Here is a 115343-nt window from a genome sequence, read left to right as displayed (position 1 = left end):
GCCGGCGTCATCTTGGCCGAAGTCGGCGGAGCCCATGTCCTGTTCATACTGCTGTTCACCGCCCATTTCAGCGGACTGCCGAAGGAGCTGGAGGAAGCGGCGGAAATCGACGGCAGCGGATTCATCCGGACGTTCGCGCAAGTGATGCTGCCGTTGTCGAAGCCGATCCTGGCGACGACTTGCATTTTGCAGTTCATGTGGGCTTGGAACTCCTTTTTGTTGCCGCTCATCTTCACGCTCAACAAGCCTGATTTGCGGACGTTGGGCGTCGGGATGTACCAGTTCGTCGGCGAATTCAGCGTCGATTGGACGGGCATGGCTGCGGCGGCCAGTATTTCGCTGCTTCCGATCATCGTTATTTTCATAGCGTTTCAACGGTATTTCGTGGAAGGGGTCGCCGGCTCCGTGAAAGGATAATACGTAAGGGGAAGTCATCATGACAACGATCCGATTCGGCTTGACCGGCTTGTTCCGGAACATGAATGTGAAGAACAAGCTGCTGCTCCTGTTTTTCCTGATCGGACTTATCCCCGTCCTGTTTATTGCGCTCATCTTCTATCGTCAGTCGACTCGGGCGTTCGAGGAGGAGCTGAGCAAATATACGGTGGAAATCGCCAAGCAGGCGGGAGGCAGACTGGATTCCTTCGTGCAGGAGATGGAGCGGGTCGCCAATATCGTGCGCTTCGATTCCGATGTGCAAACCGTCCTTCACGGCTCGGGCGAGCCGATTGATCCCGGAACGGTCCATTCGATCCGGGCGGTGAGAAACTTTTTCGACAGCATCGGCAATTTCCGCAGCTATTTGAAGGGCATCTACCTCGTGACCGACTCGGGGATACTGGTCTACAACGGATCGGGGGAAGTGGCACGGCTCGGCTACTCGTTTCAGGAGGACGACTGGTATAGACAAATCGTGAGGCAGCCGCAATTCCGCTTGAATCCCGTTCATCCCCAATCGTATGTGAGAGACGAGCCGGTCGTGACGTTCTCATTGCGGCTGATGGACATCCGGGACTTCGCGACGAAAGGAACGCTGCTGTTCGACTTCTCGCCGACGATTATCCGCGAGATGAGCGAAACGATCCAGTTGGGCCGCACCGGGTACGTCTTCATGATGACGGAAGACGGGAATCACGTCATTCCTTCGCGGCATTCGTTGTCTTGGTTGAAGGAGGACGAAAGGCTGAAGCTTTTCCGGGGAAAACAATCGGGTCATTTCATGATGAAGGCCGCCGGGGAGAAGCTGCTGGTCGGATTCCATACGTCTGCCCAGACGGGTTGGAAAATAGTCGGCGTCGTTCCGTTTGACGAGCTGGCTACGGAAATGCAAACGATTCGTCTCGGGATTTTCCTCGCCGGCATCGCGGCCGTCATCGTCATTATCGTGCTGTCGACGGCCCTTAGCCGGATGATTACCCGTCCGCTCCAATTCTTAGAGAGCAAAATGCGAACGGTGGAAAGAGGCAATTTCGATGTGGCGATCGAGCTAAAGAGCCGGGATGAATTCGGCCGGCTCGGCATCGGCTTCAACCGGATGGTAAGCGAACTGAACCGGATGAAGAACGAAGTGTTTATGGCCGAGGTACGGGAGTACAGGCACCAGCTGCTTCGGAAAGACTCCGAAATGAAAGCGCTGCAGGCGCAGATCAACCCGCACTTTCTGTACAACACGTTGAACGTTATTGTCTGCATTGCCGAAGTGTACGAGGCTGAGGAGATCGTGTCCGTCAGCCAGTCGTTGTCGCATATGTTCAAATACAGCATCAGCGGCTCGTCCATGACAACGCTCGAAGATGAAATCGGGCATTTGAACGCCTATTTGAGCATCGTGCAGATTCGCTTTCCGGGCCGGTTTCGCGTCGATTGGAATGTCGATCCGGAGTTGCTTCCGTATCCGGTCATGAAGCTGATGTTTCAGCCGATCGTCGAAAACGCCGTAACCCATGCTTTCTTGAATGGAGAACGAACCGACCTTATCACAATAACGGCATCGAGAGGCGACGGATATGTCATGTTCCGAATCGAGGATGACGGGATCGGGATCGAGGAGGAGCGGCTGAGGCAAATTCGAGTGCGGCTTGAAGCGGAAGAGCCTGATTTCCATCAGCCGAAGGAGCATATCGGCCTGGAAAATGTGAAGATGAGACTGCGGATGGTGTACCGGGATCGGATCAAGCTGCAACTGCGAAGTCGGGTTGGTGAAGGAACGAGCGTGGAGATTGCGATCAGGGAAGGAGAAGATGACGGTGTATCATGCGCTGCTGGTGGACGACGAATTTTGGATGCTGGAAGGGTTGAAGAAGGTGATTAAGCGGGATTGCCCGGAGTACGCCGTGACGGCGGAAGCGAGGGACGGCCGCCAAGCGATCGCCTGTATGGAACAGGCCAAACCGGACATCGTCATAACCGATATCCGGATGCCGGGCATGGACGGCCTGCAGCTGCTCGAGGAGATGCGGCGGAGAGGATGGACGATTCCCGTATTGATCGTAACGGCCCACAGCGAATTCGAATATGCCAGGCAAGCGGTTCATTTCGGCGCATTCGATTATATCCTGAAACCGCTGAACCGGGCGCATATCGTCTCCGCGCTTTCCCGCGCCAAAGCCGTAATGGCTCCTGCCTCCAAAGGGCGCGCGGACGTTTTGGAAACGGTGCCGGTTACGCCGGTTCAAGGCAAAGAATTGGTCGAGAAAATCCGGCAATCGGTGTGCGAAACGTTTATGCACGACTTGTCCATCACCGACTTCTCCGGGCAGTTGGGTTTCAATGCTTCTTACTTGAGTCGGTTGTTCAAGCAGGAGACGGGCAAAGGGTTCGTGCAGTACGTAACCGAGCGGCGCATGGAAGCGGCGATCCGCATGATCCGCGGCGGGCAGCAAAGCATTACGGATATCGCGAGACAGGTCGGTTACGCGGATTACAAACATTTTCGCAAAGTGTTTAAGCAGTATACGGGCGCATCTCCCAAGCTATTTCAAATGCAGGGGGTCGAAGCGGACGAGATGGTCCAGTAGTAGGAGAGTGTTGGCCGGGACGAATCGTTCCGGTTTTTTTGCCGTTTGTGGGGCGATATAGTATTAATTGTGTCTACTAGGGAAACGGCCGCTTTAGAGATAACGGTCTTTTGGAACTCTTATTGGCTGCGAAATGAGATGAATTACAAGCTTCTGCCCCAAACTCTATGGACTACCTATCCTAATTCCGCTTGAACAGCCTCGATTTCAATATGTTCGCATACTCGGACGGCGACGATCCGGTTCTTTTTTTGAAATGCTTGGAGAAATAATGCACGCTGCCGTAACCGAGCAATTCGGCGATTTCCGTGAAGTTGAAGTTGTCTTCGCGAATATATTTTTTGGCTTTCTCTATTTTGAGATGGTTCACGTATTCCATGACGCTGCTGCCGGTTTTCTTCTTGAAGATGATGCTGAGATGCGTTTTCCCGATCATAAAGACGCTGCATAGATGTTCCACCGTGATCTCCCTGCCCAAATTTTTTTTCATGTAACCGATAATTTCTTCGGCGAGTCCGGTCTCCTGCCGTTCCTTGGACGGGGAAGGGAGCTGCTCCGCATGGTGCGGCGATAACCCGTTTCGAATCAGAAGGATAAGCAGCGTTTCGAGAAACATTACGAATAATTGCTCGCCGCCGAAGGGGGCGTCTTGTTTGGCGACCAACCGTCTGGTCGGCGGTATGGCCGTATCGGGACCGAACGCGCGCTCGCACTCCTGCATGAGCAGCGCGAGCCAGCCTTTCTCCCGGTCTCCCAGGTGGAACAGCCGGTTTTTCTTGAAGTAAGTCATCTTGCCCGAGCGGCATTCGAACGACACGATAAACAAGTTCGGTGCGATCGTACCGTTGCTCCTGGCGCCGTGAAACAGGTTCGGCTCGAGGAATAACAGATCTCCCTGTCTGAGCACATGGCGGCCGTCATCCGTTTCGACGAGCAGCTCCCCCTTATCCAAGTACATAAACTCCCAGAAATCGTGCTTTTCGCCCTCAAAAGCGTAGTCTTTGGCCAGTTCGAAATAATAGCAGGTGACTAGCTTGCGGATCACGATTTCCTGCTTCGCCCGATATCTCGGAAACTCCATCCGTTTTAGTCCCCTTCCCGGAAGTGCATAACCGTCGGTGTATTATTTCCACAATCGGTGTCGAATTCCTCTCGAACAATTTTACCAATTCCGCGAACAAAATGACAAAACGGAATACAAAAAAAACGAGCGTATGAATAAAGCTTTCGCCTCCGGCTCCCGATATGATAACGATGAAAGCGAGTTCATCCGGACATGAAGGAAGGAGCAGGAGATGGCGGAAGAGACAGACAATCGGGAAGCGAGGGAGCGCGCAAAAACCGGCGGGCCGATCAGCAGAAGAAAGCTGCTGGCAGCGCTGGGCATAGCAGGTGCGACTGCAATTCTCGGCACATCGATCGCAGCCGTCCAAGGGGGAGATACCGCGGTACAAGGCTCCGGCGGCAAAAAGTCGGGCGATAATTCCGGAATGAACGTATTCGGCGTGACGACAATCGGCGATTTAAGAGCGATGACAGCTCCGGATGCGGCGGCAGTCTATTATGTGACCGACCCGGGACAAGAAGGACATTTCATCTTCGACCCGGACGATTACGTTACGAAGGATAATAAGGGAACAGTCGTCGTCTCCTCCTCCGGAGCCCGGTTCAAACGGAAGATGGAGACCGAATATACGAATGTGAAATGGTTCGGGGCGAAAGGGGACGGGACTCACGACGATTTTCAGCCCATCCAGGACGCGATCGACGCCGTGTCGGCGAAGGGCGGCGGAACCGTTTTTTTCCCGAAAGGGATCTATGTCGTCTCTCCCTACTTAAGCAAATGGATCAAGCTGAAAGATAATGTGAATTTGCTTGGAGAAGGGACGAATTCGGTCATCAAGGTGAAGGACGGCGCAGGAGACTATTTTGCGATCTTTTACGGCAGCAATTCCGTCCCGCTCAGGAACGTTCGGATCAGCAATCTGAAGTTCGACCAAAACCCGCAGCGAAACGATTCGTGCAACATCGATCTGGAGCGGAAAGATTCGAGCTATTACCATCAATTTTGCATCATTTCGTACAGCTACGAGAACATCGCGGTTGACAACGTTCATTTCGACCCGACGTGTGGCGTAAACTCGGTTTCGCTGAACAGCGACGCCGGCAAGTTCGCCTCCATAACGAACTGCTACTTCAATTTCGTTATGGCCAAAGGGAGCGGCAATTACGACAATTCAGCCGTTTATTTGAACGGAAGAAACCATTCGGTGTCGAACTGCTTGTTCCATGCGGCCCCCGGACAGAAGGCGCGGGGTGCGATCGAGACGCATATGGGCCAAAGCGTCGTATCAAACAACGTCGTGGACGGGTATTATACGGGCGTCAATCTGCAGGCGGGAAGCGGCGGCGACGACCGGTGCGACATGACGATAACGGGCAATACGATCAGCAACGCCAATCAAGGCATCCAGATCGGACCGTACCGCAATCATCCGGTGAAAAACGTGACGGTCAGCGGCAATACGATCAGCCTGGCGAATACCGTGCATAGAAGGGGATTGACGACCGGGATTGCAAGTGCGGGATGGACGACGGAGAAAGCCCTTTTCGAAAATATTACGGTCACGAGCAATACGATCATGTTCCAGGAGGAATTCGAGCTAAGGCCGGAAATGCAAGCGTTAGCATACGGGATCGGGTTCACGCATAACTCGGATATGGCGAATATCGTCATCAGCAACAACATCATCAAGAACGCGCCGATTACCGGCATTCAAGTCGGCAGTTTTCAGAAGATGGGTATCGTCTCCAACGTGCAAATTACGGGAAATGTCATTATTAACCCGGGTCATTATCCGACCTCCGTCGAATCGTACCGGTCGGGAATCGCGCTGCGGTCTACGGTCGTCGGCGCCCGGATAGCCGGCAATATGATAACGGATACCTACGATTCGGCGAGAGGCATGTTCTCCATTCGCCTAAGCGATTCGGAAGGAACGTACGCCGGCGTCGAAGTGACGAATAATCTCATTCAATCGAAGCAGGGCGGTTTATGGCTGTTCCTGAGTCCGTCGGTCAAGTCGGACGCTTCCCGGAAGTTCGCGCACTACTCACCGGTATATCCTCCGGTGTCGGGCACTTATGACAAAGGAGATATCGTTTGGATCACCGGCTCAAATGGGACGGACGGGAAGACGCCGGCAGGCTATCAGGCGGTCGAGACCGGCACGGCCGGAACGTTAGCGAACGTGCAAGCAACAGGCGAAGCGGGGAAACCGAACATAACGGTTAACGACTCGTCGCAGCTTGAGATAGATCAATGGATTCGGATCGCGGCCGGCAATCAGGTGCGGCAAATAGTCCGGATCTCCGGCAATGAAGTTCGCCTTCATTCGCCGCTTACTACGGGAATTCCCGCTCCGAGCAGGGTAACTTATGCGGCTCCGATATGGAAGCCGATCGGTAGGATCGGCAGTCTTGCCCCGATCGACAATACGAGCGGAGCGGCATTATCCGATCTCGAGGAGGAGGTGAACCGTTTGAAGGAGGCGCTTCGCGATTACGGAATATTGAGCCGCTAGAAAAGGGCGGCGATCACTTCGTTTTTCCATAATAACCATAGGGGGATATTCAAATGTCTTACAAAACGATTGCAAGTTCAGTTACATTGACGGCAATGCTCGCATCACTGTTAGCAGGCTGCGGAGCGAAGGAGGCCGCAGATAACGGCGGACAGCCGGCAAAGCCGAGCGAGCCGGTGGAAATCGTCTTCTATTCCACGAACGGCGATCCGGCGGAAAGCTTCGATTACCGTTTCGGTAACGCGATCCGCAAGAAGTTTCCGAACTATACGATCAAATATATCCAGAACACGAAAGGCAATTCGATGGCCGAGCTGCTGACGGCCGGCACCAAATTCGATATTTATTTCATCTCGACCGGCAACTACGAGTCCGTCATGTTCGAGAACGGCTTGGAAATCGACATGGACGAGCTGGTCAAGAAGCACAAGGTGGATCTGAGCAAGCTGGAGCCTACCGTAATCGATGGCATACGGCAATCGTCGGGCGGCAAGTTGACGGGGATTCCCGTCCATACGAACAACATGGTGCTGTATTACAACAAGACGCTGTTCGACAAGTTTGGCGTCGCTTACCCGAAGGACGGCATGACGTGGGATCAAGTGCTGGAAATATCCAAGAAGCTGACCCGCAACGAAGGCGGTTCGCAATATTACGGCTTCACGACTTCGCCGAATCATATTCTTAGAATGAATCAATACTCGATCCCGAACGTCGATTTGAAAACGCAGACGCCGACGATCAATACGAACGAGAAGTGGAAATCCTTCTTCCAAACCGTATTTCTCGATCCGTACACGGATGCGGGGTACAAGGAGCAGTTGGACAAGACGAATAAAGTGCCGGACATCAATTCGTTCCTGAAAGATCAGAACGTCGCCATGTACGCATACTTGTCCTCTCTGGTCTACGTGCTGCCCGACGATTTACAGAAGCTGAACTGGGATATGGTATCGCTGCCGGTGTTTAAGGATCAGCCGGGAGTCGGCTCGCAGTCGTATCCGTTCTACTTCGGCATCACGAAGCTGAGCAAGCATCCGGAAGAATCGATGGAAGTGCTGAAATATATGGTATCGGAAGAGTTCCAAATGGACTTGTCCAAAAAAGGGATTATGCCGGTAATAAAAAACGATGCCGTGCAAAATGCTTTAGGCCAAGATTCGCCGTTCAAGACGAAAAACTTCAAAGCCGTGTTCTTCAACAAATTCGCGCCGATTCCGGCAAAAGCGCCATACGATGCGAATATCGTCGCCAACTATGCGAAGTATGCGGATCAAGTCATCAAGCAGAAGATCGATATCAACTCGGCCTTCCGCAAGTCCGACGAGGAATCGGTGAAAATCATTGCGGATTACAAGAAGAAGTAATCAAAGGGGCACGACGGTTTGTTTCTTAAAATGGTTCCGATTTCACTCGTTCTCCTGGCTGCGATTACGGGCTGCGATTCGGTCACGTCCGCCGATCGGAGCAGCGGGCAGGACCCCGGAGCGGGAGGCAGTACCCGAATGTCCGGCTCGGACGAATCCGATCATGTCGCTAACGATAATTCGACTCCGTTAACCGCAGACGATATACGCAAGCCGGATCCATCGTTCGCATCTAACGGCAGCGTGCAATATGCGATCAAGCAAGGAAATAAATTGACGATCGCTCATAAATATTCGGCCTCGGACGATATGTGGATCGTCTTCGATTATCACGGCGCCAATCGCCTCTACGGGTTTTCCCAGTGGAGGCTGGCCGCCAATACCGGCGAGCAAGTCGATCCCGATATGGGCCGGGCTTCCAGTTTGCTGCAAAATGCGGTAACCGATTGGATCGGACCTTACATTGTAAAAGCCGATAAGGACGCAGATGTTCCTTCCCAGCATTTTACGGGCGGCGCCCACGCTTTCAACGGAGCGGATAAAGGATCGGCCACGGCCAGAACGGTTTCCTACAGCATTCGGGCCGATGGCGTCGAACTTGCGGACGGTCAAGTTACAGCAAGCGAACGGATCACGATTCAAGTCGTCAATCATGTTCAAGGCTACAATACGAAGGTAGAGGACGGCAGCGGACGCGAAATATTGAAGGAAACAGTCACTTATGAGGTGGTCGGCGGCCGGGTGCAGGTGCATACGGAAATCGAGGCGCTCGAGGACATTACCATTTATCGGTATTACGGTCTGCAAACCGTCAACCAAGCTTGGAGCGACAAGGTGGCGTATTACGCCAAAGACAAGATCGTGTCGGTAAACCCCGGGAAACTATATAGCGATTCCGGCAAACTATCGGCCAATCCGAATGTCGACCAATACGTGTTGACTTCCGACGACAGCAAACCGATCCGCCATCATTTGCTCGTCTGGCTCGACCGCAAGTACGGCATCGGAACGATGGAGCATGTGGCCGCACACCGGCCGGCGTCGTTCACGTATGAGTACGGCAAAACATATTTTTTGCAAATCGTGGATACGGCGCCAGTACTGGCCAAGGGCAAGACGTTCTCTTGGCGGGGCGGATACCACTTTTTCTCGAGGAAGGGAAGCAGTTAAATATTATATGGAAGAGCCGGGGATTGTTCCCCGGCTTTGTTGTATATGAAGACCCCAGTTCGAGCACGCATTTTGCTTGCGGCGCGGAAATTGATAGTGATATGATGAGGGGAAAAGGCGCCTTTTGTTTCGGGAGGGTGGGTTCAGATGAACAAGAATCTGGAGCTTCATGAATACATGAAAGGAAGCAACCCGGGGACAGGTCAGCTGCCATTTTATATTGGAATTCATACCTTCCCCATAACTGTGTTAAACTACCATTCCTTTGTTGAGCTTACTTATATCATAGAGGGAAGCGGTTACCAGAGCATCAATGGCACCCTCCATCGTATGGAGCCGGGTACGATTTCCTTTCTGCCTCCTTATCACATTCATCAAACAACGAGCGACAACGGATGTGTGATTCGAAAATACTGTTGTCTGTTCGATATGAACATTTTATTCGGTTCGCCATATGCTTCTGAATGGTCTGAACAATTGTATCAAATTGACGCCGAATTTCCGTCATCTGTTGCGTTTCATGGAGAAGAAGCGGCTCTGATGGAAACCCTGTTTGCACGCCTTTTGACGGAATACCATAATCCCGAGCTGCGCGGGCGAAATCACATGATTTGCAGTAAGCTGTCCGAGGCATTGCTCCTGTTTCTGAGAGCTGCCGCTGCTGCTGGCGATCATGCGGCAAAGCCAAATGAACAGGAGGAAGGGAACCCGTTGTTCTGGTCTGCTCTTCATTATGTTCATGCGCATTATACGGAGCGATTAACCTTGGACATGGTAGCGAAGCATCTTCATATCAGCGAAACGTACGTAAGTCGGATGTTCAGAGAAAGAATCGGACGAAGCTTCCTTGAATACGTGCACCAACTTCGTATAAATAGCGCGGCCAGTATGCTGATTACGACGGACAGAACGATTATGGATATTGCATTCGATACAGGATTTGAATCTCCCCGTACCTTTTATCGAGTGTTCAAAGAGGTTAGGGGCCAATCGCCAAAAGAGTATCGGAATGCCAACTTGTGCAGGTCTGGACTAAGTTAAGTTCAGCCTGCTTTTCATTTCCGTCGCTTGTCTCGGTAAGGATTTGACCTATTGTTATTGGAATTTGTCACGAATATCTTCCTGAACGAGGTTACAATTCGATTAGATCATAAATTAGCTTTATAGGCTATAGATGATCTGGATCGGAGCAATGGAATTATCGTACAAGGGAGAGGTGTCACATGGACAAATTGGCAATTGACGGGGGGCTGCCAATCAGAACGAAACCGTTTCCGGCATGGCCTATATACGATGAATTGGAGGAGCGGCTCATTCTCGAAGTTGTTCGCTCCGGCAAATGGGGAGGCACCGGTCGTATCAAGCTGCCTGAGCTGGAGGAGAAATTTGCCGCCATCCATGATGCGAAGCACGCTGTATCGATCGCCAACGGCACAGTTGCGATCACGATATCTTTGCAGGCGGCCGGCGTACAGCCGGGCGACGAAGTGATTATGCCTCCGTATACGTTTATTGCCACTGCCAGCTCCGCGCTCTTGTTTGGCGCGATTCCGGTATTCGTCGATATCGAGCCGGACACGCTGCTGATCGATCCGGAGAAGGTGGAGGCGGCGATCACTTCGAAGACGAAGGCGATTATCGCTGTGCATATTGCCGGCGCCCCTGCCAACCTGACTCGCTTGAGGGCCATTGCCAATAAGCACGGGCTTCGCCTGATCGAAGATTCGGCGCAAGCGGTCGGCGCGAGATGGGACGGCGTCGGCGTTGGCGCCCAGGGCGACCTCGGCACGTTCAGCTTTCAATCGAGCAAAAATATTAACGCCGGGGAAGGCGGCATAATCCTGACCAACGATCGGGAGCTGGCCGACCATGCCTGGTCCTTGGCGAACGTGGGGCGCATTCGGGAGGGCGGTTGGTATCAGCATGAGACGATTGGCTGGAATTTGCGGATGACCGAGCTGCAGGCCGCGATTTTGCTCGGCCAACTGTCTCGTCTGGACGACCAGATGGAGCGGCGCGAGCGGAACGCCCAGCTGCTCACCGAGCTGCTGGGCGACACGCCGGGAGTCCGCACCCTCCGTCGCGATCCGAAGATTACCCGGCACGCGCTGCACATATTCATGTTCCGCATTGATCCGGATCTGACAGACCGCATTAACAAAGCTGATGTGATCCGCAAGCTGAATGCTGAAGGCATACCGGTTACCTCCGGCTATGTCTCGCTCAACCAAAACAAGGCGGTCATCAACGAGACGAAGAAATGGACCGGAGAAGAACGCGCGTATTCGTGTCCGAACAGCGAGCGGGCATGCGACAAAGAAATTGTGTGGCTGTCTCAGAACATCATGCTGGCAGGCGAGCCGGATATGTACGATATCGCGGCAGGGGTACGCAAGGTGATGGCTTCTCTCGGTTAGGATAAGCCATTGGCACTCGCAAACAAGCAGCAAGCAGGCGCGGATCGCAACGACCGTGCCTGCTTGTTTTTTCTGTCGCTCTACCGCTCGACAAGCTCGGTCAGCGTTTGGCGGATCTCGGGTTCCGCTGCTTCTGTAAACGGCGAACAAAGACCGAAGAGTGGATAGGAGTCGACCGACTCATAGCCGCCTTCCCGAAGCTGCCTGGCTGTGGACACATAACCGATCATCCCGTTGCTGTAAGCGACAGGGAGTGTGCGGTTGTTTGACCGATCTTTGATTAACAGACCGTACTCTACGACCATTTCCGCATTCATGGCGAGCAGCGACAGCCCGTCCGCAATATCCATGCGTACCAGGTCAAGCTCTGCCGCAGGTCGTACCAGTTTCGGATGGTCCAGCAGCAGCTTCGCCCAGTTGCGTACGATCGGTTCCGCCGATTGGCTGTATGCGGTAAGCTCCGACAGAGTCGGGACAGTAGAGAAGGCCAATGGCAGTTTGACGTGCGCTCCTGTTGGCGAGCATGGTCGCAATTCATGCATAGGACCGTTCAACACATTCTTGACCGATTCGTATAACCGCGCTCCAAGCTGCTGAACGTCTGTATCGGTTCCGCTGTAAAATTTACCGTCACGGTACAAGGGCGGGCGCACATCGCCGCAGCACCCCTGGAAAAACAACGATAAAGCGCCGCCACCCACTTCGCGTTCCAGTTGTTCCATGGCCAGGCCGCAATACTCGGATGATACGAAGTTGGCGTTTGTCGTTGTCGGGTGGCACGTATAATGGACAATCCATGCTTTTGCTTCTCCCGCGGCGTTGACGAAACGGATTACCGTAACCTCGGAGTCCTTTGCGCCCTGCTTATTCGGGGCGATAACGATTTTGCCGCCAACGAGCTTCCTGCGATGGATGCCAATGTCGCAAACGCCGGACCCGCGCTGTATCGAAACAGGCTCCAAATTGGCCTCGGCGAGCTCCATGCCGGCGAGCAGCTTGTGTTCCAGCTCCTGAAGATAGCTGTCATCCGCTGCACCCAGCGATGGCATCAAGGAGCTTGTTTGCGGACCGGAATGGCTGTGCGAGGCGTTGAACAGGATGTCTTCCGTCCTCATGCCCCAACGCGCAGCCAGTTCCCGCCGCAGCTTCTCCGTCTGTTCGGTTGACCACCAGATGAGATCGCCGGCGACAAGCAGACGGTTGCGTGCTGTTCCCGTTTCCTCGTCCTGCTGCCTAAGGAACAGGGCTTTCGCATAAATCGGGTGGTGCACCCCTTCGTAGGCGCCCTTACGGTTACTGTAACCGGCCAACATGACGGGGTGGCTTGGCGTGATGTCGATTTTAGAGGTTCCTAGCAAAATGTTCATGGTCGTTTCAACTCCCTTGTGATATCGTTCAGGGACGAGTGCTCGATTCCCTTAATGAGCAACGCAAGTCTATGATAAACGAAACCAACTTGGAAACGCGTGCCATTATCGTGATTGGTTGTGCCAATATTTATAACAGGATCGTCGCCGGCCAGTAAGGATATGACCCATTGTGTTTGAATTTTGACACGCGCATTTTTTGTAACCCGGATACAATTGGTGCAGATAAGAAAATCAGTTGTCACCTCGCCGTGTGTGTAAAGGCAACTTTTTCGATTATCAAAAAATGATGAAGGGGTGTTCTGTTCTGAAAAAGAGGAAGAGTTTCATGGAAGCAACGAAAAAATGGGTGTTACCATTCAGTGTTCTGCTTCTGGCAGCCTGCTCGAACGGAGCGGGAGGAGGCGAGTCAGCGAAGCCTGTTGAGTCAAAGGCTCCTGAAAAGCCGGCGAAACCTGTCGAACTGGTTTTTTACGCATTATCCGCGTTGTCGGGAACGGATGAGGAAAAGGCGGCGCAATGGACCGCTTATATCCAAAAGAAGCATCCGAATATTTCTTTAAAATTCATAAATGCTACGGATCAAAACAGCGTCGACAACGTGATTGCCTCGGGACAACCCGTCGATATTCTTTTCGGTTCATTTGCCAACTTTTTGAGGTTCAAGGATAGGAAAATGACGGGTGATATGACGGAACTGGTCAAGAAGTACCAATTTGCTCTGGCGTCGGTAGAAAAGCAGTATGTCGACTTGGTTCAACAATATCATGACGGCCAACTGCCTTTATTGCCCGTCTATGATCTCAGGCTGGGAGTTTACTATAATAAAGATTTATTTGACAAATTCGGAGTACCTTATCCAAAAGACGGAGCAACTTGGGAAGAGCTGCTCGAAATAGCCAAAAAGTTAACAAGGGAGGAGGGCGGCGTTACTTATCGCGGTTTTGCAACAGGCCAAGCAGGAGCAGGACTGGCAATCAACCAATCTTCCTTGGGATATACCGATCCGAAAACAGGGAAGCTCGCTATCAACACGGAGCAATGGAAGAGTTATTTTGCACCGATTGTTCCGATGTTTACGGTTCCGGGCTATAACCCTACAAAAGAAGTTGTAGAAGGCGGACTCAAATTGTTCGAGGAAGGGACTGCCGCTATGGTGATTGCCTTCAACTCCTATGGCTCGTTCACGCTTCCGAGTAAGAATCTCAATTGGAACGTTACAACCCTTCCTGAAGTGAGCGGCCTTCGAGGAATCGGATCGCAACCGTATCCGGTATACTTGGGCGTCTCTTCCATCAGCAAACATAAGGACGAAGCGTTTCAAGCGATCAGCGAGCTGCTTTCCCTCGAAACGCAGGTCGATCGGTCATCGAAGTTCGGAGTGTTCAGCCCGCTGAAGGATCAGAAAGCGAAAGTCGCCTTCGGAGAGTCATCCATGTGGAAGGGGAAAAATTATCAAGCCTTCGCTAGCCAAAAGCCTGCAGCCCCAGCCCCGGCTGTTGATGCCAATCTGAAGAATATCGCTGAAAGTGAGCTTTACAAAGTTTTCACTTCTATCATCACGGGTGAAAAAGATATTAATACTGCGCTGCGAGAGGCGGAAGAAGCGACCGACAAAGCTTACCGAGAAATTTTGCAGAAACAATCCAAGTGAATGTAAACAAATGCCGATAGAAACGAGAGGTTAGATCATGCCGGTAAGAGTCAATTTAAAGCGGCTTGAACAATCGATTGTCAATTTCGAAAGCGTACCTGTCGTCAAAGGGCGAATCTTATTTTATGGGGATTCCTTTTTCACGAGATGGAGACAGGAGCTTTGGGGTCATTCGGCTCTTGAATCCGTCGTGGTCGGCGAAAGCGGTACGGAGTGCGCATTGAATCACGGGTTCGGCTCCAGTACGGCCGAGGAGCTTTTGTATTATTATCCGCGCGCCGTCAAACCGTACGAACCTCGGGCCATTATCTATAAAACGTTCGGCAACGATATGTTGTTTGGTTATAGTCCGAGCGAAGTTCTGGAAATAAGTGCCCGGCTATTTGAATACGCGCGAACCGATTTCCCCGAAATACGATTGTACCTGTTCGGTCCGGAAGGCAATCGTAAACCAACTACCGATCACTACATCCGGAAACGCGAATACGATTCGATGTTGCGGCAGTATGCTGGCCAGCATGAAGATTGCACCTATATAAGCATCATGGAGTCCCCATTGTTCTTCTATGATCATGCCGATATAGGCGATTTCGCAAAGGTACGTGACGATATATTCGTTGAAGATGGCGTGCATTTTAATAAGAAAGGCTATGAACTGTTTGCTGAGTTTTTTAAAAAAGAGTTGGCTTCGATTTTAGCATAGCGCACCAGGTGGCGCCGATTCGATCAACCATAGTTAGAAAGGAAGTAGAAGCATATGAGCAAAATCCGTCTTGGAATAATCGGGTGCGGAGGAATGTCGCGCGCTCACGCGGGAGACTTTCACCATCTGTCGGATCACATGGAAATTACGGCCACGTGCGATATTGTTCCGGAGCGCGCCCGGAATGTGGCTGAGCTGACCGGGGCGAAGTTGGCGGTAACGGACTACAAGGAACTGCTGGATCATGTCGATGCCGTTCTCGTCGTACTGCCGCACGATCTGCATTTCGAGGTCGGGATGACCTGCCTGACGGCAGGCAAGCACGTGCTGATGGAGAAGCCAATATGCAATACTGAGGAACAGTGCATCGAGCTGATCCGGAAATCGGAGGAGGTCGGCAAAGTACTGATGACAGCTTATCCTGTGCGCTTTTGGCCGATCGTTATGAAGCTCAAGGAATTGATCGATTCGAAGGCGTATGGGGAATGTTTCCAGATGTCCATATGGACGGAGCAGTTTACCCGCTACTTTGATGGACACTGGGCGCTTTCCGCAGAGCGTTTGGGCGGCGGGCAGTTTTTCAGCCACGGCTGCCACTATGTGGACCTGCTTCTCTGGTTCATGGGCCGACCGGTTCGGGGCACCCACCTGGGTACCAATTTCGGAACTCCGTGGATGGAGAAAGAAGGAACGAGTAATGTCACGATCGAATTTGAGAACGGCGCGCTCGGCTATCATTTCGGCACTTGGGGGGCGAGGGGAACCCGCCTTGGCTGGAGTCTCCACGCCCACTGTACGGAAGGCATGCTCGAGATCAATCTGGCGGATAAGAAGCTCTATGCGCATACGCACATCAAGGAAGAGAAAGCGAATCTGGATACCGAATCTCGTACGAAAGTCATCTACGAAGCCGACGCATCCGGCAAGTTTACGCACCATGAGCTGGAGCATTTTCTCGACTGCATCCGCCATGGGAAGCATCCGATTTCGGACGGGCCGACGAGCCTTCAAGGGCTGCGCGTCATCTGGCGATTGTATGAGGCGGAGCGGAACAATACGGTTGCAGACCTGCGCGGTCTGGGACTCGAGGATGATTGGAAAAGCGTGAGGGCTTGAAGCTGGAGCCCGCATTGCCGTTGTCCATTCCGAACGCAGATATGGAAACGGTTACTCCATTGCGTATGGCCGAAGAGGAAGCAGCGAAGGTGATTGCTGAAATCAAAAAATAGCGAAAGCGGCAAACCCCTGACCGCCTATGGACTGTCAGGGGGGGATACGCTTACCCGATGAGGAGATGAAGCGATGATGCGGGAGAAGGAAAACAAGAACGAGAACGGAACCCTGGACGATCGGATGTCGAGCGTAACACCGGATCACCGAAGCATGAGCAGAAGAAAGGTGTTGACGTACTTGGGGGCGGCAAGTGCAGCCACGGTGGCGGGAGCTTTACTGAACAGTCGTACGGGATTCACTCAGCCGGAAAACAGTGTAACAGGCAGCGTCTATGGCAAGGGAAACGCCGAGGGCATTCGCCGAGTGGCAGAGGAAGTCGTTCAGGAATATGCCCAGGAGCATGAACTGAAGCATCAGATTCTGGAGACAAGCTTGGTGAGTCTTGAGACGTCCGCAGCGGATATTGCGATTTCGGTCAAATCTGTCGGTGCGACAGGCGACGGTGTGACGGACGATACGCAGGCTTTCCAGGACGCGATCAATTTGGCGGTTTCCAGCGGGATCTTACGGGTAGTGGTGCCTGCTGGCAACTATGTGCTGACGTCAAGTATCGTGATCGATGCCAACGTTTGCTTATTCGGAAACCGAACGTCGTCTATTCTGGATTTTACGCAGCTTGCCGGCAGTTTTGCTTTGGTGGTTGGTCAAACAAAGGCGATAACCGGTATTCGAATCGAAGGACTGACCCTTCGCGGCAATCGAAACTGCGGCGGCATCATCCTGAACAGTTCCAAAAACATAGGCAGAGCTGTTGTCGACTCTTCTTTTGTTGATATGTTGGTGTATAACTTCAAAACCGGACTCGAGACGATGTTTGTATGGAGCAACTATTTTGAGAACATACGATTTCAGAGCTGCACGACTTCCGCGAATTTGTACAGTCAAACGAACAACTCGCTATTCTCGAGAGTATCGTTTGTTACGGCAGAAAAAGTACTAACCATGATCAATTGTGAAGGGCTGCATTTTGACAGTTGCGATATGTCGAATGTGACCGGCACGATAGCCATCACTTTATACCAATCCCAGGTTGTCTTCACAAATCCGTACTTCGAAAATGTTCGGGATGTTTTAATCTTTCTCGGTTCTATCAACGAGGTTACGAAGTCTGCCTGTACGATTAGAGGGGGGATTGTGAGCGGACATATCCAAATAGCCAACAGTCAAAACCTCATTAAGATGGACGATGTCAGAAATACAGCGGTCAACCTGTTCAGAAACGAAGCTAGCAGCCCCAGACTTTTTATTCCGGAAGGGAAACTATCCTATCTCGGAACCCGTGCTTCCATGCCGAAGAAAGTGATCGATTGGTTTGGCAACACGCCGATTCCTTTTTCCGCATCTTTTACAGGACAGACCGTCACCTCCCATCCGACCAATCAAAATTACTCCATCGTCAGCGCAACGCAGGGCATCAGAATCGCTTCGACGCTCGAGATCGGCAAACAGTATGTCCTCTCCCTGCAGGTCAGGAAAAACACGAATGCGAGTTTGGGGATTCGCCATGCCGCTTCGCTGGGTACAGCAGTCGCAACAGAACAGAATGAAGGTTTTGAACTGCGGCATATTCCGTTCGTAGCGGAGGCCGCCCTATTAAACCTGGAATGGCAGGGGGACCTGGATATAGCCATGATCTCCTTGTATGAAGGATTTTATCTTCCGCAACCCTCGGCCGGATCGAAGATGCTATTCGCGACAACGCCGCCAGTAAAAGCGAAATGGAACCAGGGGGATATCATCTATAATTCGAATGCCGTGTCAGGAGGAGCGGTCGGTTGGGCATGCACAGCATCTGGCACGCCCGGTACCTGGAAGCCATTCGGCACCGTTAGTTGACGAGCAGAAGTTTGCAGTTGCCTGTATTAGACTATTCAGTCCTGAATAAATAGAGAGACATTTCGGAATGCTGCTTACCGAGCGGTTCCGGCATGCGGCGATAGCGCTCAAGCGCATGATCGAGCACGGCGATCTCGGGCGGGTCCTGTTACGATGCGCTAGCCGTATCGGCTGAACCCCGGGCAGCGGCACGGCTGGCATTTCTTGAAGGAACAAAACGGGGGCTCATCCAGGACTTGTTCATCCACGATTTCGACCTGCTTCGCGTTGGACCGGCCAGGAGATCGAATTGATCAACTGCGACTTTAAAGCGGCTGCCAGTGTGGAACCAACCGATACGTTGTACGCCGTTTACTTGGAAGCCGATCTGCTCCAATCGAACAACCGGATTATTCTGGACGGCTGCTCGGTGTCAAGTGCTTCGATTATGGGGTGTATATGAAGCAGGGCGGCAATATCACCGTCAAGAACACAAGACTGGAAGCCATTACGAGCTTTAATCTCGGTCTTGCCGGGAACGGTTACGACTTCAATGTCGTGCTGGACGGGGTTGAGGCGATAAATCCTGCGACTCTGCTCCAATTAGCGACCAGCTTGCCCACTAGCAGATTGACCACATCAAATGTTACGATCGATGAATCGTATAATGTGCTGAAGACGACTTACGGGCTGAAAAACAACGTTTATGCAGGAGGAAGAACGATAATGGGGAATAGTTCGCCTATAGGGCGCTCGGTTCCTGGTCTCGTGAACGACGTGTTTCGCCTGAAAAATCCGGTTCCCGGAATGCCATTTGAATGGATTTGTACGGAAACGAGTCATTTGGCTGCAACATGGAAAGTGAAAACAACGATCGGAGCATGAAATCGAAGCCGGACGAATGAAAAAATGAATTTACGGTGCCGCTCATCCTATACGATGGGCGGTATTTGATTTTTTAAGTATACATAATAAATAATATGTAATGACGAGATTCAAGAATCGGTCCTTGTGGAGCGCGCGAAGTCAGGGGATCGGGAGGCGTTCGGCGAGCTGGCGCGCAGACATCGGGACAAAATGCTCGGATATGCGCGATCAATTACTCATGAACCGTTTCTGGCCGAAGACATCGTCCAGGAGGCGCTGATTCGTGCATTTTTCCATATGGGGACGCTGGTCGACATGAACCGTTTCATGCCGTGGCTCCATCGTATCGTGCGCAATCAGGCGTATACGAAAATGAACGGCGCCTCGTTAGTCCGCGAACAAACGTTTACCGCCATCCGGACTTTCGCCCATGACGGGACGGAGGAGACGGATTGGAGCAGTCTTGACAGTATACTAGGTACGCTGTCGCGTTCTGCATCCACGGCAGCCGCAGCACGGGATGATGATCCCGAGGAGCGGTTCATGCGCAAACAAACCGTAGAAATGATCGAAGGGATGCTGCGTTGTTTAAGTCGGCGTGAGCGCGAAGTGTTCGAATCGCACTTCTTCCATCATCTCGCTCCTGAAGAAATAGCGAAGCTGTTCAGCGTGACGCCCGCGAACGTGTACCAGATCCTATCCCGCTCCCGCAAAAAACTGATCCAAGAGTGAACCCGGGTAATGGTTGACCACTACATGAACAATAGGAAGGATATGGGACTTATGGGCAAAGTATTGCTTCCGAAGCCGGCAGCGTTTACGATGCAGCCGAACACTTGGACAACGGCGGTTTCGGCTTTATACGGGTTATTGGAAAGTGCGGACGCCGATTTCTCTTTGCCGATGCTGATGGGTTTGACCGGTCAGGCTTTCCGGATCAATATAGAACCGGAAACCGTTAATATCGGCGGACCTACGATCTATCATTACGGCGAGATTTTGTCGCGCGGATTAAGAAATATCGGATTCAACACGACGTTCCTCTATGAACGGGTAAATCGTCCCGAATATGCGGAAAGAAATGTTCATCTAGTCGATCCGAAAGTTAAGACGGAAGAAGCGCGACTGAAAAGATCGCTGCCCGACTCGCTTCCGGAAGCACTTAGCTTGATCCATCGTTCGCTGGATCGGGGGGCAGACGGTGATGACATACGATTTGTTTTTTCCCGAATTTGAAGTCATTTACGGATATGACGACGAACGGAGGCTATTATATGCCGGCAACAGCTGCGACCAGATCGGGGAAGTGCCCTACGAGCATCTCGGCCGCGGAACGGTCCCGCTCCTGTTCGTGTTAACGATTGACGGTTCATTTCCTATGGAGAAGCGTTCCATGATCCGCCAAGCGATAGAAACGATTTTGCATCATTACCAGGAGCAGGAGCCGTGGTTCCCCGGATTCATTAACGGGATTAGAGCGTACGACGTTTGGATTGATGCTTTCCGCAACAGGAAAATAGAGCCTATCGGCAACGCCTACAATACGGCTGTCGTTCATGACGCGAGACGGTTTGCCGCGATATTTTTAACCGAGCTAGGTGCTTGGCAGGACATCGGATCGAGCGGAGGGGATCGGTTTGAACGATTATGTCTCGATGCGGCAAACCGCTATGAACGGGTGGCAAACGATTTCCGTCAGCTCGTCGAATTATTTCCATTCCAAGGGTGGGGAGAGCCGAACCGTCCGGAAAATGCCGAGCGTGCTACCAAGCTGCTGGAGTCCGCGCGGCGAAGCGAAATACATGCCGTTGATTTGATGGATTAACTTTACAGGGAGATCACCGTATAATATAACCCGCTATCGGACTGGCTGCCGGTCGCGAGCGGTGGCCCGAGCTTCACCCTGGTTGCTTGCTAGTCAGGCTGGCATCCAGCATGTCGATAATAAACAGGAACCTTTCCGCTTCGCGAAACACGTGATCCGCCAACAGAGGATGAATGATGCTCTTGATCCGGCACGCCTCAATCAAATCTCTGGCCGTTTTCTTGAAATCTCTAAGAGATTTCACCGATATGCGGTTCTGATCGAGGAATTGATCCAATAGCGGCACCGTCTGGGACTGGGGACGCATGCTCTCCAAGTCTTTGGCTTGAAACAGCAGCTGATCGAAGTCATGACTGAAATTTCGCGCTTGTTCGCCCAATTGTCTTTCGGACGGGTCCAGCAGATGCCCGATGAACTTGGCATGGTCGGCCATGATCCGCAAGAAAAATACGTTTTCATCGATAATCGCGTCGGGCAGCGCCTCCAATTGTCCGGAGTTCAGCTGCTCCAGACGGTTGCGGAAATAAAAGGCTTCTCTGCTGACATGGTCGACCAGCAGCGGGAAGTTATTGGCTCCGGGCAGTTGGCAAGACAAGATCAGCCCCAAAACTTTCCGCTTGAACGCCCATATGTGCGACGCGGCATTATGAACTTCCACATTGAACCGCCGAATTTGTTCGGGATCGGCTTCGGCCGTGAAAGTATGAGACCTTCGTTCGATCTCTTCGAACACGGCATAAAACTGATTCGCCTCTCCGATCAGTTGAGTGTCCTCGCAGCGAAAGCCCAGCTTCAAAAAGAGCGAATGCTCCTTCATAATCCGCGACCAGAAGCGGATCTCATCCAGCGAGCGTCCAACAAACACGGTTGTCAGCACTATGATCACCTCATGAACTCAGTTATTCCTACATTATTGGAAGGACACGCTGCGTATGATTGTTTTTTAAATAGGCAAGTACTTGAATGGAGCCGTATTGACACGATCAACTGTAACAATTATAATAACAGTACACACGAAGAGGAGGAGCAGCGGGTGAACAGCGAATTTACGATTGCGGTGCATAGTTTAGTGTATCTTGCCTATAAGCCGGATCGAATGGCTACGAGTGAAATGATCGCCCACAACGTAAATACCCATCCATCGCGTGTACGGAAAGTAATGAGCTGTTTGCGCAAGAGCGGCTATATCGGAACGAAGGAAGGCATTGGCGGCGGTTATATTTTCAATTGCAGCCCCGAACAGGTTACATTAGCCGAAATATTCCGGGCGACCTCCATCGGTTCGATTAAGCCGGGATGGTGCTCCGGAAACGGGGACGACAACTGCATGGTCGCCTGCAACATGGCGGAGGTGATGGATCATATTTTCTGCGAAGTCGAAGAGCAGCTTATTCTCTCGTTGCAGCGGATTACGATTCACGATGTGCTCGAACGGGTGCGGGCTGCACAGCAACACAACATATAATTTCCTATGATCAATCTGTTACTAGATTTGTGACAGAAGGGTTTTTCCTAAAAAGGAGGGTGAACGGGTATGAATACGATGGTGAAAATAGGCGATTGGATTAGCGGAACATCCCAGAAGGACGAGAAATTTATCGGATTCGTCGAATCGATTAACGCCGGCGGCGTCTTGAAAGCCTATGTAACACAATGCGACCGGGAGCATACGGTTGGAACGTCTGTGGAAACGACGCTGTCCAAAGTAAAGAAGCTGCCCGAATCCATTCCGTCGACCAAGGATGAATTAAACAGCTTGATCGAGCTCTCGCTGCAAACCCACGATCAGCAATGGTTTGAAGAGCTCAGCTCCAAGCTTGCCGCCATTTCCTCTTCGACAACCGGTTCGGCCGCTATACAATCAGGTCCCTATCATACGCGCTCAAGACTGATCGGATTGGTTCCAAACGATCCGATGGACGTTTGAGGGAATCAAATATAGATTACGAACGACTTATAGAATAAGGAGAGGATTACAATGGCGATTATTAACACATCGGATGCGATCTTTCAAGAAACGATCAAAGAAGGCTTGGTGCTTGTCGACTTCTGGGCGCCATGGTGCGGTCCATGCAAAATGATTGCGCCTATTCTGGAAGAGCTTAGCGGGAAAGTCGGAGATGCCGTAACGATTGCCAAGGTCAATGTGGATGACAATCCGGAATCCGCCGGCCAATACGGAATTATGAGCATTCCGACTTTAAAACTGTTCAAGGACGGCGTAGACGTTGCGACTTATGTCGGCGTACGTCCGCTGTCGGAGCTGGAATCGGCAGTAAGGCAGCATTTGCAATAACGAAGTTAAAAGGAACTGGATCGTTCAAAATAACTGGAAGTCCGGAGATAATCTCCGGGCTTTTTGTGTTATCATTTGGAAAAGGGAAAGGTTCTACTCAAATCCGGAAAAGGGGAGGATCAGGTTGGAGAAAGACCGGTTTCTTGAGTTTATGCAGCGGCGCCTCGTCGACTTAAAGGCGGAGATGGAGGCTTGCTTTGACGGTCTGAAGCTTGCCCATGTCAGAGCAAGCGGGCGTTACGAGGCGTACGAAGAAATGTTGAAGCATTATCAAAGATTAAATGGTGCGAACAAGAAGCGGACGGTAAGATATAAATGGATATGCCCGGAATGCGAGATGGAAATATTCGGAGACGATCCGGATGCCCGGTTCGAGTGCGGCGATTGTTCGTGCCGTCCATGGGACAGCGGGGGCAAAGATGTGGAGATGAAGTTCGTAGGCGAAGTGGTCGAGTGGGACGAGGAAGTTTGGTAGCCATTTCAATCGGACAGGTTGGGGTGGTATACTCATAGTCGTAGACTCTACTAACGAAAATGGTTATTGCGAGAGGATGTACAGAATGAAGTTTAGACCTTGTATTGATCTTCATGACGGTAAGGTGAAACAGATCGTCGGCTCCAGCTTGCATGACGGACGTACGGACGACTTGGTCACCAATTTCGAATCGGAACTGTCGTCGGCCGACTTTGCCCGTATGTATGCCGAGGATGGACTGGTCGGAGGACACGTAATCATGCTCGGTCCAGGCAATGAAGAAGCGGCCATTGCGGCATTGCGCGCCTACCCGGGCGGCTTGCAGCTGGGCGGAGGAATTCATGCGGACAACGCCGAATCGTATTTGGAAGCCGGTGCCAGTCATGTCATCGTGACATCCTATGTATTTAAGAACGGACATATCGACTTCGAACGGCTTAACGCACTTGTAAATAAAATCGGTAAAGACAAGCTCGTCTTGGATTTGAGCTGCCGCAGGCAAGGCGATACGTACTACGTCGTCACGGATCGTTGGCAGAAATTTACGACGTTTGAGATTACGAAGGAAAACCTCGACCATTTGTCCACGTTTTGCGCCGAATTTTTGATTCATGCGGTGGATGTGGAAGGAATGTGCCGGGGGATCGAAACGAATCTCGTGAAGAAGCTAGGAGACTGGGTCACGATCCCGACTACGTATGCCGGCGGAGTGTCGCAATTATCCGATATGCGGCTCGTCCATGAACTGGGCAGCGGCAAGATCGATTTGACGATCGGCAGCGCTCTCGATATTTTCGGAGGATCGATTGCTTATCGCGATGTGGTCAATTGGAAAAGTTAAATAGCTTCCTTAAAAGTCCGCGTACATCGCGGCTTTTTTGTTTTGTAAAATACTAGCCCGTGCTTACAATATTGTAAGGTTCATCACGCCCAATTGTAATGCTAATCCATGGTTCCGCATCCTCCGGCGGGTTATAGTTATGTAACGAATATGAACAGCGGAGGGAATGTTTTGGATCTGATCGTAATTGCTATCATCATGGGAATCGTGGAAGGCTTAACCGAATTTCTGCCCGTATCGTCTACGGGGCACATGATTTTAACCGGGCATTTATTGAACTTCGAAGGGGAACTGGCCTCGACATTTAAAGTTGTTATTCAATTAGGCGCCATACTCGCCGTACTCGTCCTGTATTGGAAACGGTTTTGGGGGTTATTGAAAATATCTCCGGCTGCGCTCAAACGGCCGGGAATCAATATCGTCCATATATTCGTTGCGATGATCCCTTTCGTAATAGCCGGGTTTACCATATACGGATATATGAAGAAGCACCTGTTCGGTCCGACGCCTGTCTTAATCGGCCTTGTGGCCGGGGGGATTCTGATGATCGCGGCCGACCGGTTCCGCAGAGACGTGAAAGCGCAGACGATGGACGACATTACATACAAGCAGGCATTCGGAATCGGGCTGTTTCAATGCTTGGCGATTTGGCCCGGCTTCTCCAGGTCCGGCTCGACGATCTCGGGGGGCATGCTGCTCGGGACAAGTCAGAAGGCGGCTGCGGAATTTACGTTCCTTATTTCGGTTCCCGTCATGTTCGCGGCGTCGGCCTATGATCTATACAAGAGCAGGGAATTTCTGACGACGGATGACATTCCTTTGTTCCTGGCCGGATTACTATCCGCCTTCGTAGTCGCTAAGATCGCAATCGTTGCTTTCCTGAACTTGATCAAGCGGCTGAGACTGTCTTGGTTCGCTTATTACCGGTTTGCTTTGGCCGTTTTGTTTTTTGTCGTCCTGTATTTGTAAGACTGGACTTTGGTCCAGCTCAAGCTAACTCCGAAGCAGGAGGACTGCAGCTTCAAACATATGGTAATATGGAAGGAGTGAACACCGATGAAGGAGAGGTTATATGAAAATCAGGATGATCGTGGGAGCGGTTCTCATGTTTTTGGGAGCATTTTTGTTCCTGAACCGCGGGCAGACATTCGATTCGGGAACCCTATTCGTTTACTTTTGGCCCAGTTTATTCGTGATTCCGCTCGGGTTGTTTTTCCATTGGCTATGCTTCTACATGGTCGGCCGCAAAGGAATCGGACTGTTAATCCCCGGAGGGATTATCTTTACGGCGGGGATCGTCTGCCAGATCGCGATGCTGTTCGACAGCTGGTCTTACATGTGGCCGGGATTCATTATGGCGCCCGCTATCGGTCTGCTTGAGTTTTATTGGTTCGGCAGCAGGAACAAATGGCTGCTTATTCCGATCAATATTTTGATCGTCCTTTCCTTGCTGTTCTTTATCGTATTCTCGGCAGGCGCCTTCCTGAACCGCCTGGCCGGTCAGCCGATCATAGCCATTGTGATTTTGCTCGCGGGTGCCGTGATGATGGTCGGGAGGAAGAAGGAAGTGTAAGGAACAGCCGGGAAGCTAATCGTATTTATCTTCATCGATCCGGATCTTATCATCGAGGATGAGTTCGGCCTCGGTCTCAAAGTTCAGATGCAGCGGCAGAGGAAGACGGTCGAGAATATGTTGGACGAGCGAAAGCTCCATCAGTTCCTCCATATTTTGCGGCCGTTTTTCCATTCCGTTAATCCAATCGCGTACGGCATCGATAAATTGGTAGAAAGTAGCTTCGAACGTATTCGCCGTCGATTCGGCTTCGTCGCCTTCCGCTCCCGACATGGACTTCCAGTTGCCCAGAACGGTATTCAATGCTTGTTCCACTTTCGTATTCATGTTTTTCACCTCACTGCTGAATTATATCAAAATAATTGGTCAAATCGTACTCACTAATGGCATCTAAAAGATAGGGGCGGCAATATCAAGCACGATTACCCTATTGCAGGTGAACGACCAAACTACAGTAAAGGCAGGAGTCCAAGCATGGAGCAACTCGTCCAAGTAACGGAAATTATCGACAAAAGAGAGCCGAAACAGAAGCTTGTCGTAAAAAACTCGGATATATCCAACTCCGAATTCAACGATTGCCGCGCCGAGAAAGTGGTTTTCCATGACATCTCGCTTCCTCATGTTCGAGTTACATACGCGGATTTAAAACATTGTTATTTCCACGATATGAATATGGTGAACGGCAGCATCAGCAACGCGAACTTGAGCCATTTGTCCATAGACGGGGTCAACATCAGCGGGATGTCTTTCCGGAATGCGGGTGCGCGGGAGAAGCCGATCGTAATGGAAAATTTGTATATTCCGGGCAGTAAGATCATGAACTGCAATCTTGCCAATGTGGAGCTCACAGAATGCAATATTGAAGGCTTGACAATAAACGGCATAAGAATTGATGAGTTGATCAAGAGCGTTCAAGAAAAGCAATAATCATTCTAAAAACAAAGGAACCTGCCGGCCGGCAGGTTCTTATTATATAACTGGGTGTCTTAGCGGACAAGCTTCGAAATACCGACGAGTCCTACTCCATCCATGGAGGCGGGCAATTGTTGCAGCACTTCGGCGGTAACTTTGCCGCCGCCCCCCACATGACCGATCGCCACGCAAGCATCATGCTCGTTCAGATGCTTCTGCAGCTCCTTGATCTGGTTCCACACATGCATCTTCGTTTTGACGTCATCCAAAAAAATATGGTTTTCAATGCAGGGGACCCCGACTTTTTTGGCCATTTTCGAGACGATGCTCCTGTAGTTCGTATGGCTGTCCAAAAAGAACAGACCTCGTTCGCGGCAAACTTCCAGGATAACGAGCATGACCCGTTCGTCGATTGTCGCTTTGGAGCCCATATGGTTGTTGATCCCGATCGCATGAGGAACATCGTCGATCGCCGCATGTACACGCCGGCGTATTTCCTCGTCCGGCAAATCGCAAGTTATCGCGCCCGGTCCCATCCAGCTTTTATGGCTCTTGAGCGGTTCCATCGGAAGATGCACGATCACATCGTGTCCTTTGCGGTGCGCCGCCTCGGCATCTTTTTTCGTCGAAGGCATGAACGGCATGATAGCAACCGTTATTTGATAGGGCAGTTCCATCATTTGTTCCGTACCAGCCATATTGTTGCCAAAATCGTCTATGACGATCGCCGCTTGTCTGACCCGCTTCCGGCCATCCTGCTCCAAGGCGTGCATACTGCCGGGCATGAACAGCTGAAGGGTAACCAGGGTAATAAGGGTAATAAGGGTAACCGCGCACATCCTGATAAACGTTTTTTTCTTCTTCATATGTACGACCCCTTCTTTCATCGAGACATTGGTTACATTGTTCGCACAACGCTGCTGCCCGAACCGAGGAAATGATTACAAGTTTATTATGGGGAGCATTGCGAAAAAATACGATGTGACCCTACATTTTCCGAGCTTTACAAAGAAAGGAGTATGTTCGTTACGATGCGAAGAAGGGGAATACGTACAGCGGCGATTTGTCTAACGCTGCTCGCCTGTTTAAGCCCTATTACGGCAATGGCGTCCGATGATCGGCCTTTTCACTTCGGGTTCAAGAAGAGCAGGAACGGCATGCCGGCCTCGATCGATGAGGAAGGATTCAAGCCGGTGTTAGAAAAGCATGAAGCCATCTTCATCGGAGACGGCACCAAGAAACAGTTGTATTTGACGTTCGACAACGGGTATGAGAACGGGTATACGTCCAAAGTGCTGGACGTTCTGAAGGAGAAGCAGGTACCGGCCGTATTCTTCGTGACGGGCCATTACATTCAAGATCAGCCGGACTTGTTAAAACGAATGGTCGAGGAAGGTCATCTCATCGGCAACCATTCTTGGACGCACCCGGATATGACCCAAATTTCCGACGATCAGATTGCGACAGAATTAAATCGGGTCAAGGAACAGATTACGGCGCTGACGCCGCAGAAGGAAGTTCGCTTTGTGCGTCCGCCACGAGGAATATTCAGCGAACGGACGCTTACGGTCAGCCGAAGAATCGGCTATACTCACGTCTTCTGGTCGATCGCCTATGTCGACTGGGATACGAAGCGGCAGAACGGCTGGAAATATGCGTATGATAAAGTAGTCGGCCAGCTTCATCCCGGCGCGGTCATTCTGCTGCATTCCGTATCGAAAGACAACGCCGAGGCAATGGGCAAAATCATCGATTACGCCCGTGAACAAGGGTATGAGTTCAAGAGATTGGATCGAATCTCCAATCCTGACCGCAGCTTGGATCCTATCGATTTATAGTCGTTTCAAGACGTGAAATAGCCCCTCTTATGAGGGGGGCATTCGTTCAGATTAAAAGCCGGCTTCCTTTAACCAGAATGTACTGCGGCCCGGAAATCGAATGGTTATATCCTCTCGAATTTGGAGTACGAGGACTAATGAAATCGTATATTTTCAATGGATGAAAATGAATCCCATGATGAATAATAAGATGGGATTTTGGTGAATTTTTGGAGTGCACGCGCACGTCGAATGAATAAATAAGGGGGCTGCGAGATGCCGGATTGGTTATTGGTTGCACTAAGGACCTTAATGGCTATCGTCATCCTATTCGGGATGACTAAGCTGCTCGGGAAGAGGCAGGTTTCCCAGCTGTCTCTATTCGAGTACATAACCGGAATCACGATTGGAAGCTTGGCGGGCTACATTTCGCTTGATTCGGAGGTTAACTGGTATTTGGGGCTTGTTGCTTTGTCGGTTTGGGTTCTGGTATCGCTCGGGATCGAGTTTTTGCAAATGAAGAGCAAGCGGGCAAGAGACTTTATCGACAGTAAAGCGACGGTATTGATTAAAGACGGCAAAATATTGGAGGATAACCTCAAGAAGGAACGTTTGACAACGGACGAATTGATGGAACAGCTGCGGAGAAAAAACGTATTCCAAGCGGCCAATGTGGAATTCGCGATCATGGAACCGAGCGGAGACATCAACGTCTTGCTGACGAAAGAAAACCAGCCTTTAACCCCCTTTCATCTCGGCATCAAAGTAGGCCCGGAACAAGAACCGCAGATCGTCATTATGGACGGCAAGGTTATGGACGAACCGCTCGCTACGTTAGGTTTAAACCGGCAGTGGCTGAATACGGAGCTCGAGAAAATAGGAGTTGCGATTGAGAATGTGTTTCTCGGACAAGTCGATTCCTACGGCCAGCTTTATGTCGATGTATTCGACGATCAGTTGAAAATGCCCAAACCGCAAAAAAAAGCTTCGCTGCTCGCAACTTTAAAAAAGTGTGAAGCGGATTTGGAAATGTTCGGCTTGTCGACCGATGAGGAGAAGGCGAAAAAGCTGTACGAACGATGCGCGAAGGAGCTGGAGCTAGTCATTGCGGAGGTAAAGCCTTTGCTTATCCGGTAAAATGTTTTTTTCGGACGATTGTTCACCCGGTCCAGGCAGATGACCATACAATACAGGAGTTACATGACCTGGGGAGTGAATGAATTGACCAAAATGACTCAAATGACATTGGACGTAGCGAAAACATTGCTTGCGGCAGCGGAACAGAAAGCGAAAGAACTGCGTTTATCATGCGATATCGCCATCGTGGACGAAGGGGCGAATCTGGTCGCCTTCCACCGCATGGACAATGCGCGGATCGCCGGTATCGACATCTCCCAGAGCAAGGCATGGACCAGCGTAGCGATGAAGATGCCGACATCGAATTTGGCCCAATCCGCACAACCGGGAGGGGCGACTTTTGGGATCAACACGACAAACCAAGGGAGACTGGTCATATTGGGCGGAGGCATCCCCTTGACGGTTGACGGGAGAATCGTCGGAGGCATCGGCGTTAGCGGCGGAACAAGCGCTCAAGATATAGAGGTGGCCAATGCCGCCGTCCAGACGTTCGAGAAATTGCGCGTTTCGGGAAATGACCAAACTCCGAATGCTCGTATCGGCTCGGCCTATCAGTACTACCAGTATAATTAACCTTAACGAGATAGAATCAAGTTTGCGGATAGATCGCGGACTTGATTTTTTTTTTGTGGACGAATAAGCAAAAATTTGACTTTCATACGTCTATACTACTATATTGGTTTAATGAAAAATCATAAATATTTGCTAGAGTACAAACATTGTATGGGAGTGTAGCAATTGAAACGCAGCAAAAGAGCAAAAGTTAAGCGGTATGTCTCCATCGTGATGTCAGCGATCATAGGGATGCAGCTGTTTATTCATAGTCCGGAGGCGGCGCTGGCTGATGAGCCCGCGGAAATATCGCTCGACGTAAAATCGGCCGTGTTGATGGATGCGGAGTCCGGACAAATCTTATATGAGCTGAATGCGGATGCTGCGCTTCCCCCGGCGAGCATGACCAAGATGATGACGGAATATATCGTGATGGAGCATATCAAGTCGGGCAAACTGAAGTGGGACGAGCCCGTTACGACGAGTAAATATGCGTCCGAGGTTCCAGGTTCCGGAGATTTGCTGGCGAACGGAGAGCAGTTGCCTGTTCGGAAGATGTTTCAAGCGATGTCGATTTATTCGGGCAACGATGCCTCCGTAGCTTTGGCCGAACGAATCGGCGGGACCGAGGAGGATTTCGCCAAGCTGATGAACGAGAAAGCGAAAAAGCTCGGTATGACTACGGCCCATTTTGCATCGGCGACAGGACTTAATCATAACGATTTGAAAGATTTGAGCGGAGCGCCTGTCTTTGACGCCGGCGGGGAGACGGTGATGTCTGCGAAGGATGCGGCCATACTGGCATACCGGATCGTAAAGGATCATCCGGAAGTGCTCGAATACGCCAAAATTCCTTCCTTAAAGCTTCGGGACAGAGACAAAAGCCCGATGATCAATTGGAATTGGATGCTGGAAGGCAATAGTACGTCAATCAATTTCAAAAAATATGCTTATCCGGGATTGGACGGTCTGAAGACGGGGCATACCGATGAAGCGGGCTACTGCTTCGCCGGGACTGCGGTCCGTAACGGGATGCGATTAATAAGCGTCGTCATGGGAGTCAAGACTGAACCGAAGCGATTCGAGGAAACACGCAAGCTGCTGGATTACGGCTTCAACAACTTCGAGCCGAGAACGATCGTCTCCGCGAAGAACGAGATCGAATCGATGAAATCGGTCGAGCTGCGAAAAGGGGTACGAACGTCCGTGCCGGTAGTGACGGAGAGCGGGCTTACTCTTGTCGTAAAGAAAGGAACGGCTGACGAGCAATTCGTGCAAAAAACGGAGGTGACCGAGCAGGACAAACGTATTGCGCCGGTCAAGCAAGGGGACCGGATGGGGACGTTAACGGTTACCTATAACGGCAATGACCATATCATCAACCTGGTAGCGGCGGAGGATGTCGGCAAGGGGAGCTGGATCCGGCTGTTGTTCCGGGCTGTAAAGAACTTCCACGTGGGGTTGTACAACGGCATCGTTCATCTGTTTCATAAATAGTAGTGCAAGCATAGCCGCCGAATAGCGGCTTTTTTGTTGTATAGGAAATTATGCGAAGCTAATTTCTGTGGATACGGGGGCTCCCCCAGAAGTAATCGGAATCGGCTTCGGAGGCCAGCTTCACTTCTGGGGGATTTGTTCCATGAGGGGAACCCGGTCGTCTGCATATTCAGCCATTATGTGGCAACACTTAGTAACGGTTAATGCATACCGACCGGGGGGACGAAGCATGTGGTTTTTCGGTTTGTCCAGCAAGAGAAAGTATCGTCCGTCTCGGCCTCAGCGGGCCGATAAGCAGCAGAGCAACGATTCCATCAGTACGGATTTAGCGCGTAATATAGCGAATTTGCTATTAAGATTTACTCAAACGCCTGATTTGTTTGTGCGGGAATTTACGATCAAACATAGTGGAGAGCGGGCTGTGCTCGTCTATCTCGAAGGGCTGGCCGATAAAAATTCGATCAATAACGACATCCTCCGGCCGCTTCAATTCGAGTCGGAGAGGAGCGACGCCGTCGGAGGACTTACCGTAACGGTCGGCCATGTGTCGAGATTAACATCATGGCCGCAGATCGAGACCGCCATTCTGCACGGCAGCAGCGTGTTGTTGATCGAAGGAAGAGCAGAAGTCTACGCGATGGATACGACGGGGTGGCCGCAGAGAGCCATTGAAGACCCGCAGATCGAGGCGTCGCTGAAAGGTGCCCATCAAGGCTTCGTTGAGACGGGCAGTCAAAATATTGCTATGCTTCGCCGTTACATTCCGAACCGGGAGCTGAAAGTACAGGAGATTTGGGTCGGGGAAAGGGGACATTCGAAATTATCCGTCCTCTACTTGGCGGACGTCACGCATCCGGAAGTGCTTCAAGAGTTAGTGGACCGGATTCGCAAGCTGGATGTGGACGTCATTATCAACACCGGCGAGCTCGCGGAATTGATCGAGGACAATCCATATTCTCCGTTCCCGCAGTTTATATTGACGGAAAGGCCGGATGCGGCCGCATCGCAAATTTTGCAAGGGAGAATCGTCGTAGTCGTAGATCGGAGCCCTAGCGTCCTAGTTGCTCCGGTATCGTTTACGTCGTTCTTTCAAAATGTCGACGACTATAGCACGCGCTGGTCGATCGCTACCTTTATTAGACTGCTGCGCTTATTTGCGTTTTTTGTCGCCATTTTGCTGCCGGCTTTTTACATCGCGATCACTTCCTATAACTTTGAGACGATTCCCGTGAAACTGCTTATTACGATCGGGGATTCGCGGGGACGCGTGCCTTTTCCTCCGTTCGTCGAGGCGATTCTTATGGAGATCACCTTGGAAATGATGCGGGAAGCGGGAGTGCGCCTTCCTGCTCCGGTTGGGCAAACCGTGGGCATTGTCGGGGGAATCGTCATCGGCCAAGCGATCGTGCAAGCAGGCTTGGTGAGCAATATTATGGTCATAATCGTCGCGTTTACCGCGATCGCTTCTTTCATTTTGCCCAACTACGATATGGTTGCAGCGGTCAGGCTTCTTCGCTTCGGGATGATGGTGGCCGCGTCGATGTTCGGCATTGTCGGTATCGTAATCGGAGTGATGCTGATGATCGGGCACCTCATTTCTCTGGAATCGCTCGGGACACCGTATGGAACTCCCTATGGCCCGATGCGGTTTGCCGATTGGAAAGACGCGCTCGTCCGGCTGCCTCTGTGGAAGATGAAAGATCGGCCGGTAGGAACGAGAGCGGTTCAATCGAAACGGCAGGGCTCGAATCATCCGAAGGGTGACGGGGAATGAAAAAATACGCATTTAATGAAATCACCTTTATGCAATCCATCTTGATCGTATCCGGGATTCAAGTTAGCGTTGGCTTCCTCTCGATACCTCGGGTTTTGGCCGAACAGGTTGGCACGGACGGGTGGATTTCCCTCGTTATCGGATGGCTTGTGGCCATAGCTGCGAATTTGATCATCGTTCGCGTGATGAGAAGGTACCCCGACGGCACTGTACTGGAATTATTGACGGCCTATATCGGCAAATGGGCGGGCATCGTGGGGGCTATCGTGCTGGCCCTCTATTTCTTCTATATCAGTTACGCCACTCTCATTTATTCGGTTGGTATAGCGAAAGCATGGCTCTTGCCGCAAACTCCGTCTCTTGTCATCATGCTTATGCTGCTCCTGCCGACCGGCGCAATCGCTCGGGGCGGGCTGCGCATAGCGGCCAGGTATGCGGAGGTCGTTTTTATCCTATCCTTATGGATCCCGTTTGCTTATTTGATCCCGCTACAGGACGCGCATTGGCTCCATCTGCTTCCCGTGTTCAAGGATGGCTTGAAGCCGATCATCACGGCGGTGCCGGCAACGTTTTATTTTTTCGCCGGATTCGCAACCACCTTCATATTGTATCCGTTTTTGAAGGATAAGCAGAAGGCGTCCGCCGCAGTAGTCATTTCGAATACACTGTCGCTGCTCGTTTTTTTGTTTATTACGCTGGTATGCTTCGTCTACTTCAGCCCGGACCGGATTGCCGAGTACAGCGAGCCTGCGATTAACGTACTGAAAACAATCGAGTTCAAGTTTATCGAACGGATCGAGGTGCTGTTTATCGCGTTTTACTTATTCATTTTCTCGCTCGCTTGGATCCCGTTTATGTATTTGGGCTCTTTTTGCACAAGCTGGCTGTTAGACAAGCAAGACCATCGGGGCCACTTGCTTGCGTTCTGGCTTCTATTTGCCGCAGCCGGCTTCTTCTACATGCCCACATCCAGCCAGAGCGAGAAGCTGAACGATGTTCTGGGCAAGCTTAGTTTCGGTTTCGAGTACATGCTTCCTGTTTGCTTATTCCTTTATGTTTGGATTTATGACCGTATCAAGCGGAGAGAAAGCATATGAGCACACGGCCGTGTTATCTTATACTTCTTGTCTTTGCCGTTGCCGTCATCGCCGGATGCTATGACAGGGTGGATTTGGAAGAACAAACATCCAGTTTTCTGGTAGGAATCGATCTGGATCGCGATAACAAGCTGGTCGTATACGCGTCCAATCCGGTGTTCAGCAGTCATGCCGAGAAAAAAAGCCAGGAGTTGGGTCTGAATGCGGGGACGCTCCGCCAGTCGAGGAGCGCGCTGGAAGCCCGGACACTCGGTTTTTTGAGCTACAGAAAAGTGCAGGTCATCTTGATCGGCAAACGCATTCTGGAACATGAAGATTGGTATCGGCTGCTGGATGTCATCATGCGCGATACAAAAAATCCATTAACCCAACGAATGGTCGCGTTCAACGGAACACTCTCCGACATTGTCAACTTGAATCCGAAGGATCAGCCCACGATACCCATACTGCTGCGGGGGATGGTCGATACGAAGAGCGCCCGTTCGGAAACGGTAAAAACGACGTTCCAGGAGCTGGACCGGCTCTTCTATGAGAAAGGGATAACGCCGTATTTGTCCGAAGTCGTTCTTGACCCAAATAAAGAGGTTACGATGAGCGGTACGACACTGCTGGACAAAAAAGGGAAATATGCCGCGTCGTTAAACATGCCGGACACGGTATTGCTGCACATCCTGCAAAATGAAGTGAAGAGGCCTGTCAGTCTTACGATTCGCATTCCGGGTCATTCGAAGTCCGGTCCGTTCGGAACGGATCGAGTAAGCTTCAATGCGGAGAACGTCAAAACGAAGTTCAGCACTTCATATGCCGAAGAACGATTTAAGTTCGGCATCGATATCCGCATGTCCATCTCATTATCGGAAAGGCTGATTCCGATTGATGCACAGAAAGAGGGAGAACGGCTCGAAAGCTTGATTGCCGAACAATTACAGAACCGGTTCGAGAGCCTCATTCGGACGATCCAGTCGCACCGAATCGATCCGGTCGGACTCGGGATATACGCTCGGGCCTATGAAAGCAGCCGGTATAAGGATGTGCAGGACAATTGGGGCGAAGCGTTGGCTAAAGCAGACATTAACGTATCGGTGAAAGTAACGATCAGAAGCACGGGGCCCGTAAAATAAGGAAACAATGCCGGAGGGTGACGGAAATGAAAACATACCGATTCAATGAAATCACTCTCATGCAATTTATATGTCTCAATTTCGGACTGCAGGTAAGCGTCGGACTGCTGGCGCTGCCGCAAGTATTGGCCGAACGGGCCGGTACCGACGGCTGGATGGCGATAATAGCAGGCTGGATCATATCCGTTATGGCCGGTCTGGTCATCGTTCAAGTGATGAAGAAGCACCCTGATGGCACCTTGCCGGATATACTGACGCGATACTTTGGCAAATGGATAGGGAGAGCGGGAGCGATCCTGTTCGCCTTTTATATTCTTTACTATGGCTATACCGGACTCGTCAGGACGGTGCTGTATACGAAAGTATGGCTTCTGCCGCAAACTCCCGTCTATATCACGATGCTTCTGCTGCTTCTTCCCGCATATGCCGTTGGTCGCAGTGGGCTTCGTGTTTTGGGAAGATATGCGGAGCTTATTATTTTCATCTCGTTATGGATCCCGTTCATTTATTTGTTACCGCTCGGAGACGCCCATTGGCTCCACCTTGCTCCAGTGCTTAAGGAAGGTTGGAAGCCCGTTCTTTCGGCGGTGCACGACGTTATCCTTTCTTATACCGGACTTGGAGCCGTATTTATTTTTTATCCGTTTTTACGCAACAAGCGTATGGCTTCGGCCGGAATCGTCATATCCAATACGCTATCGATGTTTGTTTTCGTATTCGTTACGCTTGTCTGCTTCGTCTACTTTAGTCCGGACGAAATCAGGGAGTTTAACGAGCCTGTCGTCAATGTATTGAAAACAATCGAGTTCAAGTTCGTCGAGCGGGTCGAAGTTCTGTTTATCGCGTATTACTTATTTATTTTTTCATTAGCGTGGATATCCGCCATATACATGTGCGTATTTTGTACAAGCTGGTTGCTCGGCAAGCAGGACCACCGCAGCCATTTGCGGCTGCTTTGGCTGATGCTTGCGGTAAGCTCGTTCTTTTTCGTGCCCACGTTTAATCAGAACGATCGGATGGAGACTATTTTGACAAGGATGGCTGTTGGTTTCGAGATCGTATTTCCCGTTTGTATGCTCGTCTATATATGGATATATGATCGCCTTCGGAGGAGGAAGAACGCATGAACAATCGGTTGAGAAAGCTTGTGGGCTTCCTCTGGATCGCTGCAGCTGTCGCCCTTGTCCAGGGATGCTATGACCGATTGGATTTGGAGGAGGCGTCATCCCCTTTCTTGGTAGGTTATGATCTCGATACGGATAACAATATGCTGGTGTATGTAACGAATCCGATATTCGGCAAGCACAGAGGAAAGAAAATGCAAAAGATTGTGGTGGAGGCGAATACCTCCCGCGAGGCGAGAGAGCAAGAGGATGCCCGTTCAGCGGGAGCTTATCATGGCCGAAAGCTTCAGATTGTACTGATCGGCAAACGGATGCTGCAGCACGCCGATTGGTTTCGCATGATGGATGTTTATTTTCGCGATTCGAGGAATACGTTAACCCCGAGTGTCGTTGTCTACAATGGACCGCTCTCCGACATCATATACCTGGACAAGAAAGAGCAGCCGATGCTTCCGATGCTGCTGCGCGGAATGATCGATGCAAAAAGCGCACGCTCGGAAACGGTAAGAACGACTTTGCAGGAGCTGCACCGGCAATTATACGAGAAAGGGGTGACCCCGTATATTTCGGAGGCTTACTTGGACCATGACGATATTGTGCTCCAAGGCATGGCCCTGCTTGATCATAAGGGTAAATACGTCGTATCGCTAAACGGACAGGAAACGGTTCTCATGCAAATTTTGCAAAAAGAAGCCAAAAAGTCCGTCAGTCTAACGATCCCGATTCCCGGCGAATCGAAGCGGGGACCGTTCTATACGGATCGGTTAAGCCTAAGCACCCAGAAAGTGAACACGAACATCGTAACTTCATACGCAGGGGGCCGGTTTCACTTCGACATTCGGGTCGATATGCGCGTAGCGTTGACGGAGATCTTATTTCCATACCATGCGCAAGATCAACAGAAACAGCTGGAGAGCTCGATTACCTCTCAAGTGCAAAAACAATTCGACGACCTCGTCCGGAAAATCAAACAATACCGTATCGATCCGATCGGGCTCGGGCTTTATGCACGGGCCGCCGAATACAAAAGGTTCAAAAACGTGGAGGATCACTGGGGTGAAGCGGTGGCCGAGGCGGATATTCGAGTGACGGTTAGTTTGGAGATCGGTTCGTCGGGACCCGTTAAGTGAGTACGAATGACTATATCCATATGGCCGATTCGATCATATAGTAACTATCATTTGCATGTCGCCTGACAAAGGGGGCGAGAAATGGGCAAAGTGGTATTGGTTACCGGTGGAGCCGGCTATATCGGTTCGCATACTTGCAAGCGGTTGAGCCTAGCGGGGTACTTGCCGGTCGTTTACGATGATTTAAGGAGAGGTCATGCCGATTTTGTAAAATGGGGACCGCTCGTACGAGGGGATATTCTAGACACCGAATCGTTAATGTTCGCTCTTAAACGGTACTCGCCGGATGCGGTCATTCATTTCGCCGCTTACGCTTATGTCGGAGAATCTTTCCACGACCCGTTATCCTACTACCGAAATAATGTGGCCGGCACGCTCTCCCTCCTGCAAGCGATGAAGAGTTCGGCCGTTCAGAACATTGTATTTTCTTCCTCTTGCGCGGTATACGGTTTGGCATCCACCGATAACATCAAGGAGGAGCATCCGCATTCCCCAATCAGTCTGTACGGTCGTACGAAATCATTGGCGGAATCGATGCTGCAGGACTTCAATTACGCCTATGGCTTGCGATCGGTTTCCCTCCGTTATTTCAATGCAGCCGGCGCCGATCCGGAAGGCGAGATCGGCGAGCATCACGATCCGGAAACCCACTTGATTCCGCTCCTATTGGATGTCGCTGCGGGAAGAAGATCGCACATAGACATTTACGGCAACGACTATCCGTCGGAGGATGGCACTTGCATACGCGACTATGTTCATGTAGCCGATCTGGCCGATGCACACGTAAGAGCGATGGAGAAATTGTTACGCGGAAATTCCGCCGCGAGCTATAACTTGGGCAGCGGACATGGGCATTCCGTTATGCAGCTGGTTCGCGCTGTCGAACGGGTCACACGCGTTAAGATCACGGTGCGTATAACGCCTCGAAGACCTGGTGATTCACATCGTCTTGTTTGCGATCCTTCGCGCGCACGGGCGGAATTGCAGTGGAGGCCGGAGTTCTCATCTTTGGAGGACATGTTGGATCACGCATGGCATTGGCATCGAAAACGTTTCAACGTGCTTCGATAACCAAACGAAAAGAGCCCTCGAATTTGCCGGTTTGCAAATTGGAGGGTTTTCCTTTTCAATCGCTTCTGCGGATGACGCGCAATGTGCAGTAGTCGCAAAAATGAACATATCCCGGATTGTGCTGCATAAATTCGTCAACGGCCTTCACTACCCCCGGACAATCCGGCTTCCCGTAGTCGTGTAAAGCGATAAGTCCGCCGCGAACGACTTTGCGGGCGTAATGATGAATGTCGTGACGGACCATTTCGTAATCATGATTTCCGTCAATAAATAACAAGGCGATTTTTTTGGGGCAATCCTTGTACGCTTGCGTACTCAGCTTTCGAATCGGGGAGACGGCATCGGCAAGCCCGGCCATCGTTACATTTTTCCAAAATTCCTGGAAGTAGTTGCCCTTGTATAAATAAAAATCCGATGCAAACGGGTCGATCGCATGAATCGGCCGTTTCTGCTTAGTGAGATGCTTGCTCCCAAGTCCCATGGCAACCGTACTTTTTCCTTTGAACGAACCGATTTCCACGATTTCACCCTGCACATGATCGACGAAGACTGGCAAATGGATCAATGCGGCCGGTTCGGAGTTCCATAACCATCCTTCGATGGAATCAACCGTTTTGATCCAATCGTCCATTTGTTTTTCCATAGATGTTATCAGCCCCCTCCCATATTCGTTCCTAGTATGCTATGACCGAATAGGTAACCCGGATTGGACTTATGCTCAACAAAGCGCCGACCAATTTTCCGCCAACCGGTCACCCGACTAAGGCAAGTCCTTGCACCGATCATAAAATAGTGGTAGCACCCCATTACGACTGATCGGAAGGAGAGCGTACATGCTTATCTCGGTGGCGATGGCCGTTCACAATGGCGAGATGTATTTGCAAGAAGCAATAGATGGCCTCCAGGCGCAAACGTATAAAAAAATGGAAGTCGTTATTGTAAACGATGGATCTACGGACCGTACGCGAAATATATTGGATCAAATTCAAGACCGGCGATTCCGCGTGTTCCACTTGCCGAAAAACCGGGGGGCGGCAAATGCGCTAAACGTAGCCATACGGATGGCGAGAGGGGAATGGATCGCGATCCACGATGCGGATGACATAAGCCATCCCGATAGACTCGCGAAGCAAGCCAAATATATTCACAAGCATCCCGGGCATGTGGCGGTTGGATCGCTTATCCAATGTATTCTCGGGAAATCCCCGCTTCCCCGGCAGCTGCTTCAGTCGACCGAGCTTGCCTTCAACTCCTATGTGACTCCGAAGCAAATCAAAGAGGGCCGCTTCAGCGCCTGTCCGTTATGCCATGGTTCTGTCGTCTTCTCCAAACAGGCGTATATCAAGGCCGGGGGCTATAATCCGCAGTACAAAATCGCCTACGACTACGACCTTTGGACCCGTCTAATCGATCTCGGTCCGATAGGCAAAGTAAATAAAGTTTTGTATCATTACCGGGTGCATGCGTCTTCGCTTTCCAACAAGAAATGGACCGATACGTATGATGAAAAACTAAGGAGCGCTCTCATTTCGATCCGCAAAATATGCTACGGCGATGCGATTGACAGCCCGCGCTTCGCCGTATTCGCTCCGCAGTGGCTATGCAGCAATCTGAAACGAATAATCGTCCCTGCAACCGGCTGCAGAGTATCCGTGTATATTCATGGAAATTATGTGCTTAACATCCCCAAAGTAATCGATTGGATCGCTGCCCAAAAATTAGACGGTGTTCTTATAAGTGTAATGATTGATAAGGCGGCCATCCAACAGATGACCGAATCGTTTCAAGCGCACGGAATGGAAATAAACCGCACCTTATTTACGGTTTAAAGGAAAAAAAGCCGGTTCTAATGAAACCGGCTTTAGTCATTATAGCCCCATTAGGTGAATCCACGGATTGATGCTGCTGTTCCAAGGATTATATCGCGCGAGTGCGCCGCGCATCTGATCGGGACGAACAAATAATGCGGCGTGTTTATTGAGCATGCTGGCCGTGTAAGAGAACGAGCTGCTGCTAATGGCCAGCATGTCGCAATGGCTAAGGACGTAATGATCCATATAGTAATCGGCAATCGGGAACGGTTCGAACAAGCATCGCCAAGTGACGGGATTGAATGCGGAGAAATCCGAAACAACGGAATCCGGCGCGTCGCTTGCAATATATAGGACCGGCTTCTCAACCTGAGGCCAAACCGATTGAAGCCATCGGATATACCATTCGTTAGGCGGTATAAAATACAATTTTTTGTCGGCTCCGGTTTGCTGGCGGGTAAGGAAGTCTCCTCTACGCAAGTGCAATCCGATTATTGTTTTTCCTTTCCGGCGCAATCGGCGCAAACCTTTCTTAGCGACCGTCCTTACCTCAGATACGGGATGGAATAAGGAACGAAAGTAGGTTTTATAAGTCGCGTAATAACGGGTGTGAAATTGAAAGTAGCCTTGGATGTCCACGTTGACCAGGCGCGGTTGCGGCTCCGCAAGCAGCATTTCTTTATTTTTTATTCTCTCCTCCTGGACTATGGGGTATTTCCGGCCGATAGGTTCATCGCGATGACCGAACAAATCGCAACCGATCCAATGAGGGGTTTGCACGCGCAACCCGAAACGGTTCGCGTACAATTTAAGAAACGCGTACTGGATGATCTGATTGCCGAAACGACCGTTGCTGCCGAGGGTTGACATCGCGATTACCGGTGTGTCGCTTTGATGGTGCATTGCAATTCCTCCCCGCCGGTCATAACCGATTACTGGTTCCAGCTATGGAACGATACGGTGTTATACTTGGCCGCGAGTTTCGGAATGCCGTTCTGCATCGTTTTCTTCGTGACCGAACGACTTAAGCTGTAATTGTGCCAATACTTCATGACCATCTGACCGGGAAAGCGGGACAATACGAAGTTGCCGTACGTCTCGTAATCGGAAAAGCCTGAAGTGTGGGAACGATCCGCATGCTGCAGGATCGCTTCGTACCAGGCGATTTTGAACCGTTCCTCGATCGTTTTCTTTAGCAGCTCCACCTTCGATTTTTCAAAGAGCATATAGTGCGTGATAAACGATTTGGCAGAAACCGCCTTTTGACCCAGCAGCTTTTCATAGGCGACAAAATACGGCAAATGATGTTCGTCCGCATAGTGAAACACCGTTTTGCCGTTTTCCATGAAAACGTTCGGACGGATGAATACGGTGTCGGCGTCTATGACGAGATAATGCTCCTCACTGCAAACGACATTCCCGCTAAATTTGATGAGCTGCTGGAATAACCAGCCTGATCTGTCTATCCCGTTTACGGAGTAGTCGATCTTGTTCTTGGCGATCGGAACGACAGCGGCCTCATCAAAGAACACGCACTTGTACTGTTCGCACAATTTTCTGATGCCGCGATCATTCGGAGCGACGATAGCGATTTTACCGATCGGATGAAGGATGTTTCGTCTCGCGCCTTCTATCGTATATGGCAGCACGGCCGCGTCTTTCGGAGCGACCGGAATGACAATATCAATGCGCGTATTGCTCCGGATCGGATGAGTGTGAGACATAACCTGATCCTCCTTTTATAAATGGGATGAGGGATACTTTAGTATCATATGCTGTGAATCTCGACAGGATTGGACAGAGACATTTGAGATACGTCCACAACGTAGAGGGGCTGAGTGAATAAGGTAATGAAACTGATTGACCGAGATTGGGGGTGCAATGATGAAAATATCCGTAGTGATGGCGGTCTATAACGGGGAACGATACTTGGAGCAAGCCGTTAACAGTGTCTTGGCACAAACTTACGATAATTTCGAGCTCATCGTCGTCGACGACGGGTCGACGGACCGTACGCCGGAAATTCTCGGCACAATTGCCGACTCTCGGGTGAAAAAAATCCGACGAACGGCGAACCACGGAGCCGCCAAAATATTGAACTTCGCTGTAGGAAAAGCGGATGGAGATTGGATTGCCATTCACGATGCCGATGACATAAGCATGCCGGAGAGGCTGTCTGTTCAAGCCGACTATATCCGAAAACGTCCCGAGCTTGTCGCAGTAGGCTCGCGGATTGCTTGCATAGGCGGGAACGGCGTCGATCCGGTCCAGCTTCGAAGAGCCGAGACGAATCTCAACTTTGGCACGGGAGGGGAGCAGCTTTACCGGAACCGCTACCTCGTCTGTCCGATGTGTCATGGAAGCTCGTTGTTTTCGAAAGAAGCTTTTCTCAAAGCAGGGGGCTACGATCCGACATATCGGATAGCTTACGATTACGACCTTTGGCTTAGACTTTTTCAGATCGGTCCGATCGAAAAGGTGGAGCAGGTGCTATATCAGTACAGAATCCATTCCGACTCCCTTTCCCGCCGGAACGGAGCGAGAACTTATATGGAGAAGCTTCGCTGCTGCATTCGGCGCCTTCGCGAATTCGAATACTCGCATCTTGCCATGGAGCCCCGATTTGCCGTTTTTGCAAACAGGAAGCTCACCAGGGATATCGCGCGCAAGGTGTTTCCTCACTGCCCAGTGCGCATTCACTATTACTTCGACTCGTCAAAGAACGCCAAACACCCGGAGCAGGCTGCCGCTCTTTTGAACGAGGGTCGAATAGATGGAATCCTCTTGCTTCAGAAGCAGGAACGGAGCGAGCTGACCCGTTTCTTCCTGGAACAAGGATTGACCTTGAACCGGAACCTATTCAGTTTGTAAACATGAACCGCCGTAGGCGGTTTTCTTTGTTAATGTCATTAATATTATCGATTTGCGCAAATCCAAAATTGATTTCACAGAGTTAAATATTAATATGATAAAATAAAAAATTCGGAAGGAAGAACGCGTTTACAATATCTGTTTAAGCTTCTTTTCAGCTTCGTATGCTAGACTAATAAAATAGGGCAAATAGCGATAATTAGAAGGGAGTGCGCGATGAAGGTAAGATCGGTGCAGTGGCTCATGGTCGTCTCGGCCTTTTTTGGGCTTGTATGGGTAGGGGGGCTTGCCATGACGCTCCTCTACTACTTCAATGATGTGTCGGCCGCTCCGCAGGCGGTACCGGCTGCGGTCGTAATCGAGCCTCCCAAGCCGATTTCGGAGGACGGAAGCTTCCGGCTGCTCGCTTTAGGCGATTCTTTAACGAGAGGGACCGGAGACCCGGCGGGCAAAGGCTATGTCGGCTATATGCTCGATCGACTCAAGGAGAAGTCGAAGCAGCCGATTACAGTAGAAAATTACGGTGTAAACGGGCAAACCTCCGCTCAGTTGGTTTCGCTTGTCCAGAAAAGCGATATTCAGAATCAAATCAAAGCCGCAAACGTCATCGTAGTCAGCATCGGCGGCAACGATCTGTTCCGCGGCGGCGAGACGCTCGGCAATTTGGACGACAAAAACGTAAAAGGGATACAAGACGAATTTTTACGCCAATTGGACACGATTCTGAAGCAGCTGCGGGAACATAACGCTGCCGCGACTATTTTCCTGATCGGCTTGTATAACCCATTCATCGAACTTAAGGATAGCGCTGTCACGACCAAGATCGTAAGAGACTGGAACTATAAGGTCACCGAAGCGGCAAGCCGATATCCGCAAACCGTCGTCGTTCCCACTTTCGATTTGTTCCAATTGAAGGTGCAGGATGTGCTGGCAAGAGACTTGTTCCACCCTAATGCCGCCGGTTACCGTTTGATCGGGGACCGGGTAGCTGCTTTGATGAAATGGTAGGGTGGTGATACTATGAGCGAGATAACTTTATCGGTGCAGGGCTTGAAGAAAGTGATCGGGAAGCGGGAAATTATTCGAAGCATCGATTTCGAGCTGAAACGCGGAGAGGTATTTGGTTTTCTCGGGCCTAACGGCGCCGGTAAAACAACGACGATCCGTATGCTGGTCGGGCTGATCAAACCGACGGCGGGTACGATACGCATATGCGGCTACGATATTCATAAACAGTTCCCGGAAGCGATGGGGAATATGGGCTGCATCGTAGAAAATCCGGAGTCGTACAAATATTTGAGCGGATGGAGCAACTTGCAATATTTTGCCCGGATGATGAACGGGATTGACGAGGCGCGCATTACGGAAGTAGTGAACCTGGTCGGATTGACCGCGCGCATTCACGATAAGGTGAAAACGTATTCGCTCGGCATGCGTCAAAGGCTAGGCATCGCGCAAGCTTTGCTCGGCAAGCCGAAAGTGCTTATTCTGGATGAGCCGACTAACGGTCTGGACCCGTCCGGCATTCGCGAGATGCGGGAATTCATCCGCTATTTGGCCGAGAAGGAAGGCTTGAGCGTGCTCGTCTCGAGTCATTTGCTGAGCGAGATTCAGCTCATGTGCGACCGTGTCGCCATCATATCCAAAGGTCAAGTCGTCCGGGTAGGCACGGTTCAGAGTTTGCTGGCTCAGCAGGAGCGGGTAAGCTGGCGACTGTCTCCTTTGCCGAAGGGAACACAAGTGCTGCAGCAGCTTAGCGATTCGGTAAAGCAGGAAGGGGATGTCGTGATCACTCCGTATATCGAGAACGAGGTCGGGCTGTGGAACCGGGCTTTGGTCGAAGCGGGCGTGACCGTGCTGGAGATGAGCCGCAAGCTGCCCTCGTTGGAGGATTTGTTTATCGAGCTGACGGGAGGGCACGGCATTGATTAATCTGGTCTATAACGAAATGGTGAAGCTGACCGGCAAACGAAAGCTGCTCGTAGTCTCGCTAATTCTCGGAGTGCTCATTTCCGTGTTTACTTATGCGCAGTACCGGCAGGCGGAGGAGAACCGAAAGCGCGTCGGCGAAGTGAATTGGCGCATCGCCTTGGAGCAGCGGATCTTCAGTTGGGAGAACCGGATGAAGAACAGCCGCACGACGGAAGAAGCTCGTAAAGAATTGGCGATTCGCGTCGCCCAGCAGAGGTATTATTTGGACCATGATATCAATCCGTCCGAGCCGGGTGCCCCGACTTTCGTGAGGGGATTCGTGGAGAACAGCATCAATTTGCTGCTGCCGCTAATGATGATGGTGTTGGCCGCCGATCTGGTATCTTCCGAGCATAGCGCTGGGACGATGAAAGTGCTGCTGACGCGGTCGGTAAAGAGATGGCGAATATTGCTGAGCAAATATTTGGCGCTGCTGCTTTCCGTGTCGATGATTATTTTGACGTTCGGCCTGCTGTCGGCCGTCATTTCAGGGGCGGTGTTCGGCTTTAGCGGCTGGACGGCGCCGGTTCTTATCGGATTTGCGGTCGATGACGGACTGCTCGATGTGTCGGGTGTGCAGCAGGTGTCCCAGTGGCAATTTATTGGGATGGAGCTCGGTCTCGCGTGGTTCGTTTCGACCGTCGTCGCTACGATTACATTCATGCTGTCCGTTCTGCTGCGCAGCACCGCGGCGGTCATGGGGATCATGCTGTCGTGTCTCATAGCCGGAACGATACTGAGCTCGATGATCGCTTCGTGGGAATCGGCGAAATATTTGTTCATGGTCAACCTGAAGCTGATCGATTACCTCCATAATGCGGCTCCGCCGATCGAAGGCATGTCTTTGGGCTTTTCTTTGATGGTGCTGCTGGTGTGGGGAGCTTTGGCGCTGGCGGTTTCATTCGTTTCGTTTACGAGAAGAGACGTCTATTAGTTTGCGTGAGAACCAATATACATTTCTGATGACCGCTGTGGCTAGCGGTCTTTTTTTTTGGATAATAGATGTTGACGTACTATCTAACGTTCGTTAGAATATGCGACAGGGGTGATCTTGTGAATACGAAAGACCGTATTCTGGAAACTTCCATCGACCTGTTCTCCCGGCAAGGCTACAGCTCCGTTTCCATAAGGGATATTACAGGCGTAGTGGGGATTAAAGAAAGTACGCTGTATTATCATTTCAAGAATAAGGAAGATATACTGCTGACGATATTCGCTCGGTTCCAGGAAGGATACAAGAAAATTTTCCCCCCTCCGGCGATGATGGAAGACATCCTGATCGCGATGACTCCGGAAGCGTTTTTACGCAAAGGGATCGAAAACTACAAAACGCATATTGCGGATCATCCGGAGATGTCGAGAATATCGAGAATTTTGTACATCGAGCAGTTCAGTCACCAAAGGGCGAGGGAAATATTGCTGCAGGACGTTTTTGGGCAAAGCATCGGGTTTCTGGAGGTCATGTTCGGCAAAATGATCGAGGCGGGGAAGATTCGCAGCCTCCGTCCCAAGACGCTGGCTAGAGAGTACCAGTACCCTGTGTTCGCGATGTTCATGGAATACCAGATATTGAAGTTTGATAACAAGGATACATCGGAGCTGGAGGCGCAGCTGTATGAGCATGCCGCTTTTTTTATCGAACGTATACGAGTATAGAAGGTGTTCGTTATGATCTTTATGGGCAAAAACAATGATTATTCGATCCCGGTCCACGGTATCAATACGATCGAGAAGCTCGAAATCGGCGGCGTCATGCAGTCGATTCTAATTCAAAGCCATAATCCCGCCAACCCGGTATTGCTGTTCATTCACGGTGGTCCGAGCATGCCGGTTCCGGGCGTTTCGTGCCGGGGGACGGATTATGCCCTGATCACTTGCACGAAGGAGCTGGTGAAGCATTTTACGGTCGTGTACTGGGATCAGCGCGGAACGGGAAAGTCGTATTCGAAGCATATTCCGAAGCAAACGATGCATCTGGAGCAGTTTATACGCGACGCCGCACAATTATCCGATCAGTTGCGGTCGCGATTCGGGCAGCCTAGAATCCATCTGGCGGCTCACTCCTGGGGAAGCGTTATCGGTTTGCCGCTCATACACCGGCATCCCGAGAAGTTTCACTCCTATACCGCTTTCTCGCAAATTACGAATTGGGTCGAGAACGATAAGCTGTGCTACAACTGGCTGCTCGACAAAGCGAAGCGGACGGACCACTCCGGAATGCTGAAGGAATTGTCGGAGGTGGGCGAGCCGCCGTACCTCGAGAGCTTCAAGCAGTGGTCCGTTATAAGAAAATGGCTGATCCGAAATAATTCGATGTTTCACGACGCCGGCGACAATAACTCCGCTACGTTCTATAAGACGCTCCGGATTATGCTGAAATCGCCCGACTACTCGCTGAAGGATGTGTTTCAATCTTTTGTATCGGGCTTCAAACTTGCCTATACCGATGAAATGCTGCGAGACTTGAACAGCTTCGACTTTTTCTCCGAGGTGCGGAGAGTAGAGGTGCCGGTCGTGTTCATACACGGATCTCAGGAGAAGCACGTCATGCCGGAGCTGGCGTTCCGTTACTTCGAGAATTTGGAGGCGCCTTACGGCAAGAAGTTTTTCTGGGCGCCCAAATCTTCTCATGCGTTCCATCCCGACGATGCCAAGGCGAACGAACGAATCTTGATCGAGCATGTGTTGCATGGATCAGCCTTGAGAAGTACCGCCATATAACTTGACCGGCTAACGGAATAATCGGCTGTCGTTTACCTTTTGCGAAGCTTCGAGGGCCTTAGGGCGCCGCGGGCTTCGCTTTTGTCTTTTTCCGGCAAAATGCAAAAGTACAAATAACAACGTCCCCCTGTAGCGCAATCTTTCTAGCTGCAGCAACATTTTCCAGCCGTTCACTTCTACAATACCGTGAAGGCATGCCGAACGAAAGTACAAATGAAACGAACAACTTAACAAACAAGATAACAAAAAAAACGATCAATTGAATAAAGATTTAAACGCCTTGTCAAGTTATGATATCACTGAAAACGGTTTCCGAGGAGCGAATGGGGGGAAGCACAACACAAGCGACATGACTCGCGAGCCAGAAATAGAAAGATGCTGCTGAACAGCAACAACCATCTAACAGGAGGAAATCCGAATGAGCATGATTCGTAATTTTAAAGTTTGCTTGATTACTTCGGTCGTGGCGGCAGGAGCGCTTGCGGGCTGCGGCAGTCAAGGAGAGAAGCCGAAGGAGGCCGCACCGGAAACGAAAGGGGCGGCGGCTAAACCGCCGGAACCGGTAACGATCACGATGTACAACCATTTCAACAACATATCGGACGAGAGGCTTCAGCAATTTATTATCGGGCCGCTCAAGCAGAAGCTGCCCCATATCACGTTCCAGGTCGTCAAGCATGACAAAGGCTCGACGATCGACGATTTGGTCGCCGCCAAAAACTTCACCGATTTTTATTACGGCAGCAATGTCGGCTTGCCGACGTATTTGAACTTGCAGCTTCAGCAAGATATGAGCGCGTTGATCAAGACGTCAGGTCTGGACTTGAACCGGATCGACACCCCTTTTCTGGATGCGGCCAAGTCGTTCGGCGAGAAAGGGGAAGTGTACGGGGTTCCTTTCTCCGCCAATGTCGGCGTATTGGTTTACAACAAATCGATATTCGATAAATTCGCCGTGCCGTATCCGAAGGACGGGATGACTTGGGAAGAAGTCGTCGAGCTCGGACGCCGGTTAACCCGTTCGGACGGCGGGGTCAATTATATCGGCTTCGACCCGGGGCGAGTGGCGGACGTCGCATCGGGCATGTCGCTGCCTTATGCGGATGCGAAGACGGTAAAACCGTTGATCGACACCGACAACTGGCGTAAAATATACACTATGTTCAAATCCGCTTACGATATTCCCGGATTTGTGAATAACGGCAAATACGACTACGGTGCGAACGGCTTCCTGAAGGATAAAAATGTCGCCATGCTGCCGATGTGGGCGCTTCAAGTCGTAAACAGCAAGGCGGATCTGGCCGGTATGGACTGGGATATGGTATCTTTGCCCAACTTCAAAGAATTTTTGGGTCGCGGCCGGTCGGTGGACATTCATATGCTCGCCCTCTCCAACGTAAGCAAAAACGGCGCTGCGGCGCTCGAGGTGCTGAAGGTGATCACCTCGGACGAAGTGCAGACGATGATGAGCGAATACGGCACGCCAAGCGTATTGAAAAATGAAGAAATCAAAAAAGTATACGGCTCCAAGCTTCCCGAATTCAAAGGCAAAAACGTTCAGGCTCTGTTCAAAACGAAGCCGGGTCAGCCCGCCATTACGAAATATGACGGAACGGTAAGCTTCTATACCGAAGCGGCCAGAAAAGATATTGCCGGCGGCATGGACGTGAACTCGGCAATCCGGTCGATTCAGGAGAAATCGATTCAGAAGCTGTCCGAGCTGCCGAAGTAAGTTCGATAAGGAAAACACAAAAAAACGCAAACCCTGTTCTCGACAGCAGACAGGTTTTGCGTTTTTTTGCTTCGTTCGACTTTATCTCAGCCGTCTTCTCAATATTTCCGCGAAGTTGTTCGGCGCCGAGCCGCGATTCTGGATCCGGTTGATCTCCGCATCCGACAACCTCCGGCGGGACATGACGAAGGAAGAAGTCACGTCATTGAAACCGTTCAGGAAGGATACTTCCGTATCTCCTCGGAATACGCGGCGATTGCCTTGGTAGTTAATATCCGAGAACAGCACCAAAGTGGAGTTGGAAGTTCCTACAAACGTAAAGCTGGACAGGACGTCGTTGAAATTAAAATCTACCAAACTGCGGACGCCCAAATTACCGCGAAAACGCAAACGTCTCCCTGAAAAATTGGCGTCGCTCCAGAGCGTCAAACGGGGGAGAAGCTGCTGCACGGTCGCTTTCCGCGCAGTGGGTCTAGCTTTCTTTTTGATCATGTGAATCCCTCCTTGTGCTAGCAATATATGAGAATGGCGCTACATCGGATTGTGGCGGAAACCTATATTTCTAGCAAATCGGCAAAAAAGGCGCATATAATCAGGGCGGTTAAAAGACTCTTTACAGACACTTTATAGACAGAAAAATCCGAGATTCATCAGATTGACTGCGCTTTCAAAAAGAATTATGCTGATCAAGGGGTTAGTATGGGGTTACGAAATGGAGCTAACCTTTCTTGCCGATAGGTGAACGAAAGCAGCCGAGGCGGCGAAACAAATCAGGTATAGGAGGGATGATTGATGAGGTTCAAGTTGTGGTCCAACACCGTACGACTGATGCTGGCAGCGTGCCTTCTGACCGCGATAGCGCTTCCTGGCGCTATGACGGCCAACGCTCAGACGGCGGCACCGAATTTGCTGGTCAATCCTGGTTTCGAAATGCCGGGGGATGAGAACCAGCCGATTCCGGGCTGGAAATTACGCAGAAGCGACATTCCGGGGGTGTCCTTCGAGGTGACCGACAGCATCAGCAGCGAGGGAGCCAACAGTCTCGCGGTCACGGACAATTCGACAACAAGCGCCGTAGTAGCTTACAGCGATCCGATCGAAGTTTCCGCTGGCGATAACGTCCGACTGAAGCTGATGGCAACGAACACGACCGGTACGATGTATGTCGGCATCCGGACGTTCAAAAAAACGGAGGACGACGTGGTTAGCGGCTCCATCAGCAACAAGTTCGTCACGCTGACGCCATCGTCGACATGGAGCGAATTTACGGTGGAAGCGGTTGCTCCGGCTGGAGCCGCCTATGCCAGAGTGCTGATCTACTCCCAAAATGCCGCCAAAGGATCGACGGTCGTGGACGGTCTTCATTTCAGCATGGTGGATACGGGGAGCGTCCCCTACGAGCTAACCAATCTGGGTCAATTCGTCCACAATATCGACATAAGCAGAGCGGTGTTTCATACGGAGCCTTCAGGCAGAACGATCGCATACGCTACCTTATCGGGGATTCCCGCCAAGCTGCTCGTCATCGATGTGAATACGGAAACGGTGCTCAAGCAAATCGCCGTCGAGGACACGGTATCCGGCACGTATTACAAGGGCGAACATCTCAGAGGACTTGCCGTTCAGCCTGATGGAACCGTATACATGGCCGGAACGCCGACGAATATGTTCAAATATGTTCCGGGCGAAGACAAGGTGCATTTTGTGAAAAAAGTGCCGGGCTCCGCCGTCTTCGACTTAAAGACCGGACCGGCCGGGCTTCTCGTCGGTGGAACGTATAACAAAAACGAAGCTTTCGAGTACAACACTTCAACCGGTGAACTCATCAATTTGGGTAGAGCGACGCCTGAAGAGTACTATGCCTACTCCGTAGCTTACGACGAGAGCAGAAACGACTATTATTTCGGCATCGGCTCCCATGCCCATCTGATTCGATATGACAGGGATACGGGCGTAAAGACGGAAATCCAGCTCCCGGCTGCATACTCGTCGGCGCAATTCGTTTGGGATATGAAAGTGATCGGCGATAAGCTGTTCATGAGACTTTCTCCCGGCGCCACGTTAGCCATGGATTTGAATACAGGTATATTTGAGGAGACGAGCGCGCCTATCACTTCCAGATTGATTTCGCCGAAGTCCGCCGATAACAAGGCTTACTTCACCGTCTCGAACGAGCTCGGCTATTATGATTTCAATACGAAGCAGTACAACATGATAGGCGTCAATACGGTCGTGAGCGCCAACGGCTTTACTTTTGCCCAGCTTCCCGATCCGGAGTTTCCCGGCAGTTCCTTGGTAGGCATTATGGAAGGAAGATTGTTCAAATACAATCCTGCCACGGGAAAAACAAGAAATGTAATCATCCCGATCGACGGGGAACCGAGCGGATTGCATACGGTTGCAAAAGGCAATGACGGCAGAATCCATACGAGCGCTTTTCTCGTGGGCGGCAATGCGATATATGACCCGGTAACCGGTCAGCGTGAAGAATATTCCAAGCAAACCGTCGGAGTCGAGCAGACCGTCCCGGGCACGCAGACCGACATGGTATACAGCTACAAGGATAAAATTTATTACGTTACGTATACCGGCATGAGGGTATATGAATACGACCAGTCGCTGCCGTGGGATAGACAACATCGGACTCAGCCGAATCCGAAGTTTTTGTTCACCGCCTCCGATGTCGGCAATCAGGACCGCGGACTTGCCGGAACGGTCATGCCGGAGGAAGGCAAGCTGGTGATCGGCACCGTTCCAAAGTACGGCATGCTCGGCGGAGCGCTCGTCATCTTCGATCTGGAGACGAAGGAACGGGAAGCGTACTTAAATGTGATCAATCAGCAGAGCGTGACGGCCGTTACATACAAGGACGGACTCATATACGGCGGTTCGAACGTATGGGGCGGACTGGGTATCGACCCGACGGAAACCGAAGCGAAGCTGTTTATTTGGGACGTCAAGAAGAAGGAAAAAGTGTTTGAAACGGTGCCCGTACCCGGCAAGAAAGGAATTACCGAGCTGATCGTCGGACCGGACGGCATGATCTGGGGCTCGGCGGAAGGAGATTTGTTCATATTCGACCCCATAACGAAACAGGTCGTTCATAGGCAAAATCTCGTCACTCGCTCATACAGCAGTGCGGTATGGCGCGACGCCCAGTTCCAGATCGGCACGGACGGCAACGTCTATGTCACTCAGGCGAACCAATTCATGGTGATCGACGCGGCTACGAAGCAGAAGCAAATCATTCGCAATGCCGGCAAAAACAACCGGCTCGCCCAAGACGATTTCGGTCACTTCTATTTGACGGAGGAAACGGATCTGCTCAAAATTTCCATACCCGGACTCCTGGCACGTCCTATCGGGGCACGACTTGATGTTTCCAAGACGAGCTTGCTTGGAGCCGAGACGGCGGATATCGCCATAACGGGATTGCTCGAGAAGGGACGTACCATCCAAAGGATGGAGCGGAGAAATCCGCAGCTGTACAGCGGCAATCCGGCGGTCGTCGGGTTCGAGAACGGTAAGCTTGTTGCCAAAAGTGCCGGAACCGCCGAAGTATGGGCACGGGTCGTTATGGACGGAGTTCCGGTTGAGACGAATCGTATCACGATAACGGTAGCGCCGACGATAAGCCAAGTTACGCTATCCGTCTACCAGCCGACGCTATGGCCTAGCCAAACTTCCGCCATCCAGCTTCGCGCTTCAACCGCTGACGGTACGCCGGTCGATCTGGCCAATGCCGCGATTGCTTACAATTCCGGCAACCCGGCTTCAGTCGCCGTAAACGCGCAAGGAACTGTAACGGCATTGAAAGAAGGAACCTCGCAAATTACGGCGAACGTGACGCTGAACGGCAAAACCGTACAGTCCAATGCAGCGGTCGTTACGGTTAAGAAGCCTTTGGCGAACGGGATTCCGGGCAAGACCGAGCTGTCCTCCGATAGCGGTCATGCAACGGGACTTCGGGACGGGAATTACACCATTACGATGAATATGTGGTGGGGGAATAACGGAGTGGTATATAAATTGTACGAGAACGGCGTACTTGTTCATACGCAAATGCTGAATGACGAGACCCCATCCGCACAGGTCGTGAAGACGGCCGTCAAAGGCAAGCCTAACGGGTCGTATACGTACACTTGCGAGCTGATCAACGGTTTCGGGAAAACCTCATGCAATCCGCTGGTCGTAACCGTTACCGATGCATCGCCCGGCAAGCCGGTGCTGTCCCATGATAATTGGGACGGTGACGGAGGTTATAAAATTACGATGAACATGTGGTGGGGCACGAACGCGACCGAGTACCGCCTGTACGAAAACGGGCGACTGATCGATTCGCGAGCTTTGACCGCGGCTTCTCCAAATGCGCAAACCGCCGTGACGACCATTGCCGGCAAGCCGATTGGCATGTATGAGTACCGTGCCGAGCTCGTGAATGCGGCCGGCGTCACTTCGAGCGATATATTGAAAGTTAATGTCGTGAAATAATTTTGGAAGAGCGTCTGCCGCTATAACGGGACGCTCTTTTTTTACGGCATATCCAAACTTCACATGGCTCGAAAAAAGGAATTTCGATGGATGCCGCGAATATCCCAATCTAATGGACTGGAAGCGAGGTGAGCGGACTTTCGTGAGCAAAAAAATAGTTTTGGCCGGCGGTACCGGTTTTATCGGCAACTATTTGGAGGATCAATTTCATAATCTCGGGTACGATGTGAACATCATTTCAAGGCAAGACTATCATATTTCTTGGCATAATAAAGCGGAGATTGTCGAAGCATTGGAGCATTCCGAGATGCTGATCAATTTGGCGGGCAAGTCGGTCGATTGTCGATACACGGACAAAAATAAGCGCGAAATTTTATCGTCCAGAACGGAGACGACCCGCATTCTCGGACAAGCGCTTATGGAATGCAACAATCCGCCTCCGTTATGGATCAATTCCAGCACGGCTACTATATATAGGCATGCCGAAGACCGGCCGATGACGGAGGAGAGCGGCGAGATCGGATCGGGCTTCTCCGTCGATGTTGCGAAGCAATGGGAGCGCGCCTTCTTCGCTTTTCAGCTCCCGAGTACGAGGCAGGCCGCACTGAGAATCGCAATCGTATTGGGCGAGGATGGAGGCGTCATCGCTCCTTTCAAAAATCTGGTCAGATTCGGGCTCGGAGGGGCGCAAGGGTCCGGTAATCAGAAGTTCAGCTGGATTCATATCGAGGATTTATTTCACATTATTCGGTTTCTAGGAGAGAGGGAAGATCTGAGCGGGGTGTTCAACTGTTCGGCTCCTCATCCGGTCACCAATCGGGAACTCATGGATCAGCTGCGGCAGGCGATGAATCGGAGGCTCGGGCTGCCCTCGCCCAAATGGCTGCTCGAAATCGGAGCATTTCTCATCCAGACGGAAACCGAGTTGATATTGAAGAGCCGTTGGGTTATTCCGGAGAGGCTGGAGAAGGCCGGATATTCATTCAAGTATCGTACGCTGGATAAGGCATTGCGCCAAATTATTCAAGGATCGGATTGATCCGAGGAGGAGAATTGATGAAAACATTGAAGCTGCGTCCCTTTATCCCATCCGGTCAAGATTACGCTCTTGCGCAACGGTTTTTCGAAGACTTGGGCTTTACGAAGCTGTATTCCGACAACGGACTCAGCATCTTTCGGACGGGGGAACAGGAGTTTTTTCTGCAAAATTTCCATAACCAAGAATTCCAAAATAATTACATGATTGAATTGGTCGTTGAGAATCTGGATGAAACTTGGACGCATATACAAGCAGTCGCATCGGACAACAAGTACCCGATCAAGGTGAAGGAACCGACGCTCTACCCTTGGGGAAAGCGCGAGGTGCACCTCATTGATCCGGCCGGTGTATGCTGGCATATTTCGGAAGCCAAATAGTGCGGGACCAAAACGACAAAAAGCACGGCTGACGGCCATTCGGCAGTCCGCTGTGCTTCTGTTCGCTTAGGAAACGTCAAGTCGTGCGGCTTCTGAACAGGAAAAACGTCCAAAACGTTTTTTTGCGGGCGGGATGCCGCTCGGAACGTGGAATCAAAATCGGCTCCGTGACGCCTGTTACGTTACTGTTTTGGATCGGGCTTATGTTTACCGGGGGATTCGGGACGTGTACGATTTCCGTAATTCCAGCAAGCTGGGCATGATCTACATTGGCCGGCTGCGGCGATGCTGCAGTCGCTTCAATCGATGACGAAGTCCCGCCGCCTTCGCCGTCCGCAACCGGCAATTCGGCCGTGGCGGCGATCCTTTCACGCGACAAGTGATCTTCGGCTAACCGACTTTCCAATACTTCCAACCGAAAGGCGAGGGAACGGTTTTCTTGTTGAAGCTCTTGAATGAGCTCATACAAATATTTCATCGTCAGTTTCGGTTTATGCGGCACTTCTTGTACTTCCTTGGAGTGATCGGACGGCTGCGGCAACAACATGGACTTGTCAACTGCACTTTCGATATGATGTTCCACGGTACGGCCTCCTTCATGAGAGATTACTAGAAACATAGGATAGTACTTCATATCGTACAGCAATCCCAGTAAGGATACTGTCGAAGACCGCTGTCAAACCACATTTATGATTAGGCAATCGGATGTGTTTTTAGGTAGCTTTCGGGGCAGGAGATCGAGCCGAGAAGGAGAATGTATAGTTGGATGCTGCCGAAATATGGAGAATATAAGGAGGAGACACTATGAATGCTCTGACGGAACAAGAACGGAATGAAGGGTATCGGCTGTTGTTTGACGGCGTATCGCTGGATGGATGGGCGGCGACCCGCCAACCCGAAGGATGGACGGTGCAGGACGGAAATATCGTTTGCAAAGGCGTAACCAACGGCTATTTGCATACGGCCGGACAGTTCGAACATTTTATTCTCCACCTCGATTACAAGACGGCGCCCAAAGTGAACAGCGGCATTTTCTTCAGATGGTCGGACCTTGCGGACCCGGTGAATACGGGGCTGGAGATGCAAATATTGGATACGTACGATCAGGAGCAGATGGCCAAAAACAGCTCCGGCGCCTTATACGATTTGATAGCACCGTCCTCGAATGCGGTACGTCCGGCGGGCGAGTGGAATCAAATTCGGATTATGTGCGACCGCAATCAAATTCAACTCACCTTAAACGGCACTACCGTCGTAGAAGCCGATATCGATCAATGGTCGGTTGCAGGCAAAAATCCGGACGGGACGGACAATAAATTCAAATACGCGTGGCGGGATCAACCTCGGGCAGGCCATATCGGATTACAGGACCATGGGGGATACGTCGAATTCCGTAATATTAAAATCCTTGAGCTGTAAGCTTTGCTTAGCGCGACAAAACCGGTGACTGATCAAGTCGCCGGTTTTTTCTGCGGAATTTCCCATATTGGCGAAACGAATGTTATACATTATATTATATGTAATATACAGTTATATCGTATACATACCTTTGTTGAGGAGGCGGAAATGATGTTTATCGATATTCATGCACACGCCTATCGGAAACCGGTACCCTTCGTTGTACAGTTTTGCACGGCGGAACAATTAATTCAGCGGTATGACGAGCTGGGGATCGAGAAAGGCGTGATCCTGCCGATTGTCAGTCCGGAAGTGTACCTCCCGCAAGCGAACGAGGATATTCTCGATATGGCCGAGCAATATCCGGATCGATTGATTCCTTACTGCAACATCGATCCGCGGGCTTTGTCCAATTCGGCGGAGGCGCCGCTGGACAGACTGCTGTCTTATTATCGAGATAAAGGCTGCAAGGGGCTCGGTGAAATCATGTTGAACGTCCCTCTCATGCATCCGATGGTACAAAATTTGTTTCGGCATGCGGAGCGCGTAGGACTTCCGGTCGTCTTTGACGGCTCCGACCAGATTGGCGGAGATTTCGGATTGTACGACGATCCGGGACTGCCCCAACTCGAGCATACGCTGCAAAGATTCCCGAATTTGATCATTTTCGGGCACGGCCCCGTTTTTTGGGCTGAAATCGGACGATTGCAAACCCCCGGCGAGAGAGCGATTATTTTCAATTTGAACGGCGGCCAAGTCGGCCGATTGCCCAGCGGCCCTATACAGGAAGAGGGGGTTGTGCCGATTCTGTTCCGCAGATACCCGAATCTGTACGGCGATTTGTCGGATTATACCGCTCACAATGCGTTAGCCCGCGACCCTGACTATGGTCCCAAGTTTTTGACGGAATTCCAGGACCGGTTATTTTTCGGCACCGATATTTGTACCGTTTCGATGCCCGTCCCGTTGGTCGATCTCCTAATCGAATGGCGCGATACGAAAAAAATAAGCGAAACCGTGTTTCAGAAAGTTGCCAGAGAAAACGCATTGAAACTTTTCGGGATGAAATAGAAATAGGCACGACTTGTTCATAACCGTTAAATCCCTTGTCCTTCTTGGGTTTTTAGCGGTTTTTCGTTTATTCGGGATGTCGAACTTCCGATTGACATTACATATATATTGAGTATATTATATATAATATAGAAGTTGAGCGCGAGGTGATGCAACCCTACGACGTTTTAAACGGCGAAGCCGACGAATAGATCGAAGCCATGAATAGGCAGAATGCGAAGATGGTCAGGGATTGTCCAGAGAAGGATTACAACTGTTCGATTGGGAGGGGATCATTCAATGATCGATTCTAAGTATTTGTTGGACGATGAACAGATGGCGCAATTTATCGCTCACGGATATTTGCAGCTTCAGACCGACTTTTCCCCGCAGTTTCATCAAACCGTTCTGCACAAAATGAGTGAAGTATACAAGCAGGAAGGGAATCCGGGAAACAATCTCGTGCCCCGAATACCCGAGGTTCAGCAAATTTTCGACCATCCCACCATTAGAGGAGCTCTGACGAGCGTACTGGGCCCCGATTATATCATGCATGCTCACCGGCACGGTCATTATAATCGTCCCGGCACTAGCGACGGGGGATGGCATAAGGACAATTATTGGGGAAATGAGAAGACACGCAATCATCTTCCTTGGTCTGCGATGATTTTCTACTACCCGCAAGACGTAACGGGAGATATGGGGCCGACCGGTATTATGCCGGGTTCGCAAAATCGTTACAAGATTAACAAGGAAGAGGAAATCAATCTTCCGGTAGTCGGCAAAGCGGGGACGTTTGCACTGATCACTTATGATATATGGCACAGGGCGACCGCTAATTCATCGCTTAACGACCGATACATGCTGAAATTTTTGTTCTTCCGTTTGCAAGCGCCGAAACAGCCTGAATGGAACAATCGGAGAACGGAATGGCAAGCCCCGCAAAATATGCTGCCGGTAAAAGACAACAGTCTGCTATGGGAGCATGTTTGGAGCTGGATGTCGGGATCGCCGGCTTGGAAGAGCCGGTCGGAACAGCCGGGTCATCTATCCGCAGCAGGGGACGGCAGAAGCATCGACGAATTGGCGCAAGCATTAACCGGCGAGGATGAGAACGAAGCGCTAAATGCCGCTTACGCACTCGCTGCCACCGGGCAAGAAGGCATATCGACCCTAGTGAACGGATTGAAGCGATCCGCTCCGGACGTAGTTGAGCCCAGAAGCTTCTCGGTGCCTCGGCTTTCCGCGCACGGATTGGCCGCGGCGGGTCCGCAAGCGATTCCGGCACTGATCGAAGCGTTGGATGCGGAATACGAGAATAGCGATGTACGAGGGTTAGTCGCTTACGCGCTGGGAGAAATGGGAGAGCACGCCGGCCCGGCTGTCCCGAGATTAATCGAACTATTGCAGGAAGAGTCTGCGTTTATCCGCCAGCATGTCGTGGAGGCACTCGGCATGATCAAGCAGCCGGCATCGTTGATCGTCCCCGCTGTAAGCAAAGCGCTTCAGGACAAAGATCAATACGTGCGCTTTACGGCAGGCTTGGCGCTTGCCCGTCTCGGTCCCGAGGCAAAAGAAGCGGTACCCGCTTTGCGTCACGCTTTATATGATTCAGATATAGGCGTGTCTATGCTGTCCACCCCCAAGGCCGATCAAGGGTCCAGATACGTTTCCGCGATAGCGGCAACGGCTCTGCAGCGAATCAGAACGAATGAAGCGTTGGATGTATTGCTGCCTTATTTGCAGACGGCGCGATGGTGCCCCGTCACAACGAAAGTTTCAACGTATTGATGCATAGGCATTAAATCCGCTACCCGCATACAATGATTGGGAGCGATCCCCGGCATAAGCCATTGTACTTCGTCGGGGGTCGTTCCGGCTCCGGATTCACATTCCTTCAAGATTGAATGCACTCTCCTGATCCAGCAAGCCCTTATCTCCGCTTCTTTGCCAGTTGATCGTTTATATCGGATGATCCCTAAAAAGGTTTTTATACAAAAAAATATCGAATGGGGTGTTCACCTTGCAAAAATCTTTTGCATTCAAATCGTTTTCCATTTTATCGCTCGCGCTTTTTGTAAGCGCTTGCGGAAGTCAGGACAGCACCAAGCCTGCGGATTCCGTCGCAAAACCGGCCCCTGCCGTCAATAATCAGCCGGTGACCGTTAAAATTGCGGTCCATGCGGGAATCGTCAACGACGCGGACTTAAAGCGGTATTTCATCGATCCCGTCAAGCAGAAATTTCCCCACATTACCATTGAAAGAATAAACACCGCGGAAAAAGGCTCCACTCTGAACGAGCTTGTCGCATCCAACGCAACGCCGGATATGGTAATCAATTACCCGTACAATTTGACCGATTTGACGAAGCTCGGTATCGATTTCAACATGGACGCATTAATCAAAACCCATGGAATCGATTTGAACCGGATCAGCCCGGAATATTTGGAATCGATCAAAATTGTGAACGGTTTCAATTATTACACCGGCTTGCCGATGAACAACAACACGTTCGCTTTATACTATAACAAAGATTTATTCGACAAGTTCGGCGTACCGTATCCGAAAGACGGCATGACCTGGGACGAAGTCCGCGAAGTAGCCGTCAAGCTGACCCGGAATGAAGGCGGCGTTCAATACTACGGCTTGTTCCCGGATAACGTCTACCGCGGAGCTTATCAGGCGAGCCTTCCGTTCGTCGATCTGAAAAACAACAAATCCGTGTTCCAAACCGACGAATGGAAAAACTTGTTCCAATTGTGGTATAACCTGTACACGTATCCGGGTGCACCTATCATGCCTAAAGAGATGAATACGGTTACCGGCTTCAAAACAGGGCAGATCGCGATGTTCTCCGGCTATTCCGGCCAGCTGCCCGATCTTCTCGGCATGAAAGACTTGAAGTGGGACGTCGTGACGTATCCGTCGAATAAAGTGGCTCCCGGCGTAGGACAACGGGTAGACTCGCCGATGATGTCGATTACGAGCACGAGCAAGGCAAAAGATGCGGCGATGCAAATCATATCGGTTATTTTGTCGGATGAAGTCCAAACCGAGATGACCAAAAATTTGCAATCGTCCGTACTGAAAGATCCGAAAATCAACGCTCAATTCGGCAAAGCGACTCCCGAGCTTTCCTCGAAAAATGTCATTGCTTTCACGAAGCCTAAGGTAGCGGTGCTGAAGCCGTTCGGTTTCGTACCTGTAGGCAGTGCGGCGGGTATTCCGATTGCAGCCTTTACCGATCTGCTCTACGCCGGCAAAGATGTCAACACGGTGCTGCGCGAAGCCGACGAGAAGATGACCAAGGTTATTGCCGAAGAGCTTCAAAAATTGAAATGATCCGATCCTGGATAGAGTTAGCCTACAAGCGATTGTAGGCTATCTTTTTTTTGGGCATTTCCATACAATGGAATAGTGTCAAGTCTATGGAGCAGGTGGGATGGATAGTGAGTGTTACTGCCAAGATGAAGTGGAGGAAAGGCGTCGTACAAGCTGAAGCGGCTGAGGTCGATTACGACGTACAGGTTCTGGAGCATGTAGATACCCATTTCGAGAAGCTGGTGAAGAGCGGAAAATTGCTCTGTGCCGGCTATTTGCTGTCCAGATATGGGAAAATATTTGCCCATCGATCATTGGGAGCTTTGAGAGGATGGGAGGAGGGGGATACCGCGAATGCTCTGCAACCGGACTCAATCCGTCCGATCACTTCTATCACGAAGCCGTTGACCGCATTGGCAGTTATGAAACTTGTCGAGATGGGCCTGCTCTCACTGGAGCACCGCGTGAGCAAGTATATTAAGGAACTCGACATCGAAGGGTATCGGGCCATAACGCTGTATCAACTGCTAACGCATACATCCGGCTTAGATGCGGATAAAAACTATTTCGCTAACCCGGAGCGTTGGATGCGGGCGATACTTGATCAACCGTTTGCGCATGGATCCGTGGCCTTCAATTACTCGAATGCCGGCTTTGCCTTACTGGGAGAAGTGATTACGAGAGTCTCGGGAGTCCACTACCAGGAGTTTGTCAAGCAATACTTGCTAGATGCGTTGGACATGAAGGATACTTACTTTCAAGTTCCAGCGGCCGAGCGGGATAGGGTGTGTCTTGTGACGCGGGAGGAGCAGGACAAGATGCTGGCAGCGGTCTCGCAGGCGCCGGATATGCCGCCGGGATCGGAAGGCGGACTTTACTCCACCTTGCCGGATTTATGGAAAGTCGGTCAACTGCTGCTGCAGAAAGGACGATACGACGGGAGGCGCGTGATCGGCAAAAAGTCCGTGGAGCTTATGGTGCGGGAGAAGCTCGGCATATTTTCGGTGGAAGGCGGAAAATCGCTGCTGTCGCCGCAATCCTTTTTCCACCACGGAGGCGGGTGGACGGTGTTGAAAATCGACCCGGCCGAGGAGTTCGTAGCCGTATATTTCGTGCCAACCTCCCACGGATATGTCGATGAGTCCCTTTTTCCCGCTGCGAACGTCATATGGTCGGGGATTACCGGAGGGAACGGAACCTAAAGCTGCTTCAAGTCCAGCAGGAATTGATCGCCGGAAACGGTTAGGATGCGCTTCGATTGCAGCTCATGGAGCACTTGGAACACCAGCGATTTGGTCACGCCCGCGAGCTGAGACAATTCATTGTAGTTCAGCTTGATCTGAATCTGGACGATCGTGCCGTTGCGGCTTCCGTGATCGTTGGCCAATTTGACCAAATTCTTCACGACTCTCTGACGGGCGTCCATGTATGTAAGATCCTGCACCTGCTGGTTCGTCTCGCGAAGTCTTGCGCTTAATTGCTTCAAGATGCTGAGATTGATGTCGAAATGCTCCTTCAGCAGCTGCTGGAACTGCTTGGCTGCAAGCGAAATGACCTTCGTATCTTCGATCGCTTGGGCCGTCGCGGATCTCGGCTTCCCGTCGAGCAGAGCCAGCTCGCCGAAGCTGTCGCCGCTCGTCAGGATCGACATGATTTTATCTTCCCCGTGATTGTTGGTCGTATATATTTTGATCGCCCCGGACACGACAAGATAAAAGGCGGTGCCGATCTCGTTCTCGCGGAACAAGACGGTGCCCGCTTTGAACGTCCGAGTCGCGCACTTGTCCGCGATGCTTTGGAGCTGGCTGTTGTGCAGGCTTGAGAACAGCGAAATACTTTGAAGCAGATCGATCATGATGGTCCTCCCGGTAAATGTGCTTCCGTAACATTTCGACAGGGAGGATAACATTTCCTTTCCAGTATGGAGGAAGACAAAACTATCGGTTAACCAATCCCTCGCTTGTTGAAAAACAACGGTTCAATCCGCTCCGGAGTTGCTCGGCAAACTCTGAATAAGTACAACAGGTACAAATACATCATTAAGCTGCCGTACAAAAGTAAGCACCATGTCATTACCGTCTCGTTCTATGTTTATCGGACTCCCATCACTTAGCAGGCATGCTTTGCCGTCAATATATACTTCCTTTACTTTTATTGTTGATCCGCTTGGCTTACCTAGAATCATCAGATAAACATTATTATCCTTCTTGGTAAACCGAATCGCCTCTCCATTCTCTGTGAATGCTTCCGCTTGTATCCAGGGCCTTGTACCGTACACTGCGTTCCCATTCTGCTTCAGCCAATCTCCGAATTTTGACAATCGACTTAATTGTTCTGCGGGTATTTGTGCATCTTCACCGCGGGGACCTACATTTAGCAGTAAATTACCATTTTTGGACACGGCATCTATAAAATCTAGAAATAATGTCTCGAATGAGGCGTAGTCTTCATGACGCTCATTGCGGTTATAGCCAAATGAACTTCCGATTCCACGAGTCATCTCCCATTTATTCGCTTTTATATCTTTATATTTCGTATACTCCGGTGTCGCGAAATCGCTATGGGGAATGGCAGGTTGTACAAGGGCAGCGTGGATATCGGGATTTTTCTTTATCATCTGCTTGATCATGAAATCCATTATAGTCCGTACCGGCTTCAGTCCCATAAACTTGCTGCCCAGATTTGTGTGCTTCCATCGGTCATTTACCACTCCGTCAGGAACGGCATCATAGTAGTAGGCGAACAAGCGAAACAGGGTGTCCTGATTGGTAGGCCAACATATATCGTTCCATAAAATGTCTGGATGATACCGCTCAATGAGTTCGCGAACTTGGGCATCGGCATATGCCGGATAATCACCTCCGGGCGTGGAGAATGAATAGTCAACAAGCGTTCTTGAAATTCTTCGCTGAAAAGTCCAGTCAATTCCGCCTGAGTAGTATATGCCAAAACGAATGCCTTCTCTACGAACCGATTCAGCTAATTCTCCTATAAGATCACGCTCGCTAAACCAGTTCTGCTCGTGAGGATTTTTAACCCCAGTGGGCCATAGACAGAAGCCATCATGGTGTTTGGAGACGATCACTACATATTTTGCACCTGCGTCGCTAAAGGTTTTTGCCCATGCAGAAGGATCCCATTCGTTCAATCCGTCCAAAAACATCTGCCTGAATCCCTGATAGGGCATGTTGCCATACTTAGCTTTATGGTAATGAGCGGATGGTGTGTTCGGGTCTTTAATTGCATTCCAGTAGCCTTCGGCATATGGATAGACTAACATGGACTTGTCATAATCTGTCTTCAACGTCTCCGCAAAACTGCCCAAGGGAGCAAATCCAGGAACAGAATAAAGCCCCCAGTGTATAAACACCCCAAACTTAGCATCTTCAAACCATTCTGGAACCGTGTGAGTATTAAGGGACTCCTTGGTTGGTTGATATATTTTATTATTCATTTTTATTAGCGAATCTCCTCCGAATGTATTAGGCTTCTATCGTATTTACGTTTTAAAGAGCTGTACTCTTTGCTGTCCTTGGGTCGGGACTTTAAATAGTGCTTCACCGATAGATCAATAAAAGATTGGGATGCATCCATGAGTTCGCGGTCTCCCTCAGGCCATGAAGCTCGATCTTCTTGAATCTGTGCAAGAGCATGGATTCGTTCATCATCCCCTTTGGTTACTTCCAGTACCATTTTCCACCAAGCTTGGGCCAATTCTTGTGCAGTTGGATCTTCCGGTGCGACTCCGGACATAGCAAGCGTCACGGCTTTCAAAGCTATTGCTCTCCATGTGTGATAAAAGTCGAAGGCTTCTTTTTGTGCAAAATGATTGCCCAACATTTCCTTCTGGGCGTCATCGAAAGTGTATTGCCCCCAATCCAACAGATTACTGTTTCTTAAGGTTCGGATAAAATCGGTTAACAACTGCCACGAGGGGTAGTTTCCAACTGAGATGGCAGTCCGAAATGCCGCGATTGAAGCAAGGCTTGCATGAGCGTCTTCTATTTTTCTATAGAGCACAACCTCTTGCTCATGCAGGATTTGCTCGATCTGAGATAACTTCGGACGTTTAACCACTTTGTCGCGTATTTCTTGTAAGGAAAATCCTAATGATTTATAAAAAATGATTTGCTCTAAACAGAGCATGTCTTCCTTAGTATAATAACGTCGTCCTCCATCAGTACGGCCGGATGTCGGCAAAAGCCCGATATTGTCGTAGTGCTGAAGTGTTCTTACGGTTACACCGGTTGCCGCGGCCAGTTCGCCGATCAAATAGATTTTGTCTGTACCATCCATGCATCTCACCTCCTTACCATTACACCACATAACGTAACGTAATGAGCAAAGAGTTTTTTATTTTTAAAGACGAATATTCAAAAGGGTCGGCACTTACCACAAATCGTAGCAAAAACCTGCATAACGTATTGGGATATTGGAAAAATAAAACTGTTTAAACAGTAGCAGATACAAAATAAAGGAGACTAGAATGAAAAAAAACGAATACAAAATGGTTAATCATCCTGAGTATCGAAACAAAATGAATGGTGATGAAACACCGATAATTCTGGATGGAAAGGCAACTAAAAATGTTCCAAGTGAGCCAAGTGTTATAGAAAGAACAAAAGAGGGACTGGAGAACATAGGAACCACGATAAATGGTATTTGAGATTCGTCATGCCAAACGCTTGAGAGACTGATTAAAAGCATCAAACAAAAGGTTTATGTATTCAGAACGGTAAGTGACCTTTTATCAACGAAACGGATTCCGGAAGAACATACTTTACTCTATGAAGAACCGACTGAATCAAAGCAAATTAACAACTGGAACATTTTCGAATTTACGCATGAATAAGGGCTACTGATCGTGATTTTGCGATCGGTAGCCCTTTGTATGTTTAATTTTTAGAAACCTTTGTATTGCGGTTCTTCATTTTCTAATTGTTGTACGCGGCTTTTAGTTGAAACACGAACAAGGCCACCGATAAAGATGAAGTTGGTATGGACCAGTTTCGGCCAAAGGCCAAAATCCGGAACGGCAACTCATTAAGTTCCGCGAGTTAGGTATCGAGGTCCGTTTTATATTTGTCGATAAGCAGAACAGTCAAGGAAGAGGCGGACAAGAGGATCGAAGCAGCGTTAAAAAAGTAGGCCGCTTTGCGGAAAGAATGCCGTTCAATTTAAGCGCCCGATCAAACTGATACGACATTTTATGTCGTATCAGTTGTTTTATACTGGGGGCGTAAGACGATAACATTCCAGAAACGAGGATTCAAGCAAATGCCGAAAACAAAGAGGGGCCGGGTCCTGTGGAATATGCCTTCCCGAGGACGAGGAACTTGCCCGATTTGCACCAGTACCCGAATCAAGCTGTTATATCCGCGCACCAAAACGGATGGAAAAGCGGTGAAAGTGTGCAAACGATGTGCGGGAGCGCCGCAGGTCAAAATCGACGCCGTCAACGGATGAAGGGCGCGAACAAACGAATCCCGTTCCTGTTCAGGGAACGGGTCGTTTCTTTGAGAGAGATGATATAGAATAAAATAATGAATCGTGAACATACCGGCGTAAGGGAGCTGCGCAAGCATGAGCAATATGCACCGGATCCAATGGTTCGACCAGCAAATCCGCGAGGGCAATTTCCCGAACAGCAGCCGCCTCGCGGAACAATTCGAAATATCCAAAAGGCAAGCACAGCGGGATATCGAGTATATGGAATTTTCATTGCACGCACCGCTTCAATATGTCGCCCAAAGGCGCGGCTACGTCTATGAAGATAAAACCTATGTGCTGCCTTTGCTATATATGACGGAGGAAGAGAAGAAAGTATTGAAGTTTCTGGCTCACCGATACCGCCAATACAACTATGAGAACGCCGCAGTCGTCAACCGCATCGCGTATTTGCTGGACCGGTTTACGGAGGAGGATGAGGACGGCCGTTACAATCGACTGCCCGTTTTCGAAGTGAATCCGATGCTGCTTCAAAACTTCGAGCTGTTCTCCCAAGCGATTCGCGATCGGCTCATTGTCCATATAGCCTATCACGATCAAGCGGAGGATGCCCGGTTCCGCATATGGCCTCTCAAGCTGGTATCCCGATATAACGCGGATTACGTAGTCGCCTATTGCGAGCAGTCCCGCAAGGAGCGCGCTTTTCGGCTGGACGGAATCGGACGGGCGGCTGTTACGAATGAAACGTTCGAGCATGCGGACGTTGAAGCAAAGGAAGATCAAGCCATATCGCGGAAGAAACCTTTTATCGCCAAAGTGTTATTGGAAGCGGCTCTCAAGAGCCAGGCATGGAACGGGTATCCGGCGCGTCCCGTTGCCGGGCTCTTGTATGAGATCGAGTTCTATGATGCCGATTCGTTCATTCAGCATCTGCTCGTCACGGAATGGAAGCGGCTGCTGTCTCCGAAATGGTTGAGAGCAAAAATGCGCGAAAAGTGCAGCGGCGCTCTAGAGAGATTAAATGAAGATGACGGAGAGCAAGCTTGAATCGCTTGGGATCGGAGGGGGGGTAAGATGTCAGGCGTTGTATTGCATCAAATATCGATGAAGCGCGAATCCAAATCGTTTACCGACAGCTTGCATGCTATTTTGTCGGCGGCTGGTTTGTTCGACGGTCCGAAGTATATATTGTCGGGTCTGAGCGGGATGGCGTTCAAATTCTCGGTCCATAAGCGGCTGCTGCCCATGTCCGTCTCGGCCTACGGTCAATGGGGAACGGAGCATCGTCCGGCCGTCGATAATTTGGGTGTTTTTACGGAATCGGACGGGGGGCGGACCAGGCATCCGACGTTCCGCTACTACAGAGAGGATGCGGTGCGAGGGGTGAAGTGCAGCTTAGAGCGGGGCATCGGAGTTGTGTATTGGCTTCCGGAATTCGGTGTCATCCACGGTTACGATGACGAAGACGGGGTATTTTTCGTGCAGGACGGACGCTCCCCGGAAAGTCAAATCGTGTTGTACGAAAACTTCGGAATAAACAGCACGCCGTTCTGGTATATCCAGCTCTTTGGCGATCGAATCCATATTGAACAACCGGCGATGGTTCTCGAATCGCTGCGATTGGCGATCCACGATTGGGATACCCCGCACAAAACGCTGCCGGATACCGAGATGGCTTCGGGCAAGCTTGCTTACGCCTATTTGGTTCGGGGGTTGGATAGCCGGGATTACGATGAACGTGGCGCCGTCTATATTTTGAATTCTTATCTATATGCCAGAAGGGAGATTGAGCACTATTTGCACGATGTCGGTGAAGCTTTGCCCGGACTGGATGAGGCCGCCGATATTTATAGCGAGCTTGTACGAACCGTTTCGCCGATCGAAGGCTGCCTGGTTGATTATAACGGCTCTAAGCGGGTAAATCCCGAGTGCATAGGTGAGCTTCGCGAGCTGCTTCTGGAAGCCGAATCGTTGGAGGAGCAAGCGATCGAACGGTTTCGATCCATTTCTGAGCGGTATCCGGACCGGAAGCGTTCGACAGTTCCGCGTTGGGGCATTCATACGCCGAGGTAATTGGGGAGGGATCATAGATGGGACAGCATATGCTATCCGGCTTGAAGATGACGATAGAGGCGCATTCCTACATCGACGCATTACATGGAATATTGTCGCATAAAGGATGGACGTTTTGGCCCAAGCCCATGCTTTCGGGTTTGACGGCAGCGGCTTTCCGCTTCGTCGTGAACCGACGGCTGACGCCGGAGTCCCCGACTGCTTACAATTGGATAGCGGAAAACTTTTTGGCGGCCGATTTTATCGGGATCACGTCATCCCAGCAAGCCGGATTCAGCTTTGATGCAACATTTCCTCTGTACCGGGAGGATGCGATATCGGTGATCAAGAGATCGCTCGATCGGTCGACCGGGGCCGTCCTATGGAAGGACGGATTCGTAATCGTAACGGGCTATAATGACGATAGCGGAGTATTGTACTACTCCGACGGGAGCGGTGACGACTGCAAGACGATGTCTTACGCCGAGTTCGGTCTGAACAAGTCGCCATATTGGTATTATCAAGTATTCGAAGACCGTATCGAGCTGGACGAGTGGGAAATGATCAAAGAATCGCTATTGCAAGCCGTCTACAAATGGGAGTCGCACGATTTTATGCTGCCCGAGACGGATTATGCATGCGGACGTCAAGCTTATGATGCCTTTATTCATGCATTGCGTACAGGGGATTACGACAGGACCGGAGCTTGGGAGGTATTACGGTGCTATGCCGCATCGAAACGGCAGATCGGGCTGTACGCCGAGATGATTCGGGACCGTACCGTGGAGAGCGGAGGGATTGCCGATCAGTACGCCGTCGTCGCAAGATTGTTTCAATCGATGCTGGATACGGGAGGGCAGGCGGATCGCCTAGTTTCGTTGCTCGTCGAAGCGCAAGATGCCGAGGAAAAAGTAATTCAATCGATCAAACGATTGCTGCGGGAAACGATCGATAACCGTTACGGAGACGTTTCTTTAAGGTGAAATCGGAAAAATAGAGTCGGATGCCATTCGGCAGATCAAAACCTGGACGTTCTGACTGCCGTTTTTTATATGCGGCATATCTTTACTTTTCTACAGATTAACTTAAGAAATTTTTTATGATTCGTTTTCGAAAGCTTAAAAGTTGTCCGATATAGTGGTTCATGCGGAGTGGAGACACGTGCCCGATACAACGGTCGGAATGAACATACGGAGGGAAGACGATGATCGAAATTAACGGAATGAGCCATCAGTTCGTAATCGGCAAAAAAGGAAAAGAACGGATCGTCCCCGTTCTTCATCATATCGACATGCGCGTGGAGCAGGGGGATGTCGTGGCGATCGTCGGTAGAAGCGGTTCGGGGAAATCGACACTGCTCAATCTGATTTCCGGATATATTCGGCCGACGCTCGGTGAGATTCGGGTGATGGGCCGGACGGTAACGAAACTAAGCGAAGGGGAATGGGCGGACTTCAGACTCGATCATTTCGGCTTCATGTTTCAGAGCTTTCAACTTATTCCGAGCATGACCGCATTCGAGAACGTCGAGCTGCCGCTTGTCTTGAAGGGAGTCGGCCTGGAGCAGCGCAAGAAGCGGGTAAACGCGCTACTGGAACGGGTAGGCTTGACCGAGTATGCCAGCCATTATCCGGGCGAGCTGTCCGGCGGGCAGCAACAACGGGTGTCGGTGGCGAGGGCTCTCGTGCTGAATCCGCCGATCGTGCTGGCCGACGAACCTACCGGCAGTCTGGACAGCGAGAACGAACGCCAGCTGCTCGCGCTGATCGGGGAATTAAACCGGGAGCATGGTATAACGTTTCTTATCATTACGCACGACGAACAAGTAGCCGCGGTCGCGCATCATACTATAACGCTTCAGGACGGACAGATTCGCGCACAGCAGAAAAGGGGATGGAACGATTGAAATTCACGGATCAAGTCCGGTTCGTCCGGCAAAATATGAAGAAGAACAAATCCCGGCTGTTCATGACCGTCCTGGCTACCGCAATGGGGTGCGCATTTCTGATCGTGCTTGCCTCCGTCGGCTTCGGACTGCAGAAGAGCATCGTTGACAAAATGGTCGGCGACCGATTGGTCACCTCAATCGACATCTGGGGAAAGGAAACCGGCGGAATGACGTCCAGCGAGTTAGGCGAAGACGATATCCGTTATTTACGCTCGGTCGAGCATGTCAAGGCGGTAACGTACCGCAACTACATTCGGCAAGCTTTAAGCAAAACGGTGGATGGAACGGCATTGTCCGGCGGGGGAGCGATCGCCGTCGATTTCGAAGCGGAGACGAAAGCGGGCTTCGGGCTCAGCGCAGGCAGGCTTCCTCAAGGGGCAGATGAAATCGTCATCGGCTATCATATTCGGGAGAAGGATCCTGAACCGGCCGCTGTCGGACAAGCTGCTTCTACTTCTTCGCAGAGCAAGATGGAGCCGGTTCCGGCGAAAGAGTGGATCGGAAAGAAGATGCAGCTGGAAGTAACCCATTATGTAAACGGCGTCGAACAGAAAACGCCGCTTACCGCGACCATTGTCGGAGTGACCAAAGAGCCGACCCGCGAATGGAACAAAGACAAAAACATCTACATGGGCGAGCCGCTGCTGCAGAAGATCGAATCGATTACCGGCACGCAGTTCGGGGCTGTCCAGAAGCCGAATCCGGGCAATGACGGGCCGAAGGAGACGCAGCCGAAGCCGCTTTCCGAGCCGCGTCAATATAACCAGGTTCAAGCTATCGCGGACAGTGCAGAGTATGTTAAAGGCATCGGCGAAGAAATTCGATCCAAAGGATATTTGAATCATTCGATCGCAAATGAGTTGAAGCAAGTAAATATGGTGTTTCTGATCATGAAGATCGGTCTGGTGTTCGTCGGCACGATTGCCGTTCTGATAGCATCCATCGGCATTTTCAATACGATGACGATGGCCGTGACCGAGCGTGCGCAAGATATCGGCATCATGAAGGCGATCGGAGCGCACCCGACTGCAATCCGCCGGATATTCCTGCTCGAGAGCGGGCTGATCGGTCTTCTCGGTACCGTCATCGGCATTACGGTATCCTACGTGCTCTCGGTCGCCGTGAATGCGGCTTTGCCGATTCTTATCCGCACGTTTCTGGATGAACAGGTGCCGGAGGACTTCCGGTTCTCGCATATTCCGCTGCTGTTAACGGTGATTGCCGCCGTCATCTCGCTTGGCGTCGCCGTTCTGTCCGGGTCACGTCCAGCGAAGCGGGCGACCAAGGTTGACGTTCTGCGAGCGTTGCGGCGCGATGTATAGCTCAAGGATACAGTTCCGGCAGCTGCTGTCGGAACTGTTTTTTTGGGATTTAACAGATATTTAAGTTTTTTACCTTGCTAAGGTATAAAGGCGGGTTCGTAAGACATCAAAGGGAACGGGTAATGTTTTTTTGTCAAAATGGCAAAATTACCATATTATTACGTTCCATGTGGCTGAAATATATGGTAGCATATGTACGAACAACTGTTCTTAGTCGTGACATCGATTTAGGACAACGGCAGAAGGAAGGTGCATGAAATGGTAACTGAATTGTATAACGAAATAGACGAGGTGATAGCCTATATTCATGAACATATTTACGATCCGCTTCCGCTTTCCCGATTGGCCGCTTATGTAGCCTACAGTCCGTACCATTTCACGCGTATTTTCAAAGAAAGAATCGGGCTCTCGCCCCAATACTACATTTCTTCCATCCGGCTGCAGAAGGCCAAAGATTTACTTTTGCGGACGAATTTGAGTATACGCGATATCGGACTTGAGATCGGCCAGCAGAGCCTTGGGACTTTCACCACCCGATTTACGGAGAGAGTGGGCGTGACGCCTTCTTACTTTCGCAATTCGACGCTGTTGGCGGAGAACCAGTTTCGTTCTTTGCGGATGCTGCAAGACTGGAATTCTCCTTACCCCGTTTTGAATCAGCAATCCGGAATCGAGGGGACCGTTCAAGCGGCAGTGCCGTTCGAAGGTGTCATCCTGATCGGCCTGTTCGCCAAACCGATTCCCGAAGGGCTTCCGCTATACGGAACGATTTTGTCTTCCTTAGGTTACTTTCGTTTCACGAACGTCAAGCCGGGTACTTATTACCTAATGGCGACATCGGTTTCCTGGAACATGAAGGCGCTTGACTTTATGCTGCCTCACGAAACTTTGCGTACCCGTTCGAAGGAACCGATCGTAGTGGAGCCTTTTTCCTCCGTCCCTTATCAGCAAGTGATGCTCTATCCTCCCCGGCCGGACGATCCTCCAATTCTGATTTCGCTTCCTTTGTTGATGAATAATTTTCTCGACCGGGTACACAACATAGCAATCGATAAGAAATCGCAGAAATCATAGCTTGATACAATAGGAGGGAACTTACAATCATTCGCGAGGGCAATAGGATAAGAGGTTGCCGATACCTATCAAAAGGAAGGAAGCATAATAGGAATGAAACCTGTGGATAATGCTGTAACCCATGTACCCGTCAATTCCGACATCAAGAAAAGTGTGCCTTGGATTTATTACGTCATCTTTTTTGCAGTACTGAACGAATCGGTATTCAACGTTTCCACGCCGAACATCGCCCAGCAGTTTAATTTGGATGCGGCCGGCGTAAGCTGGGTGGTTACGATCTTTTTTATCGTCTTCGGCATGGGGATGGTTATTTTCGGCAAGCTGTCCGATATGTACAGCATCAAGAAGTTGATAACGATCGGTATCGTCGTATACAGTTTGGGGTCGGTTGTCGGCTTTGCCTTGCAATCGTGGTACCCCGGCGTCATTATATCCAGAGCTTTGCAAGGAGCCGGAGGATCCGCCATCCCCGCCTTGATCTTCGTCATGGTCGCCCGTTTCTTTACGGCGAATGAACGCGGGAAATTGTTTGGCATCATTACTTCGACCGTTTCTTTCGCCGTCGGAATCGGTCCCGTGCTCGGCGGATATATTGCGGGAACGTTCCACTGGGCGTTTTTATTTCTCATTCCGCTGCCGGTACTCGTCGCTCTTCCTTTTTTCCGGAAGCTTTTGCCGGATGAACAGCGCGGCGCCGGGAAACTGGATATTGTCGGAGCGGTGCTGCTGGGCATTGTAGTAGCGATGCTCATCTTGTTTACGACCGAGTCGGCTTGGATCTACTTGCTCGCGGCTCTCATTGCCTTGATCCTGTTTATCGTTCATATCCGCCGGGCGAAAGAGCCATTCGTCGATCCCGCACTTTTCGTCAATCCGTTGTATAGGACCGGGCTTATTATCGGCTTTCTCATATTCGGCACCGTCATGTCCATCATGTTCGTAATTCCGCTCATGTTGAACAAAGTATACGGTCTGAGTGCGGAAAATATCGGACTCATTATGTTTCCTGGTGCGATCAGCGCCGTCGTCTTCGGCAGAGTGGCAGGCAATATGACGGTCAAACGGGGGAGCCATTATGTCGTATATTTGGGACTCGCCTTGATCGCGTTAAGTCTTCTGCTGCAGTCTTCATCGATCGGACTGTGGGTATGGTACATCGGAGCGGCCTTGATCTTGATGTATATCGGGTTCTCCTTCATGCAGACCGCACTTACGGAGAGCGTAACGCAAATATTGCCGGGTCACCAAATCGGCGTCGGCATGGGATTGTTTAATATGACCTCGACGATATCCGGTGCGGTAGTAACGGCGCTTGTCGCCAAAATGATGGAACAGGAGCTGTTCGCCTTCCCGCTCCATCCTATTCTTTCGGACTCGCGTGCCTATATGTACGGCAATATGATTCTGATCTTATGCTTCATTGTCGTTGCAAGCGCGCTCTTGTATTTCTTCTCATTCGGGAAAAAGCAGCCTCAGCCGGTCAATGAACCGGTTTAAAGAGCAAAGTGATGGTGGAAAGGTCGCAGAAATGCGGCCTTTTTATGTTTTAGATAAAGCGATGCAAATGGCCCTGCTCTACAATCTTGAAGGAACCGAGTGCCGGGTCAGCACCCAGAATACTAACGCGAGGGTGCTAATGGCTGCACCAGTCAGGCAGACCCCCGTCCAGCCGGTCCACGCATACACGACTGTTGAAGCGATCGAACCGACGGCGCTGCCGATGGAATAGAAGATCATATAGCCGGCGGTGAGCCGACTGTGCGCCTCTGGCCGAACGCTGTATATCATACTTTGGTTTGCGACGTGTACAGCCTGGAGTCCAAGGTCGAACACAATAACTCCGACGATTAAAGCCCATAAAGAATGCTGTGTGAAGCCAATCGGCAGCCACGACACCAACATGATAGCCAACCCGCCGCCGGTGATCCATCGTCCGAACCCGCGATCCGTGAGATTCCCCGCCCGGGCAGCTCCTAACGCACCGGCTGCACCGGCGAGACCGAACAATCCGATCTCGGTATGTGATAGCGATAGCGGGGGCGAGCTGAGCGGAAATACCATCGGGGTCCATAATACCATCGCCGCGGTAAAGATAAGAAAGGCGATAATAGACCGGATTCCAAGTATCGGCTCCTGCACGAAGAGCGTGAATACCGACCGCAGCAATTGCATATAGGGCGTATAAACCTTGGATTTGTCGTTCGATGGCAGCACGCGGAACAATAAGTAAGTGATAAGCAATGTAATTGCCGCGGAAACAAAGTAGACCAAGCGCCAGCCGGCAAGGTCGGCTAATAAACCGGAGGCGGTCCGCGCCAACAAAATGCCGATCACAATGCCGCTTGTCACCGTGCCGACTATGCGGCCACGTTCGACCGGTGCCGCCAAAGTTGCCGCGAACGCAACAAGCACCTGTGTCACGACAGCGAGCAAACCTACTACAGCACTACCCGCCATCAGCAAATAACTGGAAGGGGCTATGCCAACCACGATCAAGGCGAGCCCTGATAACAGCGACTGTCCAACGATCAACCGGCGGCGGTTTAACAGATCACCCAACGGTACCAGAAGCAGCAGACCAAGAGCATAACCGATTTGAGTAATCGTGACAACTAAGCCGATCGTCGCCTTGCCGATACCGAAATCGCTAGCCATAGCATCGAGCAGCGGCTGCGCGTAATAGACGTTGGCGACAGCGAGTCCGCAGGCGACTGCGAACAGCAGTATGACGGAGCGCGGCAGAGAAGCAGCGGGGGCAGATTCGGACAATGCGGATTTTCGTTGTGACAATTCCGCTCCTTTACCGCTTTTTTCTTCAATAACGATCTCCACTTGTTCTTCAAGCTTTTCCACGTTGTCACGCTCCTAATGGATAAGTAGTCGATTGAATATCACTCCCAGTTTCATACTCATCAGTATAATGTACCGATCGGTATGTAATGAAGTTATGTAAATATAACTCGCATATTCGCGATTTGTCAAGAGAATAACATTTAAAAATGGCTCTGTTGTTGACAATCTTTAGTTCAAACCATACCATTGTATTATACTAATCGATATGAAAAGAGGCCTCTAATGGTACGACCAAGGGCATTTGATGAGGAGAAGGCATTGGATGCGGCGATGCAGCTTTTTTGGGAGAAGGGATATGAAGCTACCTCGTTAAGCGATCTAACGTCCGCAATGGGCATTCAGCGGCCGAGCATCTATTCGGCTTTCGGCGACAAAAAAGAGCTGTTTGAAGCCGCACTCCGCAAATATACACAGTTCCACTCTTCCTACGTTCGGGCTCAACTCCACAATGCATCTTCGGTAAAGGAGGCGTTTCGTTCCTTCTTCGAAGGGATAGTGGCCGAAAATGACGAAGAAGTCATCAATCGGGGGTGCTTTTGCATTAACGTTATGGTGGAACTTGCACCGCACGATGCCAAATTCGAAATCCTCACAAGAGAACATCAGATGTATTTGTCCGCCATCTTTCAAGAAACGATCGAACGGGGGATCAGATCCGGAGAGCTGGATCACGATTTAAATGCAAAAGAGACAGCACGCACACTCGTCATATCGCTGATCGGACTTACGGTGCTTATGAAATCTCGACCTGAGCGGTCATTTGTAGAAAGTTCGGTGGCGATGCTGCTAACACTGCTCAAATAAGGATGTACAATTTAAGACGAGGTGATTGCATTGGTCGAAGATGTGAAAATCAAACAATTGTTCATGATTGACGGTCATAAGGAAGAACTCTCGGAACTTCTTATTCAAGTGGTAGAGGACGGTGCTTCGATTGGCTTTTTACCGCCGCTCGCCTATGCAGAGGCAGCGAAGTATTGGGAAGGTGTGCCGACTCCCGGTGTCATTTTATTAGTCGCCGCGATCAACGATCGGATTGTCGGAAGTGTTCAGCTGCATTTAAGTATGAAGCAGAATGGGCTGCATAGAGCCGAGATCGCAAAATTAATGACACATCCCCATTATCGACGACAAGGGATCGGTCGCGCATTGATGCAAGCTGCCGAGGAAAGAGCGGTGAAGGAGGGGCGGTCGCTGTTGGTTCTCGATACGAGGGAAGGAGACGATTCAAATTTCCTGTATGCTTCATTAGGCTACATTCAGGCTGGACGCATTCCCGAATACGCGAAATCCGCAAACGGCGAACTGCATGCGACTCTTTTCTACTTTAAGCGGTTTGACAATGCGGAATAACGTTGACTTTATAGTTTTGAAAGGATGAAAGACTTTGTCAAACGAACTTATTGGAGAAATCGTTCAAATCAATAGATACCCTGTAAAATCTTTTGCCGGCGAGAGTATAACTTCAAGCAAGATTGAAGCGTACGGAATATACGGAGACCGCAGTCATGCATTTATCGATGAAACAAAAGATGGATGGGATTCCTATATTACCGCCAGACAAATACCCGACATGCTTGCCTATAAAGCCGAACTGGTCGGCGACGGCACTGAGGATTTGTTTCCTTCAGTCAGAGTAACGTCAGCGGACGGGCGTGTTTTGGGGTGGAATGCGCAGTTATTATCCGAAATACAAGCCTATTCCAAGCAAAAAATTAGTATGATCGACTATCCGGCTAAGACCAAAGAGCTGCTAGCCGTCGACACGGGCAGTATTTTGATCATCACGGATGAATCGCTGCGTACGCTGGAGCGGATCTGGGGCAAAAAGTTGGAAGAACGCCGTTTTAGAGCGAATCTTGTTGTTTCATTAGCCCATAACGGATGCAAGGAACGCGATTGGTTGGGTAAACGTCTAGTTATCGGAGATGCGGAAATTAAAGTGGATATCGAATGTGAACGCTGCTCCATGATTACGATCGATCCGGATACGTTTGAACGCGATGCCTCTTTATTGAAAAAAGTTAATGAAGCGATGAGTTTACATTTCGGGGTTTACGCATCAGTTGTAAAGACGGGAAAAATCAATGTCGGCGATCGTGTGTTTTTGGCATTTTGATAGTCCGAATTGCGAAACCTTGCTTAAATCGCGCGGATTGTTATATCGTTCAAAGGTCGTACACGACAACTGCGTCGATTCTGTATGTAACTTTACAGTTATATAACTGTATGGTAATATAAAGACAATAAAAATAGCATCGATACGGAGATGGGGCGATCGTGAATTCGAACATTTTCGTGGCGATAGCGGAACCGAATCGGCGGCGCATTTTGGATCTGCTTAGAGTGCGGGAGCGTTCCGTAGGAGAACTGGCCGAGCATTTCAGCCTGAGTCAGCCGGGTTTTTCCAAGCATCTGAAGGTGCTTCGCGAGTACGGACTCGTCGAAGTGCGCAAACATGCCCAGCAGCATGTGTACCGTCTGCGAGCGGAGCCGTTGGTTGAAATTGAGAGTTGGCTCGAGCCTTACCGCCAATTTTGGTCGGACAAGCTGGATGCGCTGGAAAAGGCGCTGGATGAGGAAGAGTAATCATCGTTATGACGAGGTTCAGAAGGAGGACGGGTTTATGTTGGCTGTAATCAGCAAAAGCGAAGACGGATACTTTGTCAGATTCGAGCGTCATCTGAAGCATCCCGTCGAGAAAGTATGGGCTATGTTGACGGAAAACGACAAGCTCGCCAAATGGTTTTCCGAGCTGCGGGTGGAAGAGCTGCGCGAAGGGGGCGTTATCAAGTTCGATTTCCAGGACGGAACCTTCGAAGAATTCGTCATTATGGAGTTTAAGCTGCACTCCGTTCTGGAGTATACGTGGGGAGAAGACAGAGTCCGCTTCGAGTTGTTCCCGAAATCGGACGGCGGCTGCTTGCTGATCCTGACCGAGAAGATACGTAAGATCAATAATCACACCCCGAAGGATTTGGCCGGCTGGCATGTGTGTCTCGATGTCGTGCAGGCTTTGCTGGACGGCAGAACAATCGAATCCCGCGAGGCAGAATGGGCAAAATGGCATCCGCAATATGTGCAAGCGTTGGAGCGGATACTTGAGCAGTAACATAACATAGTGCATTAAGATCCCCGTATAATCGGGGATTTTTTTTGCTTATGCGGGACTTTCCGGAATCATTCAGGAGGAAGCAGCCGTTTTTGGGAATAAAAAAGACGCTGCCGCCATTGTTTCCGTCGCAGAAAGTTTTTAAGATGAAGTCACGAACGTATTAAAGGGGAAGTGTTAACCCGTGTCCCAGTTTCGTTTCGAGGAACAAAAAGCAACTTCATTACGCCATAAAATAACAGACGATATCCGAAGGGCTATTCTTCAAGGCAAGTTGAATCCGGCGGCTCGTCTTCGCGAGGCCGAAATCTCGATGCAGATGGGCGTTAGCCGCGGTCCCGTACGTGAAGCGATCCGAATGCTGGAACAGGAGGGACTGCTCGTATCGCTTCCTTATAAGGGAGCGACGGTCGCGGTTATATCCTGTGAGGAAGTCCGCGATGTACTGAACCCGATCCGGCTTATTATCGAAACGTATGCCATCCGCAGGGCATTGCCGAATATCGGAGAGTTCGAAATGGAACGGCTTGCTTCTTTCGTCTCCGATATGAAGGAAGGTGCGGCGCAGCACAATTTGAACAGGATCATCGAGAGCGATTTGGCGTTTCACGAATGTGTGATCTCTCTTGCCCGTGCGCCCGGCTTGCTCGGTACGTGGACGTCGAATTACAATCGGATTCACCTACACTTAACGACGCAAGGGCAGGCTTACGAGGATTTGAACGATCTATGGAAAGAACACGACAAGCTGCTGCAATCGATTCGAGAGGGCGATCCGGAAGAAATATCGGCAGCTTGGGCAGAGCACATCGAGACCTACAAATCCGGCGAAGCTTGATCCCTATTTTCAAAGGATATATTCTGTGAAGAATAGCCTCATTTGCGTGAATCCGTGACGCATAATGGGGCTTGTTCCTTTCACGCGCAAAACGGTGCTTGAAACGCAGTTGATCGAAATATACAAATAATTAGGTCGAAGCGTCAATGGATAGCACGTTCTCAGTCATCTATAATCAGGTTAGATCGGATCTGATAACGTTTTCATGCAAGGAGAGGTACAGTTCATCTGTGCATGCCAGGTGAGCCGTTTTTACACTTATCGGGGGAGTCTCCGGTTCGATCGCTTCACTATGCGGGGTACTTACAAGGCGTTCGTTTTTTTGAAATGTACAGGGGTCATTTTCATTTTTTGCTTAAAAAACCGCGAGAAGTGCGCTTGGTCGAAAAAACCTAACGATTCGGCGATTTGCTTCATACTTAATTCAGAGTTGATGATAAGCGAGCAGGCTTTGTTTATTTTCAACTGGTGGTACAAACCCATGACGCTGCAGCCGAATTCCCGATTTGTAATTCTTTCGAGCGTCGATGTGCTGACGGCGAGTCGGCTCGATATTTCGTTCAACGTCAAGTTTTCGGATAAGTGCAAGTGCATGAGGACGAGCATTTGCGAACGAAAGCTCGTTTCGCTGTCAAGCATTTGGAGGGAGCTCAGCAATACGGAATCGAGCAGGCTTGCGATTTGCAGCTTGGCCAGAACGGTGAACAGGCCGGCCTTCTCGCCCAGATCGGGAATGACGGACAACATGTCGGATCGATCGAGCACGACGAAATCTTTTACTTGCTTCTCCACCATCGAGACGATTCCTCTTTCGTCGTGCTTTTCATTCAAATCGATGCCCAATTGCTCATAACCGCCTTCCGACATCAGCGAATGGCGCTGGCCGGGAGGGATGATGCACAGCTGTCCTCTTCTAAGCCGATGCTCGGTTCCTTTATGGACGACGTGAAGGACGCCCTTCGTGACCCAAATGATTTGAAAAAACAGGTGGTCGTGTTCGGGCAGGAAATAATTTTTATCCCGCGACAGCATGTTCAAATGTCTGTAAGGCACAGCAAGATTATTGCTTTGAAAAAATTTCGACACCGTTGTCTCACCCGCGCATCGTTTTTACTTGCTTGTAAATTTACTTGAGACTGTCATAGATGTCAATGACCAAATCCTAAATCGGAGGCAAATGCGACGAAACTTGGGAAGCTTGGGTTTCTGTTGACAGTCATCATGGGATGTGAATACCGCGTTAAGAGACGCCGACGAAAAAATTAACAAGCTGCTTGATGAACAAAAAAATAAATAACAAACTGTTATTGAAGGAGTGGTGGAAACGATGAGATTTGGCGTTTGCACAAAAATTGAGAATGCGCCTATCGTGCATGGGGCCGGCTTCGATTTTATCGAATGCACGGTCGTCTCCTTGCAGCCGGAGGAGAGCGACGCCGCTGTGCGCGACATCATTGCGAGGTTTCACGAAAGCGAAGTTCCGGTGGAGGCGTTCAATGTGCTGCTGCCGGGCGACCTGAAAGTCGTAGGCGAGCATGTCGATTACGACCGCATTCGCCGTTACTTGGCGAAAGCGATGGAGCGGGTCAAAGCCGTCGGCGGGGAGACGGTCGTATTCGGCAGCGGCAAAGCCCGAATGGTACCGGAAGGTTTTTCCCGAACGCAAGCGGAGGAGCAAATCGTCCGCTTCCTCGATCTGCTTGCCGACGAAGCCGATCCGCTCGGCGTGACCGTTGCGATCGAGCCTTTGAATGCGACGGAATGCAACATTATTACAAGCGTGCCCGAAGCTGCTGAATATGCACGGCAAGTAAACCGCAAGTCGATTCGCGTATTGGCCGATACGTACCATATGGTTAAAGATAACGAACCGTTGGAAAACATTGCCGCGCACAAGGAACTGCTTCGCCACGTTCACGTTTCGGACAATAGCCGCTTCGGATTCGGCAATGGCGACTTTCCGCACGAATCGTTCGTCGATACGATCCAGCAGGCGAATTATGACGGACGCATTTCGATCGAATGCACGTTCAAAGATTTCGCCGTAGAATCGGCGTCCGGGTTATCGTATTTGAGAAGCCTTTTAAGCCCCGAGAAGTGACAGGAAGCCTTGAAGCAAGCATGAAGCGGACAGATTCCAAAGCGGAGGTACTTTTAACAATGAGTGAACCAGCATTTCGAAAGCGGGAGCGGATTCCATCCGTACGCATAACCGGCGGAGACAGCCATACGTTTTATGGTTATTACGACAACCCGGCATTTAGCGGCGACGACCGGTATCATCTCGTTCAGCGGGTACCCTTTTGCGACCGTTTGCCAAAAGCCGGGGATCGAGCGGAGATCGGCGTGATCGAGCTGGAGAGCGGAATCTATACTCCGCTGTCGGAGACGACCGCATGGAATTTCCAGCAAGGCTCGATGCTGCAATGGAATCCCGCTTCTCCCGATGATGAGATTATTTACAACGTCACGTTGAACGGTCAGTATCGTGCCGCCGTGCTGAATTTGCGGACGCAGGCCGTTCGCTATTTGGACCGGCCCGTCGCCAATATCGATCCTACGGGGAGCAATGCGCTCAGCATTAATTTCGGCCGCATGTTCGACTTTCGCCCGGGATACGGCTACGCCGACATTGCCGATCCTTACCGCGGGGAGCTGCACCCGGCCGAGGACGGTGTGTACGGTATTGACCTGTTGTCGGGCAGGAGCAAGCTTGTGTTAAGCCTGGACGCGATATGGTCGTTCATTCAGCCGATTTATCAAGCGGAAGAAGCCAAATTGACGATCAACCATATTACATTTAATACGGACGGCACGCGATTTTTGTTTCTGGCCCGATGGGTTCCGCCGCACAGCAAACGCCATCTGACCGCGCTGCTGTCGGCGAATGCGGACGGAAGCGGACTTCGCTGTATATCAACCGACACTGTTCAATCCCACTACCATTGGCGGGACGGAAGCAAGTTCGTCATGTTCGGCGGCGGGCCGCAAGGAAATCAATTGTACGAGTACGAGGATTCGCCCGCCGGTCAGAATGTGCCGGACGTAATCGATGCCTCATACTTTTTAAAAGACGGCCATTGCAGCTATTCGCCGGACCGCAATTGGATGCTGTACGACAGTTATCCGGATCAAGACAGCGTGAGGCATTTGTACATATACGACTTGAAGTCGCGGAAAGGCATGACACTCGGTTCTTATTATTCGCCTCCGTCCATTACCGGAGATATACGATGCGATCTGCATCCGCGATGGAACCGCGCCGGTACGATGATTACATTCGACTCCGCCCATGAAGGACAACGGCACGTATATGCGATGGATTTGCGTGAATTATTGAAGTAATGCAAATATTTCTGATGCAGGGCATAGATCAGCAAATGGATTAGTAGTATAATGCTGCTAGCAGACGGCATCATCTATTACGTTTAACGAATATCGATGAGGGAGTGGGAGCGAATTGAGTTCGTCAAAAATTAAAGTAGGTGTCATCGGGCAAGGCCGGAGCGGTAGAGATATTCATACCGAAACGTTGAAAAAGCTTGGAGAAAAGTTCGTCATCGCGGCGGTTTCCGACGAGCTGGAGGAGCGGCGTGACCGCGCCGCCCGCGACTATGGCTGCGATACATACAGCAGCTATAAGGAGATGATGAAGCGGACTGATCTCGATCTGATCGTCAATGCGACGCCTAGCCATCTGCACGTCCCCGTATCGCTGGAATTGTTGGAAGCCGGCTTCAACGTGTTGTGCGAGAAGCCGTTAGCGCGTACTCAAGAAGAAGTGAATCAATTGATCGCCGCATCGAAGCGAGCAGGCAAAGTGATGGCCGTGTTTCACCAGTACCGCTTCTTTCCGGTCGTACAGGAAATCAACAAGGTGCTTGAATCCGGGGTGCTTGGGCGAATCGTGCAAGTTTCGATTTCCGCGAGCAACTTCTCCCGCCGCTGGGACTGGCAGACGTTGAAATCCCGCAACGGCGGCAGCTTGCTGAATACCGGCTCGCACTTTGTCGATTTGTCGCTGCAATGGCTTGGCGTCGAAACGCTCCCGAATGTGCTATGCCGTATGGACAGCGTGAACAGCTTCGGAGATGCGGAAGATTTTTGCAAAATCATATTGAACAGTCCCGGTAAACCGTTGTTCGATATCGAAATATCGAGCTGTAACGCCTACGCCGGCCCTACCTATTTGATTCAGGGGAAAAACGGCAGCTTGAAAGGGAACAATAGCGGCCTCGAATGGAAATATTTCAAGCCGGAGGAGGCACCGCATCACGAGCTGGAGCTTGCGCCGCTTAGCAACGCCGACGGCATGCCGGTATACTGCCGAGAAGAACTGACTTGGTATACCGGAAGCTGGAAATCGGGGGAAGGCACGGCTTATCCCGCTCCTGCGGCCGCTTTCTATCACATGCTGCATGACACATTGACCGAAGGCAAGGCGTTGAAAATTACGCCGGAGCACGTGCGCCAACAAATTGCGATTATGGAAGAAGCTTTCCGGCAAAACCCGCGTTTTGCCCCGGAAGAGCAGCCCGCTTCGAAATGACGAAAGGAATCAAACATAGGTGCTCCAGAATCCCCATAATACTGGGGATTTTTTTTTGGATGCGCATAGGTTTGTGTCACAAGGCCACGCAAGCGTACAATAAAGATAACCTTTGAATATAGTTAATTCAAAAATAAGGAAGTGTTAACCAATGAATGTCGAAACGGTTATGCAGGAGCTTGAAGCACTCGGCAAAGAACGAACCAAGAAAATTTACGTATCCAATGGCGCGCATGAGCCGCTTTTTGGTGTGGCTACAGGCGAAATGAAGCCCATAGTCAAAAAAATTAAAATCAATCAACCTTTGGCTGAGCAGCTTTACACTACGGGGAATTACGACGCCATGTACTTCGCCGGAATTATTGCCGACCCCAAAGCAATGACTGAAGCGGATTTTGAGCGTTGGATAGATGCGGCTTATTTCTATATGCTATCCGATTATGTAGTGGCGGTAACCTTGGCGGAAACGGATATTGCACAAGATGTTGCCGATAAATGGATCGCAAGCGGCGAAGAGCTGAGAATGTCCGCAGGCTGGAGCTGCTACTGCTGGCTTTTGGGGAATCGACCGGACGGTGAATTTTCCGAAAGCAAACTTGCCGACATGCTTGAAAGGGTGGAAAATACGATTCACGATTCTCCCGAACGAACAAAATACGCTATGAACAATTTTATTTACACTGTGGGGGTATCCTATTTGCCTCTCCATGAAAAGGCGGTCCAGACCGCTAGGGCAGTAGGGCCGGTTGAAGTCAAAAAGGACAAGACCAAAAGCAAGTTTCTGAACGCTTCAGAAAATATACAGAAGGCAGTAGATAAAGGACAAATTGGTTTCAAACGCAAACATGTACGGTGTTGAAAAGATTGAGCAATAACTTTCATTTCGGATTCGAGCGAAGCTTTCGCTCGGATCATTATTTGTTTCAGTCACCTATTCGGCGAAAAATAGTTTCGAAACCGTATTCCCTTTTCGATACGGGTGTGGTATAACGGAATTGATAAAAGAATTAAATGATTCATAATAATGCAAATATGAATTACAAAATTCATTAAGGGGATGAACAATTGAAAGCCGATCAATCCACGATCGAGCAGCTTGTCAAAGGAGAGTACGAAGGTTTGTCCGCCGCCCAGAAAAAAGTAGCGGAATATTTGCTGCTTCACCCGGACGAATGCGCATTGCTTACCGCCAAACAGATTAGCCGCGAGGCGGGGGTCAGCGAAACTACCGTGATCAGGCTGTCTTATGCACTCGGATTCGGCAATTTTTCCGAGATGCAGCAGCGTTTGCGAGAGCGGATGCTGAGGAGCAGCGCGATCATTAACGCCACGCCTTCAACGGATAGCGCTCCCCCGGATGATACGAACGTGTTCGCCAAAGTAATCGAGAACGATATCTCGATTCTGAAGCAATCTTTGCAGCAGTTGAATGCGTCGGAGCTATGGAAAGCGGTCGAGGCGTTAATTCAGGCGGATCATGTTCTGGTTGCCGGGTACCGGGCATCGTATGCGGCCGCTTATTGGTTTTCCTTCATGCTGGGCACGACCCGCGACAATGTGCTGCTATGTCCTTCGGGCGGAGACGATCATGCCAAGCTGTTCAATCTTACCCCGCAATCGGTGGCGATCGTAATCTCGGTCCCCCGGTATTCGCGGGAAATCGTAAACTTGGCCAATCGGGCCAAACAGCAGAACGTTACGCTTATTTCCGTGACCGACCGGCTTCTGTCGCCTGTCGGGCGCATATCGGATATTGCTTTGACGACGGATGTAAATGTGGATACAAGCATGGCCTCGATGTCTTCCGTGATCAGTTTGCTGAATCTGCTCATATACGGCATCCAGCTGAAGGACCGGCATCGGTTCCAGATCCGGCAGCAGCGGCTGGAACAATTGTATGCGGCTTCCGAATTGTTTATCGAATAGAGACGGGAAGGAATTACGGGGATGAAGATTGAGAGCGTCGAGCTGCGTTATTTGCGCGTGCCTTTGAAAGCGCCTTTTGAAACGAGTTTCGGACGGTTTTCCGTGAAAGATTGCGTGTTTGTCACTGTATTTAGCGATGGGGTGAAAGGTTATGGCGAAAGCGTCGCCTTCCCGGCCCCTTACTATAATGAGGAAACGACAGAGACGGTATGGCATGTGCTGGAAAGTTTCCTTATTCCGCAGCTGACGGGAAAGGAGGTAAACACGCCGGCGGATGTTTCCGCCCTGCTTGCGCCGGTACGCCGCAACTATATGGCCATTTCATCCATTGAGGCTGCCGTTTGGGATTGTTATTGCAAGCAGAATCGTATTTCGTTAGCCGACGCTTTGGGGGGCAAGAAGCAAGTAATTGAAGTCGGGGTCAGCATCGGCATCGAACCGACGGTCGACCTTGTGTTAAAGAACGTCGAACGTTTCGTGGAGCAAGGATATAAACGAATGAAAGTGAAAATCAAGCCGGGATTCGATGTCCGTCTGGTGGAAGCGATCCGCAAAAGGTTCGGCGACGGGCTGCCTCTGATGGCGGATGCCAATTCGGCATATACGCTACGCGATATCGACACGCTTAAGCAGTTGGACGACTATGGGCTCATGATGATCGAACAGCCGCTAGCACACGACGATATTATCGATCACGCCGTTTTGCAGAAGCAGTTGCGCACGCCGATATGCCTCGATGAAAGCATCCATTCCGTAGAAGATGCCAGGAAAGCGATCGAGCTCGGCAGCTGCCGGATTATGAACATCAAGGTCGGGCGAGTAGGCGGATTGACGAATGCCAGGAACATTCATGACATCTGCATGCGTCATGGCATACCAGTATGGTGCGGAGGGATGTTCGAGCTGGGAGTGGGACGCGCCCACAATATCGCGTTGTCTTCGCTTCCGAACTTTACGATGCCGGGAGATACGTCCGCTTCGAACCGGTATTGGGAGCAAGATATCGTGGAGCCGGCTGTGGAATTCTTTCGGCCGGGTATGCTTGCGGTACCGGACGGGCACGGAATCGGCTATGAGGTCAACTACAAGGCGCTGGACCGCTTGACGATCAGGAAATCGGTTTCTTGACAATCGAATCGAACCTTTGGAGGTGGAATCATCGGTATGGCTATTGTTTGTGATGTCGTTACGGACGTCCGGATCATGAAGGAAATCGTGCTGCTGCAAAAAGAAGTATGGGGTGCGGAATCCGTAACCTCCATGCCGCAGATGATCGCGGCGATTCATCATGGAGGCGCCGTAATCGCGGCATTCGACGAAGGCAAGGTAGTCGGCTTCTGCTATGGCTTCCCGGGGCATAGCGCCGGCAAGACGTATTTGTTTTCCCACATGATGGCGATCCATCCCGACTATCGGGATGAGGGCTTGGGCCAAAGCTTGAAGGAACGGCAGCGACTATGGGCGATCGCTTACGGCTACGACAAAATCGCATGGACGTTCGACCCGCTCGAAACGAGAAACGCACACTTGAATTTGAACAAATTAGGCGGAATCGTCAAAGTGTACCTCACGAATTATTACGGGGAATTGAACGATTCGATGGCCGGGAGCTTTCCGTCCGACCGGTTTCTGGTGGAATGGGAGCTGTACTCGCCTCGTAGCGAAATCGCTATCAAGCATGGCATAACGGCGGATGAGACGATATGGTCCGCTTATGACTTTCTGTTCGAGTGGCAGCTTGAAGGCGCATTTCCGCGGCCTTGCCCCGCTACGTTCCATCCGACGGCCGACGCGTACCTCGTTCCCGTGCCGAACTCGATCCGCGACATGAAGCAGTCTGCCCCGGAGCTCGCCAAAACGTGGCGATTCGAATTGCGTAGGCAGCTGACTCAGTCGTTCGCGCAAGGTTACTGCGTAGTCGGACTATGGCGTACCGAACAGCCCGTTCATTATTACGTACTGGAAAAAAAGCAGTTCGAATAATCATATCAGTCCTAACATGAATAGCCGGCTGCAGCGGAGGCAAAGCGTCGAATGAGACCCGCGACGACAGCGGCGTATCGTACAAAGGCTTTCAGGCTAAAGGCTTTCAGGCTAAAGGCTTCCATTTCGCGACGAATACGCGGGGTAAGCCGAAAATCCGAAAAAGTAACCGTTATATAGGGAATGGGGAAGAGTCGAGATGAAGGTCGCCGATTTAGAGAACTACAAGATAGGCATATACGACGTGAAGGATCAACTGAAGCAGATGGTGTACGGCCGGTCGGCGGCAGCTTTTGCGGCGGGGGACCGGGCCCGGGACGAGATCGTTACGGTCGCACAGTTGGAGCGCCGTCGAAGCTTTATGCGCGACGCATTTATTCAATCGATGGGTGGGCTTCCGCCCAGCGATACGCCGCTTAACCCGCAAATAACGGGGACTTTGCGGGGGGGCGGCTATACGATCGAGAAAGTGATGTTCGAGTCGCGTCCGAATCAATGGGTTACGGCCAATCTGTACATACCGGACGGAGTCGGATCGCCGACCGGAGCGGTATTGCATTTATGCGGGCACAACCCTATGGCGAAGCATTCCGATTTGTATCAGACCGTATCGCTGCATCTCGTTCGTGCGGGGTTGATCGTGCTCAATATGGACCCGATCGGCCAAGGGGAACGGTTAAGCTATTACGACCGAGATACGGAGAAGGCAATTGTTGCAGCCTCGACCCGGGAGCACGAATACGTCGGAAAGCAATGTTTGCCGCTAGGCGACAATCTTGCCCGTTATTTTATTCATGATACGATGCGTGCGATCGATTACTTATGCACGCGTCCGGAGGTGGACCCGTCGAAAATCGGCGTAACCGGCTGTTCCGGCGGCGGGACGCAGACGAGCGCGGCCATGATATGCGATCCCCGCATCGCCGCCGCCGCGCCGGCCGCCTTCATCATGAGCCGGGAGTCGTACCTGTATGCGGGTCAAGCGCAGGATGCGGAGCAAATATGGACGGGGATGACAAAGCTTGGGTTTGACCACGAAGATATCCTGATGGCGATGGCTCCGCGTCCCACGCTCGTATTGGCGGCGGAATACGATTTCTTCCCGATTGAAGGGACACGCAGAACGGTACAACGAACGGAACGGTTTTGGGAGTTGTACAAGGGGGACAATCGGCTGGAGCTGTTCGAGGACCCGACCGTACACACGTATTCGGTGCCGATGGCGATAGCGGCCGCCGCCTTTTTCAGCAAGCATTTATTGGGGAAAGAACTTGCATGTACGTGGGACGGCATACAGCCGATCGATCCGAAGCTTTTATGGTGCACGAAGAGCGGACAAGTGCGCGGCGATCGTGACGATGTGCGCGGAGTTCATGAGGAAAACCGGGACCGTCTCTCCGGTTTGGAGCGAGACGCCGCAGCCGTACCTGATGAGGTCAGAAAAGATCGGGCGATCGCTTGGCTGCGCGACCGGGTGTACGGGGATCGCAAGCCGTGTGAGCTAGGACCGCGCCGGGTATCGCTTGGCCGGTTGGGGGAAGACTTGACCGTTGAAAGCGTTTTATGGTGGAGCCAGACGTCGCTGTTTAATCACGGATTCATGTTCCGCAGCAGCTCCTGTGCCAACGCGGATTCACCCGTTACGATCGGGCTATGGGCTCGCGGCACCAAAGAGCTGGAACCGCACTTGGCATGGATACGCGAAACTTGCGGCTCGGGGAGGGCGGTTTTCGTGCTGGACGTATCCGGCGACGGGGCGGTGTTGCCGAATAGCATTACAACGCACGGGGGCTTGCACGATTTTTACGGGACGATCCACAAATTTACGATCGATCTGTTCTGGCTGGATGACAGCTTGGCGGCCGTGCGCACTTACGACGTGATCCGCTCGCTCGATATCGTGGAACTGCTGGGCGAGGGAACCGGTAAAGACATTCGGCTGTACGCAACCGGGAAGTTCAGCTTGTACGGACAACTGGCGAGTATACTGGATAGCCGGCTGAAGCGGCTTGACATAACCGACGGCATCGGCAGCATTGCGGAGTGGGTCCGTTCACGCTACTACGATACATTGGACTGCGAGGGCATCATCTTACCTGGCATGCTGCGCTATTTTGATTTGCCTGATTTGGATCGATGGGGGCATGCTGCTCATGTTGAATAAAATCAAAGAGTGGACGGCTCGCAACCGCACGCAGTTGGAATCGACATACGGCGATCTTCACAGGAGGGCGGAAGCGAGCTGGCACGAATACAATACGCAAACGTACCTTTGCGCGGAATTGGAGCGTATGGGCATCCCGTACCGGACCTTTCCCGACCAGACCGGCATTGTCGCCGAATGGGACGAAGGGGAAGCGGGGCCTACGATCGCCCTCCGAGCGGATATGGACGCTTTGTCGCACGAGATGAATGACGACGGCCGGCAAATCATTCATTCTTGCGGCCACGATGCCCATATGACGATCGTGCTGCACGCCGTACAATGTTTGCGGCAGTGCGGCTTCCGCCCCCGGGGACGATTGAAGCTGCTGTTTCAGCCGGCCGAAGAGACGGGGGAAGGCGCTCTGTCGTTTATTCGAAACGGGGTGATCGAAGATGTGAACGGCATGCTCGGCATTCATCTTCGACCGATCCAAGAGCTTCCGCTCGGCAAAGCTTCGGCCGCGATCTACCACGGGGCGGCCGCTCAACTGCGCGGGGAGATTAGAGGCGTGCAGGCTCATGCGGCAAGACCGCATCTCGGAGTCAACGTCATCGACTCGCTGTCGGCTATCGTTCAAGCGGTTAACGCCGTTAAGACGAACCCGGGTGTCCCCCATACGGCCAATGTAACGCAGGCGTCGGCTGGCGGCACGATCAATATCATCCCCGACTATGCGGTATTCGGCATCGATTTGCGTTCGCAGACGAATGACGGCATGGACGATCTGATCCGCCGGGTCCGGCGCGGCGTTCTATCGGCCGGAACGGCGAACGGCGCCGAGGTCACGCTGGACGTCGCGACCCGGACGGCTGCTGCTGCGCCGAACCCGATGATGGAGCGGATCGTGAGTGAGGCGATTCGGGAAATGCTCGGGGAAGAAGGGTGGAGTCCGCCGATCGTAACGTCCGGCGGGGAAGATTTTCATTTCTATCCGCTGGAGAGGCCGCAGCTGTCGGCGACGATGATCGGGCTGGGCGCATCATTACGTCCGGGCCTGCATCATCCCGACATGTCATTCGATTTGGACGCCCTCCGGCATGGAGTATCGATAATGGCCGCGGCTGCGGTGCTGTTGTTCAAATAGTTAAAGGATCCACGGACAGGATAGTTGAAAAGGAACTTATTAAACTTATGGTAAGCTCTTGCCTGAATATAGGATCGGAGGTATAGTCCATGAAAATAGGGACGGCTCGAGCGGCAGCAACAGAGTGGGTAATGCAGTGTGCTAGTCGGGAAGCATGGTTCGTAGGGGCGTATTTCAGCGGCTCGACGGTTGGTCAGCCGGATGACATGATGATGTCAGTGGGCTCAGACATTGATGTTGTCGTTGTTACCTCTGAAGCAGAACCACCTTTGAAACTGGGGAAGTTCATTTACCGCGATGCGCTGATCGAAATAACCTTCTTATCGTGGAACCAGATCTCTTCTGCCGAGGAGGTTCTGACATCGTATCACCTAGCCGGCAGCTTCCGCGTGGATACCATCATTGCAGACCCTACCGGACAGCTGCACGGCGTGCAGCAGAAGGTGTCGCGCCATTTTGCCGAGAGGGAATGGGTGCGGCGCCGCTGCGAAAACGTTAGGCAGAAGATAGAGCATGGTTTACGGAACATCGATATGACGGCACTATGGCATGACCAGATTATGGCATGGTTGTTCATGACCGGAGTCACCACACACGTCCTTCTCGTCGCAGCTCTTCGCAACCCTACCGTGCGGCTTCGCTACCTGGCTACGTACAACGTGCTACAGGAGTTCGGGCGAACCGATATCTATCCGGAATTGTTGAGGCTGTTAGGCTGCGAGCATTGGACCCCGCAGCGAACCAGCCATCATCTGAGCGCGCTTGCCCGTACCTTCGACGTCGCCGCGGCGCACGCCAAGACCCCATTCTTCTTCAGCAGTGACATTACCGCCGCTTCACGACCGATTGCGATTGACGGTAGTCGTAGCCTTATCCACAATGGATATCACCGCGAAGCGGTGTTCTGGATCGGTGCTACCTTCGCCCGGTGCCACAAAATGCTCTCCGCAGATGCCCCAAAACTACAAGTTGAGCTTGCTCCGGCGTTTGAGGAATTCGTCATCGACCTCGGCATCACCTCGTCCGACACCCTTGTGCAACGTGCCGAGGACGTGCTGCTGTTTCTACCACGGCTTTGGGACGAGGCCGAATCGATTATGCTGGCCAATTGGGAGATTTTGTAGTGTAGAAAAGAGATTGATAAATATTTTTCGTAACAGAGACGTACTCAATATCGGTTGTACATGATCACCGCATAAGGAGCTGACCCTATGGAGATTCAAAGTCCCGGTTGCATTAACCGGGAATCAGTTTATTTGGATTAATCGGGCGGCGGAGAACCGGAACATACTGACCGAGTTTGTCAACTGCCAGTTCCAGAAAGACATAGACGTTTCGGACTATGTCGTTCGCATCCAGGAGGAAGGTACGCTGAAACCAAAGACCCTTTTCAAAGGATGCGTCTTTTATAACCGGAACGACAATGTTACTGCCACGAATACGTTCGTCTGGATCGTCAGAACGGGAACCGATTATTACTTCGCCGATTGCTTTTCCGACGATACGGTGCAGAACCCGGTGAAGGTGAGCGCCGCGCTGACGGTTCCCACCGGCAATACGATGGTAGACTTGCACTAAAGTCAGTACGACATAGCGCGAATTTTACTGCGATGTTGGCCTGTAAGCCGTAGGAATGAGGGAGTCCGGATTTTAAGTGAAAAAACGTTCGAATCCGCTCAAAAAGCGGAATTGAACGTTTTTTTATCGGTGGTGGGCTGAATAAACCGCAAAAGTTACCTTTGTTTATAGTCACCGGAGCTAGCGGTGCGGGGAAAACTACTGTTTGACCAGAACATGTCCAGAATGATAGTAGAGCATAAACCGCTTTATTTATCGGAGAACAAGGCTGGAACGAGACTAACATCGAATATGATATCTCGCCGGTCCCTAGCGGCGGCGTTCATACCAGTAACAGGTTTAATCACGCAATCCGGTTTAGGATTGCGTGATTATGTGTCTTAAATCTATTGGGACGTTTTGTAAAGACTTCGGCCCGGCCCAAACGGGACATTTCCAAGTGAAAGATGTCCGCTTCGTTGATTGTTGCTTACGTTTATTTCCACTACACTTGGGGGCAAAGGGAGGTGAAGCCAATCATTTGATCAAGACTCGGGATGACAAATCCCGGTTTGCTGCCTGCTTCTGTATTCGTTCGGGGTCATCCCCGGCTTTTTCTTGAAAAGAGAATGGAAACGGTGGGTCGAGGCGCAGCCGGCTTCCTCGTCGATCTGCGACAGGCAAATCGGTTAACCGCAACATTCCTTCGCCACTTCGAGTCGCGTATCGAGCAGCTTTTGCTTGGAAGTACTGAACTTGCTTCGTGCTCAAATTCAATTGCGCGGCGAGCATTTCCGGCGTCAGATTGTGCTGGTACCCATGAAAAAATGATCGATGATGTGGGACGCAAATCGTCCTTGACTCTGCTCGGCATGGCGTAATCGTCCCGGCTTGTAAAACGAAGTGTACCGCGGCTACAGGATCGTTCTCGTCCGGCTTGACGCATGAAAGATGTTCAGCCCGATCGGATGAATGGAACCGGTTTCAAAGCTAGCCGGATCAAATGAATTGCAGCTCGAAGGCGACGTGATTCTGCTCGGGGACGGTCTGGAGGACGGCAAGCATTTCCGCATCTTATCTCGGGAAGCGACAAAGGTATGCTGTACCTGCTAGTCGACGAAGGGGAAGCATGGAACAACGGACATTCAAGTTTCGGTCCGCATCATTCTGATTAAGCAGGATAAGATTTGATTGAAAATACCGACGGTTCTTTAAAAATGAAAGCGGAATCATAAAAAAGCGAGGAGAGATGAACATGGATTCACAAAACAAAGCGAGCGAAAGGAGCGGCATTGGCAAGAAGCTAAGCCGCAGAAAGCTGATCGCTTCCTTCGGACTGATCAGCGCCACCGTTGCGACGAGTGGATTGATGCGCGTTTATGGCAGCCAAAATAACGAATTACCGATCGGTAGGAACGATGGTGGTGCGGATATTCGCAATGGAATGGATCGAAAAATCCCGTTTGCCTCGCCTCACAGCCCTTACCTGGTCGAAACCATTGAACAGTTGCGCGCACTCACAGGAATGAGCGACGGAAATACCACGGTCATCCTCGCTACGGGCCGTGCGGGCTTATTTCGTTGGACAGCTCAAAATAAGAGCGGCGAAGTGGCAAATGATCCGCAGATGGGGATTTATGCTCCATCTAATGCTGATCCGACAGGTTCAAGCGGGTGCTGGGTTAGAGAGCGAACGAAAAATATCATTAAACCGGAGTGGTTTGGCGCGTCATGGGACGGATCAACAGATGACACATCTTCTATCCAGCACGCCGTAAACTTTGCCGAACCCGATGCCACGATTCTTTACAGTCCCGGTGATGTCAGGCTGGATGGGAACATTATCCTTAACAAGCCCGGGAAGCATATCGCGATGGGGACAAGCTTCAGGAGAGCGTCACTGAATAATACAGACAACTTTTTCCATGGCCAGAATATTACCGGCGTTATTGTAATCAAGGGAGCGCGGTATTATGGTTCTGTCGACAGAACCAAGGCCGGTTTTTCATCTTCAGCCGCTTGTATACGTTTTGACGGTTGTAGCGATGTAAGGATCTATGATATCTACGCAACAGGAGGGGCGAGCGGGATACAAGCATATAGATGCAGCGCGTTGACCGTTTTTGACTCAGAGGTGACAGGAAATGTGCTTACAGGCATTAGCGGCATATGTAATAACGTAGCCATAAAAAGAATCAAAAGTCATCGAAATGGATATTTGGCTTCCGGACTCACCCATGAAGTTTACTTTTTGAACAGCAGCAATGGGGTGATAACAGATAGCGAATTTGGCGATCCTATTGATCCTTCATCTACTACACTCGTTATTCGCTACGATCAACCGCAGGATGACGGAGGAGCATTTTCCGAGGTTTCCAATTGGACTATTCTCGGCTGTAAATTATATGGGGGCATGGGGGCCAGATTTAATTCTATTGCTAGTTCCGTTGCAAACAGAAAGCCTGTTAAAGGAATAAAATTCCTTCAAAATCTATGCTCCGGCGGCGCCGGACTGCGAATAGATGAGCCGGATCAGTGTGTCAGCGCCAATAATGTGATGGATTTTCTTACGGTTGCGGGTGCGGCTCAATATCCAGGGTACACCATCGGCTTTGTCAGCCAAAACGATCGCGCCAAGCGCGTCAACGAGAACGTTCTTACTGCTCTGCGATCCGCCGCTATTGATGGTGTCAGATTCGAGAACACCATGCTGGATAACGGTGCCGATCCTGCTTTCAACGTGATAACCGGATACGGCGGCATTGCGGCGTGCAGTATCATTAACCCTATCATCAAAGGGACAGGAGCTCCGTTTGACAGCGGATTCTTAACGCGGTATCGAGTAAACCGAGACGTAAAAGTACTTTCTACAACAGGTATGAAGCTGTTTAACAATGAGGCAATCGTCCTCGAAACCTCTTCAGCCTATACGCCTAATAACAATAAAGCCGGCGCCGCACCATTTTACTTTGCACTTTCAGATCCCGCCGGCACTAGCATTCACCCTCCCTCCATCGCGGCAGAAGGCATGGGCTTAGAGATGGTTTTACGAAATACGGGAGGAACAGGGATGGCCGTCACTTTCGACTCCGTATATAAATTGACGGCCCTCACGGCATCCAATCTTGGAAGCAGTTCCTTGCACCAATTTATGTACCTTAAATTCATGTACATACAGGGCGGCTGGAGACAACTAGGTGAAGGGGCTTGGACACAAAGCTGATCCCTCCTCACGACGGATCACGGAGCATTTGGCATATGCCGAAAATGTCGTCCTATGCAATCGGAGCGATCATTAATCGGGTCGTCACCCGGCTTCCGTCCGATCAATGCTTCGTCAACGTGGGGGTTTGGAGCGGATTTTCCTTCTTGGCAGGGCTGTTACACAACCCCGACAAAACATGTATAAGCGTCGACACTTCTCGCAATTCGGCGGTCCGCGCACGGAATTGGGGTAGTACAAGCGTCGCTGTCACGAGGTGCAAACGTATGGACATAAAAAATGTAAAAACCCTCCATCGCGGAGGTTTTTTTTAAAATTGACAGCACTATTACGCAGGCCGTGAAGACTTCTTCTCTGATCTTGCTGACGTCTACTTTTACTGGTCGCGCAGTGCGTCGTCAGATCGTCCGGCGCATTGGACCAGCCGTCGTAAAAGTACTTATCGCCGGGGGACCGCCCAATCCACGCAGGTGGAAGATCATCTCGGTGCGGTCGCCCTGTGCGGTGAGGGTTAGGCTCACGACAGGGGAATTCTCGATGGGATCATCGGGGTAACCCCAGGTGGAGACGAGCCGTTCGAAAGGTACGACATCGAGGAACACACCTCCGGTGGGATACTCCTCGCCGGTCTCGGCGTTGCCCATTGTGAAGCGGTAGCGTCCGCCTTCGCGGACGTCGAAGGAGATAGTATTCTACGTAAAGACAATCCCGGCTTCCTCCAGCTTCTGAATGTGCTTCGTGATGATCGCCGACGAGAAGCAAGCGCTTCTGCAAGCTCTAATATTGTATGGTCTCCCGTTGAGTAATTGTATAATGCGAACCCGTGTTTCCGAAAAAAAACATTCCAGGACGTTCATATTTTTTTGAGTAACATATATGTTAACTAATGAACATAATAGTTGACAGGAGAAGAATGGCAACTTATTATATTAATAAATGATTAATAATATTAACATTCTAGTTTAACTAAATTAAAGGGAGTGCCGACATGCCTCAAGAAATATTGCGGCCTGAATACCCGCGTCCGCAGCTTGTAAGGGAGCATTGGCTCAATTTAAACGGAACATGGGAGTTTGAATTCGACGATGAGCGAATCGGGGATGAGCAACAGTGGGGGCTTGGCGCCAAATCCTTTACCAGACAAATTCAAGTCCCGTTCGCGTACCAAAGCAAATTAAGCGGGATTGGCGAGACGGGTTTTCACGATCTGGTATGGTACAAACGTAGCATCACCATCCCGGAGAATTGGTCGGACCAAAACATTGTGCTGCACTTCGGGGCGGTAGACTATGCGGCAACCGTATGGGTGAACGGGCGGCAGGTCGCGTTCCACGAAGGCGGGCACACACCGTTCCAAGCGGACATTACATCAGCTCTCAAGCAAGGGGACAACGTGCTGGTCGTTCGCGCCGAAGATTTCAGCCGCGATGTGACGCTTCCACGCGGGAAGCAATATTGGAAGGAAGATTCAGCCTCGATTTTCTACACGCGGACTACTGGCATTTGGCAGACGGTATGGATCGAACCGGTCAACAGGCTGCACATTCGGAAGCTGAAATTCAAGCCGGATATCGACAGGAATGAGATTCAAATTCGCACCTTCCTGAACCGAGCGCCTGCAGGCTGCAAGGCAGAGGTCCGGATCGATATTCGCTTCAAGGACGAATATTTCGCCAGTACAACCTTCAGCATTCGACAGGCGGAGGAATCGATAACGATCGGGCTTCACGATTTCAACGATCACGGACTGGGCCGCTGGTGGACACCGAACAAGCCGAGCCTCTACGATACGACAATAACTCTGCTCGTCGACGGACAGGTAGCGGATACGTTGGAAAGCTATTTCGGCATGCGCAAAATTTCCGTCGAAGCGGGCAAAGTGATGCTCAATAACCGGGTTTATTTCATGCGCTTGATTCTCGATCAAGGCTACTTCCCTGACGGCATACTGACGGCCCCGAGCGACGAGGCGTTGAAGCAAGATATCGAGCTGGCGAAATCCATGGGCTTTAACGGAGCTCGCAAGCATCAGAAAATCGAGGATCCCCGCTTTCTGTATTGGGCCGATAAGCTGGGGTATCTCGTCTGGGGGGAAATGGCCAACGCTTACAGCTATTCGGAAGACTACGTTCGCAAGGTAACGCAGGAATGGAATGAAGCCATAGAACGGGATTACAATCATCCCAGCATCGTTGTTTGGGTACCGCTCAATGAAAGCTGGGGCGTGCCGAATATTCTCGTTGACAAGCGGCAGCAGCAGCACGCCTTGGCGATGTACCATATGACGAAATCTCTGGATGATACTCGCCTCGTCGTCTCCAACGACGGGTGGGAGAATATGAGCACCGATCTCGTCACCATTCACGATTATGAGTGGAGACGGGGTGATCTGGAGGAACGTTATTCCACACTGGAGAAAACCTTGGGCCCCAAGCCGCACCGGCGCGAGGTTCTCGTCGGGGGCACGGTCTACGAAGGACAGCCGATTCTGGTGACCGAGTTTGGCGGTATCGCCTTTAAGAAAAGCGAGTGGGAAGGCTGGGGCTATTCCGGTGCCGAGAATGAAGAAGATTTCCTCAAGAAGCTGGCGGATGTTGTGGAGCCTTTCCTGCAATCCCCACATGTCCAAGGCATTTGTTATACCCAGTTGACGGATGTCGAGCAAGAAATTAACGGCTTGCTGACCTACGATCGGGTACCGAAGGCGCCTTTGGAACAGATCAAGAAAATATTCAGCGGCTCTGTAAAATATTAATGCAAGACAAAAATATATCGCTGATGGAGTGATCCAGGATGCAGTCGCCTCAGAAGGATCGGGTTCGGACGCCGGAGCGGCTCATGGAGGAAATCAGGGGGACGCGGCCGCCGTTCGGTTGTGTGGCCGTGTGGTTTTTCGGACAAGAAAGTGTTGTGGTCAAAGGAAACGAGACTGTCATCCACGTCGACCCGTTCTACTCCGATTACCTCGAAGTGCGTGGAGTGAAGCGAGCCTATCCCGCATTGCTTAAGCCAGTGAATATCACTGTCGCCGATTTATGCTTGATCACCCACGAGCATGAAGACCACTTGGATCCATGGACGCTGAAGGTGATTGCCGAGCAATGTCCGGAGGCGATGTTCATGGCGCCTAAATGCTGCAGAGCTGAGCTGGAGTCGACCTGCGGGATTAAGCCGGAACGGATTATCGATGCGCTTACCGGCGAGTGGATGGAGTTTAAAGGTAGAGGCGGGGAACGGATCCGTATCAAGCCGATCCCGGCGGCTCACGAAGAGGTCGAGACGACGGGAAGCGATCGGTCGCATCGTTATGTGGGCTACTTGCTGGAGATGAACGGCGTCAAAGTGTATCACGCGGGCGATACCGTCATCTACCCCGGTCTTCCGGAGCTGCTTGCCGAGGAAGCGATCGATCTTGGGATGCTCCCGATTAACGGCCGGGATTATTTCAGGACGTCCCGCGGGATCGTCGGGAATATGAATGTTCGCGAAGCGGCGGAGCTGGGCAAGATGACGCGTATGGATACGGTAATTCCGCTCCACTATGATCTATTTGACGGAAACAGCGAGAAACCGGGGAATTTCGTGCAAGAGCTTTACGAACGATACCCCGAGCAGAAGTGCCACGTCATGGCGCGAGGCGAACGTTTCATCTATTCTTGCCCCCGATCGTTCCTTTCATAAATTCCAGAGGGGATGAAGGTTATGGACAAAACGGTAACGGAAGTTTATCGTAACCCGCTTGCTATTCAACGAATCGGTGATCCGTTCGTGTTGAAGGCTTCAGACGGAAAATATTACTGCTATCCCACTTCGGCGGGCGATCATGGATATAAAGCTTGGACTTCGGACGATTTGGTGAACTGGCGGGAGTTAGGCTTCGTGTACGAGAAAAACGAAAAAAGTTGGGGCTACAAGCAGTTTTGGGCACCGGAGGTCGTCGAGAATAACGGCCGCTTTTATATGTACTATACCGCGAGATGGACGGAGAAGGACAGTCTTCGCATCGGCGTTGCCGTGGCCGACAAGCCGTTCGGTCCTTTCATCGACGTCTACGACCGGCCCATGTTCGACTTCGGCTATGCCGCGATCGATGCAAACGTCCTTATCGATGAGGACGGCGGCAAATACTTGTATTACTCGCGCGATTGCTCGGAAAATTACATTGGCGAACAGCGCGAAAGCCATATCTATGGCGTTCGTCTTGCTGACGATATGATAAGTGTCATCGGAGAACCCGCTCTGCTGCTGAAGCCGGAGCAGGAATGGGAATTGAAATCCGGCCTAAAGGTATATTGGAACGAAGGCGCCTTTGCGCTTAAACGAAACGGAATTTACTATTTGATGTATTCGGCCAATTTCTATGCGAGCAAGCATTATTCAGTCGGCTATGCGATTTCGGACCATCCGCTCGGGCCTTATCGAAAATATGAGCACAACCCGGTGCTGGCTTCCAATAGGGACGATATTTCGGGACCGGGGCATCACTGCGTCATCGATTCACCGGACGGCTCGGAGCTATTTATCGTTTACCATACTCATACCGATGCTGCGATCGGGGGCGGCAATCGCCAAGTTTGTATCGACAGGATGGGCTTTAGAGAGGACGGCTCGATCTATGTGAACGGTCCTACGCTGACCGATCAGCCGGTTCCGTCCAATCGGATAGTTGAATGAGTGAACAGTAGGCTGCCGTAGTCGGCGTGAAATAGTCTATTTTACAAGGAGAGAACCCGATGCCGCGACCCAACATTCTGCTTATTCAAACCGACCAGCAAACGGCGGAAACGTTAAGCCTGTACGGCAATCCGGTGCTGCAAACTCCGGCTTTGGAACGCCTTGCGGAGAAGGGTGTCTTGTTCGAGCTTGCGTTTTGCAACTATCCGGCATGCTCGCCATCGCGTTCATCCATGTTTACAGGCCGTTACGCTTCGACGATCGGCGTCCATGCAAATCATATGCTGATTAACCCGAACGAAACAACGCTGCCTCAGGTGTTGAAGGAGAACGGCTATCAGACCGCGATTATCGGGAAAAATCACGCGTTCATGATTGACGCGGCCAAATCGTACTATCCGGGCTCCGTTCCCGAGAAGGCCAGTCTGCTGCGGCAAGTTTTCGATCACGTTCGGCTTGCCGAGCACGGACATATGGTCGACGGGTACCGGAACGATCCGGAAAGTATCACAGCTCATGAATGGGCCGAGCGCAACTGCTGGAACAGCCCGCTCGGACATGGCACAAATCCGGCCAGACCGGAGAAATGCGGCACCTACCTCCTCGGCCAATCGATGGTAGATTATCTGGAAGAGGTGAGAGACCCGGAGAAGCCGTTCTTCACGTGACTGTCGTTCCCGGATCCGCACACCCCGTATCAGGTGCCGGAGCCATATGCCAGTATGATCGATCCGGCCGATGTGCCGCTTCCGCCCAAGGACAATCTGGACGGCAAGCCGGAGCGGCAAAAGGTTATGCACGTGATGGACGCGATGGATCGCGCCGACGACGACTTGATCCGCAAGGTACGGGCCATTCACTACGGCATGATCAAGTTTATCGACGATACGCTCGCGATCGTTTTCACCAAGATGGAATCGCTCGGCTTAATGGACAATACGATTATTGTCTTCACTTCCGATCACGGGGATTCCATGGGGGCGCACGGGCTCATCCAGAAGCATAATGGGTTCTACGATTCATTTACGCATGTACCGTTTATCGTCTATGCGCCAGGTTACGAAGGACCGAAGCGTACCGCTCATATGGTCGAACTGGTTGACGTCATGCCGACCTTGCTGGAGATGGCAGGAGTACCGGTTCCGTACGGCTGCCAAGGCCGGAGCCTCGCGCCGTTCCTTCGGTCGGAGCAGGATTACGTCCCTCGGGATTATGTGGTTATGGAAAGCGGGGAGGAGGGAGAGCCGCTGAAGCTCGCGGATATGACCGGCCGGCCGGAGCATCCGTTCGACGAACGGTACTTCGTCTGGTGCGCGTACCGCGAAGCCTGGCTGGGCAAAGGGAAAAGCATCCGCACCCGCGACTGGAAGCTGAACATCTATGCGAACGGGGAAGGGGAGCTGTACGACATGAAGAGCGACCCGCACGAGCTGACGAACTTGTTCGGCGACCCGGCCTATGACCCAATCGTTCACGGGCTCGAGAGGAAGTTGCTCCTGTGGTCGATGGCCAAAGAGGATCGCCTCCCTATGAATACGACCGTTACATTGAACTACGAAGATAAGAGGAAAGAAAATGAGCGATCATGAGCGATCTAAACCGAAACCATTACTCAATATCCGACGGCCAATTATCGTTATAATAAGGCGCTTCGGAACAATCGGGCTGGTGAACGCGACGCTGTGATGAAAGGGGGAACAGCTATGCGATTAATGAAAACGGTTATACTGATGACCGTTGTATCGGTCATGATGGTCGGTTGCAAATCGGGAACAAGTCCGACTTCGAATGAATTGAAAGCTACTGAGTCACAGACCCCTGTTGTCGGCAAAGCGCCGGACGGGACGTCCTATCACAATCCGCTCTTAAAGAATATTGCGGATCCAAGCGTTTTCCGGGACTCGAACGGCCTCTATTATATGTATCCGACGGGGGGCAACAAATTCAAGGCCTACTCTTCACCCGATCTGGTTCATTGGAAAGACGCGGGTATTGCTCTTAACGGCGGAGAGGTTCCATGGGCGGACAATAAATTTTGGGCTCCGGACGTGAAAGAGCACGGCGGGAAGTATTATATGTTTTTTTCCGCCACTAAAGGGAAGGACTACCCGAGGATCTCCGTCGCTGTCAGCGACAAGCCGACAGGTCCTTTCCATACCTTATCCGAGAAGCCGTTGTTTGATTTCGGCTATGGAACGATTGATCCTTTTGTGTTTTTTGACGATGATGGCAAGATTTATATGTATTATTCCGTAGACCTTCATACGGTCGGGGATCACTCCGAGAGCCAAATTCATGTGGCTCAGCTCAGTAACGATCTGCAATCCGTTATCGGCGAACCGCGAATGCTAACCCACCCGGAACAGACGTGGGAATCTTCCGGCAAACAACGATGGAATGAAGGAAGCTGGGTACACAAGCACAAAGGCACTTATTATTTGATGTACTCGGCAAATTGCTATTGCGGGAAGTCATATGCGATCGGTTACGCAACGTCAAAAAATCCTCTCGGACCGTTCGTAAAATATGTGAATAATCCCGTGTTGAGCGCGAACTATCCTCAAGTTTCCGGAACCGGTCATCACAGTATTGTGCCATCGCCGGACGGGAAGGAGCTTTTCATTGTCTATCCTTCTCATATCGATGTAAAGAAGGGGGGAGGATCCCGCCAGCTCCATATCGACCGGATGGGCCTCCGCGACGACGGAACGTTGTACGTAAACGGCCCGACGTTAACGGAGCAGCCTCTGCCTTCGGGAACGAACATATGGAAAAATATCGCAGGTGAAGCCAAGCTTTCGGCAAGCTCTACGGACGAGTCCTCCAATCTAAAATTTCTGGTTGACGGGGAAATCGGTATTTATAAGCGTACGAGTTCTCAGGATTGGATATCCGCTTCGAACGATTCCTCCCCTTGGGTTCAGCTTGAATGGGATCAGCCCTTCGCCATCAACGGTGTCTGGATTTACGACAGCGGTGATTCCGCTAAAGCGCTCCAATCGGGCACCTTGATCCTGGACAGCGGGAAGGAGAAGAAAGAGGTCCGCTTCCCAACGGAGCCGGGAGCTGCGGCTATTGTCCAATTGAATGGGCAAAAAGCGAAAAAAATCAAGTTTGTGCCCGACACCTCGAAGCCGGGAAGCAGCCCTGTCGCCTTATCGGAAATCATGGTACTGGGTCAATCAGGGCGGTAGGGAATCGATCAGTGATTCAGCGACACCTATTAGCGATGGGTCACTTGCAGGCGTAAGACGGAAAACACATATCGAACGATGTGGCAAGCTATTTACATAGGGGCGCGCGTTTCCCGATGTCCCAGCAAAAAAATGAGAAGGATGTATTAGAGGCAGTCCATCAGAGCTTGTGAGAGGAAGGGCTGGGAAGCCAGCCCTTTACTTTACAATCCATAACATAGAGATCTAAACCGAAACCGTTACTCGAATGTCCTGCGGATAGTTGCCGAAGTTCTTGCCAAAAAGGCTGACACCTCCGCAATTTGCAGCGGATTCGGGACAAGAGATTCGAAAAAGCAGCTCCTGTCCTGTTTTTATGTTCAGTTGATCAATACGAACGTCCGAAAATCTTACCCCATCGATAAATGTACCTTCATCGGTAACGGAGAGGACCTTAATAAGTCCGTATTGTGTATCGACCCACCACTCGGGCGTGTATTGCCCGCGCTTGCTGCCAAAATCTCCCGGGCAGGTCCAAGTAGCAACATCGATGCTATTGATAGAAAATGTAATATCCGACGGCCAATTATCGTTATAATAAGGCGCTTCGGAACAAATCTCCAAAGAAATGGTTAAGCACGATGCGGTTTCTTGCCCGACCAAATAATTCGGAATCCGATATTCGACAAAACCGCTTGCAAACCAGAGATGCTCGGCCGTTGTACGCTCGGGATCATCGAAATAACGAGGGTCGTCCATCATACCGATACGCTTGACGGAGGACGCCAAGCCGCAGGTTGGCCGAACCTTATACCGGATGTATTGTCCGACCGGTAAGTCGACCGTAAATCCGGTTTGGCTGCGCGGCTTTTCATCTTCGGCCGTTCGGAGCACTAACGTCATCTTGTCCACATTCAAGGAACAGCGCTTCTGCGTACCTCGTTTTCCTACCGTATTCTCCGTAAAAACAATTCTTGCTTCCTCCAGCTTCTGGATATGCTTTGTAATGATGGCTGATGACAAGCCTAATGCCTCTGCGAGCTCACCAATGTTATAAGGCTTCTCATTCAACAATTCGATGATCCGAACTCGCGTTTCGGAAGAAAAGCACTCCAGCACTTTCATATTTGTCGTGGTCACGTCTATGATCATTCTGCACGCTCCTAACTTATCCAATTGTATAACCAAATTGTTAATTAGTCAACAAGCTCCACGCACCCGAGTCATTTTGAAGCAGGCGGAAGCAGACAAATAAAAGTGATGGTTCTGACGCACGAATTTTGCTGAAGCAACGCTTCACTTGAATTTTATACGGATACTGATTGATTAATATGTACATTAAATATTGACAAAAAGGTAAATGATATCTATCATATTAACTAGTAAGTAATTAAGATAATAATTATATTAACCATAAGAAAGGAGGTTCGGAGATGGCTCAAGAAATGATACAAACCAAACAAACTGTACGGAGTTGCGAAAGCGGTTTCCTGTTCCGGGGTAACGAGAGCTTCACCAGCACAGTGTCAAAAGTTAATGAATAAAGTTTAAGATGGGGGAATTTTAATGAAAAGGAAGTTGGTACTTACCGCCACAGTCTTAGCGTTGCTCCTGAATATCGGCTGCCAAAGTCAAAATAAGTCCGGCGGAAAAAGCACGGATCCGGCCGAGGTCAGAACGGAACCTGTTACATTAAAGTTTTATGTTGCCTATGGTGCTTTCCCCAAAGAAGAGTTTGAGACTTATTTTGTTGAACCGATCAAAAAAAAATATCCGCATATTACCTTGGAGTGGGTTGGCGGCAAGCTACAGGATTTGATATCGGCGGGTGACGTGCCGGATATTTTGATGACCGGTTTGCCGGGGATTCCTGGTATACAGGAATTGCAAATCATTGAGGATCTGAATCCGTATATCAAAAAATTCGGAACGGACCTGTCCAAATACGATCCGGTCACGATAGAAGCCATCAAGAAATTTGGCCAAAAAGGCGAAATGGCGGCGCTGCCATTTCGAATGAACATCCCCGCTCTCTTCTATAACAAAGACCTATTTGATAAATTTGGAATCGCTTATCCTAAGGACGGCATGACTTATGAGGAAACTTTCGATTTGGCGCGAAGGATGACTCGCAGTGACGGAGGCGTTCAATATCTGGGCTTCTACACGGGAGGAACGGACCGCATGGCAATGGGGCTTTCTTTGCCTTATGTGAACAAGCAGACGAACGAAGCCGTGTTGACAACGGACGGTTGGGCGAAGGTGCTGAACTGGAATAAATCGTTGCATGACATTCCGGGGTATGTGAAGGACGGCAAAATTACAAGCAACTCGATCGGCGTGTTTGTGAAAGATCAAAAGGTCGCTATGGCCGGCTATTGGGGTGCGGATACTATCGGCGAAATCGATAAAGTGGTCAAGGCCGGTCAGGAGTTTAATTGGGACATGGCAACTCTCCCCACGTTTGAGAAAGGCAAGGGCAGCGCATGGCAGGCGGAAGCGCATAACATGATTGTGACCGCAACAAGCAAACATAAGGATCAAGCTTATCAAGTGGTGTCTCATGTCTCCGGCGAAGAGGTGCAGAAGTCAATCAATAAGAGCGGCGGAATAACGATATTGAAGAAAACGGAAGAAACGAAGAGAGATTACGGCGCGGACTTGGCATTCCTGAAGGGGAAAAATACGAATGCGTTCTTCACCCTCCTGCCGGGCATGCATGAACATACGAAATATGATCAGAAAGGCAGAAGCATAATTGTAGAAGCAGGCAACGAGGTGATCCTGAAAGGGACCGATGTCAATACCGCCTTGCGGAATGCACAGGACAAGCTGAACCAGTATATCAAGGAACAAACTGCTCTGCAATCGTTGAAGTGACCGATGACCCTCTGATTTTTCCGTGAAACATTTTACGAGCAGGTATCTGATGAATACGAAGCCCTGCCCATAGTTTCAAGCTGAATGGCGGACGCTGCTTTCGTAATAGGCTTGTCCGGCTGCAAGTCCTCCGAGGAAATGGAAACACCGCCACTGAGTCCCGCCATTACGTATAAAATCCGCTCTCCTTAAAAGAAGAATGGCCGGATGGAGCGAAAGACCCCAATATTTTACGTTTCAACGGAAAACGAAAAACAAAAGGAAGGTGTAGAGAAATTTGACCCTGCAGACACAAAGAATTGAATTTGAAGCGACAAAAAAGATCTATGAGAGTGAGACCCTGGTATTTCATGGCGTGGACGGTTTTGATGTCTACAATATTTCGATTCCGTTCATACGGGACGGGAAGCGCTATTTGTTCGGGCGGGTAGAACGTCGCGAGGAATGGGCCCGCTCTTGGGTCCGCCTGTTCGAGGAGACGGGGCGGGATGAATGGACCGTGGTGGAAGATAGCATGATCTATACACTGGAGGACCCTTACATCTGTGAGATCGGTGATGAGCTTGTAATGGGTGGGACTCATGTGCAATATCAGTGTGGAAGATACAGCACGTTTTTCGGCTATTTCTTCCGGGGCACCGACCTCCACAATTTGTACTACTTCACTACCGGACCTAACAGAATGAAGGATATTCGCCTTGTTCCGTTGTCGGATGGCAAGATCGGCGTCTTCTCGCGTCCGCGCGGCGCGGAGACGAGAGGCAAATACGGGAGCGAATCCATGATCGGCTTCACGTTCGTTGACAGACTGGAAGAGTTATCTGCGAACGTCATCGAGAACGCACCGTACATTCACGGCATCTTCGGGGAAGGCGAATGGGGAGGCGTTAATCAGGCTTATCTGCTCGACAGCGGCAAAATCGGCATCATCGGCCACATTTGCTATCGGGATAAGGATGAGAACGGAGGGGAAGTGAAGGTGTACCTGAACATGGCCTTCGTCTTCGATCCAACCACCAGAGAGCCCTCGGACCTTCATTTGATCGGAAGTCGTCCCTGCTACCCGCCGGGACCTGCCAAGGCACCGCATTTGATCGACTGCGTCTTTACTTCGGGAATTGTGATGCGTTCAGACGGCAAGGCCGATCTTTACAGCGGCATTGGTGATTGCCAGGCGGGGCGTATTACGATCGACTATCCGTTCGAAGGACATGGGCGTATTGTCTAGAGGAGGAAGTTGGGGGTGATTGGGACAATCATGAATGGGGGAAAAAGACATGGCAATGAAACGAATGGCCGCACTTTCACTACTGTTGTTCGCAACCGCCTGCAGCAGCGGAAATGACGGCAAGGCCAGTGAGCAGCCCGCCGGTGATAACAAAGCTCCGCCTAAAGTTTCGACCGAGCCCGTCACGATCAAATTCGCGCTGAGCATGGGATGGCTTGGACCTGACGAGTTCAAGAATTACGTTGAGGAGCCAGTGAAAAAGCGCTTTCCGTACATTACGATCGAGCCCATCGATTTATCCAAGCCGGATAACAGTTTCGATAAGCTGATGGCCTCCGGCGTCATACCGGATTTGGTGATGACCGCCTCACCGATCATTTACCGGTTTGTAGGAACCGGAATGGAAGATAATATCGAACCGCTGATCAAAAAATTCAATTTCGACCTTTCCCGTTTGAACCCGGTCGCCGTAGAATCGGTGAAGTCGGCAAGCCGGCAAAATAACTTAATCGGTCTTCCATGGACGATGCACTTCAGTGGTCTCTACTATAATAAAGATATTTTCGACAAATTTGGTGTCCCGTATCCGAAGGACGGCATGACTTGGGAGGATGCCAGAGAGCTGGCCAAAAAAGTGTCGCGCAGCGACGGCGGCGGGCAGTATCGGGGCTTGGAGCCGGATAAATCGACCCGAGTAGCTTCGGTGCTGTCATACGGCTTTATCGATCCGGTAACGGAGAAGCCGACCGTGAACAATGATAACTGGAAAAAAATATTCGAATTACTGAAAAGCATCTACGACATTCCCGGAAACAGCACACCCCGTTATGCCGGCTCCGGTTTCGATCAATTTAAGAAAGAACGGACGCTCGCTATGCTCGCTTCAAATAATAACCTGCCGAATTTGAAGGATACGCAGGATTTGAATTGGGATTTGGCCCAGTACCCGTCATTCAAAGAACGCCCCAACACTGGCATGCAGGTGGATGAGTGGATTCTTCATGTCACGGCGCAAAGCAAATACAAAGATCAAGCATTTCAAGTCATTTCCACGATTTTATCCGACGAGGTGCAGACGGAAATAGCCCGCAACGCGCGGCTGCCGGTATTGAAGGCAAATAACATAGAGCAGGAATTCGGTAAAAACTTGGCTTACTTGCAAGGCAAGAATGTGAAAGCCGCCTTTAAAACCAACGCTGCGAAAGCGCTTCCGGTTAGCAAATACGATTCGTTCGCGGAAGAATATATAACTCGCGCCATCGAACCGGTTGTCAAAGGGGAGAAGGATATTAACACGGCACTGAGGGAAGCGGAAGAACAAATATCGAAAAATATTGAAACGAACCGGCAAAAATAACTCAACTCGTTTGCTGCCGCATTGCGGAGTTAACAGAATCTTTGTGGTACAGTTTGTCCGGCTGAAGATATTAAATCAAATAAGGGCTGAGGGGATCTCCCTCAGCCTGTTATATCCGTCAAACATTTTCTTTCCACCATTCAAGAAACAGCATAATTATTTGGTCTTTCGTGAGGAACAGCATAGGGTTTCTGGCCCTATTACGGTCGAACAATCCGTTTTGTCAGAACGCTCAACGCATTGCGAACTTCTCTGGCAAATACCAATGGTCTTTCTTTCTTTTCGAAGTGGATGTACCAGAGGTTTGGTTTGTCGAAAAGCCAATGGTTGTGCAGAGCAGTCACTTTAATTCCTTGTCTACGCAGCCGCGAAATAAATGGATTGATTTCCGCTGTTAAGATGACTGTTTCTCCTAGACAAAGTGCTCTTCCGTCACGACCGATACTTTCGAATGAAAATGCTTGGGGAATCGCGAGAAAGGACCTGCTGCGTTTACCCAGAATAACGGGTTTTATATTACTTCTAACTCTCGAGGCTGTACAAACACCGTTGATGACTTGTGCTCTTGCGCCAAGTATGCCCGCAAAGCGTCGGCAAAGAGGACTCACAGCCATTTTTCCCAGCTCCTTTATAATGACTTTGGTATTACACTCATATACTATGAAATTAGAAAACTATTTCTTGGATAAATAGACAAGGAGAAACGTACAAGATTTCATTCATCTCAAAACTGCTTATTACGGATGGTTGGGTCAAAGACCCACCACCTACCATGTACGCCTCTGCTGCCGTACGGAGACATGAGAAGAGGAGGAGGAAGGAGGCAGCTTCATGGGGAAGAAGAATATCCCGGGTAAAATAATGATTAGCCGTGCTAGTGGTTATCGCAGAAACTAATGATCTCTGTAACTGTCAGAAGAAAAGTAGATTTATATTTGAGACGCGACAGGTTAGAGGGAGGGTCTCTGTGACCAAGGAAGTAGCTTATCTCTTGGATTCTGAGGATTGAGCAACTTCTCAAATAGATACGTCAGATAGTTAGCGGGATACAGACTTCTCTCAAATTTGGGATTCGCCTATGTTAGCAGAAAAAGGATTAGCTAATGTAAAGTAAGTTCGGCGACAACTCCTGCATGATCAGAAGGCCATAGTGCCGTTGATGTGCGATCCTTTTGCTCTTCTCCAACAACGTCCACTTTTTTAACTTTGAAATCGCCCCGAAAGAGAATTAAGTCTATTCGAACAAAAAGTTGCGAAGTCAAATTTAATACATCAGCATCTTGGCAACATGTTAATCCTTCGCCTTTTCCTGCGATATTCCATGTATCTTCAAATCCAGCATTAATCATAAGGTTGTAAGATGGACCACTGCCGTCAGAATTTGAGTTGAAATCTCCTATGAATACCACAGGAAGTCCAGTAGCTCCGGGGCCCCGTAAAAGTTCATTTGCTTGAGCGAGTTGTATTTGAAGTGTAAGGGGAATTAAAGGTGAAACGGGTTGTAAATGAGTATTTACGAGCTTAAATTTCTTTCCGCATATTTTGACATCAACAGACGCCCAACCAAACAGGAGTTTTTCAAGCTTACCGCCAACTAGAATGGGAAGAAAAGCATCAAATTTCTTTGTTTGTATATTTGAGAACTTAAGATCTGAATTTTTTCGCGCCACAATCACATCTCGATCTAAAAACCGAACGTTGAAGCCGGTACTACTAGGTAACGTAACATCCGAAGTGTCTACTATTGCTATAACCTCATAATGCAACCCTCTTTTTTCTAACTCTTTGAGAAGGATCGAAACAAAATCATACTCTACTACTACTTTAGATTTTTGAGGTAACAAAAGTTGCCATATTGCTGCTTCTTGAAGACCTATTATATCTGGTTTTTTTCTTGCAATTTGATCAGCAATAGCTCTTGATCGTACCGGAAAATTTGTTGCTTGAAACTGTCTAAAGATCTCAGTAACACGTTGTGGGAGTTCCTCTGGAGTGGTTCCTACTGCAGGCGTTAAAACAGCTCCAAAATAGATGTTCCATGTCATGATTTTTACACTATTATGGGAAGACATTACTATCAACCTCCTTCTTGATGATAGTATTTTTATGTAGAATACGATTTTTTTGCTTGTATGATTGTCTAACATAAAAGAAGATGAGGTAGATGAGGACTATCGGACAAAAGGTGATTACCTCTCCAAGGACTCTTGGGCAACACTCGCGATTTATGGGCTAAACTTCCTAAGAAGACACCGTTCATTCAATTTTTTGAAAGCGTCTGAAAGGTGGGAAAGTGATTCAGTCCTGCGCTTTCGTTATGACCAGGTACTAATCCAGACCACGAGCATAAATGCGCTGCATTAGGAAACTGTTTTTTATTATCCGCTCCGAATTCCGCCGAGATTTGTTCTGCCATTCGAGTGGCTATACCGGGGATTGAATCTAAACGTTCAACATCTTCATGGAAAGATTCTACTCACGTACCACTTGCATGCCATGCAAGCACTCTCCCACTATAGCTGGTTTCACTCCAAAAAAACTGCTCTATCTTACATACCATCAACCTCATAAACAAAAGGATGTCACACTTTGGCACGCTATACCGTCATTCATGTGAAAGGAGTGAGGCAAGTGAAAATAGCGGTTGTGGGTGGAACGGGAATGTTAGGACGGCGCGTCTCCGCAGTACTTCGTCGGCGTGGACATGAAGTTCGCGTGCTGAGCCGCCGGTCCTTGGAACATCAAGTAAACCTCGTAACGGGCGAAAGGCTAGATGCCGCCTTGGAGGGTTGCGATGCGCTTGTTGATGCCAGCAACGCTTCTACGAATGCAAAAAACATTCTGATCGACGGAACGAAAAGATTGCTGGCGGCTGGCAAACAAGCGGGAATAAGTCATCACTTGTGCGTCTCCATCGTCGGTTGCGAACGCATACCGATGGGGTATTTCGGCATTAAAGCCGAACAAGAGCATGTGGTGGAACAGAATGATGTGCCATGGACGATTGTCCGAGCGACGCAATTTCATGACTACATCGCCGCGATGTTCGAACAAGCCGCACGATGGAAGGTGTTACCCCTGTTGAAAATTCCGATTCAAACCGTTGCGGTGGATGAGGTCGCACACACGATAGCCGATACGGTCGAGGCAAAACCTCGACATGGTCGTTTAGAAATTGCCGGCCCGGAAATTACCGATGCGAGGATGGTTGCTCGAACTTGGCGTTCGGTGTCGGGGTAGCGAGTCGTTGGGCTTCCGATCCCTCTTCCCGGCCATTTAGGTCGCGAACTGCGTTCAGGCGCCGCTACGGCGGAACATCCTCACGTTCGCGGACAAATCACGTTCGAATCATGGTTGACGGAGGTGAAACGTCATGGTTGAACAGCAGAAGAACGACATGTTGCTGTCATTGTTTGAAGCCGAACGTCCGCGTTTGCTTCGAGTGGCCTACTCGATCACAAGCTCCGTTGCGGAAGCGGAAGATTGTGTGCAGGAAACCTGGATGAGGCTGCAATCCATAGGTGACGCGGAGCTGATTCGGAATATTCCGGGATGGCTGACAACGACGGTAGCACGGCTTGCCCTGGATACGTTAAACAGTGCTCGATCGCGGTGGGAACGCTATGTCGGCCATTGGTTACCGGAGCCGCTCGTTGAAGATGTCAATCTGGATGATCCTGCCGAACGCGTAGCGCTGGACGATTCTGTCAGTATTGCGTTGATGATCGTATTGCAACATCTGTCTGCAGTAGAACGCACCGCCTTTTTGCTGCATGACGTGTTCGGTCTTTCTTTCGTGGAAATCTCAACGATCGTCGGCCGATCTCCTGCAGCAGTTCGCAAGCTCGCTTCCCGCGCTCGAAAGCACATCGAACAAGGAAGACCGAGGTTTGTTCCTACATTCGCAGAACAGAAAGAGCTTGTTCTTGCATTTGCCGCCGCTTGTCAGAAAGGCGACATGGAAAAACTCGTCTCGACACTGGATCCGAACGTTGTCTGGCGCGGAGATGGCGGCGGGGATACGGCAGGTGTAGCCCGTGTTGAACAAGGCGCCGAACGTGTGGCGAATGGCGTGGTTGCGTTCACCCGGCAATCTAGACTTAGGATACGCTTCGCCTTGGTCAACGGCGCGCCGGGACTCGTTTTGTTCGATGACGAGGATCAGTTGTCCGTAGTTTCATTTACAGTGGCAAATCGACACATCACAACTATCCATGTCATCCGCGATCCCGACAAGCTGAGTAAAGTCAGGACGATATTTTTGGACAAGGGTAAACGTGTTGAAGAATAGTATGCAGACCTTGGTAGATCCCTCTTTTTCGCTGAATAAAATCATTCTATTGAAACAGACGCAGCAGCTTCTAACTTACCGAAACATTTATAAGATGAAAGGGAAGTGAACAATTCGTGGAAACCTCGGCTTTTAGCATATCGCGAACAATGATGACTGGGCTGACATGGATTTTTGCCGGTGCTGTGTTGATTCAAATTTTCTTTGCGGGATTGGCATTGTTTGTTAACTCTTCCCATTGGACATATCACGAAGAATTTGCGAATTACCTTTCGTTTTTGCCAATCATCATATTTGCTTTAACGTTTATCGGCAAGCATTCGCGTCGACTCCGTCTGCACACCGC

The 115343-nt window shown here is 50.7% G+C and carries 107 protein-coding genes and 2 pseudogenes (2 of these 109 cut by a window edge); 88 read left to right on the top strand and 21 right to left on the bottom strand.

Going from position 1 to position 115343, the window contains the following annotated elements:
* The 3 genes in view from FE783_RS10740 to FE783_RS10730 are tightly spaced (at most 19 nt apart) and all read left to right on the top strand, a layout consistent with a single transcriptional unit that may run on beyond the window.
* Positions 1 to 417: the final stretch of a carbohydrate ABC transporter permease gene (locus tag FE783_RS10740; RefSeq protein WP_138879348.1), read on the top strand. It extends 426 nt beyond the left edge of the window; 417 of the gene's 843 nt are visible here — the last part of the coding sequence; its start codon lies off the left edge, out of view; it ends in the stop codon at positions 415 to 417.
* Positions 418 to 436: 19 nt separating this feature from the next.
* Positions 437 to 2311, top strand: a complete 1875-nt coding sequence (locus FE783_RS10735) for a sensor histidine kinase (RefSeq protein WP_138879347.1) — start codon at positions 437 to 439, stop codon at positions 2309 to 2311.
* Complete coding sequence (locus FE783_RS10730; RefSeq protein WP_138879346.1) at positions 2241 to 3017, top strand: response regulator transcription factor; 777 nt, start codon at positions 2241 to 2243, stop codon at positions 3015 to 3017. The genes FE783_RS10735 and FE783_RS10730 overlap by 71 nt, the downstream gene beginning before the upstream one ends.
* 181 nt (positions 3018 to 3198) lie before the next feature.
* Here the strand turns inward: FE783_RS10730 and FE783_RS10725 are convergent, their stop codons facing one another.
* Positions 3199 to 4098 (bottom strand): AraC family transcriptional regulator, encoded by a 900-nt coding sequence (locus FE783_RS10725; protein ID WP_138879345.1) that lies wholly within the window; start codon positions 4096 to 4098, stop codon positions 3199 to 3201.
* A 214-nt stretch (positions 4099 to 4312) separates the two neighbouring features.
* Between FE783_RS10725 and FE783_RS10720 the strand changes: the two genes are divergently transcribed.
* The 5 genes from FE783_RS10720 (at position 4313) to FE783_RS10700 (ending at position 11555) form a co-directional block, all read left to right on the top strand.
* On the top strand, positions 4313 to 6601 hold the full coding sequence (locus tag FE783_RS10720; RefSeq protein WP_138879344.1) for a right-handed parallel beta-helix repeat-containing protein: 2289 nt from the start codon (positions 4313 to 4315) through the stop codon (positions 6599 to 6601).
* A gap of 53 nt (positions 6602 to 6654) precedes the next feature.
* A complete protein-coding gene (locus FE783_RS10715) occupies positions 6655 to 7968 on the top strand; it encodes an ABC transporter substrate-binding protein (protein ID WP_138879343.1) in 1314 nt (437 codons plus the stop codon).
* An 18-nt stretch (positions 7969 to 7986) separates the two neighbouring features.
* Positions 7987 to 9138 (top strand): hypothetical protein, encoded by a 1152-nt coding sequence (locus FE783_RS10710; protein WP_138879342.1) that lies wholly within the window; start codon positions 7987 to 7989, stop codon positions 9136 to 9138.
* Between the two features lie 147 nt (positions 9139 to 9285).
* The gene (locus FE783_RS10705) at positions 9286 to 10179 is read left to right on the top strand and encodes a helix-turn-helix domain-containing protein (RefSeq protein ID WP_138879341.1); all 894 of its coding nucleotides are present in this window, start codon (positions 9286 to 9288) and stop codon (positions 10177 to 10179) included.
* A 182-nt stretch (positions 10180 to 10361) separates the two neighbouring features.
* A complete protein-coding gene (locus tag FE783_RS10700) occupies positions 10362 to 11555 on the top strand; it encodes a DegT/DnrJ/EryC1/StrS family aminotransferase (RefSeq protein WP_138879340.1) in 1194 nt (397 codons plus the stop codon).
* Between the two features lie 80 nt (positions 11556 to 11635).
* Here the strand turns inward: FE783_RS10700 and FE783_RS10695 are convergent, their stop codons facing one another.
* Entirely contained in the window at positions 11636 to 12922 is a 1287-nt protein-coding gene (locus FE783_RS10695) for a neutral/alkaline non-lysosomal ceramidase N-terminal domain-containing protein (protein ID WP_138879339.1), read from the bottom strand.
* A gap of 328 nt (positions 12923 to 13250) precedes the next feature.
* Between FE783_RS10695 and FE783_RS10690 the strand changes: the two genes are divergently transcribed.
* The 9 genes from FE783_RS10690 (at position 13251) to FE783_RS38265 (ending at position 21019) form a co-directional block, all read left to right on the top strand.
* On the top strand, positions 13251 to 14576 hold the full coding sequence (locus FE783_RS10690) for an ABC transporter substrate-binding protein (protein ID WP_158301722.1): 1326 nt from the start codon (positions 13251 to 13253) through the stop codon (positions 14574 to 14576).
* Positions 14577 to 14613: 37 nt separating this feature from the next.
* Positions 14614 to 15279: a GDSL-type esterase/lipase family protein gene (locus FE783_RS10685; protein WP_138879337.1), complete on the top strand. Its 666-nt coding sequence runs from the start codon at positions 14614 to 14616 to the stop codon at positions 15277 to 15279.
* A gap of 54 nt (positions 15280 to 15333) precedes the next feature.
* Positions 15334 to 16395, top strand: a complete 1062-nt coding sequence (locus FE783_RS10680; protein ID WP_138879336.1) for a Gfo/Idh/MocA family protein — start codon at positions 15334 to 15336, stop codon at positions 16393 to 16395.
* A 186-nt stretch (positions 16396 to 16581) separates the two neighbouring features.
* Entirely contained in the window at positions 16582 to 18348 is a 1767-nt protein-coding gene (locus FE783_RS10675; protein WP_138879335.1) for a glycosyl hydrolase family 28-related protein, read from the top strand.
* 289 nt (positions 18349 to 18637) lie between these two features.
* Positions 18638 to 18790 (top strand): hypothetical protein, encoded by a 153-nt coding sequence (locus tag FE783_RS37465; protein ID WP_158301721.1) that lies wholly within the window; start codon positions 18638 to 18640, stop codon positions 18788 to 18790.
* Entirely contained in the window at positions 18787 to 19212 is a 426-nt protein-coding gene (locus FE783_RS10670) for a hypothetical protein (RefSeq protein WP_138879334.1), read from the top strand. Before FE783_RS37465 ends, FE783_RS10670 begins: the two co-directional genes overlap by 4 nt.
* 126 nt (positions 19213 to 19338) lie before the next feature.
* A complete protein-coding gene (locus tag FE783_RS38275; protein WP_238402986.1) occupies positions 19339 to 19926 on the top strand; it encodes an RNA polymerase sigma factor in 588 nt (195 codons plus the stop codon).
* Between the two features lie 24 nt (positions 19927 to 19950).
* On the top strand, positions 19951 to 20430 hold the full coding sequence (locus FE783_RS38270) for a hypothetical protein (RefSeq protein ID WP_238402985.1): 480 nt from the start codon (positions 19951 to 19953) through the stop codon (positions 20428 to 20430).
* Positions 20399 to 21019 (top strand): hypothetical protein, encoded by a 621-nt coding sequence (locus FE783_RS38265; protein WP_238402984.1) that lies wholly within the window; start codon positions 20399 to 20401, stop codon positions 21017 to 21019. Before FE783_RS38270 ends, FE783_RS38265 begins: the two co-directional genes overlap by 32 nt.
* Before the next feature lie 73 nt (positions 21020 to 21092).
* Here the strand turns inward: FE783_RS38265 and FE783_RS10660 are convergent, their stop codons facing one another.
* Entirely contained in the window at positions 21093 to 21899 is an 807-nt protein-coding gene (locus FE783_RS10660) for a DUF2935 domain-containing protein (RefSeq protein ID WP_420799730.1), read from the bottom strand.
* Between the two features lie 153 nt (positions 21900 to 22052).
* Between FE783_RS10660 and FE783_RS10655 the strand changes: the two genes are divergently transcribed.
* From FE783_RS10655 to FE783_RS10625, 7 genes are all read left to right on the top strand, one after another.
* Positions 22053 to 22484 (top strand): RrF2 family transcriptional regulator, encoded by a 432-nt coding sequence (locus FE783_RS10655; protein WP_138879333.1) that lies wholly within the window; start codon positions 22053 to 22055, stop codon positions 22482 to 22484.
* Positions 22485 to 22553: 69 nt separating this feature from the next.
* Positions 22554 to 22946, top strand: a complete 393-nt coding sequence (locus FE783_RS10650) for a hypothetical protein (RefSeq protein ID WP_138879332.1) — start codon at positions 22554 to 22556, stop codon at positions 22944 to 22946.
* 51 nt (positions 22947 to 22997) lie between these two features.
* Complete coding sequence (gene trxA, locus FE783_RS10645) at positions 22998 to 23315, top strand: thioredoxin (RefSeq protein WP_138879331.1); 318 nt, start codon at positions 22998 to 23000, stop codon at positions 23313 to 23315.
* Positions 23316 to 23439: 124 nt separating this feature from the next.
* A complete protein-coding gene (locus FE783_RS10640; protein ID WP_138879330.1) occupies positions 23440 to 23790 on the top strand; it encodes a hypothetical protein in 351 nt (116 codons plus the stop codon).
* An 85-nt stretch (positions 23791 to 23875) separates the two neighbouring features.
* Positions 23876 to 24631 (top strand): phosphoribosylformimino-5-aminoimidazole carboxamide ribotide isomerase, encoded by a 756-nt coding sequence (gene hisA / locus FE783_RS10635; protein ID WP_138879329.1) that lies wholly within the window; start codon positions 23876 to 23878, stop codon positions 24629 to 24631.
* Between the two features lie 198 nt (positions 24632 to 24829).
* Positions 24830 to 25600: an undecaprenyl-diphosphate phosphatase gene (locus FE783_RS10630; protein WP_420799729.1), complete on the top strand. Its 771-nt coding sequence runs from the start codon at positions 24830 to 24832 to the stop codon at positions 25598 to 25600.
* 103 nt (positions 25601 to 25703) lie between these two features.
* Entirely contained in the window at positions 25704 to 26204 is a 501-nt protein-coding gene (locus FE783_RS10625; RefSeq protein WP_138879328.1) for a hypothetical protein, read from the top strand.
* Between the two features lie 15 nt (positions 26205 to 26219).
* Here FE783_RS10625 and FE783_RS10620 read toward each other — a convergent pair whose 3' ends face one another.
* Positions 26220 to 26531, bottom strand: coding sequence for a hypothetical protein (locus FE783_RS10620; protein ID WP_238402983.1), 312 nt, complete (start codon positions 26529 to 26531; stop codon positions 26220 to 26222).
* A gap of 147 nt (positions 26532 to 26678) precedes the next feature.
* Between FE783_RS10620 and FE783_RS10615 the strand changes: the two genes are divergently transcribed.
* On the top strand, positions 26679 to 27131 hold the full coding sequence (locus FE783_RS10615; protein ID WP_138879326.1) for a pentapeptide repeat-containing protein: 453 nt from the start codon (positions 26679 to 26681) through the stop codon (positions 27129 to 27131).
* A gap of 59 nt (positions 27132 to 27190) precedes the next feature.
* Here the strand turns inward: FE783_RS10615 and FE783_RS10610 are convergent, their stop codons facing one another.
* Positions 27191 to 27982, bottom strand: coding sequence for a divergent polysaccharide deacetylase family protein (locus FE783_RS10610; protein WP_420799725.1), 792 nt, complete (start codon positions 27980 to 27982; stop codon positions 27191 to 27193).
* Between the two features lie 165 nt (positions 27983 to 28147).
* On the opposite strand from FE783_RS10610, the gene pdaA reads away from it, so the two are divergent.
* The 10 genes from pdaA to galE all read left to right on the top strand — a co-directional run bounded on the left by pdaA (position 28148) and on the right by galE (position 39436).
* A complete protein-coding gene (gene pdaA, locus FE783_RS10605) occupies positions 28148 to 28954 on the top strand; it encodes a delta-lactam-biosynthetic de-N-acetylase (RefSeq protein WP_138879325.1) in 807 nt (268 codons plus the stop codon).
* 255 nt (positions 28955 to 29209) lie between these two features.
* Positions 29210 to 30070 (top strand): DUF421 domain-containing protein, encoded by an 861-nt coding sequence (locus tag FE783_RS10600; RefSeq protein ID WP_138879324.1) that lies wholly within the window; start codon positions 29210 to 29212, stop codon positions 30068 to 30070.
* A 93-nt stretch (positions 30071 to 30163) separates the two neighbouring features.
* Positions 30164 to 30643, top strand: a complete 480-nt coding sequence (locus FE783_RS10595) for a GlcG/HbpS family heme-binding protein (protein WP_138879667.1) — start codon at positions 30164 to 30166, stop codon at positions 30641 to 30643.
* A gap of 165 nt (positions 30644 to 30808) precedes the next feature.
* Positions 30809 to 32119, top strand: a complete 1311-nt coding sequence (locus tag FE783_RS10590) for a D-alanyl-D-alanine carboxypeptidase family protein (protein ID WP_238402982.1) — start codon at positions 30809 to 30811, stop codon at positions 32117 to 32119.
* Between the two features lie 229 nt (positions 32120 to 32348).
* Positions 32349 to 33893, top strand: coding sequence for a spore germination protein (locus FE783_RS10585; RefSeq protein ID WP_138879323.1), 1545 nt, complete (start codon positions 32349 to 32351; stop codon positions 33891 to 33893).
* Entirely contained in the window at positions 33890 to 34990 is a 1101-nt protein-coding gene (locus FE783_RS10580) for a GerAB/ArcD/ProY family transporter (RefSeq protein WP_138879322.1), read from the top strand. Before FE783_RS10585 ends, FE783_RS10580 begins: the two co-directional genes overlap by 4 nt.
* Positions 34987 to 36111: a Ger(x)C family spore germination protein gene (locus tag FE783_RS10575; protein WP_138879321.1), complete on the top strand. Its 1125-nt coding sequence runs from the start codon at positions 34987 to 34989 to the stop codon at positions 36109 to 36111. Before FE783_RS10580 ends, FE783_RS10575 begins: the two co-directional genes overlap by 4 nt.
* Before the next feature lie 26 nt (positions 36112 to 36137).
* Positions 36138 to 37238: a GerAB/ArcD/ProY family transporter gene (locus FE783_RS10570; protein WP_138879320.1), complete on the top strand. Its 1101-nt coding sequence runs from the start codon at positions 36138 to 36140 to the stop codon at positions 37236 to 37238.
* Positions 37235 to 38365: a Ger(x)C family spore germination protein gene (locus tag FE783_RS10565; RefSeq protein ID WP_138879319.1), complete on the top strand. Its 1131-nt coding sequence runs from the start codon at positions 37235 to 37237 to the stop codon at positions 38363 to 38365. The genes FE783_RS10570 and FE783_RS10565 overlap by 4 nt, the downstream gene beginning before the upstream one ends.
* A gap of 81 nt (positions 38366 to 38446) precedes the next feature.
* Positions 38447 to 39436, top strand: coding sequence for a UDP-glucose 4-epimerase GalE (gene galE, locus FE783_RS10560; protein WP_138879318.1), 990 nt, complete (start codon positions 38447 to 38449; stop codon positions 39434 to 39436).
* A gap of 55 nt (positions 39437 to 39491) precedes the next feature.
* Here galE and FE783_RS10555 read toward each other — a convergent pair whose 3' ends face one another.
* On the bottom strand, positions 39492 to 40079 hold the full coding sequence (locus tag FE783_RS10555; RefSeq protein WP_138879317.1) for a class I SAM-dependent methyltransferase: 588 nt from the start codon (positions 40077 to 40079) through the stop codon (positions 39492 to 39494).
* A gap of 190 nt (positions 40080 to 40269) precedes the next feature.
* On the opposite strand from FE783_RS10555, the gene FE783_RS10550 reads away from it, so the two are divergent.
* Positions 40270 to 41265 carry a glycosyltransferase family 2 protein gene (locus FE783_RS10550; RefSeq protein WP_138879316.1) on the top strand — a complete coding sequence of 332 codons (996 nt, stop codon included), beginning with the start codon at positions 40270 to 40272 and terminating at the stop codon, positions 41263 to 41265.
* 39 nt (positions 41266 to 41304) lie between these two features.
* Here FE783_RS10550 and FE783_RS10545 read toward each other — a convergent pair whose 3' ends face one another.
* Positions 41305 to 42150 carry an O-fucosyltransferase family protein gene (locus FE783_RS10545; protein ID WP_138879315.1) on the bottom strand — a complete coding sequence of 282 codons (846 nt, stop codon included), beginning with the start codon at positions 42148 to 42150 and terminating at the stop codon, positions 41305 to 41307.
* Between the two features lie 29 nt (positions 42151 to 42179).
* Positions 42180 to 42971, bottom strand: a complete 792-nt coding sequence (locus tag FE783_RS10540) for a DUF6492 family protein (protein WP_138879314.1) — start codon at positions 42969 to 42971, stop codon at positions 42180 to 42182.
* Positions 42972 to 43128: 157 nt separating this feature from the next.
* Between FE783_RS10540 and FE783_RS10535 the strand changes: the two genes are divergently transcribed.
* From FE783_RS10535 to FE783_RS10505, 7 genes are all read left to right on the top strand, one after another.
* The gene (locus FE783_RS10535) at positions 43129 to 44118 is read left to right on the top strand and encodes a glycosyltransferase family 2 protein (RefSeq protein WP_138879313.1); all 990 of its coding nucleotides are present in this window, start codon (positions 43129 to 43131) and stop codon (positions 44116 to 44118) included.
* 216 nt (positions 44119 to 44334) lie between these two features.
* Positions 44335 to 45126, top strand: coding sequence for a GDSL-type esterase/lipase family protein (locus tag FE783_RS10530; protein ID WP_138879312.1), 792 nt, complete (start codon positions 44335 to 44337; stop codon positions 45124 to 45126).
* Between the two features lie 12 nt (positions 45127 to 45138).
* Entirely contained in the window at positions 45139 to 46050 is a 912-nt protein-coding gene (locus FE783_RS10525; RefSeq protein WP_138879311.1) for an ABC transporter ATP-binding protein, read from the top strand.
* The gene (locus FE783_RS10520) at positions 46043 to 47023 is read left to right on the top strand and encodes an ABC transporter permease (protein ID WP_138879310.1); all 981 of its coding nucleotides are present in this window, start codon (positions 46043 to 46045) and stop codon (positions 47021 to 47023) included. The genes FE783_RS10525 and FE783_RS10520 overlap by 8 nt, the downstream gene beginning before the upstream one ends.
* 119 nt (positions 47024 to 47142) lie before the next feature.
* Entirely contained in the window at positions 47143 to 47745 is a 603-nt protein-coding gene (locus tag FE783_RS10515; RefSeq protein ID WP_158301720.1) for a TetR/AcrR family transcriptional regulator, read from the top strand.
* A 12-nt stretch (positions 47746 to 47757) separates the two neighbouring features.
* Complete coding sequence (locus FE783_RS10510) at positions 47758 to 48810, top strand: alpha/beta fold hydrolase (RefSeq protein WP_238402981.1); 1053 nt, start codon at positions 47758 to 47760, stop codon at positions 48808 to 48810.
* A 418-nt stretch (positions 48811 to 49228) separates the two neighbouring features.
* Positions 49229 to 50542 carry an ABC transporter substrate-binding protein gene (locus FE783_RS10505; protein WP_138879308.1) on the top strand — a complete coding sequence of 438 codons (1314 nt, stop codon included), beginning with the start codon at positions 49229 to 49231 and terminating at the stop codon, positions 50540 to 50542.
* Between the two features lie 81 nt (positions 50543 to 50623).
* Here the strand turns inward: FE783_RS10505 and FE783_RS10500 are convergent, their stop codons facing one another.
* A complete protein-coding gene (locus tag FE783_RS10500; RefSeq protein ID WP_138879307.1) occupies positions 50624 to 51034 on the bottom strand; it encodes a peptidase inhibitor family I36 protein in 411 nt (136 codons plus the stop codon).
* Between the two features lie 300 nt (positions 51035 to 51334).
* Between FE783_RS10500 and FE783_RS10495 the strand changes: the two genes are divergently transcribed.
* From FE783_RS10495 to FE783_RS10485, 3 genes are all read left to right on the top strand, one after another.
* Positions 51335 to 55033: a hypothetical protein gene (locus tag FE783_RS10495; RefSeq protein WP_138879306.1), complete on the top strand. Its 3699-nt coding sequence runs from the start codon at positions 51335 to 51337 to the stop codon at positions 55031 to 55033.
* Between the two features lie 142 nt (positions 55034 to 55175).
* On the top strand, positions 55176 to 56072 hold the full coding sequence (locus tag FE783_RS10490; protein ID WP_138879305.1) for a TIGR01777 family oxidoreductase: 897 nt from the start codon (positions 55176 to 55178) through the stop codon (positions 56070 to 56072).
* 17 nt (positions 56073 to 56089) lie between these two features.
* On the top strand, positions 56090 to 56449 hold the full coding sequence (locus FE783_RS10485) for a VOC family protein (protein WP_138879304.1): 360 nt from the start codon (positions 56090 to 56092) through the stop codon (positions 56447 to 56449).
* 76 nt (positions 56450 to 56525) lie between these two features.
* On the opposite strand, the gene FE783_RS10480 is transcribed toward FE783_RS10485, so the two are convergent.
* Positions 56526 to 57032, bottom strand: a complete 507-nt coding sequence (locus tag FE783_RS10480) for a hypothetical protein (RefSeq protein WP_138879303.1) — start codon at positions 57030 to 57032, stop codon at positions 56526 to 56528.
* A 221-nt stretch (positions 57033 to 57253) separates the two neighbouring features.
* On the opposite strand from FE783_RS10480, the gene FE783_RS10475 reads away from it, so the two are divergent.
* From FE783_RS10475 to FE783_RS10455, 5 genes are all read left to right on the top strand, one after another.
* Positions 57254 to 57868 (top strand): 3-keto-disaccharide hydrolase, encoded by a 615-nt coding sequence (locus FE783_RS10475; protein ID WP_138879302.1) that lies wholly within the window; start codon positions 57254 to 57256, stop codon positions 57866 to 57868.
* Positions 57869 to 58015: 147 nt separating this feature from the next.
* Positions 58016 to 58918, top strand: a complete 903-nt coding sequence (locus FE783_RS10470; RefSeq protein ID WP_138879301.1) for an amidohydrolase family protein — start codon at positions 58016 to 58018, stop codon at positions 58916 to 58918.
* 279 nt (positions 58919 to 59197) lie between these two features.
* Positions 59198 to 60688, top strand: a complete 1491-nt coding sequence (locus FE783_RS10465) for a HEAT repeat domain-containing protein (protein ID WP_138879300.1) — start codon at positions 59198 to 59200, stop codon at positions 60686 to 60688.
* A 232-nt stretch (positions 60689 to 60920) separates the two neighbouring features.
* Positions 60921 to 62240: an ABC transporter substrate-binding protein gene (locus tag FE783_RS10460; protein ID WP_158301719.1), complete on the top strand. Its 1320-nt coding sequence runs from the start codon at positions 60921 to 60923 to the stop codon at positions 62238 to 62240.
* A gap of 107 nt (positions 62241 to 62347) precedes the next feature.
* Entirely contained in the window at positions 62348 to 63421 is a 1074-nt protein-coding gene (locus FE783_RS10455) for a serine hydrolase domain-containing protein (protein ID WP_158301718.1), read from the top strand.
* On the opposite strand, the gene FE783_RS10450 is transcribed toward FE783_RS10455, so the two are convergent.
* The 3 genes from FE783_RS10450 to FE783_RS10440 form a co-directional block, all read right to left on the bottom strand.
* Positions 63418 to 64074: a Crp/Fnr family transcriptional regulator gene (locus tag FE783_RS10450; protein ID WP_158301717.1), complete on the bottom strand. Its 657-nt coding sequence runs from the start codon at positions 64072 to 64074 to the stop codon at positions 63418 to 63420. The two genes, FE783_RS10455 and FE783_RS10450, sit on opposite strands and share 4 nt — an antisense overlap.
* Before the next feature lie 123 nt (positions 64075 to 64197).
* Complete coding sequence (locus FE783_RS10445) at positions 64198 to 65673, bottom strand: alpha-L-fucosidase (protein ID WP_138879296.1); 1476 nt, start codon at positions 65671 to 65673, stop codon at positions 64198 to 64200.
* A 5-nt stretch (positions 65674 to 65678) separates the two neighbouring features.
* Positions 65679 to 66515 (bottom strand): MerR family transcriptional regulator, encoded by an 837-nt coding sequence (locus tag FE783_RS10440; RefSeq protein WP_158301716.1) that lies wholly within the window; start codon positions 66513 to 66515, stop codon positions 65679 to 65681.
* Positions 66516 to 66705: 190 nt separating this feature from the next.
* Between FE783_RS10440 and FE783_RS10435 the strand changes: the two genes are divergently transcribed.
* The 9 genes from FE783_RS10435 to FE783_RS10390 all read left to right on the top strand — a co-directional run bounded on the left by FE783_RS10435 (position 66706) and on the right by FE783_RS10390 (position 75560).
* Entirely contained in the window at positions 66706 to 66885 is a 180-nt protein-coding gene (locus FE783_RS10435; protein WP_138879294.1) for a hypothetical protein, read from the top strand.
* Positions 66886 to 67496: 611 nt separating this feature from the next.
* A complete protein-coding gene (locus FE783_RS38260; protein ID WP_138879293.1) occupies positions 67497 to 67685 on the top strand; it encodes a hypothetical protein in 189 nt (62 codons plus the stop codon).
* Positions 67686 to 67802: 117 nt separating this feature from the next.
* Positions 67803 to 68714, top strand: coding sequence for a helix-turn-helix transcriptional regulator (locus tag FE783_RS10420; protein ID WP_138879292.1), 912 nt, complete (start codon positions 67803 to 67805; stop codon positions 68712 to 68714).
* A gap of 27 nt (positions 68715 to 68741) precedes the next feature.
* On the top strand, positions 68742 to 69740 hold the full coding sequence (locus tag FE783_RS10415; protein WP_138879291.1) for a hypothetical protein: 999 nt from the start codon (positions 68742 to 68744) through the stop codon (positions 69738 to 69740).
* A 17-nt stretch (positions 69741 to 69757) separates the two neighbouring features.
* A complete protein-coding gene (locus tag FE783_RS10410; RefSeq protein WP_138879290.1) occupies positions 69758 to 70702 on the top strand; it encodes a hypothetical protein in 945 nt (314 codons plus the stop codon).
* Between the two features lie 221 nt (positions 70703 to 70923).
* Complete coding sequence (locus tag FE783_RS10405; protein WP_138879289.1) at positions 70924 to 71625, top strand: ABC transporter ATP-binding protein; 702 nt, start codon at positions 70924 to 70926, stop codon at positions 71623 to 71625.
* Positions 71613 to 72989, top strand: coding sequence for an ABC transporter permease (locus FE783_RS10400; RefSeq protein ID WP_138879288.1), 1377 nt, complete (start codon positions 71613 to 71615; stop codon positions 72987 to 72989). The genes FE783_RS10405 and FE783_RS10400 overlap by 13 nt, the downstream gene beginning before the upstream one ends.
* A 258-nt stretch (positions 72990 to 73247) precedes the next feature.
* Entirely contained in the window at positions 73248 to 74063 is an 816-nt protein-coding gene (locus FE783_RS10395) for a helix-turn-helix domain-containing protein (protein ID WP_138879287.1), read from the top strand.
* Positions 74064 to 74156: 93 nt separating this feature from the next.
* Positions 74157 to 75560: an MFS transporter gene (locus FE783_RS10390; protein WP_138879286.1), complete on the top strand. Its 1404-nt coding sequence runs from the start codon at positions 74157 to 74159 to the stop codon at positions 75558 to 75560.
* Positions 75561 to 75638: 78 nt separating this feature from the next.
* On the opposite strand, the gene FE783_RS10385 is transcribed toward FE783_RS10390, so the two are convergent.
* Entirely contained in the window at positions 75639 to 76853 is a 1215-nt protein-coding gene (locus tag FE783_RS10385; RefSeq protein WP_238403004.1) for an MFS transporter, read from the bottom strand.
* 285 nt (positions 76854 to 77138) lie between these two features.
* On the opposite strand from FE783_RS10385, the gene FE783_RS10380 reads away from it, so the two are divergent.
* From FE783_RS10380 to FE783_RS10355, 6 genes are all read left to right on the top strand, one after another.
* Positions 77139 to 77720: a TetR/AcrR family transcriptional regulator gene (locus FE783_RS10380; protein WP_138879284.1), complete on the top strand. Its 582-nt coding sequence runs from the start codon at positions 77139 to 77141 to the stop codon at positions 77718 to 77720.
* 63 nt (positions 77721 to 77783) lie between these two features.
* The gene (locus tag FE783_RS10375; RefSeq protein WP_420799728.1) at positions 77784 to 78269 is read left to right on the top strand and encodes a GNAT family N-acetyltransferase; all 486 of its coding nucleotides are present in this window, start codon (positions 77784 to 77786) and stop codon (positions 78267 to 78269) included.
* Between the two features lie 34 nt (positions 78270 to 78303).
* A complete protein-coding gene (locus FE783_RS10370) occupies positions 78304 to 79035 on the top strand; it encodes an MOSC domain-containing protein (protein WP_238402980.1) in 732 nt (243 codons plus the stop codon).
* Between the two features lie 161 nt (positions 79036 to 79196).
* The gene (locus tag FE783_RS10365; RefSeq protein WP_338015838.1) at positions 79197 to 79505 is read left to right on the top strand and encodes an ArsR/SmtB family transcription factor; all 309 of its coding nucleotides are present in this window, start codon (positions 79197 to 79199) and stop codon (positions 79503 to 79505) included.
* 37 nt (positions 79506 to 79542) lie between these two features.
* Positions 79543 to 80028, top strand: coding sequence for an SRPBCC family protein (locus FE783_RS10360; RefSeq protein WP_138879281.1), 486 nt, complete (start codon positions 79543 to 79545; stop codon positions 80026 to 80028).
* 184 nt (positions 80029 to 80212) lie between these two features.
* Positions 80213 to 80866, top strand: coding sequence for a GntR family transcriptional regulator (locus tag FE783_RS10355; protein WP_138879280.1), 654 nt, complete (start codon positions 80213 to 80215; stop codon positions 80864 to 80866).
* A gap of 303 nt (positions 80867 to 81169) precedes the next feature.
* Here FE783_RS10355 and FE783_RS10350 read toward each other — a convergent pair whose 3' ends face one another.
* Entirely contained in the window at positions 81170 to 81952 is a 783-nt protein-coding gene (locus FE783_RS10350; RefSeq protein ID WP_138879279.1) for a helix-turn-helix domain-containing protein, read from the bottom strand.
* Between the two features lie 241 nt (positions 81953 to 82193).
* Here FE783_RS10350 and FE783_RS10345 point away from each other — a divergent pair, with 241 nt between their 5' ends.
* From FE783_RS10345 to FE783_RS10300, 10 genes are all read left to right on the top strand, one after another.
* On the top strand, positions 82194 to 82967 hold the full coding sequence (locus FE783_RS10345) for a sugar phosphate isomerase/epimerase family protein (protein WP_138879278.1): 774 nt from the start codon (positions 82194 to 82196) through the stop codon (positions 82965 to 82967).
* 59 nt (positions 82968 to 83026) lie between these two features.
* Complete coding sequence (locus FE783_RS10340; RefSeq protein WP_138879277.1) at positions 83027 to 84211, top strand: TolB-like translocation protein; 1185 nt, start codon at positions 83027 to 83029, stop codon at positions 84209 to 84211.
* Positions 84212 to 84326: 115 nt separating this feature from the next.
* On the top strand, positions 84327 to 85415 hold the full coding sequence (locus FE783_RS10335) for a Gfo/Idh/MocA family protein (protein WP_138879276.1): 1089 nt from the start codon (positions 84327 to 84329) through the stop codon (positions 85413 to 85415).
* Between the two features lie 151 nt (positions 85416 to 85566).
* A complete protein-coding gene (locus tag FE783_RS10330; RefSeq protein ID WP_138879275.1) occupies positions 85567 to 86274 on the top strand; it encodes a DNA alkylation repair protein in 708 nt (235 codons plus the stop codon).
* 206 nt (positions 86275 to 86480) lie between these two features.
* Positions 86481 to 87341 (top strand): MurR/RpiR family transcriptional regulator, encoded by an 861-nt coding sequence (locus FE783_RS10325; RefSeq protein ID WP_138879274.1) that lies wholly within the window; start codon positions 86481 to 86483, stop codon positions 87339 to 87341.
* Between the two features lie 21 nt (positions 87342 to 87362).
* Positions 87363 to 88469 (top strand): o-succinylbenzoate synthase, encoded by a 1107-nt coding sequence (gene menC, locus FE783_RS10320; RefSeq protein ID WP_138879273.1) that lies wholly within the window; start codon positions 87363 to 87365, stop codon positions 88467 to 88469.
* 36 nt (positions 88470 to 88505) lie between these two features.
* A complete protein-coding gene (locus tag FE783_RS10315) occupies positions 88506 to 89324 on the top strand; it encodes a GNAT family N-acetyltransferase (protein WP_138879272.1) in 819 nt (272 codons plus the stop codon).
* Between the two features lie 199 nt (positions 89325 to 89523).
* The gene (locus FE783_RS10310; protein ID WP_138879271.1) at positions 89524 to 91488 is read left to right on the top strand and encodes an alpha/beta hydrolase; all 1965 of its coding nucleotides are present in this window, start codon (positions 89524 to 89526) and stop codon (positions 91486 to 91488) included.
* Entirely contained in the window at positions 91478 to 92614 is a 1137-nt protein-coding gene (locus FE783_RS10305) for a M20 peptidase aminoacylase family protein (protein ID WP_138879270.1), read from the top strand. Before FE783_RS10310 ends, FE783_RS10305 begins: the two co-directional genes overlap by 11 nt.
* Before the next feature lie 89 nt (positions 92615 to 92703).
* Complete coding sequence (locus tag FE783_RS10300) at positions 92704 to 93738, top strand: hypothetical protein (RefSeq protein WP_138879269.1); 1035 nt, start codon at positions 92704 to 92706, stop codon at positions 93736 to 93738.
* 978 nt (positions 93739 to 94716) lie between these two features.
* On the opposite strand, the gene FE783_RS38950 is transcribed toward FE783_RS10300, so the two are convergent.
* Entirely contained in the window at positions 94717 to 94842 is a 126-nt protein-coding gene (locus FE783_RS38950) for an AraC family transcriptional regulator (RefSeq protein WP_420799727.1), read from the bottom strand.
* Between the two features lie 584 nt (positions 94843 to 95426).
* On the opposite strand from FE783_RS38950, the gene FE783_RS10295 reads away from it, so the two are divergent.
* Complete coding sequence (locus FE783_RS10295; protein WP_138879268.1) at positions 95427 to 97394, top strand: hypothetical protein; 1968 nt, start codon at positions 95427 to 95429, stop codon at positions 97392 to 97394.
* Positions 97395 to 97792: 398 nt separating this feature from the next.
* Here the strand turns inward: FE783_RS10295 and FE783_RS38945 are convergent, their stop codons facing one another.
* On the bottom strand, positions 97793 to 98038 hold the full coding sequence (locus tag FE783_RS38945; protein WP_138879267.1) for an SRPBCC domain-containing protein: 246 nt from the start codon (positions 98036 to 98038) through the stop codon (positions 97793 to 97795).
* A gap of 344 nt (positions 98039 to 98382) precedes the next feature.
* On the opposite strand from FE783_RS38945, the gene FE783_RS10285 reads away from it, so the two are divergent.
* The 5 genes and pseudogenes from FE783_RS10285 to FE783_RS10260 all read left to right on the top strand — a co-directional run bounded on the left by FE783_RS10285 (position 98383) and on the right by FE783_RS10260 (position 105262).
* Positions 98383 to 100149, top strand: coding sequence for a glycoside hydrolase family 2 protein (locus FE783_RS10285; RefSeq protein WP_138879266.1), 1767 nt, complete (start codon positions 98383 to 98385; stop codon positions 100147 to 100149).
* A 38-nt stretch (positions 100150 to 100187) separates the two neighbouring features.
* Positions 100188 to 101075 (top strand): MBL fold metallo-hydrolase, encoded by an 888-nt coding sequence (locus tag FE783_RS10280; RefSeq protein ID WP_138879265.1) that lies wholly within the window; start codon positions 100188 to 100190, stop codon positions 101073 to 101075.
* Positions 101076 to 101096: 21 nt separating this feature from the next.
* Positions 101097 to 102068 carry a glycoside hydrolase family 43 protein gene (locus FE783_RS10275; protein ID WP_202916169.1) on the top strand — a complete coding sequence of 324 codons (972 nt, stop codon included), beginning with the start codon at positions 101097 to 101099 and terminating at the stop codon, positions 102066 to 102068.
* Positions 102069 to 102127: 59 nt separating this feature from the next.
* Positions 102128 to 103657, top strand: a pseudogene (locus FE783_RS38255) (sulfatase family protein).
* 114 nt (positions 103658 to 103771) lie between these two features.
* Positions 103772 to 105262, top strand: coding sequence for a glycoside hydrolase family 43 protein (locus FE783_RS10260; RefSeq protein ID WP_158301714.1), 1491 nt, complete (start codon positions 103772 to 103774; stop codon positions 105260 to 105262).
* A 225-nt stretch (positions 105263 to 105487) separates the two neighbouring features.
* Here FE783_RS10260 and FE783_RS10255 read toward each other — a convergent pair whose 3' ends face one another.
* Positions 105488 to 106393: an ArsR/SmtB family transcription factor gene (locus FE783_RS10255; RefSeq protein ID WP_138879260.1), complete on the bottom strand. Its 906-nt coding sequence runs from the start codon at positions 106391 to 106393 to the stop codon at positions 105488 to 105490.
* A 414-nt stretch (positions 106394 to 106807) separates the two neighbouring features.
* Here FE783_RS10255 and FE783_RS10250 point away from each other — a divergent pair, with 414 nt between their 5' ends.
* The 3 genes from FE783_RS10250 (at position 106808) to FE783_RS10240 (ending at position 110706) form a co-directional block, all read left to right on the top strand.
* Positions 106808 to 108121: an ABC transporter substrate-binding protein gene (locus FE783_RS10250; RefSeq protein WP_138879259.1), complete on the top strand. Its 1314-nt coding sequence runs from the start codon at positions 106808 to 106810 to the stop codon at positions 108119 to 108121.
* 277 nt (positions 108122 to 108398) lie between these two features.
* Positions 108399 to 109349 (top strand): DUF1861 family protein, encoded by a 951-nt coding sequence (locus FE783_RS10245; protein ID WP_138879258.1) that lies wholly within the window; start codon positions 108399 to 108401, stop codon positions 109347 to 109349.
* A gap of 49 nt (positions 109350 to 109398) precedes the next feature.
* On the top strand, positions 109399 to 110706 hold the full coding sequence (locus tag FE783_RS10240) for an ABC transporter substrate-binding protein (protein ID WP_158301713.1): 1308 nt from the start codon (positions 109399 to 109401) through the stop codon (positions 110704 to 110706).
* Between the two features lie 200 nt (positions 110707 to 110906).
* On the opposite strand, the gene FE783_RS10235 is transcribed toward FE783_RS10240, so the two are convergent.
* The 3 genes and pseudogenes from FE783_RS10235 to FE783_RS10225 all read right to left on the bottom strand — a co-directional run.
* Positions 110907 to 111320 carry a DUF1259 domain-containing protein gene (locus FE783_RS10235; protein ID WP_138879256.1) on the bottom strand — a complete coding sequence of 138 codons (414 nt, stop codon included), beginning with the start codon at positions 111318 to 111320 and terminating at the stop codon, positions 110907 to 110909.
* 486 nt (positions 111321 to 111806) lie between these two features.
* Positions 111807 to 112778: an endonuclease/exonuclease/phosphatase family protein gene (locus tag FE783_RS10230; protein WP_238402978.1), complete on the bottom strand. Its 972-nt coding sequence runs from the start codon at positions 112776 to 112778 to the stop codon at positions 111807 to 111809.
* Between the two features lie 230 nt (positions 112779 to 113008).
* A pseudogene (locus FE783_RS10225) lies at positions 113009 to 113173 on the bottom strand (transposase); the annotation flags it as partial.
* 122 nt (positions 113174 to 113295) lie between these two features.
* Here FE783_RS10225 and FE783_RS10220 point away from each other — a divergent pair.
* The 3 genes from FE783_RS10220 to FE783_RS10210 all read left to right on the top strand — a co-directional run.
* Positions 113296 to 113946: an SDR family oxidoreductase gene (locus tag FE783_RS10220; RefSeq protein WP_138879255.1), complete on the top strand. Its 651-nt coding sequence runs from the start codon at positions 113296 to 113298 to the stop codon at positions 113944 to 113946.
* A 133-nt stretch (positions 113947 to 114079) separates the two neighbouring features.
* The gene (gene sigJ, locus FE783_RS10215; protein ID WP_138879254.1) at positions 114080 to 114997 is read left to right on the top strand and encodes an RNA polymerase sigma factor SigJ; all 918 of its coding nucleotides are present in this window, start codon (positions 114080 to 114082) and stop codon (positions 114995 to 114997) included.
* Positions 114998 to 115113: 116 nt separating this feature from the next.
* Positions 115114 to 115343 carry the 5' portion of a DUF6220 domain-containing protein gene (locus tag FE783_RS10210; protein WP_138879253.1) on the top strand. The gene runs 145 nt beyond the window's last position, so 230 of the gene's 375 nt are visible here — the first part of the coding sequence; its start codon is at positions 115114 to 115116; its stop codon lies off the right edge, out of view.

Origin of the sequence: Paenibacillus mesophilus, assembly GCF_005938385.1 — a bacterium.
Taxonomy (GTDB): domain Bacteria; phylum Bacillota; class Bacilli; order Paenibacillales; family NBRC-103111; genus Paenibacillus_AB; species Paenibacillus_AB mesophilus.
The sequence above is the reverse complement of the archived record's forward strand: the minus strand, read 5'-3'. Positions and strand labels throughout refer to the sequence as shown.

Coding starts and splice junctions, on each gene's coding strand:
- FE783_RS10735 (WP_138879347.1), top strand. CDS start 437: ATGACAACGATCCGATTCGGCTTGACCGGCTTGTTCCGGAACATGAAT.
- FE783_RS10730 (WP_138879346.1), top strand. CDS start 2,241: ATGACGGTGTATCATGCGCTGCTGGTGGACGACGAATTTTGGATGCTG.
- FE783_RS10725 (WP_138879345.1), bottom strand. CDS start 4,098: ATGGAGTTTCCGAGATATCGGGCGAAGCAGGAAATCGTGATCCGCAAG.
- FE783_RS10720 (WP_138879344.1), top strand. CDS start 4,313: ATGGCGGAAGAGACAGACAATCGGGAAGCGAGGGAGCGCGCAAAAACC.
- FE783_RS10715 (WP_138879343.1), top strand. CDS start 6,655: ATGTCTTACAAAACGATTGCAAGTTCAGTTACATTGACGGCAATGCTC.
- FE783_RS10705 (WP_138879341.1), top strand. CDS start 9,286: ATGAACAAGAATCTGGAGCTTCATGAATACATGAAAGGAAGCAACCCG.
- FE783_RS10700 (WP_138879340.1), top strand. CDS start 10,362: ATGGACAAATTGGCAATTGACGGGGGGCTGCCAATCAGAACGAAACCG.
- FE783_RS10695 (WP_138879339.1), bottom strand. CDS start 12,922: ATGAACATTTTGCTAGGAACCTCTAAAATCGACATCACGCCAAGCCAC.
- FE783_RS10690 (WP_158301722.1), top strand. CDS start 13,251: ATGGAAGCAACGAAAAAATGGGTGTTACCATTCAGTGTTCTGCTTCTG.
- FE783_RS10685 (WP_138879337.1), top strand. CDS start 14,614: ATGCCGGTAAGAGTCAATTTAAAGCGGCTTGAACAATCGATTGTCAAT.
- FE783_RS10680 (WP_138879336.1), top strand. CDS start 15,334: ATGAGCAAAATCCGTCTTGGAATAATCGGGTGCGGAGGAATGTCGCGC.
- FE783_RS10675 (WP_138879335.1), top strand. CDS start 16,582: ATGATGCGGGAGAAGGAAAACAAGAACGAGAACGGAACCCTGGACGAT.
- FE783_RS10670 (WP_138879334.1), top strand. CDS start 18,787: ATGAAGCAGGGCGGCAATATCACCGTCAAGAACACAAGACTGGAAGCC.
- FE783_RS38270 (WP_238402985.1), top strand. CDS start 19,951: ATGAACAATAGGAAGGATATGGGACTTATGGGCAAAGTATTGCTTCCG.
- FE783_RS38265 (WP_238402984.1), top strand. CDS start 20,399: ATGACATACGATTTGTTTTTTCCCGAATTTGAAGTCATTTACGGATAT.
- FE783_RS10650 (WP_138879332.1), top strand. CDS start 22,554: ATGAATACGATGGTGAAAATAGGCGATTGGATTAGCGGAACATCCCAG.
- trxA (WP_138879331.1), top strand. CDS start 22,998: ATGGCGATTATTAACACATCGGATGCGATCTTTCAAGAAACGATCAAA.
- hisA (WP_138879329.1), top strand. CDS start 23,876: ATGAAGTTTAGACCTTGTATTGATCTTCATGACGGTAAGGTGAAACAG.
- FE783_RS10630 (WP_420799729.1), top strand. CDS start 24,830: ATGGGAATCGTGGAAGGCTTAACCGAATTTCTGCCCGTATCGTCTACG.
- FE783_RS10625 (WP_138879328.1), top strand. CDS start 25,704: ATGAAAATCAGGATGATCGTGGGAGCGGTTCTCATGTTTTTGGGAGCA.
- FE783_RS10620 (WP_238402983.1), bottom strand. CDS start 26,531: ATGAATACGAAAGTGGAACAAGCATTGAATACCGTTCTGGGCAACTGG.
- FE783_RS10615 (WP_138879326.1), top strand. CDS start 26,679: ATGGAGCAACTCGTCCAAGTAACGGAAATTATCGACAAAAGAGAGCCG.
- FE783_RS10610 (WP_420799725.1), bottom strand. CDS start 27,982: ATGAAGAAGAAAAAAACGTTTATCAGGATGTGCGCGGTTACCCTTATT.
- pdaA (WP_138879325.1), top strand. CDS start 28,148: ATGCGAAGAAGGGGAATACGTACAGCGGCGATTTGTCTAACGCTGCTC.
- FE783_RS10600 (WP_138879324.1), top strand. CDS start 29,210: ATGCCGGATTGGTTATTGGTTGCACTAAGGACCTTAATGGCTATCGTC.
- FE783_RS10595 (WP_138879667.1), top strand. CDS start 30,164: ATGACTCAAATGACATTGGACGTAGCGAAAACATTGCTTGCGGCAGCG.
- FE783_RS10585 (WP_138879323.1), top strand. CDS start 32,349: ATGTGGTTTTTCGGTTTGTCCAGCAAGAGAAAGTATCGTCCGTCTCGG.
- FE783_RS10580 (WP_138879322.1), top strand. CDS start 33,890: ATGAAAAAATACGCATTTAATGAAATCACCTTTATGCAATCCATCTTG.
- FE783_RS10575 (WP_138879321.1), top strand. CDS start 34,987: ATGAGCACACGGCCGTGTTATCTTATACTTCTTGTCTTTGCCGTTGCC.
- FE783_RS10570 (WP_138879320.1), top strand. CDS start 36,138: ATGAAAACATACCGATTCAATGAAATCACTCTCATGCAATTTATATGT.
- FE783_RS10565 (WP_138879319.1), top strand. CDS start 37,235: ATGAACAATCGGTTGAGAAAGCTTGTGGGCTTCCTCTGGATCGCTGCA.
- galE (WP_138879318.1), top strand. CDS start 38,447: ATGGGCAAAGTGGTATTGGTTACCGGTGGAGCCGGCTATATCGGTTCG.
- FE783_RS10555 (WP_138879317.1), bottom strand. CDS start 40,079: ATGGAAAAACAAATGGACGATTGGATCAAAACGGTTGATTCCATCGAA.
- FE783_RS10550 (WP_138879316.1), top strand. CDS start 40,270: ATGCTTATCTCGGTGGCGATGGCCGTTCACAATGGCGAGATGTATTTG.
- FE783_RS10545 (WP_138879315.1), bottom strand. CDS start 42,150: ATGCACCATCAAAGCGACACACCGGTAATCGCGATGTCAACCCTCGGC.
- FE783_RS10540 (WP_138879314.1), bottom strand. CDS start 42,971: ATGTCTCACACTCATCCGATCCGGAGCAATACGCGCATTGATATTGTC.
- FE783_RS10535 (WP_138879313.1), top strand. CDS start 43,129: ATGATGAAAATATCCGTAGTGATGGCGGTCTATAACGGGGAACGATAC.
- FE783_RS10530 (WP_138879312.1), top strand. CDS start 44,335: ATGAAGGTAAGATCGGTGCAGTGGCTCATGGTCGTCTCGGCCTTTTTT.
- FE783_RS10525 (WP_138879311.1), top strand. CDS start 45,139: ATGAGCGAGATAACTTTATCGGTGCAGGGCTTGAAGAAAGTGATCGGG.
- FE783_RS10510 (WP_238402981.1), top strand. CDS start 47,758: ATGATCTTTATGGGCAAAAACAATGATTATTCGATCCCGGTCCACGGT.
- FE783_RS10505 (WP_138879308.1), top strand. CDS start 49,229: ATGAGCATGATTCGTAATTTTAAAGTTTGCTTGATTACTTCGGTCGTG.
- FE783_RS10500 (WP_138879307.1), bottom strand. CDS start 51,034: ATGATCAAAAAGAAAGCTAGACCCACTGCGCGGAAAGCGACCGTGCAG.
- FE783_RS10495 (WP_138879306.1), top strand. CDS start 51,335: ATGAGGTTCAAGTTGTGGTCCAACACCGTACGACTGATGCTGGCAGCG.
- FE783_RS10485 (WP_138879304.1), top strand. CDS start 56,090: ATGAAAACATTGAAGCTGCGTCCCTTTATCCCATCCGGTCAAGATTAC.
- FE783_RS10475 (WP_138879302.1), top strand. CDS start 57,254: ATGAATGCTCTGACGGAACAAGAACGGAATGAAGGGTATCGGCTGTTG.
- FE783_RS10470 (WP_138879301.1), top strand. CDS start 58,016: ATGATGTTTATCGATATTCATGCACACGCCTATCGGAAACCGGTACCC.
- FE783_RS10465 (WP_138879300.1), top strand. CDS start 59,198: ATGATCGATTCTAAGTATTTGTTGGACGATGAACAGATGGCGCAATTT.
- FE783_RS10450 (WP_158301717.1), bottom strand. CDS start 64,074: ATGATCGATCTGCTTCAAAGTATTTCGCTGTTCTCAAGCCTGCACAAC.
- FE783_RS10445 (WP_138879296.1), bottom strand. CDS start 65,673: ATGAATAATAAAATATATCAACCAACCAAGGAGTCCCTTAATACTCAC.
- FE783_RS10440 (WP_158301716.1), bottom strand. CDS start 66,515: ATGGATGGTACAGACAAAATCTATTTGATCGGCGAACTGGCCGCGGCA.
- FE783_RS10435 (WP_138879294.1), top strand. CDS start 66,706: ATGAAAAAAAACGAATACAAAATGGTTAATCATCCTGAGTATCGAAAC.
- FE783_RS38260 (WP_138879293.1), top strand. CDS start 67,497: ATGCCGAAAACAAAGAGGGGCCGGGTCCTGTGGAATATGCCTTCCCGA.
- FE783_RS10420 (WP_138879292.1), top strand. CDS start 67,803: ATGAGCAATATGCACCGGATCCAATGGTTCGACCAGCAAATCCGCGAG.
- FE783_RS10415 (WP_138879291.1), top strand. CDS start 68,742: ATGTCAGGCGTTGTATTGCATCAAATATCGATGAAGCGCGAATCCAAA.
- FE783_RS10410 (WP_138879290.1), top strand. CDS start 69,758: ATGGGACAGCATATGCTATCCGGCTTGAAGATGACGATAGAGGCGCAT.
- FE783_RS10405 (WP_138879289.1), top strand. CDS start 70,924: ATGATCGAAATTAACGGAATGAGCCATCAGTTCGTAATCGGCAAAAAA.
- FE783_RS10400 (WP_138879288.1), top strand. CDS start 71,613: ATGGAACGATTGAAATTCACGGATCAAGTCCGGTTCGTCCGGCAAAAT.
- FE783_RS10395 (WP_138879287.1), top strand. CDS start 73,248: ATGGTAACTGAATTGTATAACGAAATAGACGAGGTGATAGCCTATATT.
- FE783_RS10390 (WP_138879286.1), top strand. CDS start 74,157: ATGAAACCTGTGGATAATGCTGTAACCCATGTACCCGTCAATTCCGAC.
- FE783_RS10380 (WP_138879284.1), top strand. CDS start 77,139: ATGGTACGACCAAGGGCATTTGATGAGGAGAAGGCATTGGATGCGGCG.
- FE783_RS10375 (WP_420799728.1), top strand. CDS start 77,784: ATGATTGACGGTCATAAGGAAGAACTCTCGGAACTTCTTATTCAAGTG.
- FE783_RS10360 (WP_138879281.1), top strand. CDS start 79,543: ATGTTGGCTGTAATCAGCAAAAGCGAAGACGGATACTTTGTCAGATTC.
- FE783_RS10345 (WP_138879278.1), top strand. CDS start 82,194: ATGAGATTTGGCGTTTGCACAAAAATTGAGAATGCGCCTATCGTGCAT.
- FE783_RS10340 (WP_138879277.1), top strand. CDS start 83,027: ATGAGTGAACCAGCATTTCGAAAGCGGGAGCGGATTCCATCCGTACGC.
- FE783_RS10330 (WP_138879275.1), top strand. CDS start 85,567: ATGAATGTCGAAACGGTTATGCAGGAGCTTGAAGCACTCGGCAAAGAA.
- menC (WP_138879273.1), top strand. CDS start 87,363: ATGAAGATTGAGAGCGTCGAGCTGCGTTATTTGCGCGTGCCTTTGAAA.
- FE783_RS10315 (WP_138879272.1), top strand. CDS start 88,506: ATGGCTATTGTTTGTGATGTCGTTACGGACGTCCGGATCATGAAGGAA.
- FE783_RS10310 (WP_138879271.1), top strand. CDS start 89,524: ATGAAGGTCGCCGATTTAGAGAACTACAAGATAGGCATATACGACGTG.
- FE783_RS10305 (WP_138879270.1), top strand. CDS start 91,478: ATGTTGAATAAAATCAAAGAGTGGACGGCTCGCAACCGCACGCAGTTG.
- FE783_RS10300 (WP_138879269.1), top strand. CDS start 92,704: ATGAAAATAGGGACGGCTCGAGCGGCAGCAACAGAGTGGGTAATGCAG.
- FE783_RS10295 (WP_138879268.1), top strand. CDS start 95,427: ATGGATTCACAAAACAAAGCGAGCGAAAGGAGCGGCATTGGCAAGAAG.
- FE783_RS38945 (WP_138879267.1), bottom strand. CDS start 98,038: ATGGGCAACGCCGAGACCGGCGAGGAGTATCCCACCGGAGGTGTGTTC.
- FE783_RS10285 (WP_138879266.1), top strand. CDS start 98,383: ATGCCTCAAGAAATATTGCGGCCTGAATACCCGCGTCCGCAGCTTGTA.
- FE783_RS10280 (WP_138879265.1), top strand. CDS start 100,188: ATGCAGTCGCCTCAGAAGGATCGGGTTCGGACGCCGGAGCGGCTCATG.
- FE783_RS10275 (WP_202916169.1), top strand. CDS start 101,097: ATGGACAAAACGGTAACGGAAGTTTATCGTAACCCGCTTGCTATTCAA.
- FE783_RS10260 (WP_158301714.1), top strand. CDS start 103,772: ATGCGATTAATGAAAACGGTTATACTGATGACCGTTGTATCGGTCATG.
- FE783_RS10255 (WP_138879260.1), bottom strand. CDS start 106,393: ATGATCATAGACGTGACCACGACAAATATGAAAGTGCTGGAGTGCTTT.
- FE783_RS10250 (WP_138879259.1), top strand. CDS start 106,808: ATGAAAAGGAAGTTGGTACTTACCGCCACAGTCTTAGCGTTGCTCCTG.
- FE783_RS10240 (WP_158301713.1), top strand. CDS start 109,399: ATGGCAATGAAACGAATGGCCGCACTTTCACTACTGTTGTTCGCAACC.
- FE783_RS10235 (WP_138879256.1), bottom strand. CDS start 111,320: ATGGCTGTGAGTCCTCTTTGCCGACGCTTTGCGGGCATACTTGGCGCA.
- FE783_RS10230 (WP_238402978.1), bottom strand. CDS start 112,778: ATGTCTTCCCATAATAGTGTAAAAATCATGACATGGAACATCTATTTT.
- sigJ (WP_138879254.1), top strand. CDS start 114,080: ATGGTTGAACAGCAGAAGAACGACATGTTGCTGTCATTGTTTGAAGCC.